The organism is Hydrogenophaga intermedia (genome assembly GCF_000723405.1).
GTDB classification, from domain to species: domain Bacteria; phylum Pseudomonadota; class Gammaproteobacteria; order Burkholderiales; family Burkholderiaceae_C; genus Hydrogenophaga; species Hydrogenophaga intermedia.
Window position 1 is genome coordinate 107184 of the sequence record NZ_CCAE010000003.1, and the last position, 110563, is coordinate 217746.

At 70.1% G+C, this 110563-nt stretch carries 110 protein-coding genes (2 of these 110 only partly in view); 55 read left to right on the forward strand and 55 right to left on the reverse strand.

The window, feature by feature from the left end:
- From BN948_RS03420 to BN948_RS03450, 7 genes are all read left to right on the forward strand, one after another.
- Positions 1 to 641: the 3' portion of a MarR family winged helix-turn-helix transcriptional regulator gene (locus tag BN948_RS03420; protein ID WP_009516792.1), read on the forward strand. Its footprint begins 217 nt before the window's first position; only the last 641 of its 858 coding nucleotides appear in the window; its start codon lies off the left edge, out of view; the stop codon is at positions 639 to 641.
- Positions 642 to 773: 132 nt separating this feature from the next.
- Positions 774 to 1979, forward strand: coding sequence for an ABC transporter substrate-binding protein (locus BN948_RS03425; protein ID WP_009516793.1), 1206 nt, complete (start codon positions 774 to 776; stop codon positions 1977 to 1979).
- On the forward strand, positions 1979 to 2800 hold the full coding sequence (locus BN948_RS03430) for an ABC transporter ATP-binding protein (RefSeq protein WP_009516794.1): 822 nt from the start codon (positions 1979 to 1981) through the stop codon (positions 2798 to 2800). The genes BN948_RS03425 and BN948_RS03430 overlap by 1 nt, the downstream gene beginning before the upstream one ends.
- Positions 2797 to 3516 carry an ABC transporter ATP-binding protein gene (locus BN948_RS03435; RefSeq protein WP_009516795.1) on the forward strand — a complete coding sequence of 240 codons (720 nt, stop codon included), beginning with the start codon at positions 2797 to 2799 and terminating at the stop codon, positions 3514 to 3516. The genes BN948_RS03430 and BN948_RS03435 overlap by 4 nt, the downstream gene beginning before the upstream one ends.
- Before the next feature lie 11 nt (positions 3517 to 3527).
- On the forward strand, positions 3528 to 4400 hold the full coding sequence (locus BN948_RS03440; protein ID WP_009516796.1) for a branched-chain amino acid ABC transporter permease: 873 nt from the start codon (positions 3528 to 3530) through the stop codon (positions 4398 to 4400).
- Positions 4393 to 5451 (forward strand): branched-chain amino acid ABC transporter permease, encoded by a 1059-nt coding sequence (locus BN948_RS03445; protein ID WP_138820002.1) that lies wholly within the window; start codon positions 4393 to 4395, stop codon positions 5449 to 5451. Before BN948_RS03440 ends, BN948_RS03445 begins: the two co-directional genes overlap by 8 nt.
- Before the next feature lie 31 nt (positions 5452 to 5482).
- Positions 5483 to 6316: an SDR family NAD(P)-dependent oxidoreductase gene (locus BN948_RS03450; RefSeq protein WP_009516800.1), complete on the forward strand. Its 834-nt coding sequence runs from the start codon at positions 5483 to 5485 to the stop codon at positions 6314 to 6316.
- A 32-nt stretch (positions 6317 to 6348) separates the two neighbouring features.
- Here BN948_RS03450 and BN948_RS03455 read toward each other — a convergent pair whose 3' ends face one another.
- Entirely contained in the window at positions 6349 to 7341 is a 993-nt protein-coding gene (locus BN948_RS03455) for a LysR family transcriptional regulator (protein ID WP_009516801.1), read from the reverse strand.
- Positions 7342 to 7467: 126 nt separating this feature from the next.
- On the opposite strand from BN948_RS03455, the gene BN948_RS03460 reads away from it, so the two are divergent.
- From BN948_RS03460 to BN948_RS03470, 3 genes are read left to right on the forward strand one after another with little or no spacing between them, the layout of a single operon-like run.
- Positions 7468 to 8445, forward strand: a complete 978-nt coding sequence (locus BN948_RS03460) for a tripartite tricarboxylate transporter substrate-binding protein (protein ID WP_009516802.1) — start codon at positions 7468 to 7470, stop codon at positions 8443 to 8445.
- 3 nt (positions 8446 to 8448) lie between these two features.
- Positions 8449 to 9006, forward strand: coding sequence for a 4-hydroxylaminobenzoate lyase (locus tag BN948_RS03465; protein WP_009516803.1), 558 nt, complete (start codon positions 8449 to 8451; stop codon positions 9004 to 9006).
- Positions 9003 to 9692, forward strand: a complete 690-nt coding sequence (locus tag BN948_RS03470; protein WP_009516804.1) for a nitroreductase — start codon at positions 9003 to 9005, stop codon at positions 9690 to 9692. The genes BN948_RS03465 and BN948_RS03470 overlap by 4 nt, the downstream gene beginning before the upstream one ends.
- 71 nt (positions 9693 to 9763) lie before the next feature.
- Here the strand turns inward: BN948_RS03470 and BN948_RS03475 are convergent, their stop codons facing one another.
- From BN948_RS03475 to BN948_RS03490, 4 genes are all read right to left on the reverse strand, one after another.
- Positions 9764 to 11167, reverse strand: coding sequence for an efflux transporter outer membrane subunit (locus BN948_RS03475; RefSeq protein WP_009517349.1), 1404 nt, complete (start codon positions 11165 to 11167; stop codon positions 9764 to 9766).
- 11 nt (positions 11168 to 11178) lie between these two features.
- Positions 11179 to 14403 carry an efflux RND transporter permease subunit gene (locus BN948_RS03480; RefSeq protein WP_009517348.1) on the reverse strand — a complete coding sequence of 1075 codons (3225 nt, stop codon included), beginning with the start codon at positions 14401 to 14403 and terminating at the stop codon, positions 11179 to 11181.
- A gap of 29 nt (positions 14404 to 14432) precedes the next feature.
- Positions 14433 to 15665: an efflux RND transporter periplasmic adaptor subunit gene (locus BN948_RS03485; RefSeq protein WP_009517347.1), complete on the reverse strand. Its 1233-nt coding sequence runs from the start codon at positions 15663 to 15665 to the stop codon at positions 14433 to 14435.
- A 93-nt stretch (positions 15666 to 15758) separates the two neighbouring features.
- Positions 15759 to 16583, reverse strand: a complete 825-nt coding sequence (locus BN948_RS03490; RefSeq protein WP_009517346.1) for an alpha/beta hydrolase — start codon at positions 16581 to 16583, stop codon at positions 15759 to 15761.
- 122 nt (positions 16584 to 16705) lie between these two features.
- Between BN948_RS03490 and BN948_RS03495 the strand changes: the two genes are divergently transcribed.
- On the forward strand, positions 16706 to 17617 hold the full coding sequence (locus tag BN948_RS03495; RefSeq protein ID WP_009517344.1) for a LysR family transcriptional regulator: 912 nt from the start codon (positions 16706 to 16708) through the stop codon (positions 17615 to 17617).
- Positions 17618 to 18124: 507 nt separating this feature from the next.
- On the opposite strand, the gene BN948_RS03500 is transcribed toward BN948_RS03495, so the two are convergent.
- The 11 genes from BN948_RS03500 to BN948_RS03550 all read right to left on the reverse strand — a co-directional run bounded on the left by BN948_RS03500 (position 18125) and on the right by BN948_RS03550 (position 28979).
- Entirely contained in the window at positions 18125 to 19003 is an 879-nt protein-coding gene (locus tag BN948_RS03500) for a sugar phosphate isomerase/epimerase family protein (RefSeq protein ID WP_009517343.1), read from the reverse strand.
- A complete protein-coding gene (locus BN948_RS03505; protein ID WP_009517342.1) occupies positions 19003 to 20187 on the reverse strand; it encodes a dihydrodipicolinate synthase family protein in 1185 nt (394 codons plus the stop codon). Before BN948_RS03505 ends, BN948_RS03500 begins: the two co-directional genes overlap by 1 nt.
- 1 nt (position 20188) lies before the next feature.
- Positions 20189 to 21364 carry a Gfo/Idh/MocA family protein gene (locus BN948_RS03510; protein ID WP_009517341.1) on the reverse strand — a complete coding sequence of 392 codons (1176 nt, stop codon included), beginning with the start codon at positions 21362 to 21364 and terminating at the stop codon, positions 20189 to 20191.
- A gap of 42 nt (positions 21365 to 21406) precedes the next feature.
- A complete protein-coding gene (locus BN948_RS03515; protein WP_009517340.1) occupies positions 21407 to 22378 on the reverse strand; it encodes a tripartite tricarboxylate transporter substrate binding protein in 972 nt (323 codons plus the stop codon).
- Between the two features lie 154 nt (positions 22379 to 22532).
- Positions 22533 to 23888, reverse strand: a complete 1356-nt coding sequence (locus tag BN948_RS03520) for an enolase C-terminal domain-like protein (protein WP_009517339.1) — start codon at positions 23886 to 23888, stop codon at positions 22533 to 22535.
- Positions 23885 to 24715 carry a sugar phosphate isomerase/epimerase family protein gene (locus tag BN948_RS03525; RefSeq protein ID WP_009517338.1) on the reverse strand — a complete coding sequence of 277 codons (831 nt, stop codon included), beginning with the start codon at positions 24713 to 24715 and terminating at the stop codon, positions 23885 to 23887. Before BN948_RS03525 ends, BN948_RS03520 begins: the two co-directional genes overlap by 4 nt.
- Positions 24712 to 26211 carry a tripartite tricarboxylate transporter permease gene (locus BN948_RS03530; RefSeq protein ID WP_009517337.1) on the reverse strand — a complete coding sequence of 500 codons (1500 nt, stop codon included), beginning with the start codon at positions 26209 to 26211 and terminating at the stop codon, positions 24712 to 24714. The genes BN948_RS03525 and BN948_RS03530 overlap by 4 nt, the downstream gene beginning before the upstream one ends.
- A gap of 12 nt (positions 26212 to 26223) precedes the next feature.
- Positions 26224 to 26718: a tripartite tricarboxylate transporter TctB family protein gene (locus BN948_RS03535; protein ID WP_009517336.1), complete on the reverse strand. Its 495-nt coding sequence runs from the start codon at positions 26716 to 26718 to the stop codon at positions 26224 to 26226.
- A gap of 18 nt (positions 26719 to 26736) precedes the next feature.
- Positions 26737 to 27744 (reverse strand): Bug family tripartite tricarboxylate transporter substrate binding protein, encoded by a 1008-nt coding sequence (locus BN948_RS03540; protein WP_009517335.1) that lies wholly within the window; start codon positions 27742 to 27744, stop codon positions 26737 to 26739.
- 80 nt (positions 27745 to 27824) lie between these two features.
- The gene (locus tag BN948_RS03545) at positions 27825 to 28475 is read right to left on the reverse strand and encodes a TetR/AcrR family transcriptional regulator (protein ID WP_035620430.1); all 651 of its coding nucleotides are present in this window, start codon (positions 28473 to 28475) and stop codon (positions 27825 to 27827) included.
- 108 nt (positions 28476 to 28583) lie between these two features.
- The gene (locus BN948_RS03550; protein ID WP_009517333.1) at positions 28584 to 28979 is read right to left on the reverse strand and encodes a DUF4148 domain-containing protein; all 396 of its coding nucleotides are present in this window, start codon (positions 28977 to 28979) and stop codon (positions 28584 to 28586) included.
- Between the two features lie 220 nt (positions 28980 to 29199).
- Between BN948_RS03550 and BN948_RS03555 the strand changes: the two genes are divergently transcribed.
- Positions 29200 to 31947 carry a cation-translocating P-type ATPase gene (locus BN948_RS03555; RefSeq protein WP_009517332.1) on the forward strand — a complete coding sequence of 916 codons (2748 nt, stop codon included), beginning with the start codon at positions 29200 to 29202 and terminating at the stop codon, positions 31945 to 31947.
- Between the two features lie 12 nt (positions 31948 to 31959).
- On the opposite strand, the gene BN948_RS03560 is transcribed toward BN948_RS03555, so the two are convergent.
- From BN948_RS03560 to BN948_RS03580, 5 genes are all read right to left on the reverse strand, one after another.
- On the reverse strand, positions 31960 to 32463 hold the full coding sequence (locus tag BN948_RS03560) for a flavodoxin family protein (RefSeq protein ID WP_009517331.1): 504 nt from the start codon (positions 32461 to 32463) through the stop codon (positions 31960 to 31962).
- Between the two features lie 4 nt (positions 32464 to 32467).
- Positions 32468 to 33259: a cyclic nucleotide-binding domain-containing protein gene (locus BN948_RS03565; RefSeq protein WP_009517330.1), complete on the reverse strand. Its 792-nt coding sequence runs from the start codon at positions 33257 to 33259 to the stop codon at positions 32468 to 32470.
- A gap of 133 nt (positions 33260 to 33392) precedes the next feature.
- Positions 33393 to 34451, reverse strand: coding sequence for a hypothetical protein (locus tag BN948_RS26915; protein ID WP_009517328.1), 1059 nt, complete (start codon positions 34449 to 34451; stop codon positions 33393 to 33395).
- 45 nt (positions 34452 to 34496) lie between these two features.
- Entirely contained in the window at positions 34497 to 37181 is a 2685-nt protein-coding gene (locus tag BN948_RS03575) for a bifunctional acetate--CoA ligase family protein/GNAT family N-acetyltransferase (RefSeq protein ID WP_009517327.1), read from the reverse strand.
- Between the two features lie 9 nt (positions 37182 to 37190).
- Positions 37191 to 38954 carry a PHA/PHB synthase family protein gene (locus BN948_RS03580; protein ID WP_009517326.1) on the reverse strand — a complete coding sequence of 588 codons (1764 nt, stop codon included), beginning with the start codon at positions 38952 to 38954 and terminating at the stop codon, positions 37191 to 37193.
- 133 nt (positions 38955 to 39087) lie between these two features.
- On the opposite strand from BN948_RS03580, the gene BN948_RS03585 reads away from it, so the two are divergent.
- From BN948_RS03585 to BN948_RS03620, 9 genes are all read left to right on the forward strand, one after another.
- Positions 39088 to 40077, forward strand: coding sequence for a zinc-dependent alcohol dehydrogenase family protein (locus BN948_RS03585; protein WP_009517325.1), 990 nt, complete (start codon positions 39088 to 39090; stop codon positions 40075 to 40077).
- A 105-nt stretch (positions 40078 to 40182) separates the two neighbouring features.
- On the forward strand, positions 40183 to 40614 hold the full coding sequence (locus BN948_RS03590; protein WP_009517324.1) for an Hsp20/alpha crystallin family protein: 432 nt from the start codon (positions 40183 to 40185) through the stop codon (positions 40612 to 40614).
- A complete protein-coding gene (locus BN948_RS03595; RefSeq protein ID WP_009517323.1) occupies positions 40611 to 42095 on the forward strand; it encodes a bifunctional aminoglycoside phosphotransferase/ATP-binding protein in 1485 nt (494 codons plus the stop codon). The genes BN948_RS03590 and BN948_RS03595 overlap by 4 nt, the downstream gene beginning before the upstream one ends.
- A gap of 119 nt (positions 42096 to 42214) precedes the next feature.
- Positions 42215 to 43225 carry a thiamine pyrophosphate-dependent dehydrogenase E1 component subunit alpha gene (locus BN948_RS03600; protein WP_009517322.1) on the forward strand — a complete coding sequence of 337 codons (1011 nt, stop codon included), beginning with the start codon at positions 42215 to 42217 and terminating at the stop codon, positions 43223 to 43225.
- Between the two features lie 23 nt (positions 43226 to 43248).
- A complete protein-coding gene (locus BN948_RS03605; RefSeq protein ID WP_009517321.1) occupies positions 43249 to 44307 on the forward strand; it encodes an alpha-ketoacid dehydrogenase subunit beta in 1059 nt (352 codons plus the stop codon).
- Positions 44304 to 44576: a lipoyl domain-containing protein gene (locus BN948_RS03610; RefSeq protein ID WP_009517320.1), complete on the forward strand. Its 273-nt coding sequence runs from the start codon at positions 44304 to 44306 to the stop codon at positions 44574 to 44576. Before BN948_RS03605 ends, BN948_RS03610 begins: the two co-directional genes overlap by 4 nt.
- Before the next feature lie 3 nt (positions 44577 to 44579).
- A complete protein-coding gene (locus tag BN948_RS25465) occupies positions 44580 to 45275 on the forward strand; it encodes a lipoate--protein ligase family protein (RefSeq protein ID WP_009517319.1) in 696 nt (231 codons plus the stop codon).
- Entirely contained in the window at positions 45272 to 45421 is a 150-nt protein-coding gene (locus BN948_RS27140; RefSeq protein WP_009517318.1) for a BON domain-containing protein, read from the forward strand. Before BN948_RS25465 ends, BN948_RS27140 begins: the two co-directional genes overlap by 4 nt.
- A gap of 16 nt (positions 45422 to 45437) precedes the next feature.
- Complete coding sequence (locus BN948_RS03620) at positions 45438 to 45908, forward strand: phasin family protein (protein ID WP_009517317.1); 471 nt, start codon at positions 45438 to 45440, stop codon at positions 45906 to 45908.
- Between the two features lie 12 nt (positions 45909 to 45920).
- Here BN948_RS03620 and BN948_RS03625 read toward each other — a convergent pair whose 3' ends face one another.
- The 4 genes from BN948_RS03625 to BN948_RS03640 form a co-directional block, all read right to left on the reverse strand.
- Positions 45921 to 46388: a helix-turn-helix domain-containing protein gene (locus BN948_RS03625; RefSeq protein WP_009517316.1), complete on the reverse strand. Its 468-nt coding sequence runs from the start codon at positions 46386 to 46388 to the stop codon at positions 45921 to 45923.
- Positions 46389 to 46510: 122 nt separating this feature from the next.
- Positions 46511 to 47362, reverse strand: a complete 852-nt coding sequence (locus BN948_RS03630; RefSeq protein ID WP_009517315.1) for an HpcH/HpaI aldolase/citrate lyase family protein — start codon at positions 47360 to 47362, stop codon at positions 46511 to 46513.
- A complete protein-coding gene (locus BN948_RS03635; RefSeq protein ID WP_009517314.1) occupies positions 47359 to 48594 on the reverse strand; it encodes a CaiB/BaiF CoA transferase family protein in 1236 nt (411 codons plus the stop codon). Before BN948_RS03635 ends, BN948_RS03630 begins: the two co-directional genes overlap by 4 nt.
- Positions 48587 to 49966 (reverse strand): amidase, encoded by a 1380-nt coding sequence (locus BN948_RS03640; protein ID WP_009517313.1) that lies wholly within the window; start codon positions 49964 to 49966, stop codon positions 48587 to 48589. Before BN948_RS03640 ends, BN948_RS03635 begins: the two co-directional genes overlap by 8 nt.
- A 152-nt stretch (positions 49967 to 50118) precedes the next feature.
- On the opposite strand from BN948_RS03640, the gene BN948_RS03645 reads away from it, so the two are divergent.
- From BN948_RS03645 to BN948_RS03685, 9 genes are read left to right on the forward strand one after another with little or no spacing between them, the layout of a single operon-like run.
- A complete protein-coding gene (locus tag BN948_RS03645) occupies positions 50119 to 50943 on the forward strand; it encodes an IclR family transcriptional regulator (protein ID WP_009517312.1) in 825 nt (274 codons plus the stop codon).
- Positions 50940 to 51632, forward strand: a complete 693-nt coding sequence (locus tag BN948_RS03650; protein WP_009517311.1) for an HpcH/HpaI aldolase family protein — start codon at positions 50940 to 50942, stop codon at positions 51630 to 51632. The genes BN948_RS03645 and BN948_RS03650 overlap by 4 nt, the downstream gene beginning before the upstream one ends.
- A 28-nt stretch (positions 51633 to 51660) precedes the next feature.
- Entirely contained in the window at positions 51661 to 52497 is an 837-nt protein-coding gene (locus BN948_RS03655) for a class II aldolase/adducin family protein (protein ID WP_009517310.1), read from the forward strand.
- Positions 52498 to 52550: 53 nt separating this feature from the next.
- On the forward strand, positions 52551 to 53630 hold the full coding sequence (gene dctP, locus BN948_RS03660; RefSeq protein WP_009517309.1) for a TRAP transporter substrate-binding protein DctP: 1080 nt from the start codon (positions 52551 to 52553) through the stop codon (positions 53628 to 53630).
- Positions 53631 to 53687: 57 nt separating this feature from the next.
- Positions 53688 to 54230: a TRAP transporter small permease subunit gene (locus BN948_RS03665; RefSeq protein WP_009517308.1), complete on the forward strand. Its 543-nt coding sequence runs from the start codon at positions 53688 to 53690 to the stop codon at positions 54228 to 54230.
- Positions 54227 to 55519, forward strand: a complete 1293-nt coding sequence (locus BN948_RS03670; RefSeq protein ID WP_009517307.1) for a TRAP transporter large permease — start codon at positions 54227 to 54229, stop codon at positions 55517 to 55519. The genes BN948_RS03665 and BN948_RS03670 overlap by 4 nt, the downstream gene beginning before the upstream one ends.
- Positions 55519 to 56919, forward strand: coding sequence for an amidase (locus BN948_RS03675; RefSeq protein ID WP_009517306.1), 1401 nt, complete (start codon positions 55519 to 55521; stop codon positions 56917 to 56919). The genes BN948_RS03670 and BN948_RS03675 overlap by 1 nt, the downstream gene beginning before the upstream one ends.
- A 10-nt stretch (positions 56920 to 56929) precedes the next feature.
- A complete protein-coding gene (locus BN948_RS03680; RefSeq protein WP_009517305.1) occupies positions 56930 to 58687 on the forward strand; it encodes a thiamine pyrophosphate-binding protein in 1758 nt (585 codons plus the stop codon).
- On the forward strand, positions 58680 to 59603 hold the full coding sequence (locus BN948_RS03685; protein ID WP_236953904.1) for an NAD(P)-dependent oxidoreductase: 924 nt from the start codon (positions 58680 to 58682) through the stop codon (positions 59601 to 59603). The genes BN948_RS03680 and BN948_RS03685 overlap by 8 nt, the downstream gene beginning before the upstream one ends.
- Positions 59604 to 59666: 63 nt before the next feature.
- Here the strand turns inward: BN948_RS03685 and BN948_RS03690 are convergent, their stop codons facing one another.
- Positions 59667 to 59978, reverse strand: a complete 312-nt coding sequence (locus tag BN948_RS03690) for a DUF4148 domain-containing protein (RefSeq protein WP_009517303.1) — start codon at positions 59976 to 59978, stop codon at positions 59667 to 59669.
- A gap of 167 nt (positions 59979 to 60145) precedes the next feature.
- Between BN948_RS03690 and BN948_RS03695 the strand changes: the two genes are divergently transcribed.
- Positions 60146 to 60334 carry a hypothetical protein gene (locus BN948_RS03695; protein ID WP_035620440.1) on the forward strand — a complete coding sequence of 63 codons (189 nt, stop codon included), beginning with the start codon at positions 60146 to 60148 and terminating at the stop codon, positions 60332 to 60334.
- A 3-nt stretch (positions 60335 to 60337) separates the two neighbouring features.
- Positions 60338 to 61063 (forward strand): B3/B4 domain-containing protein, encoded by a 726-nt coding sequence (locus BN948_RS03700; protein WP_009517301.1) that lies wholly within the window; start codon positions 60338 to 60340, stop codon positions 61061 to 61063.
- 17 nt (positions 61064 to 61080) lie between these two features.
- Here the strand turns inward: BN948_RS03700 and BN948_RS03705 are convergent, their stop codons facing one another.
- From BN948_RS03705 to BN948_RS03730, 6 genes are all read right to left on the reverse strand, one after another.
- The gene (locus BN948_RS03705) at positions 61081 to 61776 is read right to left on the reverse strand and encodes an ArsR/SmtB family transcription factor (protein WP_009517300.1); all 696 of its coding nucleotides are present in this window, start codon (positions 61774 to 61776) and stop codon (positions 61081 to 61083) included.
- 10 nt (positions 61777 to 61786) lie between these two features.
- Positions 61787 to 62125, reverse strand: coding sequence for an NIPSNAP family protein (locus BN948_RS03710; RefSeq protein ID WP_009517299.1), 339 nt, complete (start codon positions 62123 to 62125; stop codon positions 61787 to 61789).
- A gap of 77 nt (positions 62126 to 62202) precedes the next feature.
- Positions 62203 to 62949, reverse strand: a complete 747-nt coding sequence (locus BN948_RS03715) for an ABC transporter permease (protein WP_009517298.1) — start codon at positions 62947 to 62949, stop codon at positions 62203 to 62205.
- On the reverse strand, positions 62946 to 63731 hold the full coding sequence (locus BN948_RS03720) for an ABC transporter permease (protein ID WP_009517297.1): 786 nt from the start codon (positions 63729 to 63731) through the stop codon (positions 62946 to 62948). Before BN948_RS03720 ends, BN948_RS03715 begins: the two co-directional genes overlap by 4 nt.
- Positions 63724 to 64530, reverse strand: a complete 807-nt coding sequence (locus BN948_RS03725) for an ABC transporter ATP-binding protein (protein ID WP_009517296.1) — start codon at positions 64528 to 64530, stop codon at positions 63724 to 63726. Before BN948_RS03725 ends, BN948_RS03720 begins: the two co-directional genes overlap by 8 nt.
- The gene (locus tag BN948_RS03730) at positions 64527 to 65474 is read right to left on the reverse strand and encodes an ABC transporter substrate-binding protein (protein WP_009517295.1); all 948 of its coding nucleotides are present in this window, start codon (positions 65472 to 65474) and stop codon (positions 64527 to 64529) included. Before BN948_RS03730 ends, BN948_RS03725 begins: the two co-directional genes overlap by 4 nt.
- Before the next feature lie 226 nt (positions 65475 to 65700).
- Here BN948_RS03730 and BN948_RS03735 point away from each other — a divergent pair, with 226 nt between their 5' ends.
- Positions 65701 to 66150, forward strand: coding sequence for an SRPBCC family protein (locus BN948_RS03735; protein ID WP_009517294.1), 450 nt, complete (start codon positions 65701 to 65703; stop codon positions 66148 to 66150).
- Between the two features lie 21 nt (positions 66151 to 66171).
- Here BN948_RS03735 and BN948_RS03740 read toward each other — a convergent pair whose 3' ends face one another.
- The gene (locus BN948_RS03740) at positions 66172 to 66933 is read right to left on the reverse strand and encodes an SDR family NAD(P)-dependent oxidoreductase (RefSeq protein WP_009517293.1); all 762 of its coding nucleotides are present in this window, start codon (positions 66931 to 66933) and stop codon (positions 66172 to 66174) included.
- Positions 66934 to 67050: 117 nt separating this feature from the next.
- On the opposite strand from BN948_RS03740, the gene BN948_RS03745 reads away from it, so the two are divergent.
- The gene (locus tag BN948_RS03745; protein WP_009517292.1) at positions 67051 to 67971 is read left to right on the forward strand and encodes a LysR family transcriptional regulator; all 921 of its coding nucleotides are present in this window, start codon (positions 67051 to 67053) and stop codon (positions 67969 to 67971) included.
- Positions 67972 to 67982: 11 nt separating this feature from the next.
- Here BN948_RS03745 and BN948_RS03750 read toward each other — a convergent pair whose 3' ends face one another.
- The 3 genes from BN948_RS03750 to BN948_RS03760 form a co-directional block, all read right to left on the reverse strand.
- Complete coding sequence (locus BN948_RS03750) at positions 67983 to 68882, reverse strand: NAD(P)/FAD-dependent oxidoreductase (protein ID WP_009517291.1); 900 nt, start codon at positions 68880 to 68882, stop codon at positions 67983 to 67985.
- Complete coding sequence (locus BN948_RS03755; RefSeq protein WP_009517290.1) at positions 68872 to 69324, reverse strand: Rrf2 family transcriptional regulator; 453 nt, start codon at positions 69322 to 69324, stop codon at positions 68872 to 68874. The genes BN948_RS03750 and BN948_RS03755 overlap by 11 nt, the downstream gene beginning before the upstream one ends.
- 128 nt (positions 69325 to 69452) lie before the next feature.
- Positions 69453 to 70127 carry a GntR family transcriptional regulator gene (locus BN948_RS03760; RefSeq protein WP_009517289.1) on the reverse strand — a complete coding sequence of 225 codons (675 nt, stop codon included), beginning with the start codon at positions 70125 to 70127 and terminating at the stop codon, positions 69453 to 69455.
- Positions 70128 to 70233: 106 nt separating this feature from the next.
- On the opposite strand from BN948_RS03760, the gene BN948_RS03765 reads away from it, so the two are divergent.
- The 5 genes from BN948_RS03765 to BN948_RS03785 are packed head-to-tail and all read left to right on the forward strand — an operon-like array spanning position 70234 to position 75334.
- Positions 70234 to 71154 carry a fumarylacetoacetate hydrolase family protein gene (locus BN948_RS03765; RefSeq protein WP_009517288.1) on the forward strand — a complete coding sequence of 307 codons (921 nt, stop codon included), beginning with the start codon at positions 70234 to 70236 and terminating at the stop codon, positions 71152 to 71154.
- Complete coding sequence (locus BN948_RS03770; protein WP_009517287.1) at positions 71151 to 72170, forward strand: TRAP transporter substrate-binding protein; 1020 nt, start codon at positions 71151 to 71153, stop codon at positions 72168 to 72170. Before BN948_RS03765 ends, BN948_RS03770 begins: the two co-directional genes overlap by 4 nt.
- Positions 72167 to 73555, forward strand: a complete 1389-nt coding sequence (locus tag BN948_RS03775; protein ID WP_009517286.1) for an FAD-binding oxidoreductase — start codon at positions 72167 to 72169, stop codon at positions 73553 to 73555. The genes BN948_RS03770 and BN948_RS03775 overlap by 4 nt, the downstream gene beginning before the upstream one ends.
- A gap of 10 nt (positions 73556 to 73565) precedes the next feature.
- On the forward strand, positions 73566 to 74060 hold the full coding sequence (locus BN948_RS03780; protein WP_009517285.1) for a TRAP transporter small permease: 495 nt from the start codon (positions 73566 to 73568) through the stop codon (positions 74058 to 74060).
- Positions 74054 to 75334 (forward strand): TRAP transporter large permease subunit, encoded by a 1281-nt coding sequence (locus tag BN948_RS03785; protein ID WP_009517284.1) that lies wholly within the window; start codon positions 74054 to 74056, stop codon positions 75332 to 75334. Before BN948_RS03780 ends, BN948_RS03785 begins: the two co-directional genes overlap by 7 nt.
- 27 nt (positions 75335 to 75361) lie before the next feature.
- On the opposite strand, the gene BN948_RS25470 is transcribed toward BN948_RS03785, so the two are convergent.
- Positions 75362 to 75997, reverse strand: a complete 636-nt coding sequence (locus BN948_RS25470; RefSeq protein WP_009517283.1) for a MarR family transcriptional regulator — start codon at positions 75995 to 75997, stop codon at positions 75362 to 75364.
- Positions 75998 to 76128: 131 nt separating this feature from the next.
- On the opposite strand from BN948_RS25470, the gene BN948_RS03795 reads away from it, so the two are divergent.
- The 7 genes from BN948_RS03795 to BN948_RS03825 are packed head-to-tail and all read left to right on the forward strand — an operon-like array spanning position 76129 to position 82934.
- Positions 76129 to 77361 (forward strand): Rieske 2Fe-2S domain-containing protein, encoded by a 1233-nt coding sequence (locus tag BN948_RS03795; RefSeq protein WP_009517282.1) that lies wholly within the window; start codon positions 76129 to 76131, stop codon positions 77359 to 77361.
- Between the two features lie 46 nt (positions 77362 to 77407).
- Positions 77408 to 78583, forward strand: coding sequence for an ABC transporter substrate-binding protein (locus BN948_RS03800; RefSeq protein ID WP_009517281.1), 1176 nt, complete (start codon positions 77408 to 77410; stop codon positions 78581 to 78583).
- A gap of 22 nt (positions 78584 to 78605) precedes the next feature.
- Positions 78606 to 79475, forward strand: coding sequence for a branched-chain amino acid ABC transporter permease (locus tag BN948_RS03805; RefSeq protein WP_009517280.1), 870 nt, complete (start codon positions 78606 to 78608; stop codon positions 79473 to 79475).
- Entirely contained in the window at positions 79472 to 80497 is a 1026-nt protein-coding gene (locus BN948_RS03810; RefSeq protein WP_035620445.1) for a branched-chain amino acid ABC transporter permease, read from the forward strand. The genes BN948_RS03805 and BN948_RS03810 overlap by 4 nt, the downstream gene beginning before the upstream one ends.
- Positions 80484 to 81275, forward strand: a complete 792-nt coding sequence (locus BN948_RS03815; protein ID WP_009517278.1) for an ABC transporter ATP-binding protein — start codon at positions 80484 to 80486, stop codon at positions 81273 to 81275. Before BN948_RS03810 ends, BN948_RS03815 begins: the two co-directional genes overlap by 14 nt.
- Positions 81259 to 81978: an ABC transporter ATP-binding protein gene (locus BN948_RS03820; protein ID WP_009517277.1), complete on the forward strand. Its 720-nt coding sequence runs from the start codon at positions 81259 to 81261 to the stop codon at positions 81976 to 81978. Before BN948_RS03815 ends, BN948_RS03820 begins: the two co-directional genes overlap by 17 nt.
- A 14-nt stretch (positions 81979 to 81992) precedes the next feature.
- Positions 81993 to 82934, forward strand: a complete 942-nt coding sequence (locus BN948_RS03825) for a PDR/VanB family oxidoreductase (RefSeq protein WP_009517276.1) — start codon at positions 81993 to 81995, stop codon at positions 82932 to 82934.
- Here BN948_RS03825 and BN948_RS03830 read toward each other — a convergent pair.
- Positions 82931 to 83881 (reverse strand): LytTR family DNA-binding domain-containing protein, encoded by a 951-nt coding sequence (locus BN948_RS03830; RefSeq protein WP_009517275.1) that lies wholly within the window; start codon positions 83879 to 83881, stop codon positions 82931 to 82933. The genes BN948_RS03825 and BN948_RS03830 overlap by 4 nt on opposite strands.
- 105 nt (positions 83882 to 83986) lie before the next feature.
- On the opposite strand from BN948_RS03830, the gene BN948_RS03835 reads away from it, so the two are divergent.
- Positions 83987 to 85147 (forward strand): acyltransferase family protein, encoded by a 1161-nt coding sequence (locus tag BN948_RS03835; protein ID WP_009517274.1) that lies wholly within the window; start codon positions 83987 to 83989, stop codon positions 85145 to 85147.
- Here the strand turns inward: BN948_RS03835 and BN948_RS03840 are convergent.
- Genes BN948_RS03840 through BN948_RS03870 form a run of 7 tightly spaced genes read right to left on the reverse strand, consistent with a single transcriptional unit; the run spans position 85106 to position 91117 of the window.
- Entirely contained in the window at positions 85106 to 86011 is a 906-nt protein-coding gene (locus tag BN948_RS03840; RefSeq protein WP_009517273.1) for a sugar phosphate isomerase/epimerase family protein, read from the reverse strand. The genes BN948_RS03835 and BN948_RS03840 overlap by 42 nt on opposite strands.
- Positions 86012 to 86015: 4 nt before the next feature.
- Positions 86016 to 86942: a VOC family protein gene (locus BN948_RS03845; RefSeq protein ID WP_009517272.1), complete on the reverse strand. Its 927-nt coding sequence runs from the start codon at positions 86940 to 86942 to the stop codon at positions 86016 to 86018.
- A complete protein-coding gene (locus tag BN948_RS03850) occupies positions 86939 to 87814 on the reverse strand; it encodes a shikimate dehydrogenase family protein (protein WP_009517271.1) in 876 nt (291 codons plus the stop codon). Before BN948_RS03850 ends, BN948_RS03845 begins: the two co-directional genes overlap by 4 nt.
- 19 nt (positions 87815 to 87833) lie before the next feature.
- A complete protein-coding gene (locus BN948_RS03855) occupies positions 87834 to 89135 on the reverse strand; it encodes a TRAP transporter large permease (protein WP_035620451.1) in 1302 nt (433 codons plus the stop codon).
- Between the two features lie 12 nt (positions 89136 to 89147).
- The gene (locus BN948_RS03860) at positions 89148 to 89633 is read right to left on the reverse strand and encodes a TRAP transporter small permease (protein ID WP_009517269.1); all 486 of its coding nucleotides are present in this window, start codon (positions 89631 to 89633) and stop codon (positions 89148 to 89150) included.
- Complete coding sequence (gene dctP, locus BN948_RS03865) at positions 89633 to 90622, reverse strand: TRAP transporter substrate-binding protein DctP (protein ID WP_009517268.1); 990 nt, start codon at positions 90620 to 90622, stop codon at positions 89633 to 89635. Before dctP (BN948_RS03865) ends, BN948_RS03860 begins: the two co-directional genes overlap by 1 nt.
- A 42-nt stretch (positions 90623 to 90664) precedes the next feature.
- On the reverse strand, positions 90665 to 91117 hold the full coding sequence (locus BN948_RS03870) for a type II 3-dehydroquinate dehydratase (protein WP_009517267.1): 453 nt from the start codon (positions 91115 to 91117) through the stop codon (positions 90665 to 90667).
- 135 nt (positions 91118 to 91252) lie between these two features.
- Here BN948_RS03870 and BN948_RS03875 point away from each other — a divergent pair, with 135 nt between their 5' ends.
- Together BN948_RS03875 and BN948_RS03880 are read left to right on the forward strand one after the other, a co-directional pair.
- Positions 91253 to 92047, forward strand: coding sequence for an IclR family transcriptional regulator (locus BN948_RS03875; RefSeq protein ID WP_009517266.1), 795 nt, complete (start codon positions 91253 to 91255; stop codon positions 92045 to 92047).
- Between the two features lie 73 nt (positions 92048 to 92120).
- A complete protein-coding gene (locus BN948_RS03880; RefSeq protein WP_009517265.1) occupies positions 92121 to 92840 on the forward strand; it encodes an MgtC/SapB family protein in 720 nt (239 codons plus the stop codon).
- Positions 92841 to 92846: 6 nt separating this feature from the next.
- On the opposite strand, the gene BN948_RS03885 is transcribed toward BN948_RS03880, so the two are convergent.
- The gene (locus BN948_RS03885) at positions 92847 to 93269 is read right to left on the reverse strand and encodes a VOC family protein (protein ID WP_009517264.1); all 423 of its coding nucleotides are present in this window, start codon (positions 93267 to 93269) and stop codon (positions 92847 to 92849) included.
- 108 nt (positions 93270 to 93377) lie between these two features.
- Here BN948_RS03885 and BN948_RS03890 point away from each other — a divergent pair, with 108 nt between their 5' ends.
- Positions 93378 to 93968 (forward strand): TetR/AcrR family transcriptional regulator, encoded by a 591-nt coding sequence (locus tag BN948_RS03890; protein ID WP_009517262.1) that lies wholly within the window; start codon positions 93378 to 93380, stop codon positions 93966 to 93968.
- Positions 93969 to 93974: 6 nt separating this feature from the next.
- Here BN948_RS03890 and BN948_RS03895 read toward each other — a convergent pair whose 3' ends face one another.
- Positions 93975 to 94991 carry a zinc-binding alcohol dehydrogenase family protein gene (locus tag BN948_RS03895; RefSeq protein ID WP_009517261.1) on the reverse strand — a complete coding sequence of 339 codons (1017 nt, stop codon included), beginning with the start codon at positions 94989 to 94991 and terminating at the stop codon, positions 93975 to 93977.
- 94 nt (positions 94992 to 95085) lie between these two features.
- Here BN948_RS03895 and BN948_RS03900 point away from each other — a divergent pair, with 94 nt between their 5' ends.
- From BN948_RS03900 to BN948_RS03915, 4 genes are all read left to right on the forward strand, one after another.
- The gene (locus BN948_RS03900) at positions 95086 to 95982 is read left to right on the forward strand and encodes a LysR family transcriptional regulator (protein WP_009517259.1); all 897 of its coding nucleotides are present in this window, start codon (positions 95086 to 95088) and stop codon (positions 95980 to 95982) included.
- Between the two features lie 113 nt (positions 95983 to 96095).
- Positions 96096 to 96719, forward strand: a complete 624-nt coding sequence (locus BN948_RS03905; RefSeq protein WP_009517258.1) for a TetR/AcrR family transcriptional regulator — start codon at positions 96096 to 96098, stop codon at positions 96717 to 96719.
- Positions 96716 to 97069 (forward strand): DUF1428 domain-containing protein, encoded by a 354-nt coding sequence (locus BN948_RS03910; RefSeq protein WP_009517257.1) that lies wholly within the window; start codon positions 96716 to 96718, stop codon positions 97067 to 97069. Before BN948_RS03905 ends, BN948_RS03910 begins: the two co-directional genes overlap by 4 nt.
- The gene (locus BN948_RS03915) at positions 97062 to 98597 is read left to right on the forward strand and encodes an MFS transporter (protein ID WP_009517256.1); all 1536 of its coding nucleotides are present in this window, start codon (positions 97062 to 97064) and stop codon (positions 98595 to 98597) included. Before BN948_RS03910 ends, BN948_RS03915 begins: the two co-directional genes overlap by 8 nt.
- 32 nt (positions 98598 to 98629) lie before the next feature.
- On the opposite strand, the gene BN948_RS03920 is transcribed toward BN948_RS03915, so the two are convergent.
- From BN948_RS03920 to metE, 7 genes are all read right to left on the reverse strand, one after another.
- Complete coding sequence (locus BN948_RS03920) at positions 98630 to 99844, reverse strand: glycosyltransferase (protein ID WP_009517255.1); 1215 nt, start codon at positions 99842 to 99844, stop codon at positions 98630 to 98632.
- Entirely contained in the window at positions 99841 to 100485 is a 645-nt protein-coding gene (locus tag BN948_RS03925) for a TetR/AcrR family transcriptional regulator (protein WP_009517254.1), read from the reverse strand. Before BN948_RS03925 ends, BN948_RS03920 begins: the two co-directional genes overlap by 4 nt.
- Before the next feature lie 55 nt (positions 100486 to 100540).
- Positions 100541 to 103672, reverse strand: coding sequence for an error-prone DNA polymerase (locus BN948_RS03930; protein ID WP_009517253.1), 3132 nt, complete (start codon positions 103670 to 103672; stop codon positions 100541 to 100543).
- On the reverse strand, positions 103669 to 105018 hold the full coding sequence (locus BN948_RS03935) for a Y-family DNA polymerase (RefSeq protein WP_009517252.1): 1350 nt from the start codon (positions 105016 to 105018) through the stop codon (positions 103669 to 103671). The genes BN948_RS03930 and BN948_RS03935 overlap by 4 nt, the downstream gene beginning before the upstream one ends.
- Positions 104960 to 105745, reverse strand: coding sequence for a translesion DNA synthesis-associated protein ImuA (gene imuA, locus BN948_RS03940; RefSeq protein ID WP_009517251.1), 786 nt, complete (start codon positions 105743 to 105745; stop codon positions 104960 to 104962). Before imuA ends, BN948_RS03935 begins: the two co-directional genes overlap by 59 nt.
- A 103-nt stretch (positions 105746 to 105848) precedes the next feature.
- Positions 105849 to 106289 (reverse strand): YciI family protein, encoded by a 441-nt coding sequence (locus BN948_RS03945; protein ID WP_009517250.1) that lies wholly within the window; start codon positions 106287 to 106289, stop codon positions 105849 to 105851.
- Positions 106290 to 106421: 132 nt separating this feature from the next.
- Positions 106422 to 108716 carry a 5-methyltetrahydropteroyltriglutamate--homocysteine S-methyltransferase gene (gene metE / locus BN948_RS03950; RefSeq protein ID WP_009517249.1) on the reverse strand — a complete coding sequence of 765 codons (2295 nt, stop codon included), beginning with the start codon at positions 108714 to 108716 and terminating at the stop codon, positions 106422 to 106424.
- A gap of 110 nt (positions 108717 to 108826) precedes the next feature.
- Here metE and BN948_RS03955 point away from each other — a divergent pair, with 110 nt between their 5' ends.
- Positions 108827 to 109750 carry a LysR family transcriptional regulator gene (locus BN948_RS03955; RefSeq protein WP_009517248.1) on the forward strand — a complete coding sequence of 308 codons (924 nt, stop codon included), beginning with the start codon at positions 108827 to 108829 and terminating at the stop codon, positions 109748 to 109750.
- Here the strand turns inward: BN948_RS03955 and BN948_RS03960 are convergent.
- Positions 109747 to 110563, reverse strand: partial view of a TonB-dependent receptor family protein gene (locus tag BN948_RS03960; RefSeq protein ID WP_035620456.1) — the 3' end only. Its footprint extends 1247 nt past the window's final position; the window shows 817 of its 2064 coding nt (coding positions 1248-2064); its start codon lies off the right edge, out of view — the gene reads right to left on this strand; it ends in the stop codon at positions 109747 to 109749. The genes BN948_RS03955 and BN948_RS03960 overlap by 4 nt on opposite strands.

Consider the following 110563-nt stretch of genomic DNA (forward strand, 5'->3'; position numbering starts at 1 on the left):
GCGACGAGGACGCCGCCGGCGGGCTCTCCTTCGTCGAGGCGCTGGAGGCTCTGGTGGCCTGGGCCTCGGACGGGGCACCGACCAACGGAACCCCCGCCGCCCCCGCGCCCCGCGAGGGCCGCCGCCAGGCCGAGCGCGCCGCCAAACAACTGCAACCCACGCGGCTGGACACCATCTCCCGCGCCTGGGCGCAGGAACGGCCAGACGTCGACTTCTGGCTGGCCGGCTTCTTCCTGCGCCTCGAGTACGCCCACTACCTGCACGACCGGCGCGTGCAGGAGGTGGCCAAGCAGGCCGGCGCCAACGTGGGCGACCTGCACGTGCTGCTGGCCCTGCGCCGCAACGGCCCCGGCGTGGCCATGCGGCCCACCGACCTGTACCGCGAGCTGCTGGTCACCTCCGGTGCCATCACCAAGCGGCTGGACAACCTGCGGGCACAGAACTTGATTGAGCGCGTGGCAGACGCCGGGGACCGGCGCTCCGAACTGGTGCGCCTCACCGCCAGCGGCCAGGCCGTGGCCGACGCCGCCATGACCCGCATCACCGAGTCGCTCAAGCGCATCGTGGCCGCCAGCGGCCTCGGCCGCGAGGAGCTCATCCAGCTCGACGAGGGCTTTCGTCGCCTGATCGCCGCGATGTGACGGGTGGGGGTTTCACTGTGTTGACATTTATCTCACCAAGAAGATAATGAACGCACAGTGAAGTGTTGGGCGAGAGGCGAGCTCGCCGCACGGACTGGTGCCTCTCTACCCAACCCACCCAACGGAACGACGATGAACGACCCCCACGCCTCCCTCTCGCGTCGCCGCCTGCTGCAAGCCTCGCTCGCCCTGCCGGCGCTGAGCACGGGACTCGCCCTGGCGCAGACCGGTGCCGCCCCGCGCGGCGTCATCAAGCTCGGGCAGACCATGCCCTACAGCGGCCCGGCCTCGGCGCTCAGCGCCATCGGCAAGGTGCAGACGCGCTACTTCAAGATGGTCAACGAGGCCGGCGGCATCAACGGCCGCAGCGTGGAGTTGATCTCGCTCGACGATGGCTACAACCCCGCCAAGGCCATGGAGCAGACGCGCAGCCTGGTGGAGCGCGAAGGCGTGGTGGCGATGTTCGCCAGCATGGGCACGGCGCAGAACGCGGCGGTGCAGCGTTACCTCAACACGCGCAAGGTGCCGCAGCTCTTCGTCTATGCCGGCAGCGACCGTTTCGCCGACCCGAAGTACTACCCCTGGACCTTGCCCGGCCTGCCCACCTTCTCCACCGAGGCCGCCGCGTACGCCGACCACGTGCACCGCGCGAAGCCTGGCGCCAAGGTGGCCGTGCTCTACCAGAACGACGACTTCGGCAAGGAGTACCTCAACGCCTTCCGCGAGCGGCTCAAGGAGATCGGCAGCCAGGCCGAGGTGGTGGCCGCCGCGGGCTACGAGGTCACGGCGCCCACCATCGACTCGCAGATCATCACGCTCGCCGGCACCAACGCCGACGTCTTCCTCAACATCACCACCCCCAAGTTCACCATCCAGGCCATCCGCAAGGTCAGCGACCTGCCGTGGAAGCCCATGCACATCATCCCCATCACCAGCAACTTCGTGGCCACCGTGCTGCGCGTGGCGGGGCTGGACAAGAGCACGGGCCTGATCAGCTCCACACCCAGCAAGTCGGCGGGCGACCCCGAGTGGGCCAAGGACGACGGCTACCTGGGCTGGGTGAGCTTCATGAAGAAGCACTACCCCGAGGGCGACCTCACCGAGCAGCTCAACCTCGTCGGCTACAGCATGGGTCACCTCATGACCGAGGTGCTCAAGCGCTGCGGTGACGAGATCACCCCGCAGCGCATCCTGAAGGAGGCCACCACCATCAAGGGCCTGGCGCTGCCGGCCCTGATCCCGGGCATCACCGTGAACACCTCGCCCGACGACTACCGCGTCGTGCGCCAGTTCCGCCTGCAGCGCTTCGACGGCACCCGCTGGGTTCCGCTGGCGTGATGGGCGCAGTGCTGGACACGGGCGCGGCGGTCACGGACGCCGCGCCCCGCGCGAGCGAGCCGCTGCTGCGCGTCGAGGGATTGGGCATCCGCTTCGGCGGCGTGTGCGCGCTGCAGGACGTGTCCTTCAGCGTCATGCCGGGCATGGTCTGCGGGATCATCGGCCCCAACGGTGCGGGCAAGACCACGCTGTTCAATTGCCTCAGCCGCATCAACGACCTGCACGAGGGCCGCATCCACTTCAACGGGCGCGACCTGCGCGGCATCGGCGCGCACCAGGTGGCTGCGCTCGGCATCGCGCGCACCTTCCAGAACGTCGCGCTGTTCGATCGCCAGAGCGTGCGCAAGAACGTGGAGACGGGCTGCTACCTCGGCTTCGGCGGGCGGCATTTCGCCTCGTTGTTCATGACCCGCCAGGGTCGCCGCGACCGCGCCGAGATCGACACGCGCGTGGACGAGCTGCTTGAGTTCGCGCGCCTGCGCGACGTGGCCCACGTGCTCGTGGCCGACCTGCCCTTCGGCGTGCGCAAGCGCGTGGAGCTGGCGCGTGCGCTGGCCATGCGGCCACGCCTGCTGCTGCTGGACGAGCCGGCCGCCGGCCTCAACCACGAAGAGATGGAGGAACTGCTGGGCTGGATCCGGCAGATCCGCGACCGCATGGGCGTGGCCGTGCTGCTGATCGAACACCACATGAGCCTGGTGATGCGCGTGTGCGACCAGGTGGTCGTGCTCGAATTCGGTCGCGACATCGCCAGCGGCACGCCGCAGGAAGTGGCCGCGAACCCGGAAGTCATCCGCGCCTACCTGGGAGGCGACGAATGAGCGATGCCCTGCTGAAAGTGCGCCAGCTCGGCGCCGCCTACCGCTCCACTGCCGTGCTCGGCGGCGTGGACATCGACGTGCGCCGCGGTGGCATCACCGCGCTGCTGGGCGCCAACGGCGCCGGCAAGACCACGCTGCTGCGCTCCATCAGCAACGTGCTGGTCAAGACGAGCGGCAGCATCGAGCTCGACGGCAAGCCCATCCGTGGCCTGGCCACCGACACCATCGCCGCCATGGGCGTGGGCCACGTGCCCGACGGGCGCGGCACCTTCACCCAGCTCACGGTGGAGGAGAACCTGCTCGTCGGCGCGATCACGCGGCGTGGCAAGGCCGACGTGCGCGCCGACATCGAGGCCATGTACGCGCTGTTCCCCAAGCTGGCCGAGTACCGCGCCAAGCCCGCGGGCCTGCTCAGTGGCGGCGAACAGCAGATGGTGGCCATTGCGCGTGCGCTGATGCTCAAGCCCCGGCTGCTGATGCTCGACGAACCCTCGTTCGGCCTGGCGCCCAAGATCGTGCGCCAGATCTTCGAGGTGCTCTCGCGCATCAACCGCGAACAGGGCCTGAGCATCCTGCTCGTCGAGCAGAACGCGCACCTCGCGCTCGAACTCGCGCAGGACGCTTACGTGCTGGAGATGGGCCGCATCACCCTGAACGGCAGCAGCGCATCGCTCAAGGCCGACGAGCGCGTTCGCGCCGCCTACCTGGGCATCTGAGGACAACGGACATGATGGAATTCGCACAACAGGTGGCGGCCGGCTTCGTCAACGGCTGCATTTACGCCATGCTGGCTCTGTCGCTGGTGATGATCTACCGCGCCACGCACCACGTGAACTTCGCGCAGGGCGAGATGGCGATGTTCTCCACCTTCATCGCCTGGGCGCTGGTGGAGGCGGGCGCGCCCTACTGGGCGGCCGCGGCCGGCGCCATCGCCTTCGGCTTCGCCATGGGCGCGGTGGTGGAACGCGTGGCCCTGCGCCCGCTGCACGACTCGCCCGCGCTCGCGGTGGTCACCGTGTTCGTGGCGCTCATGATCATCGTGCAGAGCGCGGCCGGTCTCATCTTCGGCCACGAGACCTACAGCCTGGACAGCCCCTTCGCCAGTTGGGGCGGGGTGGGACAGGGCCTGCTGTCGGGCCACGCGCTGGGCACCGTGCTGGTGACCGTGCTGGTGCTCGCGGCCATGAGCGCCTTCTTCCGCTACACGAAGCTGGGCCTGTCCATGCGCGCCGCGGCCATCAACCCGGTGTCCAGCGCGCTCTCGGGCATCAACGTGAGCCGCGTGCTCATGATCGGCTGGGGCGTGGCCGGCGCCATCGGCGCGGTGGCCGGCCTGCTGGCCGCGCCCGTGGTCTTCCTCAGCCCGCACATGATGAGCGGCATCATGATCTACGGCTTCGCCGCCGCCGTGCTCGGCGGCGTGGACAGCCCGCCCGGCGCCATCCTCGGCGGCCTCATCCTGGGCATTGGCGAAAACCTGCTGGGTGCCTACGTCACCGGCAACGAACTCAAGCTCACCATCGCGCTGGTGGTGATGTTCGCCATCCTCGTCGTGCGCCCGCGCGGCCTGCTGGGCGGAAAGGCGATCCAACGTGTCTGAACTTTCCTCCCGCCGCGGCTCGCGCATGACCGCCCTTGTCGACCGCGTCCCCGGCCGCGGCACCACCGTCGCCCTCGCCGCCATTGGCCTGGCCCTGCTGCTGGTGTTCCTGGTGCACGGCTACTGGGCCTTCAAGCTCGCCACCGTGGTCATCCTCGCGCTGGCGGTGCGTGGCCTGCAACTGCTCATCGGCTCCAGCGGCCAGATCTCGCTCGGGCACGGCGCCTTCTTCGGCCTGGGCGCCTACGCTTCGGGCGTGTTCATGTCGCAGGCCTGGCTCACGCCCTACCTCTCGGTGCCGGTGGCGGCGTTGGTGTGCGGCGTGCTGGGCTTTCTGTTCGGCCTGCCCGCCGTGCGCCTGGCCGGGCCCTACCTGGCGCTGGCCACCTTCGCGCTCTCGCTGGCCTTTCCGCAGTTGCTCAAGCACCCGCTGTTCGAGGACTGGACGGGGGGCGTCAGCGGCCTCAGCCTGGACCCGGTGACCGTGCCCTTCGGCATCACCTGGCTGCACGACGACCAGTGGGCGCTGCTGATGACGATCGTGTGGGCCGCCATTGTCTACACCGCGCTGCACCGCCTGGTCTGCGGCCCCACCGGCCTGGCCTGGATCTCGCTGCGCGACCACCCCACGGCCGCCACCGCCGTGGGTGTGGACGTGCGGCGCTGGAAAGCCATCGCCTTCGGCGTGAGTGCGGCCACCGTGGGCGCGGCCGGCGCGCTCAACACGGTGCTCACCGGTTTCGTCTCGCCCGACAGCTTCACCGTCTTCCTCTCGCTCAGCCTGCTGGTGGGCGTGGCCATCTCCGGGCCCACGTCCATCCTGGGCACGGGCGTCGCGGCGGTGTTCCTCTCCTTCGCGCCCGACGTGATGGAGAAGGTCTCGCGCGAACTCACCGGCGTGCTCTACGGCGCGGTGATGCTGGCCATCGTGTTCGTGGTGCCGGCGCTCAACCAGTGGCGTCGCCGCTCGGCCTTGAAGCGCCGCGCGGACACCGCCGCGCCTGCGCCCGTGCCCGTCCCGGTCGCGGCCACGCCCGAGCAGGCCCGGTAAGCCTTTCCCTCCAACAGCAACAACGATTCACATGCAATCTCTCGAAGGAAAAGTGGCCGTCGTCACCGGCGCCACGCGCGGCGTCGGCAAGGGCGTGGCGCTTGCGCTGGGCGAAGCCGGCGCGCTGGTCTACGTCACCGGCCGCACGCTCGATCGCGGCGGCTCGCAGTGGCCCGGCTCGCTCGCGGAAACCGTGGACGAGATCGCGCAGCGCGGCGGCAAGGCCATCCCCATCGTCTGCGACCACGCCGACGACCAGAGCGTGAAGGACGTGTTCGCCCGCGTCGCGCGCGAGCAGGACGGCCGGCTCGACGTGCTGGTCAACAACGTCTTCGCCGCGCCGTCGAAGATGCCCGTCAACGTGCCGTTCTGGGAACTGCCCGACGACCTCTGGGAAACCCTGCTGCGCGTGGGCCTGCGCTCACACTACATCGCCAGCCGCTGCGCCGCGCCGCTCATGGTGGCGCGCCGCTCGGGCCTGATCGTCAACACGTCCTCGGGTGGCGCGGTGCGCTACACCTTCAACGTGCCCTTCGGCGTGCAGAAGGCCGGCGTGGACAAGATGGCCAGGGACATGGCGCACGACCTGCGCCCCTTTGGCGTGGCGGCGGTGGTGATCTGGCCCGGCTTCATCAAGAGCGAAAAGTTCCTGGCCCAGCCCGACCGCATGCCCCCCGCGCTGGCCCAGCGCATCATGGAACACGGCGAGTCGCCCGAGTTCGCAGGCCGCGCGGTGGCCGCGCTCGCGGGCGACGCGGACATCATGAGCAAGTCGGGCCAGTTGCTGCTGGTGGCCGAACTCGCGCGCGAGTTCGGCTTCACCGACGTGGACGGCCGACTGCCGCAGGCGCCTTCGCGCACCTGACACGCATCGGAGGCGCGCCGGGCCGCAGGCCCTCAGGCCTTGGCGGTGCGCCGCTCGCCGAGCGCGCCCGCCACCTCGGCCACCGTGTCGCGCAGCCAGATGTGCCCGGCGTCGTGGTCGTGCCGGCTGTGCCAGACGGCGCGCGTGGTGGCCTGGCTGGCCGGGTAGGGCGGCTGGCGCATCACCAGGCCGGTGTCGCCGCGCGTGAGCGCCCGCGCCAGCGAGGCCGGCACGATGGACAGCATGTCGCTGTCGCGCAGCAGCGCCGGGATGGCGAGTGAATGCGGCACGGTCACGCGCACGCGGGGCTGCACACCCTGCGCGTCCAGCGCCTCGCGCAGCGCGCCGCGGTCGAACATCTCCGACTGGCGCGCCAGCCCGCGCTCCAGGATGAAGCCGTCCACCGCGCCTTCCTCCTGCCCGCCCACCGAGATGGTGACCAGCGGGTGGTGTGCGAAGGCCGTCAGCGTCAGCCGGCCGCGCGCCGCCGGGTGGTCCTTGCGCATCAGGATCGCCTCGCCCTGCGACAGCAGCGTGCGCGCGCTCATGCGCGGTGGTACCTGCGAGAAGATGCCGATCGCCAGGTCGATGCGGCCGAGGTCGATCTGCTCGGCCAGGTCCAGCCGCGTGGACGGGCGGATCACGAGATCGACACCGGGTGCGGTTCGCTGCAACTTGCGCGCCAGCGGGGCCACCAGCACGGCGGTGACGTGGTCGTTGGCGGCGATGACGAACTGGCGTTGCGAGCCGCGCGCCGAGAACGGCGCCACGTCCAGCGTGGCCTCGATGCGCCGCAGCGCGTCGCGCAGCGCGGGCGCCATGCGCAGCGCACCACCGGTGGGCACCATGCCGCGCCCCGTGCGAACGAAGAGCTCATCGCCCACCACTTCGCGCAGCCGCGACAGTGCGTGGCTGACGGCCGACTGGCTCAGGTGCAGGCGCCGCCCGGCCAGCACCAGGTTGCGCTCCTCGAAGACCGCGTCGAAGACCTTCAGCAGATTGAGGTCCACCTTGCCGATGCTCATGCGTGCCCGCTCCGATATGAATGTCGTGCAACGAACCATTGCGCAGACAGCAGTTCCCTGCAATCCGCAATCGTCGCAGCATTCGGGTCAACGGACATCGGTTGCCGTTGAAAGCAGAGGATCCGCATGAACACACTCTCCCGTCGCGCCTTCGCGCAGTTGCTCGCGGCCCTGCCGGCCGCGGGTGCGTCCTGGCCTTTGCTGGCCAACACCCCCGGCAAGCTGTTGGTGGGCTACCCCGCCGGCGGCACGCTGGACACCACCGCGCGCCACCTCGCCGACGCCTGGCGTCGCGAAGGCCGCACCTTCATCGTGGACAACCGCGCCGGCGCGGCCGGGCGCATCGCCAATAGCCAGCTCAAGCGCGAAGCGGCTGACGGCAACACGCTCCTGTGCACGCACACCTCGGCGCTCACCATCTACCCGCACGTCTACACCAAGCTCCAGTACGACGCCGAGGCCGACTTCGTACCCGTGTCCTCGGTGGTCACGGCGGGCTGCGCCTTCGCGGTCAGCGGCAACGTGCCCGCCAGCGTGAAGACCCTGCCCGACTACGTGGCCTGGGTGCGCCAGACGCCCAACGCGGCCCTCTACGCCTCACCCGCCACGGGCTCGGTGGCGCACTTCCTGGGCTACCAGCTCTCCGAGGCCGGTGGCCTGAAGCTGGAGCACATCGCCTACCGCGGCTCCGCCCCCGCCATGCAGGACCTGCTGGGCGGGCAGATCCCCGCTTACTTCGGTTTCGTCGCCGACTTCCTGCCCTACCTTCAGCAGGGCAAGGTGCGCATCCTGGGCGTCACGAGCGAGCAGCGCTCGCGCTTCCTGCCGAACGTGCCGACCTTCGGTGAACAGGGCTTCGGCCAGATCCGTGGCGCGGAAACCTACGGCGTCTTCGCGCCGCCCGGCACGCCGGCCGACACGGTCAACGCCCTGCACGCCGCCATCGACAAGGCCAGCCGCGACGCCGCGCTGCGCGCCGGCTACGAGAAGGTCGGCCTGGAGGTGCGCACGCGCACGCCCAAAGAGTTCGCGGCCATGATTCGCCAGGAACGCGAGACCTGGGCGCCAGTGGTGCGGGCCTCGGGTTTCCGCATGGAGGAGTGAACGATGCAACCGGACACCGACATCCGCGAACGCGATGAACTCATCGCGTGCTGCCTGCCCTTCCTGGCCGAGGTGAAGGACATGACGGCCGGCACCGAGGTCGAGCGCTGGCTCAATGAACAGCGCGGCCCGGGCAGCGCGCTCTACGACACGCTCGCAAAACTGATCAAGCGGGGCGTGGAGGACGGCTGGGCCGCCAACGTCGAGATCGACGGGCCCATCTACCGCCGCAGCCGCCTGCTCGAACCCTCGGCACGCACGCACCACTTCAGCATCACCGCCGTGTACATGGACAGCCGGGGCAACACGCAAGGCAACCCCGAGGGCAGCTACCGCGGGCAATACCACGCGCACCCCTATGGCGAATTCAACATGGTGATCCCCGTGACGCCGGGCGCCGCGCTGGCGGGTCCCAACGGCTGGTGCGAAGCGGGCTGGACCGCGCCGCCGCCCGGCAGCCACCACTACCCCGAGGCCAAGGGCGGCGCGGTGATCGCGCTGTTCTTCCTGCCGGCCGGACGCATCGCGTACCACCCGGCGCCGGGCGAGGACGCGCCATGACACCGTCAGTGGCCGAATCCGCAGCATGCCTCGACGGCCTGCTGCGCTCGCGCTGCTCGGTGCGCGCGTTCCGCGACGAAGCCGTGCCACGCGAGACGGTACTGGAGATCCTGCGCGTGGCCGGCCGTGCACCCAGCAACTCCAACACCCAGCCCTGGCGGGTCCACGCGCTCGCGGGCGAAGCGATCCGCGAGCTGGAGGCCGCGATCACTGCTGTCTTCGACAGCGGCCAACTGCCGCCGCCGCACCACTTTCCTGCGCCCTTGCCGGACGAATACGGCGCGCGCCAGGCCGACTTCGCCGCGCGCTACTACCAGGCCCTGGGCATCGACCGCACCGACGCCGCCGCTCGCACCCGCCAGACGCGGCGCAACTTCGGCTTCTTCGGTGCGCCGGTGGGCCTCATCTTCAGCATCGACGCCTGCCTGAAGCCGCACAGCTGGCTGGACCTGGGCCTGTACCTGCAGAGCGTGATGCTGGCCGCGCGCTCGCGCGGGCTCGACACCTGCCCGCAGGTGAGCTTCGCGCCGTACCACGCGGTGATCGCGCCGGTGCTGGGACTGCCCGAGGGGCAGGTGACGGTGTGCGGCATGTCGCTGGGCTACCGCGATGAGCGGGCGCCGGTGAACGGGCTCCAGATGCCCAGGCGGGACGTGAGCGAGTTCGTGCGGACGATGGGGTTTTGAGGAGAGCCTCATTGGGCGGCGGACATGGCCCCATATTGGTGGGGCCATGTCCGCCGCCCGCGGCCTGATCGTCAAGCGTCAGCCCATCCCCCACCCAACGCCCGGATCAGCCGCACCGTCGCCTGCTGCTGCGCCGCCTCCACCCGCTGCGCCTGCCGGCGGTTGAGCAGTTCGTTTCGACGCGCGTCCAGCAGTTCGAGCTGGCTCACCAGCCCGTTGCGGTAGCGCGTTTCCGAGATGGCGCTGGCGCGTTGCGCGGCACTCACCGCGCGGCCTTGCGCCAGCGATTGCTCGTGCAGCAGGCGCAGGGAAGACAACTGGTCCTCCACCTCGCGCAGGGCGTTGAGCACCTGGCCGCGGTACTGGGCCGCCACCGCGTCGAACTCGGCTTGCGCGTTCTGCACACCGGCCTCGCGCCGGCCGCCGTCGAACAGCGGGAGCGAAAGCAGCGCGCCCACGCCCCAGGAGCGCGCGGACCACTGGAACAGATCACCCAACTCCGGCGAGGCAAAGCCCGCCGCGCCGGTGAGCGACACGCGCGGGAACCAGGCCGCCTGGGCCACGCCCACGCGCGCCTGCGCGGCCAGCAGCGAGGCCTGCGCCGCGGCAACGTCGGGCCGGCGCGCGAGCACGGTGGCCGGCACGCCGGGCGGGATCACCGGCAGCGCGCGCGCCGTGGCGGTGGGGGCCAGCGCGAAGCCCGAGGCGGGCTCGCCCAGCAACACGGCTAGCGCGTGTTCCAGCTCGGCGCGTGTGCGCTCCAGCGCGATGACCTCGGCCTCGGTCGCGGCCTGCTCGGTCTGGATGCGGATGACGTCCAGCTCGGCCACGTCACCGGCCTCGAAGCGGCGCTGCGTCAGGCGCAGGGTGTCGGTGTAGGCGGTGGCGGTGTCCTGCATCAGGGCGCGCTCGGTGTCGGTGGCGCGCAGGGCCAGGTAGGTCTGCGCCACCTCGGCCTGCACCAGCAGGCGCGTGCTTTGCAGCAGGGCCTCGCGCGATTGCGCGTCCAGTGAAGCGGCGTCCTGCGCGCGCGAGAGGCGGCCGAACAGGTCCACTTCGTATGAGAGGTTCAGGCCGGCCTGCAGCAGCGTGGCCGGCGTCGAACCATTCGCGGTGTTGGCGCCCGCGCCACGGTCCGCCGAGGCGCCCGCGCCGATCTGCGGCGCGCGGTCGGCCTGCGCGCCTCGCAACAGCGCGCGCGCCTGCGCCAGCCGTGCGGCGGCCTGCTGGATGTCGGTGTTGCCGGCGCCCGCGCGCTCGATCAGTTCATCGAGCACGGGGTCGTTGAAGGCTTTCCACCAGGTGCCGCGGCTGCGTGCCTCGGCGGGTTGGGCGATGGTCCAGCGCTCGTTCTGGCGCAGTTCCTTGAACTGCGGCGGTGTGTCCACGGCCTTGGGCAGGGTCGGCAGCGCGGTGGCGCAGCCGGCCAGCACCAGCGCGGCGGCCAGCGGCAGGAGGCGGTTGAATGCTTTCATGGTCGGTTCCTTCAATGCGTCAGCGGGGCCGCGGGCAGGGGGCGCACGTCGGCGCCGCCGCTGGCAAAGCCCTCGAAGTGGGGCGTCTCGCCGTGTTGGCGCAGGGGGCGGTTGCCCGTCAGTTGGCGCAGCAGCACGTAGAACACCGGCGTGAGGAAGAGGCCGAAGGCGGTGACGCCGATCATTCCGGCGAACACGGCCACGCCCATGGCCGAGCGCATCTCGGCGCCCGCGCCGGTGGCCAGCACCAGGGGCAGTACACCCATCACGAAGGCCAGCGAGGTCATGAGGATGGGGCGCAGGCGCAGGCGGCTGGCTTCGATGGCGGCCTGGATCGGCGTGCGGCCGGCGAACTCCAGCTCGCGCGCGAACTCCACGATCAGGATCGCGTTCTTCGCCGACAGCCCCACCAGCACGATCAGCCCGATCTGCGTGAACACGTTGTTGTCGCCGCCGTCGAGCCACACCCCCGTCATGGCCGCGAGCAGGCCCATGGGCACGATGAGGATGATGGACAGCGGCAGCGTCAGGCTCTCGTACTGCGCGGCCAGCACCAGGAACACCAGCAGGATGGCCAGCGGGAACACCCACAGCGCCGAGTTGCCGGCCAGGATCTCCTGGTAGGTGAGCTCGGTCCACTCGTAGCCGATGCCCGAGGGCAGCGTTTCGGCGGCGATGCGCTCGATGGCGGCCTGGGCCTGGCCCGAGGAGAAGCCGGGCGCGGGCCCGCCGTTGATGTCGGCCGAGAGGTAGCCGTTGTAGCGCATGGCGCGCTCGGGGCCGAAGGTGGAATCGACCTTCATCAGCGCCGACAGCGGGATCATCTCGCCACTGGTGGAGCGCACCTTGAGCAGGCCGATGTCCTCGGCGCGGGCGCGGTAGGGCGCGTCGGCCTGGGCGCGCACGCTGTAGGTGCGGCCGAACTGGTTGAAGTCGTTGACGTACAGGCTGCCGAGGTAGATCTGCATGGTGTCGAAGATCTCCGTCACGGGCACGCCGAGCTGGCGCGCCTTGGTGCGGTCGATGTCGGCGTAGAGCTGCGGCACGTTGACCTGCCAGCTCGTGAACATGCCGGCCAGCTCGGGCGTCTGGTAGGCCTTGGCCATGAAGGCCTTCACCGCCGCGTCCATGGCTTCGTAGCCGAGGGATGCCTTGTCTTCCAGCTGCAGCTTGAAGCCGCCCGTGGTGCCCAGGCCGGCCACCGGCGGGGGCGGGAACATCACCACGAAGGCGTCCTGGATCTCGCCATAGGCCTGGTTCAACTGGCCCGCCACGGCGGCGCCGCTCTGGTCGGCGTTCTTGCGCTCGGCGAAGGGCTTGAGCGTGGCGAACACGATGCCGGCGTTGGAGCTGTTGGTGAAGCCGTTGATGGACAGGCCAGGGAAGGCGATGGCGTCCTCCACGTTCGGGTTCTGCTTGGTGATCTCGCCCATGCGCTGGATCACCTCGTCGGTGCGGTCCAGCGTGGCGCCGTCGGGCAACTGCGCGAAGCCGATGAGGTACTGCTTGTCCTGCGCGGGCACGAAGCCGCTGGGCACGGCCTTGAACAGGCCGACGGTGAGCGCCGCGAGCGCGAGGTACATCGCCATCATCAGCGCCTTGCGGCCGACGACGCGTCGCACGCCGCCGCTGTAGGACTCCGCGCCCCGGTGGAACACGCGATTGAAGGCGCGGAAGAAGCCGCCGAACACGCGGTCCATGCCGCGCGTGAGCGCGTCCTTCGGCTCGTGGTGGCCCTTGAGCAGCAGCGCCGCGAGCGCGGGCGACAGCGTCAGCGAGTTGATCGCCGAGATCACCGTGCTGATGGCGATGGTGACCGCGAACTGCTTGTAGAACTGGCCCGTGAGGCCGCTGATGAAGGCCAGAGGCACGAACACAGCCACCAGCACCAGGGCGATGGCGATGATGGGGCCCGAGACCTCGCGCATGGCGCGGTAGGTGGCTTCGCGCGGGCTCAGCCCGGCCTCGATGTTGCGCTCCACGTTTTCCACCACCACGATGGCGTCGTCCACCACGATGCCGATGGCCAGCACGAGGCCGAACAGCGACAGCGCGTTGATGGAGAAGCCCAGCAGGTGCAGCACCGCGAAAGTACCCACCACCGACACCGGCACGGCCAGCAGCGGGATGATGGACGCGCGCCAGGTCTGCAGGAACAGGATCACCACCAGCACCACGAGCGCGATGGCTTCGAGCAGGGTGGTGATCACCGAGTCGATGGAGGCGCGCACGAACTGCGTGGGGTCGTAGGCGATGCGGAACTCCACGCCCTCGGGCATGTGCTGCTGCAGCTCGGCCATGGTGGCGCGCACCTGGGCCGAGATCTCCAGCGCGTTGGAGCCCGGGGCCTGGAACACGCCCATGCCCACGGCGGGCTGGTTGTTCAGCAGGGAGCGCAGCGAGTAGTCGGCCGCGCCCATCTCCAGGCGTGCCACGTCGCGCAGGCGCGTCACCGCGCCGTCGGTGCCGCTCTTGATGATGATGTCGCCGAACTCCTCCTCGGTCTGCAGGCGGCCCTGCGCGTTGACGGAGAGTTGCAGGTCCACGCCGGGCAGGCCGGGCGAGGCGCCCACCACACCGGCGGCGGCCTGCACGTTCTGGCCTCGGATGGCGGCCACCACGTCACCGGCCGAGAGGCCGCGCTGCGCGACCTTCTGCGGGTCCAGCCACACGCGCATGGCGTAGTCGCCGCCGCCGAAGATCTGCACCTGGCCCACGCCTTCGATGCGCGCGAGCCGGTCCTTCACGTTCAGCACCGCGTAGTTGCGCAGGTAGTTGATGTCGTAGCGGTCGTTGGGCGAGACCAGGTGCACGACCATGGTGATGTCGGGCGAGCTCTTGACGGTGGTCACGCCCAGGCGGCGCACCTCCTCGGGCAGGCGCGGCTCGGCCTGCGAGACGCGGTTCTGCACCAGCTGCTGGGCCTTGTCCGGGTCGGTGCCCAGCGCGAAGGTCACGGTCAGCGTCATCACGCCGTCGGTGGTGGCCTGGCTGCCCATGTAGAGCATGCCTTCCACGCCGTTGATGGATTCTTCCAGCGGCGTGGCCACGGTTTCGGCGATGACCTTGGGGTTGGCGCCCGGGTACTGGGCGCGCACCACCACGGAGGGCGGCACCACCTCGGGGTACTCGGAGATGGGCAGGCCGCGCAGCGCGACCAGGCCGGCGATCAGGATCAGCAGCGAGAGCACGCCCGCGAAGATCGGCCGGTCGATGAAGAATTTGGAGAGGTTCATGTTGTTCTCTTCACTCGGTGCGCCCGGGCTCAGGACTTGGCCGCGGCCAGTTTCTGAGTGGCATCGGCGCGCGCGTTCATCGGCACGGGCTGCGGCTGCACCACGGCACCGGGGCGCACGCGTTGCAGGCCGTTGACGACGATGCGCTCGCCGGGTTTGAGGCCTTCGGTGACGCTGCGCAGGCCATCGACCGGCGCACCCAGCTTCACCTCGCGGTACTCGGCCTTGTTGTCTTCGCCCACCACCATCACGAACTTCTTGTCCTGGTCGGTGCCGATGGCGCGTTCGCTCACCAGCAACTGCCGGTCGCTGCGCGGTTGCGCCATGCGGATGCGCGCGAACTGGCCGGGCATCAGCGCGCCGTCCTGGTTGTCGAAGACGGCGCGCACGCGCACCGTGCCGCTGCGCGGATCGACCTGGTTGTCGATGAGCTGGAGGCGACCGGTGAAGGGCGTATCGTCGCTGCCGGCCGTGCCCATCTGCACGGCGATGCGCTCGATGGCGGCGCGCGCGCTGGCGCCGCCCTGGTTGAGCCCTTGCAGCGCACGCGCCACGGTCTGCTCGTCGGCGTCGAAGCTCGCATAGATGGGGTTCACCGACACCAGTGTGGTGAGCACCGGCGCGCCGGGACCGGCCGCGACCAAGTTGCCCACCGTCACGTCCACCTTGCCGATGCGCCCGGCCACCGGTGCGCGCACCTGGGTGTAGCCCAGGCTCAGGCGCGCGGTCTGCACTTGCGCCTGCGCGGCCAGCAGGTTGGCCTCGGCCTCGCGCAGCGCGTTCTGGCGGTCGTCGAGTTCGCGCTGGGCGATGGCCTTGTCTTCCCAGAGGCGCTGCGAGCGCGCGAATTCGCCCTTGGCGTGGCTCAGGCGGGCCTGCGCGGCGCTGGCCTGCGCCTCGGCGCGCGCCACCTCGGCGGCGTAGGGGGCGGGGTCGATGGTGACGAGCAGGTCGCCCTTCTTCACCAGTGCGCCTTCGCGGAAATGCGTGGCCAGCACGGCACCGGCCACGCGCGAGCGGATGTCCACGCGCTCCACCGCCTCCAGGCGGCCAGAGAACTCGTCCCAGGTGGTCGCGTCGCTTTCGGCGACGGTGGCGACCGACACGGGCATGGGCGGCGGCGCCGCATCGGCGGGTGCGCTGGCCTGCGCGGTCATCGCCTGCTGGGCGATCACGAACACGGCAGCCGAGATGGCGGCCAGGACGGCGGTGGGCAGGAGGATGCGGCCGAGGGCGGAAGGCTTGGCGGACGGGCGGAACATGGTGAGGTCCTTTTTGAGGGCGAACGGGGCCGCCCCCGGCGGATGGCCGGGGTTGGCGTTTCTGGGAAAGGGGAAAGCGGAGCGGGTCGTCCGTCAGGACGGCGGCGGCATCGCGGCCTGGAAGAAGGCGCGCAGGTGCTCCCGCGCCTCGTTGGCGCAGGGGCATTCGCCAACCAGCGGCTCGGCCAGCGAGTCGGGCCAGCCGGTGCCCTCGCCGAGCACGCGCGACACCACCGCAATGCCGGCACCGCGCAGGCGCTCGGCGTAGGCCAGGGCCTCGTCGCGCATGGGGTCGTCGGCACCGGTGAGCACCAGTGCGGGCGGCAGGCCCGCCAGGCGCTGCGCCAGGCCGGGCACGGCGTAGGGGTGTTCGGCGTCCATGGGGCCGCGCAGGTACTGCTTCCAGCCCTCGGCCCATTTGCATTCCACGCAATCGCCCAGGGTCTGGCGCAGCGAAGCGGTGGCGTTGCACGGGTCCAGCATGGGCGCGACAAGGATCTGCCCGGCCAGCGGCGGGTGCGCGCGGTCGCGCACCATCAGCGCCATGGCGGCGGCGAGGTTGCCGCCGGCTTCTTCACCGGCGACGAACAGCGGGGCGTCCTTGCCGGCCAGTTTCGAGCGCTGCTTGTACAGCCACTCCAGCGCGGCGTAGCCGGCCTCCAGGGCTTCGGGGAAACGGTGCTCCGGCGCCAGGGGGTAGGCCAGCGAAGCCACCACCGCGCCCGAGCCGGCCAGCAGCTCAGCCAGGCAGGCGCCGCTGTCCAGGTCGCCCGAGACGAAGGCGCCGCCGTGAAAGTGCAGCACCAGCGGCAGCGCACCGCCGCGCGGCTTGCGGCCCAGCACGCGCAGCGTGAGCGCAGCCTGGCCCGGCACCGACAGCGTCTGCACCGGCAGGGGGGAGGTGGCAGTTGAATCCATGTCGGCGACTATAGGCACATCGATCGTGCGGAAAAAGCGGTTTGCACACACCGCTCTGTTTCCGGCGCGTGAACAATCGCGCCGCAACAATCGCTGCACATCACAAGACAGGAGTTGAGGGAATGGACCAGTTGCAATCGATACGCGTGTTCGCGCGCGTGGTGGAGGCCGGCACCTTCACCAAGGCGGCGGAATCGCTGGACCTGCCCAAGGGCACGGTGACCAAGCTGGTGCAGCACCTGGAGTCGCGCCTGAAGGTCAAGCTGCTCAACCGCACCACGCGGCGCGTGACAGTGACGCCCGATGGCGCCGCCTACTACGAGCGCACCGCGCGCCTGCTCAACGACCTCGACGACGTCGAGGCCAGCATGACCAACGCGCAGGCCAAGCCCAGCGGGCGGCTGCGGGTGGACGTGGGCACCTCGGTGGCGCAGTACATCATCATTCCCGCGCTGGCGGACTTCTACCGCCGCTACCCCGACATCCAGCTCGACCTGGGCGTGACCGACCGCCCGGTGGACCTGATCACCGACAACGTGGACTGCGTGATCCGCGGCGGCGAGCTGCAGGAGCAGTCGCTGGTGGCGCGGCGCATCGCCAACCTGCCGCTGGTGACGGTGGCCTCACCGGCCTACCTGAAGGCGCACGGCACGCCCACGCACCCCGAGCAACTGGAGACCGATCACACGATGATCAATTACTTCTCCACGCGCACGGGGCGCATGTACCCGAACGAATTCCACAAGGACGGGCAGAAGCTGGAGATCTCGGGGCGCTACAAGCTCTCGGTGAACGAGAGCAACGCCATGACGGCCGCTCTGTTGGCCGGCCTGGGCGTGGCGCAGACGGGCAGCTTCGTGGCCATGCCGCTGATCGAGCGCGGCGAGCTGGTGCGGGTGCTGGAGGAATGGGCCTGCGAGACCATCCCGGTGTACGTGGTGTACCCGCCCAACCGGCACCTCAGCGCCAAGGTGCGGGCCTTCGTGGAGTGGGCGGCGGAGCTGTTTGCGAAGCAGCCGCACATGGGAAGGTGAGGGGGGTGGCGCTTCGTTTCGCGCCTCTGCTTCGCGAGGGCCGCTGGTGTGTGTGCCCGTTCTCCGGCCCACGCTCGCGCAGAGGCGCCCGAGCGCTTGGACAGGGTTGGCGTCACCGCCGTGGTTGGCGCGCCCCCTCTGTGGCAAGCGCGAATGGGGCCTGCGCCCGGGCACCCACACCATCGGCCCCAGTAGCGCACTGGCCAGCCAAAGAAGACCGGACTTCCCTGGCTCGGCGATTAAATGGAATCTGACCCCAATTAAGAAGGGGGCCCGCATTTCTGGTGGGGCGCTCGGGTGTCACTCTCGACGGATGGTGGGGTTCGCGGGCGCAGGCCCCATTCGCGCTTGCCACAGAGGGGGCGTGCCAACAGCGGTGTTGACGCAGGCCCGGTGGAGCGCACGGGAACATCTGCGCGAGCGTGGGCCGGAGAACGCGGACCACGCCAGCCGTCAGCGCGAGGACATCGCGCGAAAGTCAGCGCGAGGACGTGGAACGCACGAACCTCACACCACGCCGCGGTGCCTCTCGATGCAGGTCTTCAGCACCTCGTCGTGCTCCTTTTTCCACCAGTTGCCGGTGGAGAAGATCTCCACCTCGCTGAAGCCTGCGAAGCCCTGCGCCTCCACCCAGCCGCGGATGCGCGGGATGTCGATCACGCCGTCGCCCATCATGCCGCGGTCGTTGAGCAGGTCGGTGGTGGGCGTGAGCCAGTCGCACACGTGAAAGGCCAGCAGGCGCTCGCGGCCGGCGCGTTCGATCTGCGCCTGTAGCTTCGGGTCCCACCACACGTGGTACACGTCCACCGCCACGCCCAAGGCACCGCTCTTCGACGGGTCCAGCGCGTCGCACACGTCCAGCGCCTGTTCCATGGTGTTGATGCAGGCGCGGTCGGCCGCGTACATGGGGTGCAGGGGTTCGATGGCGAGCGGCATGCCGCTCTTCTTCGCGTAGTCCAGCAATTCGGCGATGCCCTCGCTCACCTGTTGTCGCGAGCGCGCGATGTCCTTGTGCGCCGCCTGGCCGGCCAGCGCGCCGGGCAGCGCGCCCACCACCAGCACCAGGCAGGGCGCGCCCAGTTCGCAGGCCTCGTCCACGGCGCGGCGGTTGTCGTCGCGCGCGGCGGCCAGGCCGGAGGCGTCCACGGCCGGGAACATACCGCCCCGGCAATAGCCCGAGAGCTTCAGGCCCAGGGCCTTCACCTGCGCGGAGATGGTCTTCAAGCCCGCGGCGGCCACCTGGTCGCGCCAGGGCGAGATGGCCTGGATGCCGTGGCGCGCCACGGCGTCCAGGATCTGAGGCAGCGGCAGGTCCTGGCCGCGGCTCTTGCGCACCGTGGCGGTGTTGATGGACAGCCAGCGGTGGTCTTGCGAGAAGTCGCGCATCACTCGACTCCGTGCAGGGCCAGCAGGGTCTTCATGCGGCGCACCGCCAGTTCGGGCTGCTCCAGCAGGTTGGCCGCGTCGGCCAGGCGGAACAGCTCGGCCAGGTGCGGCAGCGAGCGCGTGCTCTGCTGGCCACCCACCATGGTGAAGTGCTTTTGGTGGCCGTTGAGCCAGGCCATGAAGACCACCCCTGTTTTGTAGAAGCGCGTGGGCGCCGCGAAGATGTGGCGCGACAGCGGCACCGTGGGGCCGAGGATGTCGTGGAACCTCGTGGTGTTGCCTTGCGCGAGTTCGCCGAGCGCGGCGGCGGCGGCGGGCGCGATGGCGTCGAAGATGCCGAGCAGCGCATCGCTTTTGCCATGCGTGGGCTCGCTGCCGACGCCATCGCCCGCGATGAGTTCGGCGTAGTTGAAGTCGTCGCCGGTGTACATGCGGACACCCGCCGGCAGGCGCCGGCGCATGGCGATCTCCTTGTCCTTGTCGAGCAGGGAGATCTTGATGCCGTCCACCTTGTTCGCGTGCGCGGCGATGATGCCGAGCGCCGTGTCCATCGCCGCGTCCAGGTCCTTCGTGCCCCAGTAACCGGCGAGCGCGGGGTCGAACATGTCGCCGAGCCAGTGCAGCACCACGGGCTGCTTCGCCTGGCTCAGCACGCGGTCGTAGACGCGCTCGTAGTCGGCCGGCCCCTTGGCAACGCGCGCCAGCGCGCGGCTGGCCATCACGATGAGCTTGCCGCCGAGCTTTTCGATCGCGGCCATCTGCTCTTCGTAGCCGGCGATGACCTCGTCGACCGTCTTCACGTTCTCCAGCACCAGGTGGTCGGTGCCGCAGCCGCTGGCCACGAGTGCGCCAGGCACGTCCCTCGCCGCATCGAGCGAGCGGCGGATGAGTTCCAGCGAGGTGGGCCAGTCCAGGCCCATGCCGCGCTGCGCGGTGTCCATGGCCTCGGCCACGCCCAGGCCCAGCGACCACAGCCGCTGGCGGTAGGCGATGGTGGTGTCCCAGTCGATGGCGCATTGCAGCCAGGGGTCGATGGCCGCGAGCGGGTCGGCCACCACGTGGGCGGCCGAGTAGGCGATGCGGTTGAACTGGACGCCGGGCGCGGGCTTCACCGGCGCGCTGCCACGCAGGGTGTAGGCCGCGAGCGCGCCCGAGGCGGTGGGCAATTGCAGAGAGAGCGCCATGTCAGACTTTCAGCGGGGGCACGTCGACCCAGCGGCGTTCTTTCCAGCTCTCCAGTGCAGCCTCGACGAGTTGCACACCCTTGGCGCCTTCGGGCAGGGTCCACTGGTAGGGCGCGTCTTCCACCACGTGGCGGATGAAGTGCTCCCACTGGATCTTGAAGCCGTTGTCGTACACCTGCGTGTCCGGCACGTCCTGCCACTGTTCGCTGAAGTTCATGGTGTTCTTCACGTCCGGGTTCCACACCGGGCGCGGCGTGTTCACGCGGCTCTGCGCCTTGCAGCCGGTCAGCGTAGCCACGGCCGAGCCGTGCGTGCCGTCGACGTGGAAGGTCACCAGGTCGTCGCGGTTCACGCGCGTGGCCCAGCTCATGTTGAGTTGGGCGATGACGGGTTCGCCGTTGTGGCCGGTGAGCTCGGCCGTGGCGTAGGCCGCGTCGTCGGCGGTGCACTCGTAGGGCTGGCCGGCCTCGTCCCAGCGCTTGGGGATGTGCGTGGTGCCGATGCAGGTGAGCGCCTTCACCTCGCCGAACAGGTTGTCCAGCACGTAGCGCCAGTGGCACATCATGTCCAGGATCATCCCGCCGCCGTCTTCCTTGCGGTAGTTCCAGCTTGGGCGCTGAATGGGCTGCAGGTCGCCTTCGAACACCCAGTAGCCGAACTCCAGGCGCACGCTGAGCATGCGGCCGAAGAAGCCGGCGCGGCGCAGCATGTCGAGCTTGCGCAGGCCGGGCAGGAAGAGCTTGTCCTGCACGGCGCCGTGCTTGAGGCCCTGCTTGAGCGTGGCCTCCTGCGCCAGGCGCGCGATCTCCACCGCCTCGTTCAGGTTGGTGGCGATGGGCTTCTCGCAGTACACGTGCTTGCCCGCGCGGATGGCCTTGGCCAGCAGGGTGGGGCGCATCTGCGTGGTGCCGGCATCGAAGAACACCGTGTCGGCCGGGTTGGCCAGCGCGGCGTCGAGGTCGGTGCCCCAGCGCGAGATGCCGTGGGCCTTGGCCAGGGCCTCGATCTTCTCGGCGTTGCGGCCGATGAGGATGGGGTCGGGCATGACGCGGTCGCCGTTGGAGAGGGCCACGCCACCTTGCGCGCGGATGGCGCAGATGGAGCGGATGAGGTGCTGGTTCATGCCCATGCGCCCGGTCACGCCGTGCATGATGAGGCCGAGTGTCTTGACTGCCATGTGAGCGTCCTTGTGCTGTCGTGTCGTGCGAAAGAAGTGGGGTCAGTTCGTGGCCAGCAGGCCGGCGGCCTTCACCACGGCGGCGTTGCTCTTGATCTCGTCCTGGATGTAGGCGTCGAAGGCCTCGGGCTTGAGCGTCCAGGCGTCGGCGCCGAGCTTGAGGAAGCGCTCCTTCACCTCGGGCGTGGCCAGGGCCTTCACCACCTCGTCGTGCAGGCGGTTGACGATCTCGCGCGGCGTCTTGGCCGGCGCCATCATCCCGATCCAGAAGTTGAATTCGGAGCCGGGCACGCCGGCCTCGGCGGTGGTGGGCACGTCGGGCAGGGCGCTGGCGCGGCGCGGCGAACCCACGGCCAGGGCGAGCAACTGGCCGTCCTTGATCTGGCCGATGACGGGCGCGATGGGCGAGAAGTAATAGTCCACGCGGCCCGCGAGCACCTCGGTCACCGCATCCGCCGAGCCCTTGAAGGGGATGTTCACCGCGTCGATCTGCGCGGCCAGCTTGAACTTCTCGGCGTTGAGGTGGGTGGCGCTGCCCTGGCCGGCCGAGGCGAAGTTCATCTTGCCGGGGTTGGCCTTGGCGTGCGCCACGAGCTGCGGCAGGGTCTTGAGGTTCTTGCTCGGCGCGATCACCAGCACGTTGGGCGTGGAGGAGATCGGCGTGATGCCGGCGAAGTCGCGCGCGGTGTCGAAGGGCAGCTTCGCGAAGGTGGACGGGCTGACCGTGTGCGAGGACGAGTGAATCATGATGGTGTAGCCATCGGGCGCGGCCGAGGCCACCGCCGCCTGGCCGATGGTGCCGCTGGCGCCGCCCCGGTTGTCCACGATCACCGGCTGGCCCAGGCTCTGGCTCATCTTGTCGGTGATGGCGCGGGCGATGATGTCCGTGGTGCTGCCGGCACCGAAGGGCACGATCACGCGGATCGCCTTGTTCGGGTAGGCGCTTTGGGCGGCGGCGCTCAGGCTCAGCGCCAGGGTGGTCACGGCCAGGGCCGCGGCACGAATCAACTGCATGTCTTGTCTCCGGGTGGTGAGGGCTTTAATTCACTGTTCGGTGAATTGATGGGATTATGGGGTTCTGGAGATCGGCAATCAACAGGGGTGAATGTGCTGAATACTAGGGATTTCCCTAGGTTCTCAATGGCATCAATTAAACGAATGGTTAATTTCAAGCCATGACCTGCAGGCTTCGCCACTGCGGCATGGCCGCGCTGGCGAAGCCCGGCGTGTGCAGGGAGCGCAGGTCGAGCCGGCCGTCGCGCACGGCCAGGTGAGGGCGGCCGGCGGTGTTGTCGTAGAAGCCCGCGTGGGCTGTGGCGAAGGCCTGGGCCTCCTCGGCCGGCGCGCTGCCGAAGCCGTCGACGTAGTGGTGCCCGTTGCGTTCGATGTGGCGCACGCCCAGGCTGGCCGCCAGCAGCGTGTCCTGCTGCACCGCCAGGCCGGCCTGGCAGGTGAGGTCCTCGCCCGAGAGCAGCAGGCGCGGGTCCTGCGCGATGCGCCGCGCGTTGCGCAGCGATCGGTAGATGCCCTTGCAGGCCTTGCTGGAGATGCCGCGGTAGCCCAGCGCCAGGCCCTCGTCGAGCGCGCTGGCGTGGTCGTCGGACTCGTCCAGGATCACCGGCACCTCGATGCCCAGCGGCGCGATGGATTCGTTCAGCGCCACCGCGCGCGCCAGGGGCTGCTCCAGTAGCAGCGTGCGGTGCAGCAGGTCGGCCAGTTCGCGCTGGCCGCGCAGCGCGTGCCAGTAGGCGCCCAGGCTGGCGGCGTCGGCAAAGGTCTCGTTGCCGTCCAGCGTGACGCGGTGGTCGGGCGCGTGCGCGCGCAGCACGGCGGCGATGCGCGTGAGGCGATCCACGTCCGCGTCGAGGCGACCGCTGAGCTTGAGCTTGAAGTGGTGCAGGCCGTAGCGGCGGATGGCGGCCTCCAGCGTGGCCGGCAGGCCGTCGCCAGGGTCGGTGCCGGGGTCGTCCTCGTTCAGGCGGTCGGCCAGGCCCACGGTGTGGCGCAGCACCACCTGGTCGGGACGCGAGAGGGTAAGGCCCGCGCTCCAGGGATCGCCCAGCACACCGGCGCGCAGGCCGTCCACCCAGCCCAGGCCCGCCGCGCGCAGGGCCGCGTCGGCCACGGCCTTGTCCAGCAGCGCCGCGCCGAACTGCGCGGCCAGGCGCGGCAGCCCGCGCGACACCGACACCACGATGGCCGCTTCGCCGCCCGACTGCGCGTGCGCGAAGGGCGTGAGCGCATCGCGCCCGGCCAGCAAGGCCTCGCGCGCGTTGCGCAGCGACTCGCGCAACTGCTCGAAGTTCTGCTCGTGCGTGAGGGCGGGGGACTTGTCGAACCACTTGGGCACCATCAGCTCGGCGCCGGCGCCTTCCACGCGGCGGCCCTCGGCCTCGGCGTGCACGCGCACGAAGGCCTGCGGGCACTGCGTGACCGTGGCCGCGCCGAAGCGAAAGGGCAGGCGCAGCGTGACGTGGCGCTCGTACAGCTCGATTTCGTGCAGGCGCAGGTTCAGACCACTCATGTCAAGGATTTCCAGAGGTCATGCACATGCCTCGCGCTGGCCTCGGCGCAGGCCGGGCCGTCTGGCACGTAGTCGAAGGGTTCCACGGCCACCCAGCCGGCGTAGGCCGTGTCTTTCAGCACCTGCAGCACGGGGCGTTGGTCGGTGTCGCCTTGGCCGGGGCCGCGGCGGTTGCGGTCGTTCAGTTGCAGGTGCGCGATGTGGCCGCTGGCCAGGTAGCGGCGCAGCACCTCGTGCACGGGCTCGGTTTCGTTGTGCGAGGCGGCGCTCACGTCGAGCATGGTGCGCAGCGCGGGCGAGCCGATGCGGTCCACCAGCGCGGCGGCCTCGGCCACGGTGTTGATCACCGGTGTCTCGAAGCGGCCCAGGGGCTCGACGCAGTAGACGACACCGGCGCTGGCCGCGTGCGGCGCGAGCGTGGCCATGGCGTCCTCGAAGCGCGCGAGCGCGTCGGCCAGGCTCTGACCGGGGCCAGGGGAGCGCTGGTGCGGCGAACCGTGCACCAGCACGCGCGCGCCGCAGGCGGCGGCGATGTCGATGAGGTGGCGCAGCAGGTCCAGCGTGCGCTGGCGAAGTGAAGCGTCATCGCTCACCAGCGACAGGCCCTCGGGTTTCACCAGCAGCCAGTGCAGGCTGCTGACGGACAGGCCGTGCGCATGCGCCGTGTGGCGCCACTGGCGCGCGTCGGCGGTGCTCAGCGTGGTGGGGTCCTCGGCCAGCGTGAAGGGCGCGATCTCCAGCGCCCGGTAGCCCCAACGGGCCGCGGCCTCGCACTGCGCCGCCAGCGGCAGCGGGCGCAGCACCTCGTTGCACAGCGAGAGCTTCATGCGGCTGCGCGCTGTGGGCGTGGTCGCCGGTACAACGCCCACACCCGCCAGGCGATGGTGGCGAAGATCAGTGCCGCCACGGCGCCCGCGATGGGCCGCGTGAAGAAGGGCGTGAGGTCGCCGTCGGAGAGGATCAGCGCGCGCCGCAGGTTCTTCTCCAGCAGGTCGCCCAGCACGATACCCAGCACCAGTGGCGCCATCGGGTAGCCGTAGTGCCGCAGCGCGAAGCCGATCAGGCCGAAGGCCAGCATCACGTAGACGTCGAACAGCCGGCCCGCGATGGCGAAGCTGCCCACCGAGCAAAGCACGAAGATGATGGGCACGATCAGGTGCTGCGGCACGCGCAGCACCTGCACCAGCGCCTTGGTGAGCACGAGGCCGTAGATGAGGATGCCGACGGTGGCGAACAGCATCATGGCCACCACGTCGTACACGAAGGAGGGGTTCTCCACCATGATCAACGGGCCCGGCTTGACGCCGTGGATGATCATGGCGGCCATCAGCACGGCGGCCGGCGCCGAGCCCGGAATGGCCAGCGTGAGCACCGGGATCATGGCGCCCGGCACGCAGGCGTTGTCGCCGGTCTCGGCGGCCATCAGGCCTTCCACCGAGCCCTTGCCGAACTTCTCCTTTTCCTTGCTCGCGCGCTTGGCGGCGGCATAGGACGACCAGGCCGCCACGTCTTCACCCACGCCGGGCACCACGCCCACGCCGGTGCCGATGAGCCCCGAGCGCAGGATGGTGCGCCAGTACTGGAACACGTCGCGCAGCTTGGGGATGACGGTGTCGAAGGCGCTGATCTTCACCGGCGCCTGGCGCGCGCGCATGTTGGTGAGCAGCTCGGCGAAGCCGAAGGCGCCCACCAGCGCGGGCACCAACTGGATGCCACCCGCGAGATCGCGCACGCCAAAGGCAAAGCGCTCGTAGCCGTACTGCGGCTCCTGCCCGATGGTGGCCACGAACAGGCCCGCGATGCCGGCGATCCAGCCCTTGAGCGGGTCGTCGCCGGTGAGCGTGCCGGCGATGATCACGCCGAACAGCGCGAGCCAGAAGAACTCGTAGGCGCCGAACTTCAGCGCCAGCCCGCCCAGCACCGGCGTGAGCGTGGCCAGGAAGAACATGCCGATCAGCGTGCCCATCACCGAGCCCGTGGTGGCGATGCCCATGGCGCGGCCAGCCATGCCTTGGCGCGCAAGCTGGTAGCCGTCCAGGCAGGACGCGGCCGACGCTGGCGTGCCCGGAATGTTGAGCAGGATGGCCGAGCGCGAACCGCCGTAGATGGAACCCACATAGGTGCAGATCAGGATCAGCAGCGCCTGCGAGGGCGGCAGCTTGAGCGTGAGCGTGGTCACCAACGCCAGCGACATGGTGGCGGTGAGCCCCGGCAGCGCGCCCATCACCACGCCCACTAGCGAAGCGAGCAGCGCCAGGCCGATGGTGGCGGGCGCGGCGAAATTCGCGATGGAGTGGCCGAAGAGGATCAGTCCGTCGAACATGCGGTGGGGATCTCAGGGAAGCCGGACGAGGAAGATGTACTGGAACACCCAGGTGACCACGGCGGAGGTGATCACGCCAGCCAGCAGCGCCACCACCAGGCGCCGCGTGCGGGCTTGTTCAGGCGGCGCGTACAGCGCGACGAAGGCCGCGACGAACAGCGCCGTGGCCAGCCAGAACGGCAGCCGGCCGATCAACACCGCCGCGTAGAGGAGCGTGAGCGCCAGCGTGGTGGAGATGCGGCCATTGAGCAGGGGCGCCGTGGCGCCGTCGGCCGCGGCGGTTTCATGCCGCCGCCGCGCCCAGCCGCGCATCATCAGCACCAGGCCCAGCAGCACCAGCGTGCCGCCCAGCAGGGCCGGCACGAAGCCGGGCATGGCGTAGAGCTGCGCGCCCATGGACTCGAAGCGCTCCATGCGCCACGAGCCGATCAGGATCAGCAGGCCAAAGCCCACCCAAGCCGCGCCGCCCCGCAGATCGGAGCGGGCGGTGGTTCCACCCTCGGTCATGTTGTGGCCCGTGAGCGATCAGGGCTTCGGAATGCCCACGGTGTCGGGCGACACCTTGGCCTTGCCGGCGGCCTGCTGTGTCCAGGCGTAGGACTGCACGGCGGGGAACACGGCCTTCTGCGCCTCCTCACCCGCCATCGGCGCGAACATGGCGCCGCGCGACTGCGCGTACTTCTTCAGCGCCTCGTTCTTCACCATCTCGGTCGCCCAGATGCGGTTGAGCGTCTGCGCCACCTCGGGCGGCGCGGCCTTGGGCACGAAGACGCCGAAGTAGTTGATCGGGTCCTTGAAGCCCGGAATGAACTGCGACAGCGGCGGGATGGTGCCGTAGCCCTCGATCTCGATCGACTTGTCGCCCACCACCGCCAGCGGGCGGATCTTCTTGGCGCGGATCATGTCGGTCTGCTCGGCCGCGAGCTGTGTGGTCACCTGCGTCTCGCCCGAGGCGGCAGCCACGGCGGCGGGCGCGCCACCGTCGTAGGTGACGTGCTTGTAGGTGACGCCGGCCGCGCGTGACAGGGCCTCGATCGCCGAGTGGCCGCTGGAGTTCACGCCGGCCGTGGCCACCGAGACCGAGCCCGGGTTGGCCTTCATGGCCTTGAGCAGGTCGTCCATGGTCTTGTACGGCGTGTCGGCGTTGACGCCGACCACCGCGATGTGCGCCACGTTCAGGTAGAGGTTCCAGTCGCTGATGGACGTGTCCAGCATGCCCAGCACCTTGTAGGTGCCCAGGTCCTTGGCGCCGCCGGCCGTCCAGGTGTAGCCGTCGGCCGGCGCGGCCAGGGCGTTCTTGGTGCCCACCGAGCCCGAGGCGCCGGGTTGGTTGAGGATGACGATTTTCTGGCCCAGGTGCTTCTCCAGCTCGGCCGCGGTCACGCGCGTGACCTGGTCGGTGGAGCCGCCGGGCGCCCAGGGCACGATCAGCGTGATCGGGCGGTCGGGCTTCCACTGGGCGAAGGCGCCGCCAGCGGCGGCAGCGAGCAGGGAGGCGATGAGCAAGTGGCGCAGCGGCCGGGTGGTGGTCATGCGAGGTCTCCTGGGCGGTTTAATTAACTGAACAGTTAATGCTAGAAACCGCTCCCCCCGCCGTCAAGGCGCCCGCCGCCTCAGCTTCTCAGGACATACCCTAGGATCACGTCGCACATGTGGGAGAGGCGTTCGTTGAGCGCCTTGGGGGCCATCAGGTCGCGTCCGAAGATGGCCGACAGCGTGTGGTTGTTCGACAGGTAGAAGTAGGACAGGCCGGCGATGGAGACGTAGAGCTGCACCGGGTCGACACCGCCGCGGAAGCTGCCGTCGGCCTGGCCGCGCTCGATGATGTCCTGCAGCATGTGCACCAGCGGCGAGTTCAATTCCCGTGCGCGATCGGACTGCGCCAGGTGCCGCGCCTTGTGCAGGTTGGCGCTGTTGAGCAGGGTGAGGAACTCGGGGTGATCGAGGTAGTACTGCCAGGTGAACTCCACCAGGCGGCGCAGCGCCACCTCGGGCTTGAGGTGCACCAGGTTGAGCTTGTCTTCCTCTTCGCGGATGTGGTGGTAGGTCTGCTCCAGCACGGCCTGGAACAGCCTTTCCTTGTCCTCGAAGTAGTAATAGATCAGGCGCTTGTTGAGCCCCGCGCGCTCGGCGATGCGGTCCATGCGGGCGCCGCCCAGCCCATGCTCGGAGAACTCGTCGCGCGCGGCGATCAGGATGGTGGCCTGCGAGCGATCGGCGTCGCGCAGACGCTCTTCAGGGACCGGTGGGGTGGACTTGCTCACGCGCTGTAATTCTCTAACGAGTTAATAAAGGCAGTATCGCCGAACATGGGCACGGAGCGTAAAAGAAAACGGCCCCGAAGGGCCGTCTGTCGTGGGGCGGGTGATCGCTCAGTTGGCGGTCACGGCGCTGCCGGATTGCACCAGTTTCTCGCCACCGGCGGCGCGCAGGCCGGCGGTGCGGATCTGCTCGATCTGGGCGGGCGTGGCCACCGGCAGGATCTCGCCGCGGGCGATCAGGCCCAGGCGCTGGGCTTCGGCGGCTTCGGCGCGCACTTGCGCACGGCTCAGGCCGCTGACGGCCACTTGCTCTTGCACCGGCACGATTTCGCCGCGGGCGACCAGACCGGCCTGGTTGGCTTGCACGGCCTGGGCTTGCACTTCGGCGCGGCTCAGGGTCGACTGGAAGTTGAAGACTTCATTGCCTTCGATGGGGCCTTCGGCGAAGGCGGCACCGGCGCCAAGGGCGAGGGCGATGGACAGGGCGAGGTTTTGAGCGGTTTTCATGGTAATTCCTTGAAGATGACGGGTCGTTGATGGGGTTTGTCTGTCAATGCCGTTTTCTGTTTGGCATGGGGTGTACTTTAGGGTTTTCCCTGATCGAGAGAAACAGCGCCGTGGACAACAGACTGTTTCGGAATCTGCAACGGTGCCCGCGCCACGTGGCATTTGCACCGGTTTGACGGTCGTCAATCGCGCCCCGCCCCCTCATGCCTAGAGTGCGCCGATGAACCCCATCACCGCCGCGCCCGACTGGCACACGCTGAGCGCCGCCGAGGCCTTGGCGCGCCTCGACGTGGACCCGGCCGCCGGCCTGACGGCGGCGCAGTGCCGGGAGCGCTTCGCGCGCCACGGTCCCAATGCCCTGCCATCGGCGCCGCCGACGCCGCTCTGGCGCGCCTTCGCGCACCAGTTCGCCAGCCCGCTGGTCGCCATCCTGTTCGTGGCGGCGGCGCTCAGCGCGGCGCTGGGACACGCCGGTGACGCGCTGGTGATCCTGGGCGTGGTGGTCGCCAACGCGCTCATCGGCTGGCTGCAGGAAGGGCGCGCCGAGCGCTCCATGGCGGCGCTGCAGCGCCTGTCGCTGTTGCAGGCAAGGGTGCGGCGGGGCGGCGTGGAGCAGACGCTGCCGGCGGCCGAACTGCTGCCGGGTGACCTGCTGCTGCTGTCGGCAGGCGACGCGGTGGGGGCGGACGCGCGCCTGGTCGAGCAGACGCGCCTGCAGGCGGCCGAGGCCGCGCTCACCGGCGAGTCGGTGCCTACGGGCAAGGCCCTGGCACCGTTGCCAGCGGCCACTGGCCTGGGTGAGCGGCGCAACATGGTGTTCGCGGGCACGCACATCACCGACGGGCGCGCCTTGGCCGTGGTGGTCGCGACGGGCGTGCACACCGAGGTCGGCCGCATCGCGCGCCTCACGGCCGACGCGGCGGAGCCGGCCACGCCCCTGCAGCAGCGGGTGCAAGGCTTCGGCCGTGCCTTGGTGATGGCGGCTTTCGTCCTGTTCGCTCTGGTGCTGCTGCTGGGTCTGTGGCGCGATCTGCCACTGGGCGAGGTGCTCACGGTGGCCATCGGGCAGATGGTGTCCACGGTGCCGGAGGGCCTGCCCGTGGCCATGACCATCGCGCTCGCGGTGGGCATGCAGCGCATGGCGCGCCAGGGCGTGATCATCCGCCGCCTGAGCGCGGTGGAGACGCTGGGCTCGACAACGGTGATCTGCAGCGACAAGACGGGCACGCTCACGCTCAACCAGATGACGGTGACGCGGCTGTGGTTGCCGGGCGGCGCGGGCGCGGCCGCACAGGTCGTCGAGGTCTCGGGCAGTGGCCATGCAACGGCAGGCGAGTTGAGCGAGGGCGGGCGCCCGCTGGCTGCGCCGGGCCCCGCCCTGATGGCGCTGCTGCGCGCGGCGGTCTTGTGCAACGACGCGCGGCTGGCACCGCCGGGCGAAGGCGCAGGCGCCGGTGTCGACGCCGAAGGTGGCTGGCGCGTCATCGGCGACCCGACGGAGGGGGCGTTGCTGGTGCTCGCGTGCAAGGCCGGTGTGGACGTGAATGCCTGGCGCGCGTCATGGCCGCGCGAGGCCGAACTGCCCTTCGATGCGGATGCGCGGCTCATGGCCACGCGACACCGCGGCCCCGACGGCCGCCAGCGTGTGCTGATCAAGGGCGCTCCCGAGGCCGTGCTGCGCCTGTGCGGCGGCGAGCCAGCGGCCTTGCGGCAGGCCGCGCGCGCCGAAGCGGAGGCGCTGTCCGCGCAGGCCCTGCGCGTCTTGGCCTTCGCCGAAGTGACTGCAGCGTCGCGCACCGATGGCACGTACGACGAACCGGCCGGGGCGTTGGCGCTCGACCCCGCCGATGGCTTTGACGCGCTCGCGGGCCACGCGCGCCTGTTGGGCCTGGCGGGCCAGACCGATCCGCCGCGCGACGGCGCGCGCGAGGCGGTGGAGGCCTGCCGCGCGGCGGGCATCCGTCCACTCATGCTGACCGGCGACCATCGCCTCACCGGCCTGGCGGTGGCGCGCCGACTGGGCATGGCGCGCGAGGGCGATCGCGCCGTCGATGGCGACGAGCTCGAACGCATGGGCGAAACGGAGTTGCGCGATGCCTTGCCGGGCATCGCCGTGTTCGCGCGCGTGCAGCCGGCGCAGAAACTGCGCATCGTCGAGGCCCTGCAGGCGAATGGCGAGGTGGTGGCCATGACCGGCGATGGCGTGAACGACGCCCCGGCGCTGGCGCGCGCCGACATCGGCGTGGCCATGGGCCGCAGCGGCACCGAAGTGGCCAAGAGCGCGGCGCGCATCGTCATCACCGACGACAACTTCGCCACCATCGTTCGCGCGGTGGAACAAGGCCGCGTGGTCTACGCCAACCTGAAGAAGCTCATCCTCTACCTGTTCGCGACCGCGGTGGACGAGATCGCCATCCTCGTACTCGCCCTGTTGGCGGGCTACCCGCTGCCGCTGCTGGCCGTGCAGATCCTGTGGATCAACATCGTGACCGAGGGCACGCTCACGGTGAACCTGGTGATGGAGCCGGCCGATGGCGATGAGATGCGTCGCCGGCCGGTGCCACGCGATGAGCCGCTGCTGGACAAGGCGCTGTTGCGCCGCGTGGTGCTCATGGCCGGCACATCCGCCGCCGTGGGTTTTGGCTGGTTTGCTTGGCGGTTGGGCACCGGCATCGACCTGGCCACGGTGCGCACCGAGACCTTCACGCTGGTGGCCATGTGCCAGTGGTTCAACGCGCTGAACTGCCAGTCGGCCACGCGCAGCTCATTGGGCCCGGCGCTGTGGCGCAACCCCTGGCTGTTCAGCGGCCTGTTGCTGTCGGTGCTGCTGCAACTGGCGGTGCTGTACCTGCCACCGCTGGCCGCTCTGCTGCACACGGAGCCGCTGCCGGTGTCCGTCCTGCTGCAACTGCTGGCGCTGGCCAGCGCGGTGCTGTGGGTGGAAGAGCTGCGCAAGGCGATGCGCTAGCCGGTGCACCCGTCACACCATCGCGGCTTTCGGGCGCGTGTTCGCGTGGCCGGGCTGAAGCTGTTCGCCGAACTCGATCAAGCGCGTGGTGCCGCTGCCGGTTTCCACCTCGCGCGCCGTCAGGGCCAGGGTCGCGATCGGCGTTTTTCCGGTGAGCTGCCGCACCTCGGCAAAGGCGTTGGACGCACCGGCCGAACCCATGGTCACCACCACCGCCACGCGGCGCAGGCGATGCTCGTGCAGGAAACTGCGCATGGGCCCGGCGAGCCGGTACATCCAGATCGGTGCCACCAGCACCACGGTGCGGAACTCCTCGGGCACCGGGCCCGAATAGCGGATGCGCGGACGCCGCTCCAGCAGCGAATCGAGCACGCAGCGCCAAGTGCCTCGCGCACCGGCGCGAGGGTGCCGGTCCTCGATGGTGCCCAGCGGCCAGCCGTGTTGCGAGGCGAGCAGTTGCGCCGCGCGGCGCGACACGCCGCTGTACGAGTAGCTGATGACGAGTATGCGGTCCATGGTCTCAGGCGGGTGTTTCGTAGCTCGCGCGCAGGCCATCCGCATCGACGATCTCGATCTGCCGGCGGTGCACCGTCACAAAGCCCTGCCGCGCCAGCGAAGACAGGCAGCGGCTCACCGTCTCCAGCGTCGCGCCCAGGTAGCTGCCGATTTCCTCGCGCGTCATGCGCAACTGGAACTCGCGCGCGGAGTAGCCACGCTCGCTCAGGCGCTGCGACAGGTTGAGCAGGAAGGTGCCCACGCGCTCCTCGGAGCGCGTGTTGGCGATCAGCGCGGCCATGCGCCGTTCGCGCACCAACTCCATGCTCAGCGCCTGGGTGAGGCGGTGCAGCACGAAGCGGCTCTCGCCCGCGGCCTCGCTGACGTCGGCCAGCGGCAGCACGCAGACCTCGGCGTCTTCGATGGCACGCACCGTGCAGGGCTGCGCGCCGTCGGCCAGGCCCTCGAAGCCGAACAGTTCACCCGGCAGATGAAAGGACATCACCTGCTCGCGTCCATCGCGCAAGCCCGTCACCGACTTGAAGCTGCCGAAGCGCACCGCGTAGAGGTACTCGCTGCGATCGCCCTGGCGGAACACGGCCTGGCCCTTGCGCACCCGCCGCCGCGCGATGTGCGTGCGCTGCAGGGGAGGCGGTGCCCCGGGTTCGCCCCAGGAGGGCAGGCAGAAGCCGCGCATGATGCAGGTACCGCAAGCGTCGTTCGCGATGGTGTCGCCATCGGTGGCCGGGGCGTGCACATTGGCAGGCGCCACCGGATCGCTGCAGTGGATCGTTCGGGACGTGACAGGCCATTCCATGGGGAACTCCAGGGGCTTGCGCCGCAGGCGGGGTACGCCGGTCAACCCACCATAGGCCTGTCCGCGCCGCCTGGCACTGACACAGATCAAGGTCCGTCGGGTGGCCCCGACCAGCGGGAACCCCGCGCGGTCCCTAGTCGGGCGGCGTGGGCGCGCCCTGGGCCGGGTGCCGCCGGCCCAAGGGTGTGCGCGCCGCGCGCAGGTGGCGCGCCGCCAGGGCCAGGTACTGTCGTGTGCGGCAGCGCCAGCGCGGATCGCCCTGGTGGCGCGCTTCGCCCAGGTGCGCGATGGCATGGCTGGCGCGTTCGCACGCCCGCAATGCCCGATAGAAGTGCGACAGCTCGCGCGGCGGTGCCTGGCCGCTGGCCTCGGCGTAGTGGCGCAGCAGCGCTTCGCTCAGCGCCGGCGCACCGGCATGCTCGATTTCCAGCGCCAGGAAGCCCACGTCGTCGGCGCCGTCCTGCTGCCGCAAGTCCCGGGAAATCGCCAGCGCGTCGATGATGGCCAGTGGCTCGCCCAGCCACACATGTTCAGGTCGCAAGTCGCCATGGGCCTCGATCACGCAGCCGGCCAGGGCGCGCGCGTCGATCAGTGGGGCGTGGGACGCCAGCCATGCACGCAGCGCGGCCATCAGCACGTCAACGCCCCGCGGCGGCAGCCCGCATTCGGGGCGCCGCAGCACCGCCTCGCAGTCGCTCACGCGCTGCCACAGGTGCAGGCGATAGCCGGCGGGGTCCAGGCGCAGGCAGGGCTGCCAGCGATGAAACCCGGCCAGTTGCCAGGCGATGCGACGCATGTCCGCCTCGTCGGCTTCACCGCGCAGCAGGCGCTGGTTCAGCATGGGCCCCGACTTCAGGCACCGCATGGCCAACAACCACTCCACCGGCCGGCCCGGGCCGTCCACGCGCAGCCGTCCATCCGTGTCCGCGGCCAGGGGCACCACGTCCAGGTAGACCTTGGGCGCCAGCCGCCGGTTCAGGCGCAGCGCCTCGCGGCAGTGGAGGCGCCGGCGTTCCAGCGTGGACAAGTCCTGCAGGCCCGATGGCAGCGGCTTCTTCATCTTGTAGGCGCGCTCCCCCGCGAGGAAGACCCACGAGAAAGGCGTTTCGATGGGCTGGACGGCCGAGACCGGCAGGGGGTGGTTCGCCGGATCGCACAGCGCCGCTACCTTGTCCTGCAATGTGTATCTCATGGGCGGCACTATCCGCCCCCCCAGGCGCGGCGTGCTTGATGGGGGTCAAGTATGTGGGCGCGCGCTGTCGATCGACCGACCCAGCGCCATTCGCAGCTCGAGCGTGCCATCGGCGCCGCCGCGCATGCCGATGCCGGTCGCACGGGCGAGGTTCACCATGCCGTGGTTGACCTCCAGGCACCAGCCCACCAGTTCGCGCGTGCCGCGCGCGCGCAGGTGCTCGATCAATTGGTCCAGCAAGGCGCGGCCCAGGCCGCGGCCTTGCCAGGGCTGCGCCACCTGCACCGCGAACTCGGCGGTGTCGTTGTCGGGGTCGCAGACCGCGCGCGCCTCGCCGCACAGCGTGTCTCCGGCCAGCGCGATGAAGGCCATTTCTCGCTCGTAGTCGATCTGGCAGTAGCGCGCCAGTTCGCTGGGCGGCACCTCGCGGCGCGTGAAGAAAAAGCGCAGGCGCAGGTCTTCAGGCGAGCAGGCTTCGTAGAAGCGCGACAGGCGCTCGCCGTCGTCGGGGCGGATGGGACGCAGACGCAGCGTTGCACCGTCGATGGACAGGGTGCGCTCCAGGCCCGAGGGGTAGGGACGCAGCGCCAGGTGCGAGCCTTCGCGGGTGGGCGCGGCCGGGCGCACGCGCACGCGCGCGTCCAGCGCGATCGCGCCCTCGGCGTCGACCAGCAGCGGGTTGATGTCGAGCTCGGCCACGGGGGCGAGGTCGCTGGCCAGTTGGCTCAGGCGCAGCAGCACGTCGACGATGGCGTCCAGCTTCGCCGGCGGGCGCGAGCGGTAGCCGCGCAGCAGGGCCGCCACGCCCGTGCGCGCGATCAGATCGCGCGCCAGCACGGTGTTCAGCGGCGGCAGCGCGATGGCGCGGTCGGCGCGCACCTCCACCGCCGTGCCGCCTTCGCCGAACAGCAGCACCGGGCCGAACACGGGGTCGCTGGCGATGCCGACGATGGTCTCGAAGGCCTGGGGCCGATGCACCATGGCCTGCACGGTGAAGCCGGCCAGACGCGCATCCGGCCGGGCGTGCGTCACGCGTTCGTTCATGGCATGCGCCGCTTCGCGCAGTTGCGCGGCGTTCCTCAGGTCGAGCGCCACGCCGCCCACGTCGGACTTGTGGAGCACCTGGGGCGAGACGATCTTCAGCGCCACCGGGTAGCCGATGCGCTCGGCCGCCGCCAGCGCGGCGTCCAGGTCCGCCACGCGCTCGGTGACCACGCAGGGGATGCCATAGGCGCCCAGCAGGTGTTTGGCGTCGAGTTCGTCGAGCCACTCGCCGCCGCGCGCGAGCGCCGCGTCGACCAGCGCACGCGCGCCTTCGCGGTCCGGGTACTGCAGTTCGGCCCGGGACTGCGGCAGTTGCATCAGTGCCGCTTGTGCTGCGTGGTAGTCGCGCAGTTGCAGCCAGGCCGCCGTGGCCTGCTCGGGCGTGGCGTAGCAGGCGATGCCCTGCTCGTCGTACAGCGCGCGCGCGGCGGCGACGCGCTGGCCGCCCAGCCAACAGGTCAGTACCGGCGTGCCGGCCTCGCGCAGCAGTGGCAGGCAGGCCTGGGCGATGCCGGTCGCCGGGGCGATGGCGGTGGGCGCGTGCATGAACAGCAGGCCGTCGACCTCCGGTGCGCCGAGCAGCACGCGCAGGGCGTCCATGTAGCGTTGGGGTGGGGCGTCGCCAATGATGTCCACCGGGTTGCCGCGCGACCAGTTGGCCGGCAGGCAGGCGTCGAGTCGGGCAAGCGTGGCATCGCTCAGCGTGGCCAGTTCACCGCCGCCCAGCGTGTCGGCCGCCAGCACGCCCGCGCCGCCGCCGTTGGTGAGGACCGCCAGGCGCGGACCGCGCCAGTGGTGCACGCGCGCCAGGGTCTGCGCGGCGTCGAACAGGCTCTCCAACGTGTCCACGCGCAGCATGCCCGCGCGGCGCACGGCGGCGTCGAACACCGGGTCGGAGCCGGCCAGCGCGCCGGTGTGCGAGGCCGCGGCGCGCGCGCCGTCGGGCCGCCGGCCCGCCTTCACCAGCACCACGGGCTTGTTGCGCGCCGCCGCGCGCGCGGCCGACATGAACTTGCGCGCGTGTTTCACCGACTCGATGTAGAGCAGGATCGCGCGCGTGTGCGGGTCGCTGCCCAGGTAGTCGAGCAGGTCGCCGAAGTCCACGTCGGCGCTGTCGCCCAGCGAGACGAAGTGCGAGAAACCGATGCCGCGCGCGTTGGCCCAGTCCAGCATGGCGGTGGCCAGCGCGCCCGATTGCGTGACGAAAGCCAGCTCCCCCGGCAGTGCCTGGCCCGGCGCGAAACTGGCGTTGAGTCCGTGGCCGGGCACCAGGGCACCGATGCAGTTGGGCCCGAGGATGCGCAGCAGGTGAGGGCGCGCCGCGTCGAGCATCGCCTGTTCCAGGCTGCGCCCGTCGGCGGTGCGGCCCTCGCGCAGCCCGGCGCTGAGCACGATGGCCGCGCGCGTGCCGCGGCGGCCGAGCTGGTCCACCAGGGCGGGCACGCTGTCCGCCGGCGTGCAGATCACCGCGAGATCGGGCGCCTGCGGCAAGGCCTCCACGCTGGTGAACACGGGCGCTCCGTCGAGGTCGAAGGGGGTACGGTTCACGGCCCACATCGGCCCTTGCAAGCCCGCCTCGCGCAGGTTGCGCCACACCAGCGCGCCGACACCATCGGGGCGATGCGAAACGCCGATCACGGCCACGTGGCGGGGATTAAAGAGGCGGTCGAGGTGGCGAACACTCATCGGGAACCCTCATCCTGTGTTGGCGTTGAAAACGTAGGTGCCGGGCGCGGGCACGGGCCGGCCCCGCAGGCGCAAGCCCTTGACGGGCCGCGCCTTCACCTGGCGCGAGGAGTGCGCCGCGAGCCAACGGAACCAATGGGGCCACCACGAGCCGGCCTGCGGCCTGGCCTGGGCGAACCACGCCTGCGGGTTCGCGGGCGCTTCGCGCGGCGCCCATTCGCCCACGCGGTAGGCGGCCTGCTGGCTCGCCAGCGGGCCATCGGGCGGGCTCACGATGCCCACGTTGTGGCCGCCCGAACACAGCACGAAGCTGGCGGGCGCGCGCGCCAGGCGCAGCAGCTTGTACACCGAGGTCCAGGGGGAGACATGGTCCCGCTCGGTGGCCAGCACATAGAGCGGCACACGGATCTCGTCCAGGTTCACCGGCTCGCCATCCACGCGGTAGCGCCCCTCGGCCAGGTCGTTGTGCAGGTAGAGCCGGCGAAGGTACTCGCTGTGCATGCGCGCGGGCAGGCGCGTGGCGTCGGCGTTCCAGGCCCGCAGCGGCGTCACCGGCGTGCGCGCGCCCATCAGGTACTCGTGCACCAGCTTGGACCACACCAGGTCCTTGGAGTTGATGAGCTGGAAGGCACCGGCCATGCGCTGGCCGTCGAGGTAGCCGCGCTCGGCCATCAGGTCTTCCAGAAAGGCGATCTGGCTTTCGTCGATGAACAGGCCCAGTTCGCCGGGTTCCTGGAAATCCACCTGCGCGGCGAGAAGCGAGACGCTGCGCAGGCCCTTGTCGCCGCGCGCGCCGAGCAAGGCCGCCGCCATCGCCAGCAGCGTGCCGCCCAGGCAGTAGCCCATGGCATGGATGTCCGCGCCGGCGCAGCGTTCGCGCACCGCCGACAAGGCGTCCAGCACCCCCAGGCGCAGGTAATCGTCCATGCCGAGGCCGGCGTCCGCGCTGTCGGGGTTGCGCCAGGACACCATGAACACGGTGTGGCCCTGCGCCACCAGTTGGCGCACCAGGGAGTCCTCGGGCGTGAGATCGAGGATGTAGTACTTCATGATCCAGGACGGCACCACCAGCACCGGCTCGCGCCCCACCGTGGGCGTGGCGGGGTCGTACTGGATGAGTTCGATCAGGTGGTTGCGCATCACCACCTGGCCCGGCGTGAGCGCGACCGCCTGGCCGGGCAGGAAGGCCTGCAGCCCGCGCGCCTGGTCGCCCGCTGCCACCGCCATGGCGTCGCGCGCCCAGTTCACCGCCCCGCGCGCGAGGTTGGCGCCGCCGGTGCGCAAGGTTTCGTGCAGCACCTGAGGGTTGAGCAGCGGTGAGTTCGAGGGCGACAGCATGTCCAGCCACTGGCGTGCCACGAAGGCGGTCACCTCCTCATGGTGGCGAGAGACGCCGCGCACGCCGTGCGTGGCCTCTTCCCACCACTGTTGCTGCAACAGGAAGGCCTGGGCGAGGGCGTGGTACGGCCAGTGCCGCCACTCGGGGCGGCTGAAGCGTTTGTCTTGCGGGGCCGGCGACACGCAATCCTCGCAAGGGCCCTGTGCCATGCGGGCCAGGTGGAGCAGCCAGGCTTGCGTCTTGTGCAGCGCGCTGGCCATCAGTTGCGCCTGGCGCGTAGGCGAGGCCGCCAGGTGCAGCCACCAGTCGGTTTGTGCCTGCGCCAAGGCGGCTGGCGACACGCCGTTGGCCAGGCGGGCGATCCACAGCTTGAGCGGCAGGTCCATGGGCTCGGGCCCGTGCGATGCGCGCGGCGTGTCGTCGGTGTTTCCCATGCTCCCATGATCGGTCGCGCGGCGCGCGCGCGCTTGCGCTACGTCAAGGGCCCCGCGAATCGCGCTTGCGGTGCGCTGACCCCCCGCTAGCATGGGTGTTCGACCCGGAGGTCAATCCTTGACTGCTCCTTCCATGATGGCGATGGCCATCGATGTGGGCGCCCGCCGCCTGGTGCCCGTGCAGCGGCCACGCCCTGTTCCGGGACCGCGCGACCTGCTCCTGCGCGTGCGCGCCTGCGGCGTGTGCCGCACCGACCTGCACATCCTCGACGGCGAACTGCCGCGACGTGATCCGCCCGCCATACCCGGACACGAGGTGGTGGGCGAAGTGGTGGCCTTGGGCGAGGGTGCCCGCCGGTTTTCGCCCGGGCAGCGCGTGGGCGTCGGCTGGCTGGGCCGCAGCTGCGGCGTCTGCCCCTATTGCGCCATGGCGCGTGAGAACCTGTGTGACGCACCGCTGTTCACCGGCTACGACCGTGACGGCGGCTACGCCGGGTATTGCGTGGCCGACGAGCGCTTCTGTTTTGCTCTGCCCGAGGCAGTGGACGATGTGCACGCCGCACCGCTGCTGTGTGCCGGGCTGATCGGCTTTCGCACCTGGCGGCTGGCCGGGGGGCGGCGGCCGAAGCGGCTGGGCATCTGGGGCTTTGGCGCCGCCGCTCACATCGTGTGCCAGATCGCCGTGGCGCACGGGCAGGAGGTTCATGCGTTCACCCGGCCGGGTGATGCGGCGGCGCAGGCCCTGGCTCGCCGCCTCGGTGCGCGCTTTGCCGGCGCCAGCAACGAAGCGCCCCAGGGCGAGCTGGACGCCTCCCTGATCTTCGCGCCCGATGGCGCCCTGGTGCCGGCCGCGCTGGCCGCCGCGCGCAAAGGGGGCGTGGTGGTGTGCGGCGGCATTCACATGAGCACCATCCCGGCGTTCGACTACCGGCTGCTGTGGGGCGAACGCGAGTTGCGCTCGGTGGCCAATCTCACGCGCGACGACGGCGAGGCCTTCTTCGGGCTGCTGCGCGAGGTGCCCGTGCGCACCCACGTGCGGGCCTTTGCGCTGGCCGATGCGCAGTCGGCCGTGCAGGCGTTGCGCGATGGGGCGCTGGAGGGCGCGGCCGTGTTGGTGCCCTGAGAGGGCACGACTTGCGCCACATCAAGTTCGATCCGCAGGCAGCGCCCTACAGTGAAAAAGCGCCTTGTGTGCGCAACCGATCAACTTGCCGATGAGGACACCACCATGAGCAACCTGCGACTGCTGGACCCGATGTTCAGCGATTCTTTCGACAACGCCATGCGCCGCTTCTTCGCACCGATGGCCTTCGACGTGGAGCCCGCGCCACTGCTCAAGATGCGCGTGGACGTGACGGAGAACGACAAGGCCTATGAGGTGAAGGCCGACATTCCCGGTGTCAAGAAGGACGACATCAATGTGCGCATCGACGGCAACGTCGTGCAGATCGACGCCGAGGCGCACGGCGAAAAGGATACGAAGGGCAACGGCGACAAGGTGCTGCGCAGCGAGCGCTACCAGGGCAGCATCTCGCGCACCTTCAGCCTGGCCAGTGATATCGACGAGGGCAAGGTGGCCGCGCACTACGCCGATGGCGTGCTGTCGCTGACTTTGCCCAAGAAGACCGCCACCAGCGCGCGCAAGATCGCGATCCAGTGAGCGACGCGGAGGCAGACGCGCTCGCGCAGGCCACGTGCCTGGTGCAGGCCTTGGCCGCACGGCTGGGCGCGTCGCTGATCGAAACCCACATCTCCTGGGTGCTGCTCGTTGGTGACCGCGCCTACAAGCTGAAGAAGCCGGTCCGCCTGCCCTTTGTCGACTACTCGACGCTGCAGGCGCGCCGCCACTGTTGCGAGGAGGAGCTGCGGCTCAACCGCCGGCTCGCGCCCTCGCTTTACCTTGATGTGGTGGCCATCACGGGCAGCGCGGACGCACCCGCGATCGGCGGCGCTGGACCCGCCATCGAATGGGCCGTGCGCATGCGCCGCTTCCCCGAGGGCGCGCTGTTCAGCGAGCGCCTGCGTGACCGGCGCCTGTGCGAGTCCGAGGTGGACGCCTGCGCGGCCCTGCTGGCGGGCTTTCACCGGGAGGCGCCCGTGGCGCGCGCGGACAGCGGCTTCGCCGGTGCGACGCAGCGCGCCGCGCGCGCTGCCGCCGCGCTGGCTGGTGCCTCGGCGGCGGCGTCGACCGACGAGGTGGCCTTGCTGGCGCGCTGGCTGCGCGCGCAAGCACAGCGGCTGGCGCCTCACTGGGCCGAGCGACTGCGCGGCGGCCACGTGCGCGAGTGCCACGGTGACCTGCACCTGTCCAACCTCATCGTGGTCGATGGCGACGTCAGCGCCTTCGACGGCATCGAGTTCGACCCGGCACTGCGCTGGATCGACGTCATCGACGACATCGCCTTTCCCGTGATGGACCTGCGCGCGCGCGGCCGCGGCGACCTGGCGTTTCGCCTGCTCAACGCCTGGCTGGACGCCACCGGCGAGCACAGCGGCCTGCCGGGTCTGCGGCACGCCCTGGTGTACCGCGCGCTGGTGCGGGCCCAGGTCGAGTGCCTGCGGGGCCGCGAAGCCTCGGCGCGCCGGTACGTCGAGGCCGCCCTGCGCTGGGTGCGCCATGGGCCGCCGTGGCTGGCCTTCATGCATGGACTGCCGGGTTCGGGCAAGAGCTTCGTGTCGCAGGCCATGCTGCAGACGCAGGGCACCATCCGCCTGCGCTCCGACGTGGAGCGCAAGCGCCTGTTCGGCCTGCCCGCCACGGCCGATTCGCGCGCCAGCGGACAGGACATCTACGGCGAAGAGGCCACGAAGCGCACATACGACCGCCTGTTCTCGCTCGCGCGCACGGCTCTCGACGCAGGTTGGCCTGTCGTCCTCGACGCGGCCTTCTTGCGTCGCCACGAACGCGAGGCCGCGGTGGCGCTGGCGCGCCAGGCGCGCGTGCCCTGGCGCATCGTGCACTGCGAGGCCACAGACGAAGTGCTGCGCACGCGCCTGCGGCAGCGGCGCGGCGACGCCTCCGAGGCCGACGAAGGCACCCTGGCACTGCTGCAGGGCGTGCAGGAGCCGCTGAGCGAGGACGAGTGGTTGCGGACCGAGCTGGCGCCGGCCACCCCGGGGGCCCTCGCCAACACCCCTTGAGGCTGGTTCGCCCGGCAGATCGGGGCGCGGTCTGGCGGCGACCTTCTTGCGCCACGTCAACTTCCCATTCGTCGCCAGGCCTAGATTGCTCACACCCAATCAACGAGCCGGAGACCACCGTGACGAAACCGCCCCCCGACAAGCTGCTCTGGATGTACGAGACCATGCTCGTCATCCGACGCTACGAAGAAACCCTGGCCCAGGTGTACCTGGAAGGCAAGCTGCCGCCGCACATCCAGCAGGGACTGGCGTTCGACATCGCTTCGGGCCCGGTGCCCGGCGAGATGCACCTGGCCGCCGGGCAGGAGCCCGTGGCCGTGGGCGTGTGCGCGCACCTGAGCGACGCCGACACCGTGGTGGGCACGCACCGTCCACACCACTTCGCCATCGCCAAGGGCGTGCCGCTGGACCGCATGACGGCCGAGATCTTCGGCAAGGTCACGGGGCTGGGGCGCGGCAAGGGTGGGCACATGCACCTGTTCGATCCCGCGCACCGCTTCAGTTGCAGCGGCATCGTGGGCGCCAGCCTGCCGCCGGCCTGCGGCGCGGCGCTGGCGGCCAGGCTCACGGGCAGCCAGGCCATTGCCGTGGCCTTCTTCGGCGAAGGGGCGGCCAACCAAGGCACGTTCCATGAGTCGCTCAACCTGGCGGGGCTGTGGCACCTGCCGGTGGTCTTCGTCTGCGAGGACAACCGCTGGGCCATCTCGGTGGCCAAGGACAAGGCCACCGCCATTGCCTCGAACGCCGAGCGCGCAAAGGGCTATGGCATCGCGGGCATCGCGGTGGATCACAACGACCCGATCGCCGTGTACGAGGCCGCGGATCAGGCCGTGCAACGCGCGCGCGGCGGCGGCGGCGCCACGCTCATCGAGGTGAAGACCGACCGCTACTTCGGCCATTTCCAGGGCGATGCCGAGGTCTACCGGCCCAAGGCCGAGGTGAGCGAGTTGCGCCAGCACGATCCCATTCCCGCGCTCGCGGCGTCGCTGCACCGGCGCAAGCTGATGGACGACGCGCTCGAACACAGCATTCGTCAGCGCGCCGAGGCGCGCGTGGCGGCAGCCTTCGAATTCGCCCGAGGCAGCCTGTATCCGGCCGCCTCGGAAGCCACGAACCACGTTTTCGCCTGAGTGGCGAGAAAAGGAAGCCCACCATGAGTACCCCTGCGAGCGTTTCCGCCAGCGCCCCGCGCACCCTCACCATGGCCCAGGCCATCGCCGAAGCGATCGGGCAGGAGATGGAACGCGACCCGCGTGTCTTCGCGATGGGCGAGGACATCGGCCGCTACGGCGGCATCTTCAGCGCCACCGGCGGCCTGCTGGAGCGCTTCGGTCCCGAGCGCATTCGCGACACGCCCATCTCGGAAAGCGCCTTCATCGGCGCGGCCACGGGCGCGGCCGCCGAAGGGCTGCGTCCCATTGCCGAGCTGATGTTCGTGGACTTCTTCGGCGTCTGCATGGACCAGATCTACAACCACCTGGCGAAGAACCATTACATGTCGGGCGGGCAGGTGAAGCTGCCGGTGGTCCTGATGACGGCCATCGGCGGTGGCTACGGCGACGCGGCCCAGCACTCGCAGTGCCTGTACTCGACCTTCGCACACATGCCGGGTCTCAAGGTGGTGGTGCCGTCCAATGCCTACGACGCGAAGGGGCTGATGATCCAGGCGATCCGCGATGACAACCCGGTCATGTACTTCTTCCACAAGGGCATCATGGGTCTTCCGTGGATGCAGTACCACGAGGGCGCCAGCACAGCGGTACCCCAGGAGGCCTACACCGTGCCTTTCGGTCAGGCGGCCGTGGTGCGGGAGGGTCGGCACGTGAGCATCGTGACGCTGAGTCAGATGGTGCACAAGGCCATGCTGGCCGCGCGCACGCTGCACACGCAAGGCATCGAGGCCGAGGTCATCGACCTGCGCACCCTGGTGCCGATGGACACTCAGACCGTGCTGCGTTCGGTCGGCAAGACCGGGCGGCTGCTGATCGTGGACGAGGACTACGTGAGCTTCGGCCTGTCGGGCGAGATCGCCGCCGTGGTGGCGGAACACATGGACGAGATCGCGCTGGCCGCACCGATCCGCCGACTGGGCGTGCCGAATGTGCCCATCCCCTACAGCCGTCCGCTGGAGCAGGCCGTGATTCCCTCGGTGGCGCGCATCGTCGAGGCCTGCTGCGAGCTGGTCGATTCGAAGCTCAAGGCGGCGGCATGACCGTGAACACCAACAGCGGCATGGCCGAGCTGGGCCTGCCGCCGGAGGTTTGGACCGGCGTGGACGACGAGGTGCAGGCCCTGCTGGACCGTTGGCTGGTGGCGCCTGGCGACGCGGTGGCGGTGGGCCAGGTGGTGGCGCGCGCCGTGCTCGTCAAGAGTTCGCTGGACATCGTGGCGCCCGTGGCCGGCGTGTTGGAGCGCGTGCTCGTGCCGGCGGGCGCGAGCTTCGCGCGCGGGCAGGCGGTGGGCCAGATCGCGCGAGGATGAACCATGCACCTGCCGATGGCTCTGGCGGCCGTGTCCTCTCACGCGGGGCTCTCGCTGGGGCGTTCGCAGCGTGGCGACTCGGCCGGGGTTCCCTGGCCCTGCCGCCTGCGCTCGAGCGGCGGCGGCGCGGTGTTGCTGGGGCCCTGGCTGTTGCGCGCCGTGCTGGTGCTGCCGGCCTCGCACCCGCGCCTGCGTCAGGGCCCGTCGGCCGCGGCCCTGTGGTTCGGCGCGCTGCACCGCGACTGGTTGCGCAGCCATGGCATCGACGCGCACTGTCACGAGGGGCCGCTGTCCTCGCACTGGGCCTGCTTCGCGGGGCGCGCGCCCGGCGAGGTGCTGGTGGACGGGCGCAAGCTCACGGGCGTCTCGCAGACCTGGCGCCGCGACCGCGTGCAGTTGTGGTCGGGTACCTTGTTGAGCCCGGTGCCCTGGTCGATGCTGTGCCGCGAGTTGAACCGGCGCATCGAGCACGCGCAGGTGCTGGCCGAGAGCACCACCACGGTGCAATGCTGCCTGGGCTACGCGCCCGACGCGGCACGCTGGGCGGTTGAGCTGTCCACCCATCTGCGCGCGGGCGCTGCGGAGGACGCAACTTGCGCCGCATCAAAGCCGGGGCCGCGCGCACGGCCCAGACTGGGGACTCCCGTCGAGGCCAATGCGGCCGACGGCCCCATTCGCCAAGAGGAGTGCTTTCCATGAAGACCGACGAGCAATTGAAGAAGGACGTGGCGGCGGAACTCGCCTGGGATCCCGCCATCAACACCACCCACATCGGCGTGGCCGGCGTGCGCGGCGTGACGAATGTGCGATCGCAACGCCCCGTCTCGCCGCCTGATCACCATTGAACATCAGGAGAAGGCCATGGCCACCAAACGCAATTCCAGTTCCCCCGCCGCTGCTGCTGTGACGCCCGAAGCCGCCTGGAGCGCAGCCAGTGAGTTGCCGCGACAGCAACTGACGCTGGCCGCCGAAAGCGCCTGCGCGGTGTTTCGCGGTTTCGAGGCGATGCGAAAGATCCAGGAGAAGGCGGCGCATCAGGCGCTGCAGCACTATTCGCGAGCGGCCGAGAAGCTGAAGGAAACCAGCGAGCCGGCCCAGGTGATGCAGGTTCAGGCCGACCTGCTGCGCTTCGACCTCGAAGGCGCCACGCAGTACTGGCAGCAACTCGGCGCCGCGGCCGTCGACATGCAACGCGAATTGATGGAATGCTGCACGCACATGGTCCACCCGGGCGCGTTGCAGCGCGTGGCCTCCGCGGGCGACAGCTTTCCGGCGATGGCGAGCGCGTTCAGCCCCTTCTTCCCGTTCAACGCGCGGGCCGAGGCGAGCTGAAGCGGGCGCGGTTCAGTCGGTCGCGCCGCCGGCCCCCCGGGCCAGCTGCTGCAGCACCTCGCGCTTGCCCGTGGTGCGCAGGCCGAGGATGGCCGGCAGGAAGCGCGCGCGCGGCGTGACCTGGCCGGTCTCCCACTTCCACACCGACAGCGTCGAGGTGCCGAGGTAGGCCGCCATGTCTTTCTGCGTGAGGCCCAGGCGTTCGCGCTGGGCCTTGAAGCGTTCGGCACTGAACACCGCGCGCCGGCCGCGCTTCGGGGACTCGGCCGGCGCGTCGGGCGCGACCGTGTGCAGGGCCTTGTCGGCGCGGCGGCTGGTCTGGCGCAGGGCCACCTGCAGCTCGCGCACCTGGCGCTTGAGCGCGGCGATCTCGGTGCGGTAGCTGGCCGAGGCCTTGCGCAAGGCGCCCAACTCGTCCTTCAACTCCTTGCGCGCCACGCGCGCAATTTCCTTCTTCAATGAGGAAGCAAATGTGGTCATCGTCCCATCCGACGGCAATGGTGCCGCGGACAGGATAGCGCAGGCGCCTGATGTGACCGGATGTGACCGCGCGGTCAGGCCTTCACGACCTCATGGCGGTGCAGCGGTGGCCGCGAAGCGCGTCAATCTCCGCGCCCCGCCCTGGCCATCAGGGCGCGCGCCCGGTCGACGATGGGCTTGTCCAGCATGCGGCCCTGGTGCTGCACCGCGCCGCGGCCTTCGGCGAGGGCGCGCTCGAAGGTGGCGACGATGGCCGCCGCGTCGCTGAGCTCCTGATCGCTGGCGCCGAAGGCTTCGTTGAACACCGGTACCTGCGTGGGGTGGATGGCCAGCGCGCCGGTGAAGCCCGCGTGCCGCGCGGCGCGTGCCATGCGGCCCAGCAGGGCCAGGTCACCGAATTCGGCCAGACTGCCCACCACGCCCCAGGCCGCGCGGCCGTGGGCGCGAGCGGCCAGGGCCACGGCGTGCGCGGCGTAGTGCATCGATTCCATGGTGGGCACCACGCCGAGAGCGTTGGCGTAGTCCTCGCTGCCGAACACCACGCCGATGGTCTCGTCGCTGCAGGCGCAGAGCGCCTCGGCGCGCAGCACGGCCGGCGGGGTCTCCAGCAGCAGCACCAGGCCCGTGCCGGCCTGGCGGGTGCGCTCGGCCACGGCACGCACCTGGGCCGGGTCTTCGGCCTTGGGCAGGAAGACACCGGCCAAGGGCGTGGCCAGCGCAGCGGCCAGGTCCTCGTCGAGCAGGGCCGGGTCGTTGTTGACGCGCACGAACACGGGCATGCCGTGCGCGGCGATGCGCCGCACCACCTCGGGCAGCGCGCGGCGCGCATCCGCCTTGGCGTCGGGCGCGATGGCGTCTTCCAGGTCCACGATGACCGCGTCGGCACCGCGCTCGTGTGCCTTGTCGACGAAACGTTCCGACAACGCGGGCACGAAGAGCTGCGAGCGCAGCGCGTGGGCTTGTTCGAGGTTCATGAGGCAATGACTTTCTTCGCGATGAGTTCCTGGATGGCCGCCTCGCTCACGCCAGCGCCGCGCAGCACCTCCAGCGTGTGCTCGCCCAGCCGTGGCGCGGGCCGCGCCAGCCCACCGGGCGTGCGCGACAGGCGGGGAACAACCGCGTGCATGGGCAGCGAGCCGGTGTCGGCGTCCGGCGCGCGAACCACGATGCCGCGCGCCACCACGTGCGGATCGGTCACGATCTGGCCGATGTCATAGACCGGCCCCACGGTGACCTCGCGCTCGCGGAAGAAGGCGAGGTTCTCCTCCAGCGTGCGCGCGCCGATGAATTCGCCGACGACGGCGTCCAGCGCGTCCACGTGGGCCAATCGGTCGGCGTTGGTGCGAAAGCGCGGGTCGTCGATGAGTTCGGGGCGGCCGATGGCGCGCAGCAGGCGCTCCGTCATGCCCTGCGTGGACGCCGACAGCGCGACCCAGCCGTCGCCCCGGGTGCGGTAGATGTTGCGCGGCGCGGTGATGGAGGTGCGGTTGCCGGTGCGCGCGGGCAGCTTGCCGCTGACGTGGTGGGCCGCCGCGTCGGGGCCCATGATGGAGAGCAGCGGTTCGAGCAGCGAGAGGTCGATGACCTGGCCCGCGCCGCCATGGGTTTCCACCTCGCGAACGGCGGCGGCCACGGCGAAAGCGCCGTACAGGCCGGCCACCATGTCGGCCAGGGCCATGTTGGGCAGCATGGGCGGCGCCTCGGGCGCGCCGTTCTTGGCCGCGAAGCCCGACATCGCCTCCACCAGGCTGCCGAAGCCGGGCTGCTGGTGGTAGGGCCCGGTCTGGCCCCAGCCGGTCAGGCGCACGATGACCAGTTTCGGGTTGAGCGCCAGCAGCGCGTCGGGGCTGAAGCCCATCTTCTCCAGCGTGCCCGGGCGAAAGCTTTCGATCAGCACCTGGGCGCCGGCGATCAGCGCGCGCAGCGCCTCGCGCCCGGCCTCGCTGTGCAGGTCGATGGCCAGGCTCTTCTTGTTGCGCGCGTAGACCTTCCACCAGACCTCCACGCCCTCAGGGTGGTTCGGCCCGCGCTCGCGCCACTGGCGCAGGGTGTCGCCGCCGTCGGGGTCTTCCACCTTGATGACCTCGGCGCCGAAGTCGGCGAGTTGCAGCGACAGCATGTTGCCCGCGACCAGGCGCGAGAGATCGAGCGCGCGCAGGCCGCGCAGCGGGCCGCTGTGGTGGGGGTCGAAGCTGACGTCAAGCATGCAGGACGGGCGCGGCGCGCAAGTGGTGGTCGGTGAGGGTCTGGTACGCATGCCCCAGGCGGAGCACGGTGGGCTCGTTGTACCAGCCGGCCGCCAGTTCCAGCGACAGGGGCAGGCCGTCACCGCTGAAGCCGCAGGGCACGGCCAGGCTGGGGATGCCCGCGATGGGCCAGGCGCAACTGAAGCGCGGGATGCGCCGGATCGCCTGCGCGAAGTCCAGGCCCTGCGCGGCGGGCGCTGTGGCCGGCGTGGTGGGCGAGAGGATGGCATCCACGCGCTGGAACACGCCGCGCAGGCGGTGGCGCCAGCGCTCCATCCAGCGCATGGCCGCCGCGTACTGCTCACCGCTCACGTTCTCGCCCAGGCGCATGCGCATGAGCACGTCGGCGCCATAGTCGGCCTCACGCTGGGCGATGCGGTCGCGGTGCAGGCGCATGGCGTCGGCGGGGATCATGGTGAAGGTGAGCATCTGCTGCGCGTTTTCCACGTCGCCCAGGTCGATGTCGACCAGCTCCACGCCGAGCGAGCGGAACACGTCGAGCGCGCGCTCCATGGCGGCGGCGATGTCGGGGTCCAGGTCCTCGTAGAACCAGCGGCGCTGAATGCCCAGGCGCAGGCCGCGCACCGGCTCGTTGAGCTGGGCGAGGAAGTTCGGCACCGGCACCTCGGCCGACATCGGGTCGTTCGGGTCGTGGCCCGCGATGGCGGCGAACACGCGCGCCACGTCGCTCACACGGCGCGCCAGCGGGCCCAGGGTGTCAAAGGGCGGGCTCACGGGCAGCGAGCCGCTGGTGGAGATGCGCCCGACCGTGGGCCGCAGGCCGGCCACGCCGTTGAAGGAGGCGGGCAGGCGGATCGAGCCGGCCGTGTCGCTGCCGATGGAGGCCACGCACATGCCGGCCGCCACCGAGGCGCCCGAGCCGCCGCTGGAGCCGCCCGCGATGTGACCCGTGTTCCAGGGGTTGCGCACGGGGCCGAAGTGCTGGCTCTGGCTGGTGGGGCCGAACACCCACTCGTGCAGGTTGGCCTTGCCCACGATCACCGCGCCATTGCGCACCAGGCGGTCGACCACGAAGGCGTTCGTGCGCGCCACGTTGTCTTTCAGGATGACCGAGGCCGCCGTGGTGGGCACGCCGGCCACGTCGACGTTGTCCTTCACGCTGACGGTCATGCCGTGCAGCAGGCCGCGCCATTCACCGGCGGCGGCCGCGCGGTCCAGCGCCTCGGCCGTGCGCAGGGCCGGCTCGGCGGTGGTGCAGATCATGGCGTTGATCGAGGGGTTCAGCCGCTCGATGCGGTCCAGCGCGCGGCGCGTTTCCTGCAAGGCGCTGCCCAGGCTGGACGGGAAGGGGGGGCTCACGGCATCGGACACGGACGCTCCTCTCAGCGGTGGGTGGAATCAGGGAATGCTTGGCACTCTATCTCATTTAATGGTGATGACATACCGTTAAATGGTATGTATAGTCCGGTGCACAAATTCACATAAACTTTCGTTTCATTTAATGAGACGAAAGGACGACCCCGATGAGCACCCTCACCGAATCCGACTCCGACACCGCCGGCACCCAGGCCTCGCTCACGCAGAGCCTGGACCGGGCCATCGGCCTGTTGGAAGAGGTCGTGAACCACGCGGCGCGCGGCGCGTCGCTGGGGGCCTTGGCCGAACACGCCCAACTCTCCAAGCCCACGGCGCACCGCCTGCTCAACGGGCTGCGCAAGCTGGGTCTGGTGGACTACGAGGAGAAGTCGCGCCTGTTCTTCCCCGGCCTCAAGCTCTACCGCATGGGCCTGGCCTCGGCGGTGCGGTTCGACCTGGTGCAACTGGCCCAGCCGTCCATGGCGCTGCTGGCCGAGGAAACCGGGGACACGGTCTACCTCTCGCTGCGGGCGGGCGACAGCGCGCTGTGCGTGGCGCGCCAGATCGGCTCCTTCCCGATCCGCACGCTCACGCTGGAGGTGGGCGACTACCGCCCGCTGGGCCTGGGCGCCGGCAGCCTGGCGCTGCTGTCCGCGCTGCCAGACGCCGAGGTGGAGCAGGTGATCGCGCGCAACCGCGACAAGCTCGCGCCGCACGCCAACTTCGACCCGGCCAACCTGCGCGCCATGGTGCGCCAGACGCGCGAGCAGGGCCACTCGCTCAACGACGGCAAGATGCTGCCGGAGATGGTGGCGCTGGGCGTCATCGTGCACGACGCGGCCGGCCGCCCGGCGGCCGCCCTGTCCATTGCCACCATCAGCAGCCGCATGGCGCCCGAGCGGCGCGCTTCCATCGTGGCGCTGCTCATGCGCGAGGCGCGCGCACTGGAACAGGCGCTGGGCATGGCTCCCGCCACGCAGGTGCGCACATGAAGGCGGCGCAGCGGTTCAAGCAGGCCCTGCGCGAGGACCGGCCCGTGGCCGTGATCAACGCCGACTACGCCAACGCCGGCCTGGTGGAGTTCCTGGCGCGCCCCGAGCTGGGCGTGGACGCGGTGATGCTCGACGCCGAACAGGGCAGCCCCGACTTCGAGCGCATCGAGGACATGGCGCGCGCCGCGCGCCTGAGCGGCCTGTGCGTGCTGGTGCGCCTGTTCTCGCCCGAGCCCTGGGTCATCGAGCGCATGCTGCTGCGCGGCATCGACGGCGTGATCGTGCCGCGCTTGGACACCGCCGCGCAGGCGCGCGCCGCGCTGGACGTGCTGCGCTACTGCCACCCGCACGACGCCGACGACAAGGTCTTCGTGGTGCAGATCGAGAGCGCCGCCGCGCACGCCAACCTCGACGACTTCCTCGCCGTCGACGGCATCGACGCCCACTTCATCGGCCCTGTGGACCTGTCGCGCAGCATGGGCCACCGTGGCGACTACGCCGTGCCGCCCGTGCAGGCGGCGGTGGACGACATCCTGCAACGCACCCGCGCGGGTGGCCGCGCCGTCGGGACCATGGTCAAGCCTGGCGACGCCGGGCAATGGGTGGCGCGCGGCGCGCGCTTCCTCTATTTCCACGTCAACGACTGGCTGCGCATCGGCGCCCGGTCGTTCCCGATCGCGCGCGGCTGAGGCCGCCGCCCAACACAAGGCCCCCTTGATGGACATGACTCCCCCGCCCGCCAGCCAGAAGGCATCCGAAAAAGCCTCCGTTTACCAGCCATCGCAGCAGGGCCTGTACTTTCCGAAGCCACCGGTCTTCCAGAGCGTCGAGGAGGAGCGGCTGCACCGCAAGCAGCGTCTGGCCGCCGTGTGCCGCGTGTTCGCGCGCTACCGCTACGAATACGGCTTTGCCGGCCACGTGACGGTGCGCGACCCCGAATTCCCCGACCGTTTCTGGACCAACCCCTTCGCCATGGACTTCGGTCGCGTGCGCGTGTCCGACCTGCTGCTGGTCGACCACGCGGGCACCGTGCTCGAAGGCAACTGGGCCGTCAACCAGGCCGGCTTCGTGCTGCACTCGGCCATCCACCAGCACCACCCGCACGTGCTGGCCTCGTGCCACATGCACACGGCCAACGGCATGGCCTGGGCTGCGCTGGGCCGTCCGCTGGACCCGATCACGCAGACAGCCGCCGGCTTCTACAACGACCACGCGGTCATCACCGAACAGGCCGGCGCCGTGGTGGTGGACCGCGAAGCGGGCCAGGCCGTGGCCGCCGCCTTCGGCGACAACAAGGCCGTCATCCACCAGAACCACGGCCTGTTCACCGTGGGCCGCGAGAGCGTGGACGAGGCCGCCTGGTGGTTCATCGCGCTGGAGCGCGCCTGCGAAATCCAGCTCAAGGCCGAGGCCACCGGCCACCCGCTCAAGCTCATCAGCCCCGAAGCCGCCGCGCACTCCGCGAAGCACCTGGCCACGCCGATGGCGGCCTGGCTGCATTTCCAGCCGATCTACGACGCCGTGGCCCGCACCGAGCCCGACCTCTTCGACTGAGCCCCCGTTTTTTCCCCGCCCCTCCCGCAACCCTGACCTGGAAGAAGACCTGCATGAACACCTTCGGACGTTTCTTCAAGGGCGCGCTGATCGCCGCCTGCGCCCTCACCGCCCTCGGCGCTTCCGCGCAGCAAGCGCGCAAGCTCACCTACGCCACGTTCTACGGCTCCAGCGAGTTCTACGAAATGTCGGCGAAGTACTTCATGGACGAGGTCACCAAGCGCACGCAGGGCAAGGTCACGTTCCAGCCCTACTACGGTGGCACCCTGCTCAAGACGGCCGAGATGAGCACCGGCCTGGCCAAGGGCGCGGCCGACATCGGCGCCGCCGTGCCCGCCGCCTTCAACCCGCGCGAGTTCCCGCTCACCGGCGTGGTCATGCCCTTCATCTCGGAAAACCCGATCGCGGTGACCTACGCCTTCAAGGAGCTGATGGACACCACGCCCGAGCTGCAGCAGGAATACCAGCGCAACAACCAGAAGCTGCTGTGGGCCCTGGCCTCGGGTGAGAACTCGCTGTGGACCAACAAGCCCATCCGCACCGCGGCCGACCTCAAGGGCTCGCGCATCCGCGCCATCATCGGCGTGGCCGACGGCATCAAGGCCCTGGGTGGCACGCCCATCAGCATCCCCTGGGTGGAAGCGCTCGAACTCGTGCAGCGCGGTGGCGCCGAGGGCGTGAGCGGCACGCCCTTCAACCAGGCCGTCATCACCAAGGTCTACGACATGGCGCCCTACGCGTCCAACGCCGGCCGCATGGGCGTGTACACGCCGGTCACCTGGTCCATCAACCTGGACACCTGGAAGTCGCTCGACCCCGCCACGCAGAAGGTGATGGAAGAGGTGGCGGCCGAGGTGCCGGGCAAGTACTTCGCGGCCTATGAAGGCGAGATGAACAAGGCCGTGGAACAGGCGCGCGCCGCCACCAAGATGACCTACGTGCCGCTGGACGAGGCCGAGGTCAAGCGCTGGCAGGACGTGGCGCGCCCCGAGGTGCAGAAGAAGTGGGCCGACATGGCGCGCCCGCGCTACAAGAACCCGCAGGAACTGGTCGACAAGTTCACCGCGCTGACCCGCAAGTACGAAGCGAAGCACCCCTACGTGACGGGCTTCGACCGCCTGAGCAAGAAGTAAGTCCCCTTCCTTCATGACCCCCGCGTCCCCGTGGCGCGGGCGTTGGGAGTCCCACCCGTGTTTTCCACCCTTTCAGGCGCAATACGCCGCCTCAGCCTGGCCCTGGGCGCGATTGCCGGCGCGGGCACGGCGCTGCTGATGCTCACCGTGGTGCCCGACCTGTTCTCGCGCAGCTTCCTGGGCGAGGCGGTCTACGGCATGGCCGAGACCGGCATCTTCCTGCTGGTGCTCATCGTCTTCCTCGCCCTCGGTTCGGCGCAGGTGCGCAAGGAGCACTTCCACGTCGGCGTGCTCGACACCATGATCAGCCGCGACGCCGGGCGCTGGATCTGGGTGCTTCGGCACGCGCTCTCGACCCTGGTTTGCGGCGTGTTCACCTGGTACGCCGCACGGGGCGCGATCGACTCGACGCGCATGCTCGAGCAGTCCTACGCGGTGATCGAGTACCCGATCTGGCCCGCCAAGATCGTGGTCGCCGTGGGCCTGCTGTTGCTGACCGTGCAGTTCCTCATGGACATGGTCGACGCCCTGACCACCCCGCAGTACCGACCCGACGGCGGCCACGAAGGCACGCCCGAACACGCAGGCGAACCGCTATGACCCCCTTGGAAATCGGCTACCTGATGGTGGCGGGCGTGATCCTTCTGCTGGCCCTGGGCCTGCCCGTGGCCCTGAGCCTGTTGGCCGTGGGCGCCTCGGGCCTGTTCGCCATCCGGGGCGTGCGTGGCACGGAGTTCCTGCTGGAGAGCCTGCCCTACAGCAGCGTCGCCAACCTGGCGCTCATCGTCATCCCTCTGTTCATCCTGATGGGGCACTTCGCGTTCTCCGCCGGGCTGTCGGACAAGGCGTACAAGGCCGCCAAGGCCTGGGTGGGGCATCTCACCGGTGGTCTGCCGATCGCCACGGTGTTCGCCTGCGCGGGCTTCGCCACGGTCAGCGGATCGAGCGTGGCCACGGCGGCAACCATTTCCAAAGTGACGGTGCCCGAGATGCTGCGCGCCGGCTACAACCAGCGCCTCGCCGCCGGCCCGGTGGCCATCGCCGGCGCGCTGGGCATCCTCATCCCGCCCAGCGGCATCCTGGTCATCTACTCCATCGCCACCAACGTGCCGGTGAGCGACCTGTTCATCGGCGCGCTGATCCCGGGCGTGCTTACCGCCATCGTCTACGCCTTCGGCATCTGGTTCATGGTGCGGCGCGACCCCGAACTGGTGAAGCGCACGCGCATCCCGAAGGCCAGCTGGGGCGAGCGCGTGAGCGCCACGGCGGCGGCCTGGGAGGTGGTGGTGCTGTTCCTGGTGGTGATCGGCTGCATCTACACCGGCGTGGCCACGGCCACCGAGGCAGCGGGCATCGGCGCCGCGCTCGCTTTGGTGTTCGCGCTGTTTCGCAAGGGGCAGAAGGGCTCCATCTGGAAGGGCCTGGTGGAAACCGGCTCCAGCACCGCGTCCATCTTCCTGTTGATGATCGCCTCGGCCGTGTTCAGCGTGGCCCTGGGCACCACGCAACTGCCCACGATGCTGGCCGAAGCGGTGACGGGCCTGAACCTGTCGCCGGCCGTGCTGCTGTTGCTGCTGATCATTCCCTACCTGATCCTGGGCTGCCTGATCGACGGCATCTCGATGATCTTCATCACCATGCCGGTGGTGTTCCCCATCATCGAAGCGGCCGGCATCCACCCGGTGCTGTTCGGCATCTTCGTGACCAAGCTCGTGGAGATCGGTGCGGTCACGCCGCCGGTGGGCATCAACGTGTTCGTGGTGCAGGGCTCGGTGCCGGGCCTGAAGCTGGGCGAGATCTTCCGCGGCGTGATCCCCTTCATCCTCATGGAGCTGGGACTCATCGGCCTGATGATCGCCTTCCCGCAGATCGTGACGGGGGTGCTGTGATGAGCGATCCGCTGCGCCTGGGCGTGAGCGAACTGCGCCAGGCCTACCGGCGCCGCGCGCTCTCGCCGGTGGAGGTCACGCGCGCCTATCTCGACCGCATCGCCGCGCGCAACGATCACCTGCACGCCTACATCGAGGTCTACGCCGAGAGCGCGCTTGCTCAGGCCAGGGCCAGCGAGCAACGCCTGGCCAGCGGCTTGCCCGCGGGTCTGCTCGAAGGCGTGCCGCTGGCCCTCAAGGACCTGCTGCACATCGAAGGCCGGCGCACCACCGCCGGCTCCACCGTGTTCGCCGGGCGCGAGCCGAGCCCGCTCACCTCCACCGTGGCGGCGCGTCTCATGGGTGCGGGCGCAGTGGTGCTGGGCAAGGCCAATCTGGTCGAGTTCGCCTATGGCGGCTGGGGCACCAACCAGGGCATGCGCTCGCCGGTGAATCCCTGGGACGGTGCGGTCGAGCGCTGCGTGGGCGGCTCCAGCAGCGGCTCTGGCGTGGCCGTGTCGGCGGGCCTGGCGGCCGGCGCCATCGGCACCGACACCGGTGGCTCGGTGCGCATCCCCTCGGCGTTCTGCGGCCTCACGGGCCTGAAGACCACGCAGGGCCGCGTGAGCAATTTCGGTGTCGATCTGGTGAGCCACACGCTGGACACCGTCGGCCCCATGGCCTGGACGGCCGAGGACGCGGCCCTGCTGCTGCAGGCCATGCACGGCCCCGATCCGCACGACCCCGCCACGCTCGCGCAGCCGCCCGAGGATTTCCTGTCGGCCCTGCACAAGGGCATCGCGGGCCTGCGCATCAGCGTCGCGCCGGCCAGCATCTTGGGCGCGGTCGAGCCCGCCATCGCGCAGGCGGTGGACGAGGCCGTGCGCGTGCTGCTCTCGCTGGGTTGCCTGCGCCGCGACGAAGCGTTCGCGAGCATCGACTTTGTCGCCGACCAGGCCGAGACCGGCGTCATCATTTCCAGCGAGGCGTACGCCGAGCACGGCCACCTGCTCGAAGGCTCGCCGCCGCGGGGCGACGCCGCCGCGCGCGCCCGCCTGCTGAGTGGCGCGACCATCCCCGCGCCGCGCTACGCCGCCGCGCTGCGCGAACGGCAACGCCGCATCCGCGACTTCGCGCGCGTGTTCGAACACACCGACCTGCTGGTGCTGCCCACGCTGCCCGTCACCGCGCGGCCGCTGGCCACGATCGACGAGAGCGACCTGGCGCCCAGCCGCCTCACGCGCTTCGTCGGCTACCACGGCCTCGCCGCCATCGCGCTGCCCTGCGGCCTCTCGCCCGAGGGCCTGCCGCTGTCGCTGCAGCTCGTGGCGCCGGCCTTCCACGAGGCGCGCCTGCTGCGCGCCGGCGTGGCCTTCCAGTCCGCCACGGCCTTCCACCGTGCGCGCCCGTCCTCCTTCTGAGCCCTTCTCCATGTCCACGAACCCCACCGCCGCTGTTCCAGCCGCCACCCTCACGATGTCCGGCGGCGCCGCCATCGCCCGCATGATCCGCGCCTTCGGCGGCGGCCCCATGTTCGGCATGGGCGGCTTCCAGGTGCTGCCGCTCTACGAAGCCGCGCGCGAACTCGGCCTGCCGCACCACCTCATCCACGACGAGCGCAACGCCGTCTTCGTGGCCGACGCCTACGCCAAGGTCAGCGGCCGCGTGGGCCTGGCCGACGCCACCGTGGGCCCGGGCGCCACCAACATGCTCACCGCGCTGGCCGAGGCGCTCAACGCGGGCACGCCCATGGTCTGCGTGATCGGTGACACCCACCGCGACCACTCCTGGAAGAACATGACGCAGGAGAGCCGCCAGGTGGACGCGCTGCGACCCATGTGCAAGGAGCTCATTCGCATCGAGTCGATCAAGCGCGTGCCCGAACTGATGCGCCGCGCCTTCGCCGTGGCCACCACCGGCCGCCCCGGCCCCGTGGTGGTGGACGTGCCCGAGGACCTGATGCACGACACCGCCGAGTTCAGCGAGAGCGACTTCGTGGTGAACCCGGCCTACGAGGCCGCCCCCGCGCTGCGTTCACGCCCCGACGGCGAGTCGATCGCGCGCGCCGCCGATCTGCTCGCGAACGCGAAGCAGCCCATCGTGCTGGCCGGCGGCGGCGTGCACCTCTCGGGCGCCGCGCAGGTGCTCACCGACTTCGCGCGCGCCACCAACATCCCGGTGGCGCACACGCTCACCGGCAAGGGCGCCATTCCCTGCGTCGACCCGCTGAGCGCCGGCCTGTTCGGGCGCTACGACCGCATCGCCAACGGCCTCATCGAGCAGAGCGACGTGGTGCTGGTGGTGGGCTGCAAGCTCGGCGAGATCGCGACCAAGCGCTACACCGTGCCCGCGCCGGGCAAGACCGTCATTCACCTGGACATCGTGGCCGAGGAGTTCGGCCGCACCCTGCAGCCCGAGGTGATGTTGTGGGGCGACGTGAAGCTGGGCCTGCAGGACCTGTTGGCCGCGCTGGGCCCGCGCGCCGCCGCGTTGAAGGCGCGCCTGCAGCCGCTGGCCGACAGCGTGCCCGCGCGCATGGCCAAGTGGCGCGAAGAGGTATCGGGTCGCCTCTATTCCGAAGAGAAGCCGATTTCCGTCGCGCGCCTCATCACCGAGATCAACAAGGTTCTGCCCGAGGACGGCATCCTGGTGGCCGACGGCGGCTTCGCGGCGCACTGGGCCGGCCTGCTGTTCGACACCAAGCGCGCGGGCCGCGGCTTCGTGCCCGACCGCGGTTTCGCCTCCATCGGCTACGGCTTGCCCGGCGCCATCGGCGCGGCGCTGGCCGCCCCGGGCCGCCCGGTGTTCAGCCTCACGGGCGACAGTGGCTTCTGCATGGTGCTGGGCGACCTGGAAACCGCCGCGCGCCTGAAGCTGGACTTCACTGTCATCGTGGTCAACAACGCCGCATCGGGCTACGTGAAGGCCCTGCAGCACCTGGTGTACGGCGCCGGCAAGCACATCAGCGCCGACCTCAACGAGGTGAACTTCGCCAAGGTCGCGCAGGCCTTCAACTGCACGGGCATCCGCGTGGAAGAACCGGGCGAGCTCGAAGGCGCGCTGCGCCAGGCCATGGCAACCAAAGGCCCGGTGGTGATCGACGTGATCGTGACGCGCGACCCGGCGAAGATGCTGCCCGGCGTGGACAGCCGCGCGGCGGTCATCAAGAAGGGGGATCGCATTGCCTGAGGCACGCCCCTCGACCGTGGCGCCCGCCGGCGGCGAGCGCCGCCGCGTCGGCGTCATCGGCCTGGGCATCATGGGCGGCGCCATGGCGGCGCGTCTGCTGGAAGCCGGCCACGCGGTGAGTGGCTTCGACATCGACGCCGCCGCGCTCGAGCGCTTCAGCGAACGCGGCGGCACGGCCTGCGATTCGCCGGCCCACGCCGCGCAGGGCGCCGAGGTGCTGCTGCTCATGGTGCACGACGAGAAGCAGGTGGAGCGCGTGCTCGACGGGCCCACCGGCGCTCTCGAGCGCCTGAGCTCGGGCAGCGTGGTCTGGCTGGGCAGCACGGTGCCGCCGGCCAGCGCCCGCGCCTGGGCCGAGCGACTGGCCGAACGCGGCATCGCGCTCATCGATGGCCCGGTGAGCGGCGGCGCCACGGGCGCGGAGGAGGGTGAACTCGTGGCCATCTGCGGGGCCGGCGACGAGGCCCTGGCGCGCGCCGGTTTCGCGCTGCGCGCCTGCACCCGCCACGTCTACCACGTCGGCCCGCCCGGGGCGGGTGCGACCGTGAAGATGATCAACCAGTTGCTGGTGGCGGCGCACTCGGCGCTCACCGCCGAGGCCATGGCGCTGGCGCGGCGTGCGGGTGTGGAGCCGCTGCAGCTCGTCGAGGTGGTGTCGAACAGCGCGGGCCAGTCGCGCATCTTCGACAAGCGCGCCCCGCGCATCGCGGTGGGGGATCACGCGGTCCACGTCAGCATCGACACGCTCCGCAAGGACCTGCGCATCGCCCTCGAAACAGCCGGCCAGCTCGGGGTGGATCCGGTGATCGCACGCAGCGTGCTCAGCGTGCTGGATGGCGCCGCCCAGGCCGGCCGCGGCGCCCTCAGCGACACCACACTGATCGACAGCTACCTGGGGCCCCGCACGCCGGGTTGACTCCCCAAAAACGAAAACGGCCCCGAAGGGCCGTCGTCGTCAAGCGCGTGATACGCGCTGTGTTTACGCACCGGTGCTCACCGACACGATTTCGCCGCGGGCGATCAGGCCAGCCTGGTTGGCTTGCACGGCTTCGGCGCGAACTTGAGCGCGGCTCAGGCCACTGTTGGCGACCTTGTCTTCCACCGGCAGGACTTCACCACGGGCGATCAGGCCTGCCTGGTTGGCTTGCACGGCGTCGGCTTGCACTTCGGCGCGGCTCAGGGTCGATTGGAAATTGAAGACTTCATTGCCTTCGATGGGGCCTTCAGCGAAGGCGGCGCCGGCGCCGAGGGCGAGGGTCAGGGAGAGGGCGATGCTTTTGGCGGATTTCATGACAGTTCCTTAAAGATAACGGGTAGTTAACGGGGTTTTGCTTTTCATGCCGCTTTGTGTTCGGCATGGGATGAACTGTAAAGATTGCGGACCAAGGAATAAACAGCCGCTGTGGCAATGGAAAGTTGCCGATCTGGAAACAATGCGGCTCCGCTAAGCTCCCCCGCATGCGCCGCGATCCCGATGCCCTGTTCAAGACCGTGCTGCAGGTGATCGCCATCCTGGGCCTCATGGGGCTGATGGCCATGGTCTTCCACAAGGCCTTCGCCGACGTCTCCGTGCTGTGGCAACAGCATTCGGGCACGGCCTTCTGGGCCGAACTGGCCCGCTACCTGTTCAAGAACCTCGCCGGCTGAACGATGAGCACCACCACCCTGAGCTACCGCCTCTCGACCGACGTCCTGGACGCCCACCCCGGCTACTGCCGTGGCGTGGTGGTGGTGCAGGGCGCCGACAACCACCGCGACGCGCCGGCGCTGGCCGCCCTGCTGCGTGAGGCGGAGGCGCAGTTGCGCGAGGCCGTGCGCGGCAACGTGGCCGAGCACGCGCGCATCGCCGCCTGGCGTGAGGCCTACCGCCGCTTCGGCGCCAAGCCGTCCGAGCACCGCGCGTCCATCGAGGCCATGGCGCGGCGCGTGCTCAAGCCCGACGCGCTGCCCTCGATCAACCCGCTGGTGGACATCGGCAACATCGTGTCGCTGCGGCACCTGCTGCCGGCCGGCGTGCACCCGCTGGGCGCGGGCGAGCACGCGCTGGCGCTGCGCCGCGCGCAGGCCGGCGACGGTTTTGCGCCACCCGATGGCGGGCCAGTGGAAACCCCGTCCGAGGGCGAGATCGTCTTCGCCGACGGCGCGCGCGTGCTTACGCGCCGCTGGACCTGGCGCCAGGCCGCGAGCACGCAGACCCTGCCCGAGACCGGGCGGGTGTTCTTCAACATCGACGGCCTGCCGCCCACGCCGCGCGACGACGTGCTGGCCGCCATGGACGCGGTGCAGGCGCTGGTGCGCGAGCACACGGGCGGCGAAGTCGTGGCCGCGCAACTGCTGTCGGCCGCGCAGCCGGCGATGGAGCTGCGCTTCGGCTGAGCCGGCGAGGAGGCCACTCAGCCCGGCGCCATCTCCCGCAGCCGTGGCATCAACTGCGCCTGCCCCCGTGGCGTGAGCGCCAGCGCGCGGCCCTCGCCGCGGCGCAGCCAATCCCGTTCGATGAAGTGCCCCAACACCTGCTCGGCCAGTTCACCGGCCAGGTGGTCCATGCCCTCGGACCAGTCGTGGCAGGCGTAGGCGTAGCGGCGGCGCCGGTTCGACGGCGCGGGCACCGTGAAATCGAGGGCGCGCAAGGCGTCGTGCCCGGCGGACGTGAGCGCCAGGCCCTCGGGCACGGCGTCGAAGGCGCCCTGGCGCACCAGGCCCGAGAACAGCGCCACGCCCAGCTCGCCCGCCAGGTGCCGGTAGCAGCAGCGCGCGAACTTCAGCCGCGCGCGCGCCGGGTGCCGCCAGGCGGGGCTGGTGGCTTCGCGCTCCGACACCGTGGCCAGCGATTCGAGCAAGCGCGCCACCGATTCGTCGGCCAGCGCGTAGTAGCGGTGCCGCCCGCGCGGCTCCACGCGGATGAGGCGGCCGTCGAGCAGCTTGCCCAGGTGCCCGCTCGCGGTGGCCGCGGACACATCGGCCACGGCGGCCAGGTCGGAGGCGCTGGCCTTGCGCCCGCCCAGCAGGTGCAGCAGCATGCGCGAGCGCGACGGGTCGGCCAGCAGGCTGGCCACGGCGGCGACGGTGGGTTCGAACGGGGCGTGCATGGTCAGGCCATCATGGCACCGCGCGCCGCTCCCGCGCGAAGGTGCCGGGCACGCTGGCGAGCCAGGTGCGCTCCTCGCGCAGGATGAAGCGCTGCGTGCGCGCCCGCTCGAAGTTGGCGCGCCCGGCCTCGTCGGCGCGCAGGCGGGCGCGGTAGCGCTCGTACGCGGCGAGGTCGTCGAAGCCGATCAGGCCCCAGGCGATGTCGTTGGTGCCTTCGCTCGGCACGAAGTAGCCGATGAGGTGGCCGCCACAGCGCGGAATGATCTCGCCCCAGTGCGCCGCGTATTCGGCGAAGGCGGGGATCTGGAAGGGGTCGAGCTGGTAGCGGATGAAGCAGACGGTGTTCACGGGGTTCTCCTGCGGGTGGGACAGGGACCACTGTGGCGCCGATCGGGCGGTCAATGCTTCGGTGTGCGCCGAAACGTTCAGTGCCGCTGTCCGCGCAGCAGCCAGCGCCCGGCCATCACCAGCAGCCCGTGGCCCGCGAGCCCGATCAGGCTCAGCAGCACCAGGCAGGCGAAGAGGTCGCTCGCGCGGTAGGCGCGCGAGGCGACCAGGATGGCCAGGCCCAGGCCGTCCTGCGAGGCCAGCATCTCGCCCAGGGTGCTCACGATGAGCGCCACGGTGAGCGACAGCCGCAGGCCGGCCAGGATGTCCGGCACCGCGTTCGGCAGGCCCATCTTCCACAGGAAGGCCGCGCGCGAGAGGCGCAGGCAGCGCGCCACGTCGATGAGGCGCGGCTCGACGGAAGTGATGCCGTGCACCGTGGCCAGCAGCGTGGGCCAGAGTGCGCCGAAGGCGACGACCGACAGCACCATGGCCGGCGACAGGCCATAGAGGGCAATGGCCAGCGGCATGACGGCCGACGCCGGCAGCGGGCGCAGGAACTCCAGCGTGGGTTGCACCCAGGGGCGCAGCGTGGCCGAGCTGGCGATGGCGGCGCCGAGCGCGATGCCCGCCACGGCGGCCAGCAGCCAGCCCTGCAGCATGCGCCCGAGGGTGGCCAGGCTGGCCTGCAGCAGGTCGCCGCGCAGGCCCTCGGCCAGGCTGGCCGCGGTGGCCTGCGGCGTGGGCAGAAACGCCGGGCTGAACCAGCCCGTGAGGCTGGCGGCCCACCACAGCGCGATCAGCGCGGCCAGCAGGGCCAGGGAGGCCGGCCAGGCGCTCTTCACGCGGCGACTCCCATGCGCCGGTCGAGCGCGCGCTGCAGGCGCAGCATGGTGGCGTTGAGCAACACGCCGATCACGCCGATCCAGGCCAGCCAGCCGATCATCATGGCCGGCGCCAGGCTTTGCTGGGCCAGCAGCATGGCGTAGCCCATGCCGTGGGGGTTGCCGGCGAGTTCCACCGTCACGGCGATCACCAGCGCGAAGCCCATGCCCAGGCGCAGGGCCGTGAACACGCGCGGCACGATCGCGGGCAGCACGATCTTGCGGATGCGCTGCGCCGTGGACAGCCCCAGCAGCCGGCCGAGTTCGAGCAGTTGGGGGTCCACCCGCCGCACGGCGGCCTGGATCAGCAGCAACTGGGGCCAGAAGGTGCCGAAGGCCACCAGGCTGGTTTCCAGGCCGGTGCCGAAGCCGAACAGCAGCATGGCCAGCGGCAGCAGCGCCACGGAGGGCAACGGGCGCAGCAACTCGATGCCGAGGAACGTGGCGCGCGAGGCGCGCGGCGACAGGCCCAGGGCCATGCCGGCCAGCGTGCCCAGCCCCGCGCCGAGCAGCAGGCCCAGCGCGGCCGCGCCCAGGGTGAAGCCGGTGGCGGGCCAAAGCGAGCCGTCCAGGGCCGCCTGCACCAGCGCGCGCAGCGCCGCGCTGGGTGGCGCCAGCACCTCGCTGCCCAGCGCCTGCGCGCGCCGGGCAGCGGCTTCGAACAGGCCCAGCAGCAGCAGGGGAAAGGCGGTGGCGCGCAGCACGCGCCACGGCCACCCGTGGGAACCACGCGCTTCAGGCATGGCCCCGCTCGATGTGGTCGAACAGCTCGCGGCGCAGCCGCAGGAAGGTCGGGTCCTCGCGCGTGGCCAGTTGGTGGCGCGGCCGGTCGATGGACACCTCGATCGCGTGCGCCAGGCTGGGCCGGTCCGGCCCGGGGTGGGTCCGCATCGCGATCACCCGGTCGCCGAGGTAGATCGCTTCCTCCAGGTCGTGCGTGACGAACAGGACGGTGAGGCCGTGCTCGCGCGCCAGGCGGGCCAGCTCGTCCTGCAGCCCTTGCCGCGTGATCGCGTCCAGGGCACCGAAGGGCTCGTCCAGCAGCATGAGCGTGGGCCGCTGCGCCAGGCAGCGCGCGATCTGCGCGCGCTGCTGCATGCCGCCCGACAACTGCGACGGGAAGTGCTGGCCATGCGCCTGCAGGCCCACCTTGCGCAGCGCATCGGCGATGCGGCCGGGCCACTCGCCACGCGGTGTGCCGGCGGCCTCCAGCGCCAGGGCCACGTTGCCGTCGACCGTGCGCCACGGCAGCAACGCGCGCCCGTAGTCCTGGAACACCATGGCCATCTCGCGCGAGGGTTCGACGACCAGGCGGCCATTGCGGCGCACCTCGCCTTCGGCGGGGCGCAACAGCCCGGCGGCCGCGCGCAGCAGCGTGGTCTTGCCGCAGCCGCTGGGGCCGACGATGCAGACGAACTCGCCGCGCGCGACGTCCAGGCGGTCGAGCGAAACGACGTCCTTGCTGCCCAGGCGGACCACCACGCGGTCGAAGCGCAGGTAGGGTTCGGTCGGCGGCCCCGCGACGGGGTCGTGGGAGCTCACTTGGCGATGAGGCGATCGATGTCGGGCGCTGTCTTCAGCATCTTCTGCTCCTGCATCATGTCGACCCAGTAGGCCAGTTGCTCCCTGTCGATGCTCGCGCTGGGCCGCACGATCGGCATCCTGGCCAGCACCTCGGGGGGGATCTTGAGGAACTGTCCCATCGCGGCACGGACCCGGGCGTCGTGTTGCGGTTGCCGCGCGAAGTGGGCGCCTTCGTGCACCGCCTCGCGAAAGGCACGCATGGCCTCGGGGTTCTGTTGCACCCATTGGCGGTGCGCGGCGTGCAGCACCGTGGGCCGGTTGTCGGGCATGAAGGTCAGGTAGTAAGACGCGACATAGCCGACGTTGTGGTCGATGATGCGGCCAATCACGGGCTCGCCCGTCAGCACGGCGTCGATGGAGCCTCCGCGCAGCAGATCGGCGTGCAGCGGAAAGGCCGCCTCGACGAACTGGACCCGCCGGTGGTCCACACCGTGTTGCGTGAGCCAGGCCCGGAACGTGATGTGCAGGAAGGCGTCCAGTCCGGGCACGCCGATCTTCTTGCCCACACAGTCCGCCGCGTTGTGGATGCCCGAGCCCGCGCGGGCGACCAGTCCCGCGTGGGTGATCTCCTTGGCGGTCACGGCGCCACCCGAGACCACCACCAGGTCCAGGCCGCCGTTCACGGCCTGCAGGAAGACCGAGGCGGTGGGCCCGCCGATGTGCAGCGAACCCGATTGCAGCGCGGCCGGAATCGTGGGGTTCAGGGGAATCAACCGCAGCTCGACCTCGAGCTTGCGCCGGCGGAAGAAGCCCTCGCTGGCGGCGACGAAGACCGAGGCGAAGTCGGTGACGCCGGTGTAGCCGAAGACGATGGGGGCGGCCGAGAGGGCGGCGTGTGGCAGGCCCAGGCTGGCCACCGTGGCGCCGACGCCATGAAGCAACGTGCGTCGTGAAAGAGACATGGTCGATGGCTCCTGTGGGGTCCGACAACCGTGGCGAAGGCCATGGCGTGGTTCGGAGGATGCGCGGGAATGCGTGGCATTCTGATCCCTTTTTGCCCGACGAGCGGTTGTCGATTTCCCGTTCCATGGGCCGTCGAGTCAATAGCCGGGCGATCAAGTCCTGCACCTGCACCGGAGCCCGGTGTGATCTCAAGAAATCATCACGTCTTCACAAAAGGAGCCCCCCATGCCCACCGGAACCGTTCGCCTTCACCGTGTCCTCAAGGCCCCGCCGCAGCGCGTCTTCCGCGCCTTCACCGAACCGGCCGCCATGTGCCGCTGGCTGCCGCCCTACGGCTTCACGGCCGAGGTGCAGCAGATGGAGGCGCGCCTGGGTGGCAAGCACCGCATGTCCTTCACCAACTTCGGCACCGGCCAGTCGCATGGCTTCGGCGGCGAGTACCTGGAGTTCGTGCCCGGTGAACGCCTGCGCTACACCGACACCTTCGACGACCCGAACCTGCCGGGGGTCATCAACGTGACGGTGACGTTCAAGGCCGTGTCCTGCGGCACCGAACTCAACGTGGTGCAGGAAGGCATTCCCGAGGCGATTCCCACCGAGATGTGCTACCTGGGCTGGCAGGAATCGCTGGAACAGCTCGCCAAGCTGGTGGAGCCCGACATCCCCAGCGAGTGAGGCCCATGCGCGGGCGGTGGTTCACAGGAACATGCCGCCCGACACCTCGATGCGCTGCGCGTTGATCCAGCGGTTCTGCGGCAGCAGCAGCGTGGCGATCGCGTCGCCGATGTCGTCCGGCTGGCCCACGCGGCCCAGTGCGGTCTGCGCGGCGATGAAGTCGTTCACGGCCTTGTTGTCGCGCACCGTGCCACCGCCGAAGTCCGTCTCGATCGCGCCTGGCGCGACCACGTTCACCGCAATGCCGCGCGGTCCCAGTTCCTTGGCCAGGTAGCGCGTCAGCACCTCGATGCCGCCCTTCATGGCCGCGTAGGCGGCGTAACCCGGCAGCGCGAAACGCGCCAGCCCGGTGGAGATGTTCACGATGCGCCCGCCGTCGGCGATCAGGGGCAGCAGCGCCTGCGTGAGGAAGAACGTGCCCTTGAGGTGGATGTTCATCAGCTCGTCGAACTGCGCCTCGGTGGTGTCGGCGAAGGACGCGTTGACGCCGATGCCGGCGTTGTTCACGAGGTAGTCGATCTGTTCGCGCTGCCACATGGCACGCAGTTGTTGTCGCACGGCCTGCGCGAACGCTGGGAAGCTTCGGCTGTCACCCACGTCCAATGGCAGCGCCACGGCGCGCGCGCCCAGGCGTTCGATTTCCGCCACCACGGCCTGCGCCTCGTCGGCGCGGCTGCGGTAAGTGAGGATCACGTTGACGCCACGCGCGGCGAGCTTGAGTGCGGTGTTGCGGCCAAGGCCGCGGCTGGCGCCCGTGACCAGGGCAATGGGGTTCGTGTTCATGCAGGGTTCCTGAGCAGTAGTGGATCGGTGAAGGCAGTCTATTGATCGACAATCAATGGATAAATCACCAGAATCCAGTCAATCTGTTCGCCAATTTCGAACAACGGAGCCCTGCCCATGAACACCCTGGACGCCATGAAAGTCTTCGCCCGCGTGGCCGAACTGGGCAGCTTCACCCAGGCAGCCAACAGCCTGGGCCTGCCCAAGGCCAGCGTGTCGGGCGCCGTGCAGCAACTGGAGGCCATGGTGGGCACGCGGCTGCTGCAACGCACCACCCGGCGCGTGAGCGTCACGCAGGACGGCCAGGTCTTCCACGAGCGCTGCCGCGACCTGCTCGACGACGTGGAGGACCTGCGCACGCTGTTCCAGCCCGAAGGCGCCGTGCTCAAGGGCCGCCTGCGCGTGGACATGCCGATCGGCGTGGCCCGCCAGACGGTGCTGCCGCGCCTGCCCGACTTCCTGGCCGCCCACCCGCAGCTCGAACTGGAGCTGAGCAGCACCGACCGCCGCGTGGACCTGGTGCGCGAGGGCTTCGACTGCGTGCTGCGCATCGGGCCGCTGGGTGATTCCAGTCTGGTGGCGCGCCCCCTCGGCGGTTGCGAACTCGTGAACGTGGCCAGCAAGGCCTACGTGCGCGCCCACGGCAAGCCCACGCGGCTGGAACAGCTCAAGGCGCACCGGCTGGTGCACTACGTCGGCACGCTGGGGGCGCGCTCGGCGGGCTTCGAATACCTCGACGAATCCGGCCACACGCACTTCCTGCCCATGGCCGGCGCGCTCACGGTGGACAACTCCGAGGCCTACATGGGCGCCTGCCTCGCGGGCCTGGGCATCGTGCAGGTGCCGCGCTGGGGCGTGGCCGATCGCCTGCGCGCGGGCGAACTCGTGGAATTGCTGCCACGCCACAAGGCCGCGCCCATGCCGGTGAACCTGCTCTATGCGCACCGGCGCCACCTGCCGCGGCGCGCGCAGGTGTTCATGCAGTGGCTGGGCGATGTCGTGCAGCCGATGACGGTGCCGCTGGCGCGCGGGCGCTGAGGGTCTGCCCGTCAGGCTTCAGGGAACAACAGCGAGCGGTGCGTGGCCGCGCCCGCCATGGCGCCATCACCCACGGCCAGCGCCACGTTGCCGGCCGCGCGCGCCAGGTCGCCGCAGGCGAACACGCCGGGCACGCTGGTGGCCTTCATCGCGTCGGTGCGCACGAACTCGCCCATGGGGCTTTGCTCCATGGCGCAGCCCAGTTGCGCAGCGATCGGCGTGGCCGGGCGCGTCCAGCTCATGGTGAACAGGCCGTCCATGGACAGGCGGCGGCCGTCGTCCAGCTCCACCGTGGCGTGTTCCACCAGGCGGCGCACGGGCGTGCGCTCGATGGCCACGCCGCGTGCGGCCAGTTCGCGCAGTTGCTGCTCGCCGGGCTCGAATGCCTCATCCAGGAACAGCGTTACCTGGCCCCAGTCGGGCAGCATCAGCGCGTGGTGCATGGCCAGTTCGCTGCGCGCGAGCACGCCGATGCGGCCCTGCTGCAGCTCGTAGCCGTGGCAATAGGGGCAGTGGAAGACGGCGCGGCCCCAGCGCTCGGCCAGGCCTTCGATGGGCGGCAGTTGGTCTTCCACGCCGGTGGCCAGCACCAGGCGCGCGGCGCGCAGCGTGTGGCCGTCGCCGGTGCGCAGATCGAAGCCCTGGCCGGTGCGCGTGGCGCTGGCCACGCTGGCGTCGACCCAGCGCACCGTGGGGTAGGCGCGCAATTGCGCCTGCGCCTCGGCGGCGATGTCCTGCGGCGGGCGGCCATCCTGACCCAGGAAGCCGTGCGACGACGCGGCGAAGCGGTTGCGGCGCTGGCCGGCGTCGATGACCAGCAGGCGGCGGCGCGCGCGCGCCAGTTGCAGGCCGGCGGACACACCGGCGTAGCTGCCGCCCACGATGGCGGCGTCGAAGGGTTCAGTGTTCATGGAAGTGCTCCCGGTGGGGGTGGGCGCGAAAGCGCCGGTCGAAGTCGGCCGACAGGTCGGCCAGGGTGATGGCCGCCAGGCGCTGGTCGATCAGCGCGCGCGCGGCGGCGAGGGTGTCGTCCAGCGCGGCGTTCACCGCCTGCTCCACCAGGCAGGCCGGGTGCTCGCTGCGGTGGCCCATGGCGAACACCGTGGGCGCGCCCACGGCCTCGTACACATCGCGCAGCGTGACGCGGCGCAGGTCGACGGCGATGGCCCAGCCACCGCCGTGGCCCTTGCCGGCCACCACGAAGCCCGCGTCGCGCAGGCCCGCGAGCGTCTTGCGCACCACCACGGGGTTGGTGCCGAGCATGCGCGCGAGCTCGTCGGAGGTCATGGGACGCCCGCTGTGCGCCATGTGCAGCAGCACGTGCAGGACGGAGGAGAGCTTGCTGTCTTTCATGTAACTTTGAATAGTACATAAAAGGCCGAAGGACGGCGAAGCGAGGGGGCAAGCCCCTGGCGCGCGTCAGGGAAAGGCCGCCGCTACCGCAGCTACTGCAGCTACTGCAGCTACTGCAGCTACTGCAGCTACTGCAGCCGGGGCGAGCGCAGGATGATGTCGACCGTGGCGAAGAAGTGCTCGCGCACCGCGCGCACGGCTTCGTCGGCGTCGCGCCGCAGCACGGCGTCCATCAGGCGGCGGTGTTCGCCCCTCACGTCGCGGTGGTGGTCGGTGTCCAGGGGCACCGACATCAGGCGGTAGCGCTCGCTCTGCGCGTAGAGCGTCTCGCGCATGCGCAGCAGCCAGGGGCTCTGGCAGGCGTCCACCAGCGCGATGTGGAACTCGGCGTGCGCCTGGTTCCAGGCGCTCGAGCGGCGCGCCTCCTGGTCGCTGGCCTGCTCCTGCAGGCGCTCCATGCGGTGCGCGGCGGCCACGATGCGGCTTTCCCATTCCACGTCGCCCTGGGCGATGGCCTTGCGCAGGCACAGCCCCTCGATCTCCACGCGCGTGTGGGTGAGGTCCAGCAACTCGTCGCGGCTGACGGGCGTGACGTGGTAGCCCCGGTGCGCCTCGGCCACCACCAGCCCCTCGGCGCCCAGGCGCGAGAGCGCCTCGCGGATGGCGCCCAGGCTGACCTCGAAGCGCTGCTCCAGCGCCTTGATGTTGAGCTTCTCGCCCGGCAGCAGCACGCCCTGCAGGATCTCCGTGCGGATCCGTTGGCAGACGGTGTCGGCCTGGGTGAGCTTGGGCGGCGTGTTCATGGTCCGGGCAGTGTATCGGGGAATGTACCTAGATACAAATAATATATTTATCGTTTTAAGATAGATCAATCCGGCGCCGGGCCGGGCACCCATGACAGGAGCGAGGATGAGGCTGGTTCGATACCAACAAGGCGCGCAACACGGCTGGGCTGTGCAGCGGCCCGACACGGGGCAGTGGCACGGCATGCTCAAGGGCGGGCCCGTCTGGCCGGGCGAGGTGGACGCGCTGATCGCGGCCGGGCGCGCGGCGCTGAACGCCGCCGCCGCGGTGATGGCGCGCCAGGCGCCGGTGGACCTGGGCCGCGTGGCGTTGCTGCCGCCGCTGGCGCGGCCGCCCAAGATCCTGTGCGTGGGCCTGAACTACCGCGACCACACCAGCGAAAGCGGCTTCGAGCAGCCCGCCTATCCCACGCTGTTCTCGCGCTTCACCACCAGCCTCATCGGCCACGGCGCGCCGATCCGTTACCCCGAGCTGTCGGACACGCTCGACTACGAAGGCGAACTGGTGGCCGTGATCGGCACCGGCGGCAGTCGCATCCGCCGCGAGGACGCGCTCTCGCACGTGTTGGGCTATTCGGTCTTCAACGACGTCAGCGTGCGCGAGTACCAGTTCAAGACGCCCCAGTGGACCATGGGCAAGAACTTCGACGGCACGGGTCCCTTCGGCCCCTGGCTGGTCACCGACGACGAGCTGCCGCCCGGCGCGGCGGGCCTGGCCATCGAGACGCGCCTGAACGGGCGGGTGGTGCAGTCGGCGAATACGCGCGACATGGTGTTCGACGTGGCGCAGCTCATCGAGACCATCAGTGCGGCCGTCACGCTCGAAGCGGGTGACCTGATCGTGGCCGGCACGCCCGCGGGCATCGGCCACGCGCGCGATCCGCGCCTGTACATGAAACCCGGCGACGTCTGCGAGGTGGAGATCGAGGGCATCGGGCTGCTGAGCAACCCGGTCCGTCGCCTCCCCGCGCCAGACGAGCAGGGCCGTTCGCTGCCCCAACCGACCGAAGAGGAGACCACCCGATGAAACGCCACCACTTCCTGGCCGCTGTCGCGGCCGCCGTGCTCGCCACCTTGTCCGGCCCCACGCTGGCGCAGGACTTCAAGGCCCGCCAGGCCCGCTTCGGCCACGGCATGGCCGACTCGCACCCGGCCGGCCAGGCGGCCAAGGCCTTCGCCGCCGACATGGACAAGGCCTCCGGCGGCAAGATGAAGATCGCCGTCATCGCCAACCAGGCCCTGGGCCCCGACCCGCAGATGCTGCAGGCGCTGCAGGGCGGTGTGCAGGAGTTCTACACCGGCAGCGCGCTGGCCCTGCTGGGCCAGGTCAAGGAGATCGGCTTCCAGGACGTGCCCTTCCTCTTCAACAGCGAGGCCGAGGCGCACGCCGTGTTCGACGGTGCCGTGGGCGATCAACTCAACCGCAAGCTCGACGCGGTCGGCATCAAGGTGCTGGGCTGGTGGGAGAACGGCTTTCGCCACATCACCAATTCGCGCCGCCCGGTGAACACGCTGGCCGACCTCAAGGGCATCAAGCTGCGCACGCAGCCCAATCCGCTCACGCTGGACGCCTTCAAGGCCATTGGCGCCAACGCGGCGCCACTGCCCTGGTCCGAGCTGTTCGTGGCCCTGGAGACCAAGGCCTTCGATGGCCAGGAGAACCCGGTGGTGCTGATGTACACGCAGCGCTTCTACGAGGTGCAGAAGTACATGACGCTCAGCGGGCACGTGTACTCGCCGCTGATCTTCGCGGTGTCGAAGAAGTTCTGGGACGGCCTGAGTCCCGACGAGCAGCGCGCCATGAGCGAGGCCGCGCGCAAGGCCACCCAGTTGCAGCGCAAGACCAATGCGGCCGAGGCGGCCAGTGCCTTGCAGGGCATGAAGGACAAGGGCGTTCAGGTGACGCAATTGCCGCCCGAGGACCTGAAGAAGATCCGCGAACTGGTCGCACCCGCCATCGCGCCGCACCTCGAGAAGATCGGCCCGGAGTTCATGAACCTGGTGCACGCCGAAATCGGCAAGGTCCGCACCGCCGCCAAGTGAACCCGCCGCTGTCACCCACTTTCCTGGACCGCCTGCGCGAGCTGCTGGGCGATCGCCTGAGCACCAGCGAGGCGGTCTGCCTGCAGCATGGGCGCGACGAGTCCATCTTCGAGGCCATGCCGCCGCAGGCGGTGGCCTGGCCCACCAGCACCGAGGAGGTGGTGGCGTTGGTGAAGCTGTGCCGCGAACACGGCGTGCCCATCACGCCCTACGGCGCGGGCTCCTCGCTGGAGGGGCACACGCTCGCGGTGCGCGGCGGCCTCACGCTCAACCTGCAGCGCATGGAGCGCATCCTTGCCCTCAACCCCGAGGACCTCACCGCCACGCTGCAGCCCGGTGTCACGCGCAAGGCGCTCAACGCCGCACTGCGCGACCAGGGGCTGTTCTTCCCCATCGACCCCGGCGCCGACGCCACCATCGGCGGCATGTGCGCCACGCGCGCCAGCGGCACCAACGCCGTGCGCTACGGCACCATGCGCGAGAACGTGGTGAACCTGCGCGTGGTCACGCCCGACGGCGAGGTGGTGGACACCGCGCGGCGCGCGCGCAAGTCGGCCGCGGGCTACGACCTCACGCGCCTGTTCGTGGGCTCCGAGGGCACGCTGGGCGTGATCGTGGAGGCCACCGTGCGCCTGCACCCGCTGCCCGAGCACGTGATGGCGGCCGTCTGCGCCTTCCCCGAGGTGCACGGCGCCATCGACACCGTGGTGCAGGTGATCCAGATGGGCGTGCCCGTGGCGCGCTGCGAGTTCGTCGACGCGGTGGCGATCCGCGCCATCAACGCCTTCAGCCAGCTCGCGCTGCCGGAATCGCCGCACCTGTTCTTCGAGTTCCATGGCAGCCAGGCCGGCGTGAAGGAGCAGGTGGAGGTGGTCGAGGCCATCGTCGCCGACCACGGCGGCCAGGACTTTCAATGGGCCGCCACGCCCGAGGCGCGCAGCCGCCTGTGGGAGGCGCGGCACAACGTGTACTTCGCGGCGCTGCAACTGCGCCCGGGCTGCCGCTCCATCGTCACCGACGCCTGCGTGCCCATCTCGCGCCTGGCCGACTGCCTGGTGCAGACCGCCGATGACCTGCGCGAATCCGGTCTCATCGCGCCCATGGTGGGCCACGTGGGCGACGGCAACTTCCACGTGCAGATGCTGGTGGACGACGCGGCCCCGCACGAGCTGCGCGCCGCCGAGGCGCTCAACGAACGCCTGGTGCGCCGCGCCCTGTCCATGGACGGCACCTGCACCGGCGAGCACGGCATCGGCCTGCACAAGCAGGGCTTCCTGGTAGAAGAGGTCGGCGCCGCCGGGGTCGACCTGATGCGGCGCATCAAGCACGCACTCGATCCCGCCGGCCTGATGAACCCGGGCAAGGTGTTCGCGCCACATGCCTGATCATCGCCCCATGGTCCGTTTCGCCCGTCTCTACTTCCGCACGCTCGAAGCCGTCATGGTGCTGTGCCTGGCCGCCATGTGCGTCATGGTGTTCGGCAACGTGGTCCTGCGCCACCTGTTCGACTCGGGCATCAACACTTCCGAGGAGCTCTCGCGCTTCGCCTTCATCTGGCTCACGTTCCTGGGGGCCGTGGTGGTGGCGCGCGAGGGTGGCCACCTGGGCGTGGACATGGTCGTCGAGGCACTGCCCCGCCGGGCGAAGCGCGCTTCGCTCATCGTCAGCCGCCTGCTCACCAGCGCGTGCTGCGCCGTCTTCCTGTGGGGCCTGGGCCTGCAGCACGGCATCAACGTCGCCAACTCCGCGCTCATCACCGGCGTCTCCATGGCCGTGGTGTATTCGGCGGCCTACCTGTGCGCGGCCTCGCTGGCCGTGATGGCGCTGGTGGAGGCCTGGTGGCTCTGGCGCCGCGCCGACGCGGCCGACAGCGGGGCCCTGCCATGGTGATCCTCATCTTCATCGTGGTGCTGCTGGGCACCATGGCCATCGGCATGCCCGTGGCCATGGCGCTGATGGCCACCAGCCTGGCGATGATGGCCTGGATGGGCATCTTCGACGCGCAGATCCTCGCGCAGAACATGCTCTCGGGCGCGGACAGCTTCCCGCTCATGGCCATTCCCTTCTTCGTACTGGCCGGTGAGCTGATGAACGCGGGCGGCATGTCGCGGCGCATCGTGGACATCGCGGGCGCCTGGTTCGGTCACTTCAAGGGTGGCCTGGGCTTCGTCGCCATCTTCGCGTGCGTGCTCATGGCCTCGCTCTCGGGTTCGGCCATCGCCGACAGCGCGGCCGTGGCGGCGCTGCTGATCCCCATGATGCGCAAGGCCGGCTACGACATTCCCCGCTCCAGCGGCCTCATCGCCGCCGGCGGCATCATCGCGCCCGTCATTCCGCCCTCCATCGGCTTCGTCATGCTGGGCGTGGTGGGCAACATCTCCATCACGCAGCTCTTCCTCGCGGGCATCGTGCCCGGGCTGTTGATGGCGGCGGCGCTGGTGCTGACCTGGACCTGGCAGGCGCGGCGCGGGGACATGCCGCGCGAGCCGCGCAAGACCTTGCGCGAGCGCCTGTCCATCACCGTGGCCGGCGTGTGGGCGCTGATGCTGCCGGTGGTCATCGTGGGCGGCTTGCGCGCCGGCCTGTTCACGCCCACCGAAGCGGCGGTGGTGGCGGTGTTCTACGCCCTGTTCGTGGGCCTGCTGGTGTACCGCGACCTGCGCGTGTCGCAGCTGTACGGCCTGCTGCTGTCGGCCGGCAAGACTTCGGCCGTGGTGATGTTCCTGGTGGCAGCGGCGCAGGTCTCGGCCTGGCTGATCGCCGCAGCCAACATTCCCACGGTGGTGGCCGAGGTGCTGCAGCCGCTGGCTGCCTCGCCCACGCTGCTGATGTTCGCCATCGTGCTGCTGCTCATCGTGGTCGGCACCGCGCTCGACTTCGCGCCCACCATCCTCATCCTGGCGCCGGTGTTGCTGCCGGTGGTGCGCATGGCCGGCATCGACCCGGTGTACTTCGGCGTGCTGTTCATCATGACCAACGCCATCGGCCTGATCACGCCCCCGGTGGGCACCGTGCTCAACGTGGTGTGCGGCGTGGCGAAGGAGCGGCTGGGGCCGGTCATCCGTGGCTCGGTGCCGTACCTGCTGGCGCAGGTGGCGGTGCTGGTGCTGCTGGTGCTGTTTCCGGCGCTGGTGATGGCGCCGCTGGGCTGGCTCAGGGGTTGAGCCAGGACGCGCGGTGGCGCCGACGCGTCACCCGCGCGGCTCGATGCAGGCCTCGAACAGGCGCAGCGCGGCCTCCAGCGCGTCGTGGCCCCCAGCCACCTGGGCGAACGGCGCCAGGCGCTCGTTGAACTCGGCCTGCATGCGCGCCATCACCGTGTCCACGATCTTCTTGCCGCGCGGCGTAAGCCGTACCAGGTAGCCGCGCCGGTCGCGCGGGTCGGGCAGGCGCTCGGCCAGGTCCTGCTTGGCGAGCTGGTCGATGCGGTAGGTGGCCGTGCCCGAGGTCACGCTGTGCATCTTGAGGATGTCGGTCGGCCGCATGGCGTAGGGCTCGCCCAGGCGGCGCAGGGCCATCAGGAGCAGGAAGTCGGTGTGCTTGACGCCCTCGGCCTCGCTGTGCGCCATCGTGAGTTCGTCCAGCAGCATGCCGATGCGCCGGATGCGGATGCCCATGAGCACGCCCTCTGATCCTTCTTCGCCCAGTTCGCGCCGCCACTGGTGCACCAGCACGTCGGCGTTGCCCCACACCGTGTTCAGGTCCGGCGCTTGCGGGGGCGAGGGCAGGGCCGCCGCGTACTGCTCCACCAGCGCCTGGGCGGGGGCGTCGGCGCGCGCGCGAACGCTCTTGCTGCGGGTCCTGGTCTTGGGCGGGTTCTTGCTCATCGTCGTTGGGTGGCTTGCATGTCTTCAAGCTCGAGTATCGGGGTTTTCACTTATCTTGAATTTCAAGATACTTAATATTATTCCTATCCATACGACGACCCCTCCCACCGACACGCACAGGAACGAGCCCCATGAACAAGACCATTCCCATCGCCGACGCCGCCCAGCACGCGGGCAGCGCCTACCACCACACGCCCGGCCACCCCGACCCGCAGCTCAGCGCCGTGGCCAAGGGCACGCCCACCGGCGAGTACCTGCGCCGCTATTGGCACCCCGTGGCCCTGTCGGCCGACGTGACCGACCGCCCGCAGATGGTGCGCATCCTGGGCGAGGACCTCGTGCTGTTCCGCGACAAGGCGGGCCGAGCCGGCCTGCTGTACCCGCGCTGCATGCACCGCGGCACCTCGCTGTACTACGGCCACGTGGAAGAAGCGGGCATCCGCTGCTGCTACCACGGCTGGTTGTTCGCGGTGGACGGCACCTGCCTGAACCAGCCCTGCGAGCCCGAGGGCGGCCTGCGCCGCGAGGCCGCGCGCCAGCCCTGGTACCCGGTGGAAGAGCGCTACGGCCTGGTGTTCGCCTACATGGGCCCGCCCGAGAAAAAGCCCGTGCTGCCGCGCTACGACATCCTCGAAGACCTGGAGGAGGGCGAGTTCATCGAGGTGCAGGGCGGCGGCTTCGCCGGCTACGCCGACCACGTGGAGGACCCGAACGTGCCCTACCACTGGCTGCAGAACTGGGAAAACATCATGGACCCGTACCACGTGTACATCCTGCATTCCACCTTCAGCGGCATCCAGTTCGCCGAAAACTTCAAGATCCTGCCGCGCGTGGACTTCGAGGCCGTGGACGGTGGCGTGATCTACCACGCCTGGCGCGACCTCGACGACGGCAGGAAGCTCGAGCGCATCAACTCCGCGCTGTTCCCCAACATCTCGGCCATCCCCATGATCGACCTCTCGCCTGGCCAGGGCCGCTGGATCGGCTGGCACGTGGCGGTGGACGACCAGCATTTCCGCGGCTTCTTTGCGGCGCGCACGAAAACGCCCGGCAACTTCGCGCCGTTCAAGATGCACAACGGCAAGTCCTGGATGGAGCTCAGCGAGCAGGAGAAGCAGGACTTCCCCGGCGACTTCGAGGCCCAGTACGGCCAGGGGCGCGTCACGCTGCATGGCGAGGAACACCTGGCCACCAGCGACCGCGGCATCGCGCTGCTGCGCCGCCAGATGAAGCAGCAGATCGCCATCGTTCAACAGGGGGGAGATCCCGCGGGCGTGCACTTCAACGAGGCCGACGCCCTGGTCCGCATCCGCTCGGGCAACTTCTATTCGACCTCGGACACGACCGAAACCGCCACGGCCTGATCGGCACTGACCGGCCGTTCCCACCCCACGACAAGGAGACATCCCCATGAAACGCCTCATCCTCGCGGGCGTGCTCGCGCTCGCCTGCGGCGCGTCCGCGCTGGCCCAGACCGTCAAGGTCGGCATCATCGCGCCGCTGTCCGGCCCGTTCTCGTCCAACGGCAAGATGTGGGAGGCCACCGTCAAGGCCTACCAGAAGATCCACGGCACCCAGGCCGGCGGCGCCACCGTCGAGGTGGTGTGGAAGGACCTCGCGGACATCAACCCCGCCCAGGCCCGCGCGCTCGCGCAGGAACTGATCGTGAAGGACAAGGTGCAGTACCTTGGCGGCCTGTACTTCACGCCCGACGCGCTCGCCGTCGGCGCCATCGCGCAGGAGGCCAAGGTCCCCACGGTGATCTTCAACGCGGCCACCTCGTCCATCCTGGACAAATCCGACCACCTGCTGCGCACCTCGTACACGCTGCCGCAGGTCTCGGTGCCGGCGGCGCGCTACGCGCTGGAGCAGAAGCTGCGCACGGTGGTCACGCTGGTGAGCGACTACGGGCCCGGGCTGGACTCGGAGAACGCCTTCGTGAAGACCTTCACCGCCGGTGGTGGTCAGGTGCTGGAGCAGATCCGCGCACCGCTCAAGACCTCCGACTTCGGCCCCTTCATGCAGAAGATCAAGTCGCTCAAGCCCGACGCGGTGTTCGTCTTCGGCCCCGGTGGCCCGCCCACCTACGCCATCATCAAGGCCTATTCGGAAGCCGGGCTCAAGCAGGCGGGGGTGCGCTTCATCGGCACCGGCGAAACCAGTGAGCTCGACCTGCCCGCCATCGGCGACGCCGCGTTGGGCCTGGAGACGGCGCTGCACTACTCGCCAGCGCACGAATCGGCCATGAACCAGACTTTTCTGAAGACCTCGGCCGAGCTTTCGCCGCAGGTGGTGCTCAACGCCGCATCGGTGGGCGCCTACGACGGCATGGCGGTCATCTATCGCATGGTCGAGGCCACGAAAGGCCAGCGCGACCCTGCCAAGGCGCTCGCAGCCGCCAAGGGCTGGCAGTGGGAGAGCCCGCGCGGCCCGTTGAAGATCGACGCGCAGTCGCGCGAGCTGGTGCAGAACGTCTACGTGCGCGTGGTCGACAAGGACGCCTCGGGCCGCCTGCGCAACCGCGAGATCAAGACCTACGAGATGCAGCCCGACCACGGCCGCTCGACCGCGCTGCAGGCGAAGTGAGCGCGCGAGCACGGAGACCCTGATGTCCCTCGAACTCGCCGGGAGCATCCTGATCGACGGGGTGGCCTACGCCATGGTCCTGTTCATGATCACCATCGGCCTGTCGATGACCATGGGCCTGATGCGCGTGGTCAACCTCGCGCACGGCGCCTTCGCCATGGCCGGCGGCTTCCTGGCCGCCGCGCTGCCCGGCGCGCTGGGCCTGCCGGTGTGGCTGGGCATGGCACTGGCCATCGTCCTGGTGGCGCTGGCGGCCCTTCCCATCGAGCGCTGGCTGCTGCGCCGCTTCTATCGCCGCAGCGAGCTGGACCAGATGCTGGTGACCATCGGCATCATGTTCATCTGCATGGCGCTGGCCAACATCGTGTTCGGCTCATCCATCAAAAGCGTCGCGCTGCCCGAAGCCCTGCAAGGCTCCGTCGACATCGGCTACCGGCTGGTGCAGAAGCATCGCCTGTTCGTGGTGTTGCTGGGCGTTGCCGTGCTGGTGCTGCTGTGGTTCGCGGTGGAGCGCTCGGACTTCGGCATCCGCGTGCGCGCGGCGGTGGACAACGCGCCCACCGCGCAGGCCGTGGGCATCGACACCGCGCGCCTGTACGCCATCGCCTTCGCGGCCGGCGCGGCGCTGGCCGCGCTGGGCGGCATCGTCGGCGCGGAGCTGCTGCCCATGGAGGCCTCGTACGCGGGCAAGTACCTCGTCACCTTCCTGGCCGTGGTGGCCGTGGGCGGGCAGGGCACGCTGGCGGGTTCCTTCGTCGCGGCGCTGCTGCTGGGCGGCGTGGAGACCACCATGAAGTACCTGGTGCCGCAGCTCTCGTCCGTGGCCTTCTTCCTCACCATGTTCCTCGTGCTCCTGCTGCGACCGCAGGGCCTGTTCGGACGCCGCGCATGAACACACTCGCTTCTTCCCTGGCGCCTGATGCACCCGCCGCGCCCGCCGCGCGCCGCTGGCGCGTGCCGCTGCTGCCCGAGGCCTTCATCGGCCTCATCGGCCTGTGCGCCTACTGGCTCTTCACCGACGACGTGGGCCTGCTCACCAACATGGTGATCATGTCGATGCTCGCGCTCTCGCTCAACCTGGTGCTCGGCCAGGCCGGCATCGCTTCCATGGGGCAGGCCGCGCTGTATGGCGCGGGCGCCTACGCGGCGGGCCTGGTTGCGCTGCACGCCTCGCCGTCGCCGCTGCTGGGTCTGGGCAGCGGCGTGCTGGCCGGTGCGCTGGTGGCCGGGCTCAGCGGCGCGGTGCTGCTGCGCGCGCACGGGCTCACGCTGGTGATGCTCACCATCGCCACCGCGCAACTGCTGCTCGAACTCGTCAACTGGCGGCGCGACCTCACCGGTGGCGACGACGGCCTCTCCGGCTTCTCCATCGACCCCTTGTTCGGCGTGTTCGAGTTCGACTTCATGGGCCACACCGGCTTCTTCTACGCGCTGGCGGCGCTGCTGCTGGTGCACGCGGCGCTGCGCGCCCTGGTGGACTCGCCCTTCGGCCTGACCACTCGCGCCGTGCGCCTGGACGCCGGCCGGGTCGAGTCGCTGGGCGGGCGCGTGTACGCGCAGCGGCTCACGGTGTACGTGGTGGGTGGCGCGGTGGCCGGCGCGGCGGGCGCGCTCTCGGCCCAGACCACCAAGGTCGCCAGCCTGAGCACGCTGGACTTCCACCTCTCGGCGGCCGTGCTGATCATGGTGGTGCTGGGTGGCACGCGCCGCCTGACCGGGGCCTTGCTGGGCACGGTGGCCTACATGCTGATCCACCACATCGCCTCGGGTCTGAACCCGCACCACTGGCTGCTGGTCATCGGCGTGGTGCTGGTGGCCGTGATGCTGGTGCTGCCGGGCGGCCTGCTCGACGCCTGGGACCGGCTGGGGGCGCTGGCGCGCCGCGACAAGGAGGCCCGCCATGGCGAGCATTGAGTCGACCAATGGGTCGACGCCCCATCGGCTGGAGGCCACGGGCCTGTGCAAGGCCTTCGGTGGCCTGCAGGTCACGCGCGACGTGTCGCTCGCGCTGCCGGCGGGCGCGCGCACCGCGCTCATCGGCCCCAACGGCGCGGGCAAGACCACGCTGGTGAACCTGCTCGGTGGCGTGCTGCGCGCATCGGCCGGCAACGTGCGCCTGGACGGCGAGGACGTGAGCGAGTGGAACCCCGCGCAGCGGGCGCGCTCGGGCATCGTGCGCACTTTCCAGATCAACCGCGTGTTCAAGGAACTCAGCGTGCACGACAACGTGCGCTGCGCGGTGCTGCACCGCCATGGCCTGGCGCGGCGCGTGTGGCTGTCGCGCAGTCAGCGTGCGCAGGTGGACGCCGAGGTCGACGAGGCCCTGGGCAGCCTGCGCATCCAGGGCCAGGCGCGGCGCATCACCGGGCAGATGGCCCTGGGCGAGCAGCGCCTGGTGGAGATCGCGCTGGCCCTGGCCATGAAGCCCCGCGTGCTGCTGCTCGACGAGCCCGCCGCCGGCGTGCCCGAGAGCGAGAGCGGGCGCATCCTGGAAGCGGTGGAACGCCTGCCGGGCGACCTGGCCGTGCTGCTGATCGAGCACGACATGGACCTGGTGTTCCGCTTCGCGCGCGACATCGTGGTGATGGTGCAGGGCGCCGTGTTCGCGCGCGGCACGCCGGCCGAGATCGCGGCCAACGAGGCCGTGCGCGAGATCTACTTTGGAAGGAGCGGCCATGCAGGCGGCCACTGAACTGCGCTTCGATCAGGTGAGCGCGGGCTACGCCGGCGCGCGCGTGCTGCACGGGGTCGACTTCACCCTGCGCCAGGGGCGCAAGCTGGGCCTCATCGGCCGCAACGGCGCGGGCAAGACCACCACCCTGGCCAGCGCCGTGGGCCACGCGCAACTGCAGGGCGGGCGTGTGCTGATGGACGGGCAGGACGTGGGCGCCTGGCCCACCCACGCGCGTGCCCGCGCCGGTCTGGGCTACGTGCCGCAGGGGCGCGAGATCTTCCCCTCGCTCAGCGTGGAGGAGAACCTCATCGCCGCCCTGCAAGGCCGCCCGCGCGGCCCGGCGCTGGACCGCGTCTATGGCCTGTTCCCGCGCCTGCGCGAACGCCGCCGCAACGGCGGCACGCAGCTGTCAGGCGGCGAGCAGCAGATGCTGTCGGTGGCGCGCGCGCTCATGGCCGGGCCGAGCCTGCTGCTGCTCGACGAGCCGCTGGAGGGCCTGGCGCCCAAGGTGCGCGACGAGCTGATGGACGCCATCTCGGCCCTGGTGACGAGCACCGGTGTGGGCTGCCTGCTGGTGGAGCAGCACGTGGACGTGGTGCTGGACTTTGCCGACGAGGTGATCGTGCTGGAGCGCGGCGTGCCGGTGTTCCACGGGCCGGTCGAGGACCTGCGCCGCGACGGCGCCATCCTGGACCGTGCGATCGGGCTGGAGAAAGTGTGAGCGCTGCAGCGACCATGGCCCCCGTGTCCCTTCGCATCCACGCCATTGCCTACGGCGCCGACGACGTGCTGCTGTTCGACCTGCGCGCGCCCGCGCGCGGCGGGCTGGCGCCGTTCGACGCCGGCGCCCACATCGACCTGCGCCTGCCGCGCGGCATCACCCGCAGCTACTCGCTGCTCAACGACCCGGCCGAGCGCCACCGCTACGTGATCGGCGTCAAGCGCGAGCCCGAGAGCCGCGGAGGCTCGGCCTGGCTGCACGGCGACGCGCGCGTCGGTGCGCTCATCGAGGTGGACGGCCCGAGCAACCACTTCGCGCTCGACGAATCGGCCCCGCACGTGGTGTTCATCGCGGGCGGCATCGGCATCACGCCGCTGTGGAGCATGGTGCAGCGCCTGGAACACCTGGGCACGCCCTGGACCCTGCACTACCGCGCGCGCAGCCGCCGCGGCGCGGCGCTGGTGGACGAGCTGGCCGGCCATGGTGATCGCGTGCACCTGAGCTTCGGCGACGAGGGCGCGCCATCCCTGGACCTCGCGGCCATCGTGGCAGCGGCGCCCGAGGGCGCGCACTTCTACTGCTGCGGGCCGGTGCCCATGCTGGAAGCCTTCGAAGCCGCCTGCGCCGGCCTGGACCCGGCGCGCGTGCACCTGGAGTATTTCGCGGCCAAGGAAGCGCCCGCCACCGAGGGCGGCTTCGTCGTGCACCTGGCGCGCAGCGGGCGCACCATTCCCATCGCGGCCGGTTGCACCATCCTCGACGCCCTGCAGGCCAGCGGCGTGGCCGTGCCCTCGTCGTGCCAGCAGGGCGTGTGCGGCATCTGCGAAACGGCCGTGCTGGCCGGTGTGCCGGACCACCGCGACCTCGTGCTCTCGGAACAGGAGCGCGCGGCGGGCCGCACGATGATGATCTGCTGCTCGGGCGCGACGTCGGCCGAGCTGACGCTGGACCTTTAGGCGATCGAGGTGGCGGAGGCGGATGAACCCGTGATCGCCGCCTCCAGCGCCGCGCGGTGCCGCCGGCTGCAGGGCACCGTACCGCCGCCGCGCAGCAGCAGGCGCGCGTCGCCGCTGTCCAGCGGCTCGATCTCGGCGATGCGCTCGAGGTTGACCAGGTAGCTGCGGTGCACCTGCACGAAGCGCGCCGGGTCCAACTGGCGCGCGAACTCGGCCAGGGTGGAGCGCAGCAGGTAGTCGTGCCCGTTCACGCGCAGGCCCACGTAGTTGGCCTGGGCCTGCACCCAGTCGATGTCGTTGGCGGCGATGAGGAATTCCTTGCGCAGCTGGCGCACCAGGAAACGCTCGGGGCGGGGCGGTGGCGGCGGCTCGGCTGGCGCGGACACCGGTACCACGTCGGCGGGCACCGGCGTGGCGGCCGTCAGGGGCGGCTCGGGCGCGTCCAGCACCCGCGCCTCGCCCTGCAGGCGCAGCAGCAGCAGGCGGTACACGGTGAGCGCGCCCACGATGGCCGCGTAGGCGCGCACGTCCTTCAAATATTCGTAGCCCCATTCCGACCACCAGGGCCCGAAGCCGTAGGCCTGCCCCGCCGCCGCGTGCAGCGCGTGGCGCAGCGCCACCATGCCCGCCACGTGCGCCAGGCTGAACAGCACGCTGCCCAGCAGGTGCCAGGGCAGGTGGCGGGCCAGCGTGTCCCAGTGCAGCGGGAAGCGCCGGTTCCACCAGGCGATGCCGGGGATCAGCGCCAGCAGCATGGCGTGGCTGGTGCCTTCCCACACCGCCGCCTCCCACCAGCCCCAGGGCAGGCCGGCCTCGCGCATGTCGGCGCGCGCCACGGCCGTGTTCAACAGCGCGTGCACGCCGATGACCAGGACCCAGAACACCACCTCCGCGGTTCGGTGCCAGCGCGGGTGCTGGCGGAGCCAGGCGATGGGGTTCGTGGGCATGGCCGCGAGTCTAGGGCCGTCCCGGCGGGCCACGTTTCGTCCCAAAGGGCCAACGGCCCGTCCCACGGCGCGCCGTGGCCGGCCCCACCGCCCCAAGATGGCCCCATGCAACGCCGACACGACATCGACACCCTGCGCTTCCTGGCCTTCGGGCTGGTGATGGTCTACCACCTGGGCATGGCCTACGTGGCCGACTGGCCCTGGCACCTGAAGAGCGCGCACACCGCCGAGTGGCTGCAGTGGCCCATGCGCGCGCTCAACCTCTGGCGGCTGGACCTGGTGTTCCTGGTCTCGGGCCTGGCGCTGGGCTTGCTGATGCGCCGCGAGGCGCCGGCCCGGGCGCTGTGGCGACAGCGCAGCGCGCGGCTGCTGCTGCCGCTGGCGTTCGGCATGGCGGTGGTGGTGCCTTACCAGGCCTACGCGCAGGCGCTGGCCGGCGGCTTCATCGGGCCGGGCTTCGGCGCCTTCCTGTGGCGCTACGCGCAGGGCGGGCCCTGGCCGGCGGGTGCTTTCGATGGCTGGCAGTTCGGCATCACCTGGAACCACCTGTGGTTCCTGCCCTACCTGTGGGCCTACACCTCGGTGCTGCTGCTGGCGCGGCGTGTGCTGGCGCCGCTGGCTCCGCGCTTCCAGGCGCTGCGCGGCGCGGGGCTCATGCTGCTGCCCCTGGTGCCGCTGATGCTGTGGTCGCTGCTGCTGCGCCGCCATTTCCCGCCCACGCACGACCTGATCAACGACTGGTGGATGCACGCCGTGTACTTCACCGTCTTCCTCTACGGCTGGTGGATCGGCACCGACGCCGCGCTGTGGCGCGAGCTCACGCGCCTGCGCTGGTGGGCGCTGGGCGGGGCGGTGTTCGCCTTCGGCGCGCACCTGGGCGTTCGCCTGGGGCTGACGACGCCCTGGCCCTGGGTGCGGCTGGCGGCCGACGCCGTGTCCTGGTGGGCCATCGTGGCCGCGCTGGGTTTCGCGCACCGCCACCTGAACCGCCCCTGGCCCTGGCTGGGCTGGGCGCGCGAGTCGGTCTACCCCTGGTACGTGCTGCACCAGACGCTGATCATCGTGGCGCTGGCGTGGCTGATGCCGTTGGGCCTGGGGCCGGTGGCCGAGCCGCTGCTGGTGCTCGCGCTCACGGTGCTGGGCTGCTGGTCGATCAACGACGGGCTGATCCGCCGCGTGGGCTGGTTGCGGGCGTGTTTCGGGCTCGCGCCTGCGCGCACGTTCTCAGCGCCCCTGCAGGCGCAGCTGCCCCGGCAGGGGCAGTGAGCGCCGCAGCACGTCCTCGGCCAGCCAGAGTGCGCTGCGGCGCGCACGCTCGGCCACCATGGGCAGGGGCATCTGCTGGTAGTCGTCGTTGAAGACCTCGAAGCTGTAGTCGCCGGCATAGCCCATGCGGTCGAGCGTCTGCACCATCTCGATGAGCTGGGGCGTGTGAACGCCTTCGCCGGGGAAGACGCGCCAGGTGCGCGCGGTGGCCATGCGTTCCTCGAAGGTGCGGGTCTCCTGCCACAGGAAGTCGGAGAGCTGCACCAGGAAGACCTTGTCGGGCTCGATGTCGGCCAGCGCGTCCAGCGGCGTCTTCGCGGCGAGGATGTGGAAGCTGTCCAGGCACACGCCCAGGTTGGGGCAGTCGGCGCGACTCACCACGTCCCAGGCGGTGGTGTATTCGTTGATGGTGCGGCCCCAGGACAGGCCCTCGTAGGCGATGCGGATGCCCAGCGGCAGTGCCAGCATCGCGAGCTTGCGCAGGTCGCGCGCGAGGTGATCGGGGTCTTGCGAGGCGTGGGCCGAGGTGGACGAGCAGGCCAGCAGCACCGGGCTGTCCAGCGCGGCGCACATCTGTAGCATGGTCTTGGCGATGTCCAGCTTGTAGTCGTGCAGGTGGCCCGAGAGGCCCTCGAAGTCGCGCAGCACCTGAAAGCCGGTGACGCGCAGGCCGCTGGCCTTCACCTCGGCCACGGCGGCCTGCCAGCCCTGCGGGTGACCCACCAGGTCGTTGGCCTTGAGCATCACCTGGCCGAAGCCGGCTTCGCGCATGGCGCGCAGCTTGGCGTCCAGCGGGCCGGCCAGGGTAATCGTGTCCATGCCGACGTCGCGCATGGCTTCCCGGGCGCTTCGGGGATCGGTCATGGCGTCAGCTCCGTGCTTGCGCCGCCAGCGGGTCCTGCACCAGCTCGAACACCACGCCGCCGAGGTAGGCCTTGGTGATGGCGCCACGCCGTTCGGCGTGCACGGCTTCCGATTCGACGAACTCCACGCCGCGTTCGCGCAGCGCGCGAACGGCGGTCAGCACATCGCTCACGCCGATGCCGATGCGCTGCCAGGCCTCGCGCTCGTCCAGCGCGTCCACCGGTGGCTCCACCAGTTGCAGCAGGAAGCCGCTGTCGGGCCGCCGCCCCGGCACGCGCAGCAGGTGGCCCGAGGGCATGATGCCGAAGCGTTCTTCGTCGGGGATGGGTGTGGCGCCGAGCAGGGTGTCGTAGAAGGCGGTCCAGTCCTGGCTGCGCCCCAGGCCGATGTATTGCACGAGGCCGAACAGGCGCAGGTCGAACAGCGCGGGCGGGCGCGGGTCCACCCCGGGAATGGGGACGAAGTCCACGTCGTATATCGAGAAGTCGCGGTAGCGGTCGATCAGGTAGAGGCGGCTGCCGCCCACGCCGTGGATGGCGGGAATGTTGAGCTCCATGGCCTCGGGGTGCGTGGGCACCTCCCAGCCGCCGCGCGAGAGCACGTACTCGCGCGCGGCGCGGGCGTCGCGCACGCGCAGGCCCACTGCGCCGATCGTGGGCCGCGCATCGCCGTGCGCGGCACCGAGCGCGTCGATGGGGTGCGCGTTGACGACGATGTTCAGCGCGCCCTGGCGGTACAGCAGCACCTCGCGGGAGCGGTGCCGCGCCACGGGGCGAAAGCCCATCATCTCCAGCACCTGACCCAGGGCCTGTGGCTGCAGCGTGGCGTACTCGACGAACTCGACGCCGTCGAGGCCCAGCGGGTTGTGTTCGTCGCTGGTGGACGCCTGCAGCGGCTCGCGCGCGGCCGCGTCGCTCATGGATGGGTTCATGGCTTCGCCTCCTGTGGCGACGGCGGCGTGCCGTCGAGTTGAGCGAGTTCGCGCAGCCGCTCGGGCGTGGCCACCGGCAGGCCGAAGAACTCGAGGTACGCGGGAATCTGCTCGAACAGCATGTCGGTGCCCACCTGCACGCGACAGCCGCGCGCCTGCGCGGCCGACAGGAACGCGGTGAAACGCTCGCGCATCACCACCTCGCCCACGAAGGTGCGCGCGTCGAGTCGGTCGACGTCCAGCGGCAGTGGGTCGCCGGGTTCCATGCCCAGCGGCGTGGCGTTGACCACGAGGTCGAAGCCCGCCGGGTCGCGTTCGCCGGTGCTGATCTGCAGCCGGGGATAGACCGCGCGCAGGCGAGCGCTCAGGGCTTCGCTCGCCGCACCATTCGTGTCGAACAGCGCCAGATGCGCCACGCCCGCCGCCGCCAGCGAGGCGGCGATGGCCGAGCCCACGCCGCCGCTGCCCACCACGAGGGTGCTGGCCCCCTTCAGCACCAGGCCCTTGCGTTGCACGCCGCGCACGAAGCCCTCACCGTCGAACATGTCGCCGATCAGGCGGCCGTTGGGCGCGCGCTTGACCGCGTTGCAGGCGCCGGCCACCTGCGCGGTGCGCGAGACCTCGTCGAGCAGCGCCACCACGCCCACCTTGTGCGGCATGGTGATGAGCGCACCCAGCACATTGGGTGCGGCCATCAGCGGCGGCAGCAGCGCCTCGAGCGCGCCGGCGGGGCAGTCGAGTGGCACCACCACCGCGTTCGTGCCGCTGGCCGCGAACCAGGGGTTGTAGATCAGCGGCGCCTTGAAACTGTGCGTGGGGTGGCCCAGGTGGACGATCACCCGGGTGTGGCCGTCGATGCGGGGCGTGTTCATGTCGCGGCGCCCCGGTGCATCAGCCCGTGTAGCCCGCCAGACGCGGCAGGAACAGCACGAAGTCGGGCCAGAAGGTGGTGATGGCCAGCGCGATCATCATCACACCCAGGAAGGGCAGGGTGGCGCGCACCAGTGCCCCCAGGGAGACGTTGGCGATCTTGGTCATCATGAACAGCAGCAGGCCATAGGGCGGCGTGACCAGGCCGATCATGATGTTGAGCACCGCCACCACGCCGAAGTGCACCGGGTCCACGCCCAGGGCCACGGCGGTGGGCAGCAACACGGGCAGGATCACCAGGATGATGGTCGAGCCCTCGAGGAACGCGCCCAGCACCAGCAGGAGCAGGTTGGCCAGCAACAGGAAGGTGAAGGGCGAGAGCTCGAGCCCGCGCATCATCGTGCTCAGCGAGGCCGGGATGTTCTCAGACGTGATGACGAAGTTGAACACCGTGGCGCCGGCGATCAGGATGCCGATGGACACACTGGTGCGCGCGCTCTGTTGCAGCGACTGGTAGACGTCGCGCAGGCCGAGGCTGCGGTAGTAGAAGGCGGCGATCACCAGCGCATAGGCGGCGGCCACGCCGGCCGCCTCGGTGGGTGTGGTGATGCCGCTGTAGAGGCAGCCCAGCAGCAGCACCGGCATCATCAGCGCGGGCAAGGCCTCGCGCGTGATGCGCGGCAGCTCGCGCAGGGGCACCGGGTCTTCCACCGGGAAGCGGTGCCGCTTGGCCAGGTAGTGGATGAGGGCCATCTGCACCGCGCCCAGCAGCAGGCCGGGCAACACACCGGCCAGGAACAGGTAGCCGATGGAGGTGCCCGACACCAGCGCGTACAACACCAGCGGAATCGACGGCGGCAGGATGGGCCCGATGACCGCCGACACGGCCGTGAGCGCGGCGGCGAAGGACGGCGGGTAGCGACCGTCGCGCGTCATCATGGCCTGCATGAGCTTGCCCGAGCCGGCCGCGTCGGCCAGGGCCGAGCCCGACATGCTGGCGAACACCACGCTCTGCAGCACATTGACTTGCGCCAGGCCACCGGGGAAGCGCCCCACCAGCGCGTTGCACCAGCGCAGCAGGCGGTCGAGCACGCTGCCCGAGCTCATGAAACTGGCGGCCAGGATGAACAGCGGAATGGCCAGCAGCAGGTAGCTGGAGTAGGTGCTGTTGAGCAACTGCTCGGCCGCGCTGCCCATGTCCATGCCCTTGAGCCACAGGTACAGGATGGACGCGCCGATCATGGCCTGGCCGATGGGCACGCCCAGCAGGCTCAGCAGCACGATGGCCGCCACGGCCAGCGAGAAAGGACTCGTCGGATTCAAGGCATGCCCATTTCAAAGAGAGCCGATGTGCGTGGACTCGGCGGCTTCACGCCCGCGCACCGCGTTCACGATCAGCCAGAGGTGGCGCACGATGACGGCGGCGGCGAACACGAGGTAGATCGAGTACAGCCAGTCGAAGCGGATCTTCAGGTACGAGCTGCTCTCCACTTTCATGAACGTGACGTAGTCCCAGGTGGCGGGCATGGCCAGCGCGAACAGCAGCACCACGGCGATGGAGCCGAGCGAGACCAGCACACGCCGCCTGCGCGGGCCGAACATGGCCAGCAGCAGATCGATGCGGATCTCCTCCTCGTCGCGCAGCACGAAGGCCGAGCCCCAGAGGATCAGCCAGAGCCAGGCGACGAGGGAGATCTCCGCCGTCCAGCCCACGGGCAGATCGAACAGGTAACGCAGCGCGATCTGCAGGATGAAGGCGAGGAAGATGACCGCGAGCAGGAACGCGGCCACCGCCTCGGCGGCGCGGGCGAGCAGGCGCATCACTTGACGGCAGCGATCTTGTCGATGATTCCGGGGGCCCAGGCCTTCGCTTCGTCCGATGCCAAGTAAATCTTCTGCGCGTGCTCGCGGAACGCATTGATGTTGGGCACGTACACGTCCAGGCCCTGGCGCTTGAAGCCCTCGGCCAGCTCGGCCTCGCGCTTGACGTGCTCGTTGGCGCTCCAGGTGATGGCCTTGTCCACAGCCGCCTGGAAGGCCTTCTGTTTGTCGGCCGACATGGCCTGCCACGCCTTGAGGTTCATGGTGAGCAGGTCGAAGGCCACCAAGTGCGAGGTCAGCACGACCTGACCCATCACCTCGTAGAACTTCATGTTCTGCACATTGGGCAGGGGGTTGTCCTGCCCGTCCACGGTGCCGGTCTGCAGACCGGTGTAGGTCTCGGCGTAGGCCAGTGGCGTGGGGTTGGCGCCCAGCGAGCGGCCCAGCAGTTGCCAGGCGTCGCCGGCGGGCATGCGCAGCTTCACGCCGGCCAGGTCGGCCGGCACGTTGACCTTCTTCTTGCCGCGCAGGCCCACGTGGCGCGTACCGAAGAAGGTGGGGCCCAGGATCTTCACCTTGAGCTGGTCCTCCACCTGCTTCTTCATCTGCGCGCCCAGGTCGCTGGCGAAGAAGGCGTTGAGGTGGTTGGCGTCGCGGAACAGGTAGGCCGAGGTGAGCACCGACCAGGCCGGCACTTGCTTGGAGATGTCCTGCGGCGCGATGTTGCCCATCTCCAGGTTGTCGCGCTGCAGGGCCACCAGCTCGGTGCCCTGGCGGAACAGGGTGGAGTTCAGGTGGGCTTCGATGGTGTGGTCGGGCGCGATGTCCGCGCTCAGGCGCTTGATCATCTCGGCGCGGATGTCGGTGTCCGAGAACACCGCGGCGAAGCGCAGCTTGGTCTGGGCGCGGGCGCGCCGGGGCAGCAGCGCCGCGGCCGCGAGGCCGGCACCGGCGCACAGGACGGAACGTCGATCGATGGCGGTGTTCATGGTGCTTGTCTCCTTGTGTTGGCTTGTGGTGAGGAAAACGGTTCAGGCGGTGGCTGCCTCGCGCAGCCGCTGCGCGATGGCGTGCAGCGCGAGCTCGTAGCCGATGGGGCCGAGCCCGCAGATCACGCCGGTGCTGGCCAGCGAGGTGAGCGAGTCCTTGTAGGGCGCCTCGCGGCGGTGGATGTTGGTGATGTGGACCTCGATCACCGGCAGGTCCAGCGTCTTCAGTGCATCGAGCAGCGGGATGGAGCGGAAGGACAGGCCGGCGGGGTTGACGATCACCGCCGCACCGGCCGCGCGCGCCTCCTGCACCCAGTCCACCAGCACGCCCTCGTGGTTGGACTGGCGGAACACGCAGTTCAGGCCGAGCTCACCGGCCAGTGCCAGGCAGCGTTCCTCTACCTGGGCCAGCGTGGTGTGGCCATACAGGTGTGGTTCGCGCACGCCCAGCAGGTTGAGGTTGGGACCGTTGAGGATGTGGACGATGGGTCGCATGATCGGGCGTGGGGGCTTGGCCTTTGAAGGGGCCTGGCCTACAGTGATTGACGGTGTGGCGGCGATTCTTGTGCTGCCACAGGAAACACTTTCCGCACTGGAAACCCTTTCCGTATCACAAAAAAGCACAGAGACATGAACCTCGCTTTGGACCGCGGCCTCTCGCTGCTCGAACACCTGGCCCGCCACCCTGACGGCCTGCCGCTGGCCTTGATGGCCGAGGAGCTGGACATCCCCCTGAGTGCCTGCCATCGCCTGCTCGGTGACCTGCAGCACCGCGGCTACGTGCGCCAGAAGCGCAAGCAGGGCGACTACCAGCTCACCACCAAGGTGGTCGCCATCGGCCTGGGCTACCTCAGTCATGGCGGCATCGTGGACATCGCCGGCCCGCTGTTGGAGCGGCTCGCGCAACAGTCGGGTGAGCTGGTGCGCCTGTCCCTGGTGGACGACGACCGCCTGACCTTCGTGGCCAAGGCGCAGGGCGCGCGCCAGCAGGGCGTGCGCTACGACCCCGACATGGGCGCGGACGTGTGGCTGTCGTGTTCGGCCTCGGGCCACGCCTGGCTGCACACGCTCAGCGACGAGCGCGCGCTGGAGATCGTCATGCGCCAGGGCTTCGGCACGCCCAAGGACTACGGCCCCAAGGCGCCGACCACGGTGAAGGCCTTGCTGGGCTTTCTGCATGCGGCGCGCGTGCGCGGCTACGCCATGATCGATGAGGTCTTCGCGCCCGGCATGAGCGCCATGGCTGCGCCGGTGCTGCGCCGCCACGAGGCCATCGGCGTCATCAGCATCGCCGGGCCGCGCGCGCGGCTGAGCGTGGCGCGCATGCAGGAACTCGCGCCCGCGCTGCTGGCCACGGCGGCCGAGCTGGGGCCCATCAGCAACGCCTCCAGCCTGTTCGGGCGGCCGCCTCTGGGCAAAGGGTGAGCCCACGGCGCTCAGGGATTTCACGCGGCGCGGGACCTCGGGCCGCAGGTAGCATGGGACAGGAGGAACCGTGATGGACCTGTTGGACATGCCCGATACCGAGACCCTCGCGCTCTACAAGGAGATCGCGCGGCACCTGTTGTTCGCCATGGTGGCCGGCGGCCTGATCGGCCTGGAGCGCAGCTACCACGGCCGGCCTGCCGGCTTTCGCACGCACACATTGGTGTGTCTCGCGTCCAGCCTGCTGATGCTGGTGACGCTGTACCAGGGCGTCTGGTTCGAGCAGGACAGCAAGGGCACCGTGACCATGGACCCCACGCGCATGGCCCAGGGCATCATGACCGGCATCGGTTTTCTCGGCGCGGGCGTGATCTTCAAGGAAGGCCTCACGGTGCGCGGCCTCACCACGGCGGCATCGATCTGGATCACGGCCTCCATCGGCGTGCTCATGGGTATCGGCTTCTACTTCCCAGCCATTCTGGCCACCGTGCTCACGCTGGTTTCGCTGGTGCTGCTGCACCGGGTGGAGCGTTTCGTGCCCACGCACACCTACGCGCAACTCAATGTGCGTTTCGACCGCCAGAAGACCATGCCCGAGGCCGATCTGCGCCAACTGCTCAAGGAGCATGGCTTCACCATCGCCAACCTGAGCTATCGGCTGGAAGAGGGCAACGCCTTCGAGTACCGCATGATGCTGCGCACCATGCGGCCGAAGAACCTGGCGGTGCTGGCGCGCTCGCTGGGTGCGCTCAAGGTGGTGGAGCAGTTCCGCCTCTCGCCCACCGGCGACTGAGCGCATTCAGACCATGTAGCGGTCCCAGTAGCCGGCCTGGGGCTCGATCTGCTCGACCACGTCCACCCACAGGCCCGAGGGGTCGCGGAAACCGAAGCGGCGCTGGCCGAAAGCCTCGTCGGTAAGCGGCAGGCCCACGCTGCCGCCGCGCGCCACGAAGTCCGCGTGCGCGGCCTTCGCATCGACCACCTGCAGTTCGAAGCACAGGCCCAGGCCGCTGAAGGTCTCGGGCCCGGGCGGGGCCGACGGGTGATCGGGCGACATGAAGGCCAGTGAGGCGCTGCCGTCTTCGCTGCACAGCCAGACGAACCAGCTGCTGGCGAAACCGCACGACCAGCCCAGGCGCTGCTCCCAGAAGGCCTGGCAGGCGCGAATGTCGGGCGTCACGACGATGGGGTAGTGGTCCTGGTAGCGGGGCTTGGTGTCCATGGGGGAAACTCCTTGGGTTTTGAATAAAACAGACAGTCGGTCTGTTTGTTCAATGTAAAATACCGACAGACTGTCTGTCAATGATGTTCCTGGTCAAGGAGAGCCTCCATGAAGAACGCCGAACGCGCCAGCGCCACCCGTGCGCGCCTGATCACCGTGGCGCGCCAGATGTTTGGCGCCCAGGGTTATGCCGGCACCGCCACCGAGGCCGTTCTGCAGGAGGCCGGCGTGGCGCGTGGGGCGCTGTATCACCACTTCGCCGACAAGGCCGCGCTGTTCGAGGCCGTGTGCCTGGCGGTGTGCGAGGACATCGTGCCGGCGGTGGACGAGGCCGCTGCCGCGCGGCGCGAGCCGCTGGACGCGCTGGTGCACGGCTCCATCCGCTGGATCGAGAAAACCTCGGAACCCGAGGCGCGGCGCATCCTCATGATCGACGCGCCCACGGTGCTGGGCTGGGCGCGTTGGCAGGCGCTGGACGACCGCCTGAGCCAGGCCTCGCTGGCGGCGGGCATGAAGGCCGCGATCGCGGCCGGGGCGCTGCGTTTCGACTGCCGCCTGGAGTTGGCGGTGGCGATGATGAATGGCGCGCTCAATGCGCTGGCGCTGCGCGTGAACGCGCCCGAGGCGCCGGTGCCACCGCGCGAGTGGCGGCGCGCGGTGCGCGCCCTGTGGGCCGCGCACGCGGTGCAGGCGGGCTGAGCCGCCTCAGAAGCCCTCGAGCACCACCTTGCCACGGGCCTTGCCCGATTCGATCAGCGCGTGCGCGCGCTTGAGGTTCTCGGCGTTGATGGCGCCGAAGCGCTCGGCCAGCGTGGTGCGGATCAGGCCTGCGTCCACCAGCGCGGCCACCTCATTGAGCAGGCGGTGCTGGCCAATCATGTCGGGCGTCTGGAACAGCGAGCGCGTGAACATCAGCTCCCAGTGGATGGAGACGGCCTTGCGCTTGAACAGCGTGGCGTCGAGCGAAGCCGGGTCATCGATGAGCCCGAACTTGCCCTGCGGCGCGATGGCCTCGGCGATTTGCGGCAGGTGCTGTTCGGTCTGCGTGAGGCTCACGATGAGGTCCACCGTGGGGTGGCCGATGCGCTTGAGTTCCTCGGTGATCGGCTTCGAGTGATCGATCACGTGGTGCGCGCCGAGCGAGCGCACCCACGCCTGCGTCTCGGGCCGCGAGGCGGTGCCGATCACGGTGAGGCTGGTCAGGCGGGTGGCGAGCTGCGTGAGGATGGAACCCACGCCACCCGAGGCGCCGATGATCAGCAGCGCCTGGTCCGTCGGGGCTTTGCCGGGCACCACGCCGAGGCGATCGAACAGCATTTCCCAGGCGGTGATGGCCGTGAGCGGCAGCGCGGCGGCCTCGGCGAAATCCAGCGAGGCCGGCATGTGGCCCACGATTCGCTCGTCCACCAGGTGGAGCTCGCTATTGGTGCCAGGCCGTGCGATGGAGCCGGCGTACCAGACACGGTCGCCGGGTTTGAATAGCGTGACCTCGGGGCCCACGGCCTTCACGACGCCGCTGGCGTCCCAACCCAGCACCTTCCATTCCTGGCCTGGTGCGGGCGCCGCGCTGCGGCGCACCTTGGTGTCCACGGGGTTGACCGACACGGCCTTCACTTCGACCAGCAGGTCGTGGCCGATGGCGATGGGGTCGGGCAGGGTGATGTCGACGAGGGCGTCAGGCGCGGTGATGGCCTGGGGCTGGCGGTAGGCGATGGCTTTCATGGAAGGGCTCCTGTAGGGATGACCGCACTGTGCCGTGCCGAGGCTTGCAAATGAAGCAGGTAAAAATGGGTTCTGTTTCAAGCAGGAATTGAAAATGGCCTCCCTCAACGAATTGCAATTCCTGGTGCGCGCGGGCCGTGCCGCCAGCCTGTCCGACGCGGCGCGCGCCATGGACATCTCGCCCGCCGCGGCCAGCGCCCTGGTGAAGCGGCTGGAGGCCGAACTGGGCCTGCGCCTGTTCGTGCGCTCGACGCGCAGCCTGCGGCCCACGGCCGAAGGCCAGGCCTTCCTGCAGCGTTGCGAGCAGGGCCTGGAGATCATCGAGAACGCGCGCGAAAGCCTGCTCGCGGGCCGCGACGTGATCCGCGGCACCCTGCAGCTTTCTCTGCCCTCCGACCTGGGCCGCAACGTGGTACTGAAGTGGCTGCACGAATTCGGTCGCCGTTACCCCGAGGTGCGGTTTCGCCTGCAGTTCTCCGATCGCCTGGCCGAGGTCTACCGCGAGCCGGTGGACATCGCGCTGCGCTATGGCGAGCCAGCTGACTCGGGGTTGATCGCCCTGCCCGTGGCGCCCGACAACCGGCGCGTGCTGTGCGCCTCGCCGGCCTATGTGAAGGCGCACGGTGCGCCCGCGCACCCGCGCGAGCTGGCGCAGCGCAACTGTCTGTGCTTCCAGTTGAGCGAGCGCACGCACGACCGCTGGCGCTTCTCGCGCAGCAAGGAATCGTTCGCGGTGGATGTGGCCGGTGGCGTGATGTGCGACGACGGCGATGCCGTGCGCCGGCTGGCGTTGGCGGGCGCGGGGATTGCCTATAAGTCGCGCCTGGACGTGGCCGAGGATCTGCGGCGCGGCGGCCTGGTGCCGCTGTGTGAAGCCTGGCGCGGCGAGAGCGCTCCGCTGTATCTGGCCTGCGCTGACCGCAGCCAATTGCGTCCCGTGGTGCGCCTGCTGCGCGAGTTCCTGGTCGAGCGCTTCGCGGCCCTGGCCTGAGCCGACGCGGCGACACCCGTCCGTTTGCCGATTGTCACCAACCTCCGCTTGACGAACATACCAACTGGTCGGTAATCTCCGATGCCTTGCCGAAATCGCCCCGGAGAACGTTCATGGACGCCCCCACCCTCAGCTCCCGCGACCGGCTGCTTCAGGCGGCCATGACGCTGGTGCGCACCAAGGGCTACACCGCCACCACGGTGGACGACCTCTGCGCCGCCACCGGCCTCACCAAGGGCGCGTTCTTCTATCACTTCAAGACCAAGGAAGACATCTTCGTCGCCGCCGCGCAGCGCTTCGGCGAAGACGCCGACGCGCTGTTTCGCCGCGCGGGGTACATGGACAAAGCCGATCCTCTGCAGCGCCTGCTGGGTTATGTCGATTTCCGTATCGAGCTGCTGCAGGGCGAGATCGCCGAGATCACTTGCGTGCTCGGCACGTTGGTGCAGGAGGTGCACATCACCCACCCCACCATCCGCGAGGTCTGCGACCGCCACATCACCGCCAACGCGGACCTGGTGACCGAGATGGTCGTGGCCGCCAAGCGCCAGCACGTGCCGCGCGCGCGCTGGAGCGCCGAGGCCCTGGGCCTGTACGTGCAGGCCGTCATTCAAGGCTCCCTGCTGCTGGTCAAGGCCCGGCAGTCGATCGAGCCCGCGGTGGAGTGCCTGCGCGTGCTGCGCCGCCACCTCGAACTGCAATTCCTTCCCACCCCCGTCAAGGAGACAGTGAAATGAGCTACGTCGATGGATTCATGGCCCCCGTGCCCGCCGCCAACCGCGATGAGTACCTGAAGCACTGCAAGGACGCCGCGGCCGTCTTCAAGGACTACGGCGCCACGCGCGTCGTCGAAACCTGGGCCGACGACGTGCCCGAGGGCAAGGTCACCTCCATGCCCATGGCGGTGAAGCTCGAAAAGGACGAGGTCGTCGTTTTCTCCTGGGTCGTCTGGCCGTCCAAGGCCGTGCGCGACGCCGGCTGGGAAAAGATCATGGCCGACCCCCGCATGCAACCGGACCGCGCCCCCATGCCGTTTGATGCCAAACGCATGATCTACGGCGGCTTCAATGTGATCCTCGATGTCTGAACACACCACTCCCGCGCCCGCCCGGGCCACCAGCCGCGACTGGCTGGGCCTGGCGGTGATCGCGCTGCCCTGCATGGTCTATGCGATGGACATGACCGTGCTCAACCTCGCGCTGCCCGTGCTCAGCGCCGAGCTGCGGCCCAGCGCCGCGCAACTGCTGTGGATGGTCGACATCTACAGCTTCCTGGTGGCGGGCTTTCTCATCACCATGGGCAATCTCGGCGACCGCATCGGCCGGCGCAAGCTGCTGCTGATCGGTGGTGCGGCCTTCGGCGGGGCCTCGCTCATCGCGGCCTTCTCCACCAGCGCCGAGATGCTGATCGCCATGCGCGCGCTGCTGGGCGTGGCCGGCGCCACGCTCGCGCCATCCACCATGTCCCTCATCCGCAACATGTTCCACGACGAGGAGCAGCGCCGCTTCGCCATCGGCGTGTGGATCGCGAGCTTTTCCATGGGCGCGGCCATCGGCCCGCTGGTGGGCGGTGCGTTGCTGCAGTGGTTCCACTGGGGTTCGGTGTTCCTGGTGGCGGTGCCGGTGATGGTGTTGCTGCTGGTGCTGGGCCCGCTCGTGCTGCCCGAGTTCAAGGACCCGGACGCGGGCCCGATCGATCTGGCGAGCGCGCTGCTGTCCTTGTGCGCGGTGCTCGCGGCGGTCTACGGCATCAAGACCATTGCCACCGACGGCTTCGTGCTCGCGGGCCTGCTGCCGCTGGTGGTGGGCGTGGCCCTGGGCTGGGCGTTCGTGCGCCGCCAGTCGCGCCTGGCGCACCCGCTGCTGGACATCGCGCTGTTTCGGCAGCCGCGCTTCGCGGCGGCGCTGGCGGCGTACGCGCTGGCCTGCCTGGCCATGTTCGGTGTGTACATCTTCATCACGCAGTACCTGCAGGTGGTGCGCTCGCTCGATCCGCTGAGCGCGGGCCTGGTGACGCTGCCCTGGGCGCTGGCCTTCGTGTTCGGCTCGCTGGGCGCGCCGCGCCTGGCGAGTTGGTTCGCGCCGGTGCGCATCCTCATCGGCGGCCAGGTGGCGGCGGTGATCGGCTTCCTGATGCTGCTGATGGTGGACACCGGCACGGGCCTGCCCTGGTTGGTGGCGGGTACGGTGGTGATGAGCCTGGGCATGGCGCCGGTGTTCACGCTGGGCAACGAGATCATCATCACCTCGGCCCCGCCCGAGCGCGCGGGCGCGGCCTCGGCACTGTCGGAGACGGCGTCCGAACTGAGTGGTGCCTTGGGCGTGGCCTTGCTGGGCAGCCTGGGCGTGGCCTGGTACCAGGCGCGCGTGGGCGCGGGCATGCCGGCGGCGCTGCCCGCGCCGGCCGCTGATGCGGCGCGTGACACGCTGGCGGGCGCGCTGCACGCGGCGGGTTCGCTGGGCGGCGCCGATGGCCCGCTGTTCGCCGCGCTGGCGCGCGGGGCGTTCGTCGAGTCGCTGCACCTGGTCACGCTGGCCGGCGCGGCGGTGATCGCGGCGGCCTGCCTGATGACGGCGCTGTTGCTGATGCGCCGGCCGGTGGCGACAGTGGCCTGAGGCACGGCACGGCACGGCACGGCGCGCCGCGCTCACCGTGCGCGCAGCAGGGTCTCGATCTCGCGCACCGCGCTGCCCAGGCCGTCTTCGGCGCGCAGGGCCGCGCCCAGATCGGCGGCCCGCGCCCGCATGCCGAGCGATTGCGCGTCGTCGAGCGCGCGGGCCAGCGCATCGGCCTGCAGTGCGTGGCCTTTGGGTGAGCGCGGTGCCACGCCCGCGCGGCGCAGGCGCTCGGCCCAGAAGAACTGGTCGCCCGCGAAGGGGAGCACCACCGAGGGCACGCCCGCGCGCGCGGCCGAGTGGCTCGTGCCGCTGCCGCCGTGGTGCACCACCGCGGCGGTGCGGGGGAACAGCCAGTCGTGAGGCGTGTCGCCGATCAGGTGGACGTTGGGCGGCAGCCCGTTCGTGTCGGTGCCGCTCCAGCCGGGGTAGAACAGCGCGCGGCGCGACCCGATGGCCGCGAGCAGCATGCGTAACAGGGCCTGCGGATCGAAGCCCGTCATGCTGCCGAAACCCAGGTAGACCGGCGCTTCGCCGGCGTCGAGGAAGGCCTTCAGGTCGGCCGGCGGTGTCCATTGCGTGGCCGGCCGCGTCCATTGCCCGCACAGGCGCGCGTTGGCGGGCCAGTCGGCGGGCGTGGGTAGCAGGTGCGGCGAGACGCCGTACAGCATCGGGTGCCCGCTCCAGCCCCGCCGCCGCGCGGGCATGCCGCCCACGCTTTCGCGCGCGGCGTTGGTGGCGCCGCGGAAGGCGCGCCACAGCACCGCGTTGACGAGGTGGTGGCTGGCGCGGTTGAGCCACCGCGGCACGCGCGGCGGCAGAAAGGGCGAAGGAAAGGCCGCCGTCGGCGTGATGGGGATCAGGCTCAGGCCCACGAGCGGCAGGCGCAGCCGCTCGGCCACCGACAGGCCCACGAAGGAGATGAGGCCCGAGACCAGCAGTGCGTCGCAGTCGCGCGCGGCGTCCAGGGTCTGGCGCATCCAGTCCGCCGTGTGGCGGTTGGCCAGGGCGGCCAGGGCGCGCGCGGTGGCGTTCAGGTCGGACTTGCCGGCCACCGCCGAGGCGATGCCGCCCCGGATGTCGCCGGCCAGCGCGTCGTGGGGCACGCCCAGGGCGCGGGCGCTGTCCAGCGTGCCGCCATCGGCCAGCAGGCGGACGTCGTGGTCCGCGTCCATGAGCGCGCGGCACAGCGTGGCGATGGGGCGCGTGTCGCCTTCGGTGCCGTAGGTGAGAGCGAGCAACTTCATCGCGCGGCCTTGCGGCGGGGCCAGTGGGGCGGCGTGGTGGCGGCACCGCGCACGAACAGGTCGAGCGCGACACCGAGTTCCTGGCGCAGGTCCAGCCCCGGCGTGTTCAGCCAGCGCAGCAGCGCACCCAGGCACAGGTGGTGGAAGAGCGCGGCCAGGTGGCCGGCGTCGATGTCTTCGCGCAGCACCCCGTCGGCCTGGCTCTGGCGGATCAGTTGGGCGTAGACGTCGACCACGTCGTTCGTGCCGTCGGTGCCCAGGTCGGGCGTGGGGGTGCGCACGTCGAGGAAGCGTTGCCGCAGGTAGGGCGGCAGGTAGACGCGGTGCGATTCGGCCCAGTGGGCCATGCTGTCAAGCAGGACACCGATGCCTTCGGGCATCCCTGTGCCCGAAGGCCAGGGGGCTGTCAGGCCGCCCAGGTCGTCGGCCAACTGGTGGTGGATGGCGCAGACCAGAACCGCGTCCTTGGTGGCGCAGTGGTTGTAGAGCGTGGCCTTGGCCACACCGGCGGCCTCGGCGATCTGCTCCATGGTCACGGCCTCATAGCCGTCGCGTTCGAACAGTTGCCAGGCCGTGGCCGCGATCAGGGCCAGGGTGCGCTGGCGCTTGCCACCGGGGCGCGGGGATGGGGTGGTGGTCATGAGATGAAAATTGGACGAAGTACAAAATCATACAACGTCCAGAAATTGATTGACCTCAGTGGAAATCCCGGCTCTCCGTCGCCAGCCGCCCCAGCAGCGGCGTCAGGTCCTCCAGCCGTCCGGCGATCAGGTTGCACAGCGGTCCTTCGCGCTGCCACACGCCGTGCACCGCCAGCAGCCGCGCGTGCAGCAGCGCGGCGCGCTGGCGTTCGCGCACGTGGCGCCAGACGATCACCTGCACCGTGCCGGTCTCGTCTTCCAGTGACACGAAGATGGTGCCGTTGGCCGTGCCCGGCTGCTGGCGCACGGTGACGATGCCGCAGGCGCGCGCGAAGCGCTTGTCGGGCAGGGTCTTGAGTTCCTCGGCCGTCATCAGGCGCCGCGCTTTCAACTGCGGCCGCAGCAGGGCCAGCGGGTGGCGGCGCAGCGTCAGGCGCGTGGCGGCGTAGTCCCAGACGATGGCTTCGCCCTCGGGCGCGGGCGGCAGTTCGATGGGCAATTCGTTCACCGGTGCGTGGCGCAGCAGCGCGGGCGGCGTGCGCAGGCCCGCCGCGTCCCACATCTGCTGGCGCCGGTGACCGGAGAGGCCGATCAGCGCGTCGGCCGCGGCCAGGGCCTGCAGTTCGCGCTGGTCCAGGCCCGCGCGCTGCGCGAGGTCTTCGGCGTCGCTGAAGGGTGCGTCGCGGCGCGCGACGGCGATGCGATCGGCCGCCTCGCGCGACAGACCGCTCACGCGGTTGAGGCCCAGGCGCACCACGGGTTCGTGCGGCGGGCCTTCCAGCGTGCAGTCCGGGTCGCTGTGGCACACGTCCACTGCGCGCACCACCACGCCGTGGCGCTGCGCGTCCTGCACCAGTTGGCTGGGCGTGTAGAAGCCCAGCGGCTGGCTGTTGAGCATGGCGGCCAGGAAGGCAGCCGGGTGGTGGCGCTTGATCCAGCAGGAGTCGTAGACCAGCAGCGCGAAGCTGGCGGCGTGGCTTTCGGGGAAGCCGTAGTCGGAGAAACCGTGGATCTGCTGGTAAATGCGTTCGGCGAATTCGGCCGAGTAGCCGTTGCCGGTCATGCCCTTGACGATCTTCTCGTGGTACTTGTGCAGGCCGCCCTTGCGCTTCCACGCGGCCATGGCCCGGCGCAGCTCGTCGGCCTCGCCGGCGGTGAAGCCGGCGGCGATCATGGCCAGTTGCATCACCTGTTCCTGGAACACGGGCACGCCCAGGGTGCGTTCGAGGGCAGGCTTGAGTTCGTCCTTCTCGTAGTGAACCGGCTCCTTGCCCTGCCGCCGGTTCAGGTAAGGGTGCACCATGCCGCCCTGGATGGGCCCGGGCCGCACGATCGCCACCTCGATCACCAGGTCGTAGAACACCCGGGGCCGCAGGCGCGGCAGCATGCTCTGCTGCGCGCGACTCTCGATCTGGAACACACCGACGGTGTCGGCCGCGCAGATCATGTCGTAGGTGGGGTCGTCGCCGTCGGGAATGTCCTGCAATTCAAAAGGCCGGCCCAGGCACTGGCCGATGAAGACCAGCGCCTTGCGCAGCGCGGTGAGCATGCCCAGGGCGAGCACGTCGACCTTGAGCAGGTTCAGGGCCTCGAGGTCGTCCTTGTCCCACTCGATCACGGTGCGGTCTTCCATGGCCGCGTTCTCCACTGGCACGATGCGCGTGAGCCGGTCCTGCGTGAGCACGAAGCCACCCACGTGCTGCGAGAGGTGGCGCGGGAACCCCGACAGCTCGCCGATGGCCTCGCCCGTGAGCACGCCGACGAGGTCGATGAGCTGGCGCACGGCCAGGTCGTCGGGTTGCAGGCCCACGGCCAGCAGACGCTCGGCCGAGGGCGTGCGGCCGTCGAACCACTGCTGTTCCTTGGCGAGGCGGTCGATCGCCCCGGCGTCGAAGCCGAGCGCCTTGCCGACGTCGCGGATGGCGCTGCGCCGGTGGTAGGTGATGACGGTGGCGGCCAGCGCGGCGCGCTCGCGGCCGTACTTGTTGTAGAGGTACTGGATCACCTCCTCGCGCCGCTCGTGCTCGAAGTCGATGTCGATGTCGGGTGGTTCGTTGCGCTCCTTGCTGAGGAAGCGCTCGAACAGCACGGTCTGGCGCGCGGGGTCCACCTCGGTCACGCCCAGGCAGTAGCAGACCGCCGAGTTGGCCGCGCTGCCGCGGCCCTGGCACAGGATCTTCTCGCCGCGCGCGAAGCGAACGATGTCAGCCACGGTGAGGAAGTAGTGCTCGTAGCGCAGCTCGGCGATGAGGGCGAGCTCGTGTTCGATCTGCGCGCGCACCTTGTCGGGCGTGCCGCCGGGCCAGCGCCGCGCCGCGCCCTGTTCGGTGAGCGCGCGCAGGTGCTGCGCGGGTGTGCGGCCTTCGGGCACCACCTCGGCCGGGTACTGGTAGCGCAGCTCATCGAGCGAGAAACCGCAGAGCCCGGCCACGCGCAGGGTTTCGGCGAGCAGATCGGCCGGGTAGGTGGTGGACAGGCGCAGGCGCGATCGCAGGTGGCGCTCGGCGTTGGGCTGCAACTGCCGGCCGCAGGCGGTGAGTGGTTGGCCCAGGCGCGTGGCGCTGAGCACGTCCTGCAGCGCCTGGCGCGAGCGAACGTGCATCAAGGCATCACCCGTGGCCACGAGCGGGATGGCGCTGAGCTCGCTCGTCTCGCGCAGACGAGCCAGCCAGGCCTCGTCGTCGAGCTGGCGAAGCAGCGTTACCGCGAACCAGCAGCGCCCGCTGAAGCCGGTGAGCAACCAGCGCGCGACATCGAGCAGACGCGGCAGGGGCGTGCCGCGATCGGGCGCGGCGAGCAGCAGGCAATCGCCCAGCGCGCCCGGTTCGATGTCGGCGAGGTGCAGGCGGTACTCGCCTTTCTTCGGGCTGGCGCGGCGCAGCCGCGTGATGAGTTCGCACAGGTTGCCGTAGCCCGCGCGGTTCTGCGCCAGCGCCACCAGCGTGAAGGGCGCGTCGTGCACGCGGAACTGCGCGCCGATGATCAGCGGCAGGCCTTGTGCCTTGGCCTCGACGTGCGCGCGCACCACGCCGGCCATGGAGCATTCGTCGGCAATGGCCAGCGCGGCGTAGCCCAGTTGCGCGGCGCGGCGCACCAACTCCTGCGGGTGGCTGGCGCCGCGCAGGAAGCTGAAGTTGCTGAGGCAGTGCAGCTCGGCGTAGGCGGGCAGGGCAGATGGCGTGTTCATGCGAAGACCCCATGCAGGTACCAGGCACCGTCTTCATCGGCCAGGCGCTCCTGGAACACCCACAGCACGCCGGCCTGCTCGTCGAGCGCGACGAAGTAGTCGCGTTGCGCGTGGCGGTGCTGCGCGCCGTCGGTTGCGCGGTCCCACCAGCCGCCTTCCACGCGGTGCGGCCCGGCGATCAGGAGCAACACGCTGCGGTACATGGGCCGATGCCCGCGCACCGGCAGTCGCAGCGGCTGGGGCAGCACCCAGCTCGGCTGTGGCGTGCGGTCGGGCAGGTGGTCGTGGGGGTGGGGCGCGGGCCGTGCGCGCGGCAGGGGCTCGCCCACGGGTTGCCAGCGCTGCATGTGTTCGAGCCGGTGGTCGTCCAATGGCACGGGCCGCAGCACGCGCGGTGCGCCCAGGCGCGCGGCGATGCGCTCCAGCGTCTCGTCCAGCGCGGTGTCGGCCGTGCCGTCGTCGGGCAGCAGCGAGGCGCTGGGTGGCGCCAGCGGCTGCGTGTCCAGGGCCTCCAGTTCCAGGTCGCCCACGGGCGCCAGCAGTTCGGTGCGCGCCAGGTGCTCGGCGAGCAGGCGCGCCAGGTGCTCGATGCGCCGTGTGGGCGTGCGCGTGCGCAGCACCAGTTCACCGCCTTCTCCGGCGGCGCGTGAACGCATCGCGTCGTGCGCCCAGCGCAGCGCGAAGGCCGTGACGCCCCGGTGCCGCGCGGCCAGCCAGCCGCACAGGCGCAGCAGCAGGCGGTGCGCGCCGTGCATGAGCGCGGGTGCGTCCTCCACGCGCGACATCAGCTCCAGCCGCGCGAGGAAGGTCTCGGGCGGCGCGAGCCAGCGCTGCGGTTCGGGGCGCTGGCCGTGGGCCTGGTCCAGCGCCTCCAGCAGTGCGGCGTCGAAGCGCCGGCCCAGGCCGCCACGCGGCAGGCGGCGCACGTCGCCCAGGGTGCGGCAGCCCAGGCGCGCCAGCGTGCCGCGGTGCGGCGCCACGGCGCCGAGCGTGTCCAGGGGCAGTCGGTCCAGGGCCGGGGAGAGCGGGGTCTCGGCGCCATCGACACCCGCGCGCGCAAAGGCCAGCGCGGCCAGGCCGGTGGGGGCCCAGCCGATGCGATGGATGCCGAACTCGGCCATCGCCGCCTCGCGCACGCGCTCGCGCAGCGCGGGGCGGCCACCGAACAGGCGCAGGCTGGCCTCCAGCTCCATCAGCACGGCGCCCTCGACGCTGGCCACCCGGGGCGTGAACTGCAGCGCCCAGGTGCCCAGCGCGGCCAACCGGGCGCCCATCGCGTCCGCCGCCTCAGGCGCGCTGGTGCTGTCGCCGTTCGCTTCGGGCAGGAGCAGTGCGGCCCACCACATCGGCGGCCTCCTCGGATTCAGGGACCCAGCGGCCCGGCGTGCGCATGCGCGGCGTGAGCACGGCGTCCAGCCCGCCCGGCACCGAAGGCAGGCGCAACTCGCCTTCGTGCGGCGGGCCCTTGCGCTTGAACACGCGAACGCGCAGGGCCCAGTCGGCGTCGTGCCGCACCAGCAGGCGCAGCGGCGCGGGCGAGGCCTGGCCTTGCGTGGCCTGCGGGCGAAACAGCAGCACCAGGCCATCGTTGCCCTGCGCGCTCACCTGCAGGCGGCGCAGGGCTTCGGGGTGGGCCTGCGGCAGCCAGGCCAGCAGCGCGCCGCAGGCGTTGGCGCGGATGAGCTGCTCGCTCGCCCACAGGCGCTCGGCCTCGCTGTCGGCCTGTACCCAGATCAGTTGGCGCGCCGGCAATCCCAGGCGCTGCAGACCGGGGCTGTGCGGTGTCCAGGGCGGGCCGACCAAGGCCAGGCAACGGCCGGCCAGTTGCGGCAGGCAGGGCGCCAGCAGGCGCCATTCGTGCGCGCCGGGCCGGGCCTGCAGCACCTCGGTGAGCGCGCGGCAGGGCCAGCCGCCGCCGGGCAGCTCGCGGTCCAGTGCAGCCCAACCTGAAGTGAGCACTCGCGAAATGGGTGCACCAAGCTCATGGCCGCGCCAGAGGGCGTCGGCCACGCGGCGCGGCCAGGGCGCCGCGGGCGGGGTGGGGGCCGAGGGCTCGGCCGAAGGGGAGGACATGGCATCGTGATACTGTATGCACGTACAGTATCACGACTCACGATTCCCTGACGGATGGCCGGGCGTGACGCCTGGTACATCCGCCGGGCGGCGGCAGCGGGCCTTAGCGCGCCGGCTGGCTCTGCTGCGCCGCCAGCTGCTCACGCAGTCGGTCTTCCATCTCGCGCAGCGCGGGCGTGAAGGCCTCGCCGAAGTCCTCGGCCTCGTAGATGCGGCGGATCTCGATCTCCGAGTCGCCGCGCATGGGGTTGGGGCAGCGCTTGGCCCAGTCGATGGCCTCTTGCAGCGAGGCGCATTGCCAGATCCAGAAGCCGGCGACCAGCTCCTTGGTCTCGGCGAAGGGGCCGTCGACCACGCGGCGGTTCTTGCCCGAGAAGTGCACGCGCGCGCCCTTGGAGCTGGGGTGCAGGCCCTCGCCCGAGACCATGACGCCAGCGTTCACGAGTTCTTCATTGAAGCGGCCCATCTCGGCGAATTCTTCCTCGGTGGGCATCACGCCCGCTTCGCTGTCGGCGGTGGCCTTGATCATCACGATGAAACGCATGGGGTTCTCCTGTGTGTTGATGGATACGTCGCAATAGCGGCATTGCATCCACACGACGGCCAGGATCCACCGGGATCGACAGGCTGGCCCTGAGCCCGCCCCGGGCGCCGACGAACGGCGTCCCTGCCCGCTTCAGGCCGCCTCGGCGCGCAGTGCCCTGGCCGCCGCCACCATGTGCGTCAGCGCGGGAATCACCTCGTGCCATTGGCGCGTTTTCAGGCCGCAGTCCGGGTTCACCCACAGGCGCTGCGCCGGGATGCGCTCGGCCGCCTTCTTCATCAGTTGTTCGATGTGTTCCTGCGTCGGGATGTTGGGCGAGTGGATGTCGTACACGCCCGGGCCGATCTCGTTCGGGTACTCGAAGTCCTCGAAGGCCTCGAGCAGCTCCATGTCCGAGCGCGAGGTCTCGATGGTGATCACGTCGGCGTCCATGCCGGCGATGGCCTCGATGATGTCGTTGAACTCCGAGTAGCACATGTGGGTGTGGATCTGGGTCTCGTCGCGCACGCCGTTGGCGGTGATGCGGAAGGACTCCACGGCCCAAGCCAGGTACTCCTGCCATTGCGCCTTGCGCAGTGGCAGGCCCTCGCGCAACGCGGCCTCGTCGATCTGGATCACGCGCACGCCGGCCTTCTCCAGATCCAGCACCTCGTCGCGCATGGCCAGTGCCAGTTGTTTGCACGAGACCGAGCGCGGCTGGTCGTCGCGCACGAAGGACCAGTTGAGGATGGTGACCGGGCCGGTGAGCATGCCCTTCATGGGCCGTTGCGTCAGCGACTGTGCGTAGGTGATCCACTCCACCGTCATCGCCTTCGGGCGGCTGATGTCGCCGAACAGGATGGGCGGCTTCACGCAGCGCGAACCATAGGACTGCACCCAGCCGAACTGGCTGAAGGCGTAGCCCTGGAGTTGCTCGCCGAAGTACTCGACCATGTCGTTGCGCTCGGCCTCGCCGTGCACCAGCACGTCCAGGCCCAGGGCCTCCTGCTCGCGCACGCTGCGTTGAATTTCGGCCTTCATCGCCGCTTGATACGCTGCGTCATCGAGCCGGCCGGCCTTGTGCTCGCTGCGCGCGTGGCGGATCTCGGCCGTCTGTGGGAAGGAGCCGATGGTGGTGGTGGGGTAGAGCGGCAGCTTGAGGAAGGCGGCCTGTTTGGGGGCGCGTTTCACGTAAGCGCTGTCGCGCTGGCCCAGGCGGGCACCGATCTTCGCGACCGCGGCCTGCACGGCGGGCTTGTGCACGCGCGGTGAGGCGCGGCGGGCGGCCAGCGCGGCGCGGTTGGCGTCCAGCGCGTCCCGCGCGGCGGCGCGGCCCTCGCGCAGCGCGGTGGCGAGCACGCGCAACTCGTCGAGCTTCTGCACCGCGAACGCGAGCCAGGACTGGAGTTCGGCGTCGAGCTTCTGCTCGCTGCGCAGGTCCACCGGCACGTGCAGCAGCGAGCACGAGGGCGCGATCCACAGCCGATCCCCCAGGCGCTCGGCGATGGGTTCCAGCCAGTTCAGGACCGCGTTGAGGTCGGTCTTCCAGATGTTGCGGCCGTCGATCACGCCCAGCGACAGCACCTTGTGCGCGGGCAGCAGGTTGAGCACGGGCAGCACGTCCTCGCGGCCGCGCACGGCGTCGATGTGCAGGCCGGCCACGGGCAGGTTGGCCGCGAGGTAGCCGTTCTCCAGCAGCGGGCCGAAGTAGGTGGCCAGCAGCAGCTTGACCTTGCTGGTCTTGAGCTGGTGGTAGGCGGTGTTGTACGCGTGGCGCCAGTGTTCGTCGAGCTCGGTGACCAGCAGCGGTTCGTCGATCTGCACCCACTCCACGCCTTGCGCGGCCAGGGTGTCCAGCAGTTGCGTGTAGACGGCCAGCAGCGCCGGCAGCAGCGTGAGCTTGTCGGTGCCGTCTTTGGACTTGCCGAGGGAGAGGTAGGTGACGGGGCCCACGATCACGGGCTTGGCTTTCACGCCTTGCGCGCGCGCTTCGGCCAGTTGGTCGAGCAGGCGGGAGGCGTCGAGCGTGAAGCTGGTGCCGGCGTCGAACTCGGGGACGATGTAGTGGTAATTGGTGTCGAACCACTTGGTCATCTCGCCGGCGGCCACGCCGCCGCAGCAGGCGGTGTGGTCGTCGGTGCTCTGCGCGCTTCGGCCGCGCGCCACGCGGAAGTAGTTGTCCAGTGCGTCGCCATGGAAGCCGCGCACGCGCGCCGGCAGGTTGCCTAGGGTGAAGCTCATGTCGAGCACCTGGTCGTAGAAGGAGAAGTCGCCCACGGGAACGAGGTCGAGGCCGGTCTGCTCGGCCCAGTGCTGCTGGCGCAGGTGCGCGCCTTCGGCCTGCAGTTGCTCGCGCGACGACTGGCCCTTCCAGTACGCCTCCTGGGCGAACTTCAATTCACGTTTCGCGCCGATGCGGGGGAAGCCGAGGTTGTGTGCGGTGACCATGAGCAATGCCTTGTGCGATGGGATGTCAAGGCCGGCATGGTGTCCGCTCGATCCATGAAAGTAAAATGGTCATTTATCAACAATCGATCGAAATTGTTCATGGATAGAAAATGCTCGAACGTTCGCACCTGACCATCATCCAGGCGGTGGAGCGCGAGGGCACGCTCACCGCCGCGGCGGATGTGTTGCACACCACCCAGTCCGCGCTGAGCCACACCATGCGCAAGCTGGAACAGCAGCTCGGCACGGACGTGTGGCACCGCGAGGGTCGCAGCCTGCGCCTGACGCAGGCGGGCCAGTACCTGCTGGCCGTGGCCACGCGTGTGCTGCCGCAGTTCACCCAGGCCGAGGAGCGCGTGCGCCAGTTCGCGCAGGGCGAGCGCGGCGCGCTGCGCATCGGCATGGAATGCCACCCGTGTTACCAGTGGCTGTTGAAGGTGGTGTCGCCCTATCTGGCGCGCTGGCCCGACGTGGACGTGGACGTGAAGCAGAAATTCCAGTTCGGCGGCATCGGCGCGCTGTTCGGCTACGAGATCGACCTGCTGGTGACACCCGACCCGCTGCACAAGCCCGGCCTGCACTACGAACCGGTGTTCGACTACGAGCAGGTGCTGGTGGTGGGCGCGAAGCACCCGCTGGCGCAGGCGGCCTACGTGAAGCCCGCGCAGCTCACGAACGAGGTGCTGATCACCTACCCCGTGGCCACCGACCGGCTCGACGTCTACACGCAGTTCCTGCAGCCGGCGGGCATCACGCCGCGCCAGCACAAGACCATCGAGACCACCGACATCATGTTGCAGATGGTGGCCAGCGGCCGCGGCGTGGCGGCGCTGCCGCGCTGGCTGGCCGAGGAGTACGCGGGCAAGATGAAGGTGGTGCCGGTGCGCCTGGGCAAGCAGGGCATCGCCAAGCAGATCCACCTCGGCGTGCGCGAGGCGGACCTGGAGATCGACTACCTCAAGGGCTTCATTGCGCTGGCGCGCGAGCCGGCGGCCGGCCCGCGGCCAAAGCCGGCGCGCGCGCCACGGCCCTAGAACTTCAGCCGTGCGCCCACGTAGAGCGAACGCGGTGCGCCCGGCGTGAGGATGGCGTCGTTCGCCCCCGCCCGGTCGCGCACGCTGAACATGGACACGTACTGCTTGTCGCCCAGGTTGCGCGCTTCGGCGAACACCTCCCAGTCCTTGGCGGTGAAGCCCGCGCGCAGGCCCCACAGGGTGTAGGAGTCGACCCGGTAGGTGTTGGCGAAGTCGGCCCAGCGGCTGCTCACCACATCCAGGGTGGGGCCGGCGAAGAAGCCGCTGGCGTGGCGATAGATCATTTCCGCTCGCAGCGCGAGCTTCGGTGCCGCCGGCAGCGTGTTGTTGCCGTAGAGCGGATCGTTGCGGAAGCGGAAGTGGTTGAGCGTGAGGTTGACCAGGGGTTCGAGTCGGTGCCGGCCGCTGTGGCCCATGGCGAAGCTGCCGCCCACCTGGGCTTCCACGCCGGCGTGCACCGTGTCGTCGGCGTTGATCGACAGGCTGGTGCCGGGCGCGGTGGGGTCGTCACGCGAGAGGATCTCATTGCGCAGCTTCGTGTAGTACACGGCCAGGTCCCAGTTCCAGCGGTTGCCGCCGCCCAGGGCCTTCTGGCCACGCGCACCCACCTCGAACACCGTGCCACTCATGGCGTCGAGCAGGGTGTTGGGCGGGCCACCGGGGGTTTCGTCTTCCAGCTCGTACAGAGTGGGCGCTTCATACACGCGGCTGATGTTGGCGAACAGCTGTGCGTCGGGCGTGAGCTGACGGATCAGGCCCACGCGCGGGTTGAGGCTGTCGTAGTCGCCCTCGAGGTTGGAGGTGGCGACCTCG

Coding starts and splice junctions, on each gene's coding strand:
- BN948_RS03755 (WP_009517290.1), bottom strand. CDS start 69,324: ATGAAAGACAGCAAGCTCTCCTCCGTCCTGCACGTGCTGCTGCACATG.
- BN948_RS03630 (WP_009517315.1), bottom strand. CDS start 47,362: ATGAACCTCGAACAAGCCCACGCGCTGCGCTCGCAGCTCTTCGTGCCC.
- BN948_RS03925 (WP_009517254.1), bottom strand. CDS start 100,485: ATGACCACCACCCCATCCCCGCGCCCCGGTGGCAAGCGCCAGCGCACC.
- BN948_RS03800 (WP_009517281.1), top strand. CDS start 77,408: ATGAAACGCCTCATCCTCGCGGGCGTGCTCGCGCTCGCCTGCGGCGCG.
- BN948_RS03520 (WP_009517339.1), bottom strand. CDS start 23,888: ATGAGTGGTCTGAACCTGCGCCTGCACGAAATCGAGCTGTACGAGCGC.
- BN948_RS03465 (WP_009516803.1), top strand. CDS start 8,449: ATGCAACCGGACACCGACATCCGCGAACGCGATGAACTCATCGCGTGC.
- BN948_RS03945 (WP_009517250.1), bottom strand. CDS start 106,289: ATGCGTTTCATCGTGATGATCAAGGCCACCGCCGACAGCGAAGCGGGC.
- BN948_RS25465 (WP_009517319.1), top strand. CDS start 44,580: ATGCACCTGCCGATGGCTCTGGCGGCCGTGTCCTCTCACGCGGGGCTC.
- BN948_RS03505 (WP_009517342.1), bottom strand. CDS start 20,187: ATGGCGCTCTCTCTGCAATTGCCCACCGCCTCGGGCGCGCTCGCGGCC.
- BN948_RS03830 (WP_009517275.1), bottom strand. CDS start 83,881: ATGCCCACGAACCCCATCGCCTGGCTCCGCCAGCACCCGCGCTGGCAC.
- BN948_RS03765 (WP_009517288.1), top strand. CDS start 70,234: ATGAGGCTGGTTCGATACCAACAAGGCGCGCAACACGGCTGGGCTGTG.
- BN948_RS03920 (WP_009517255.1), bottom strand. CDS start 99,844: ATGAAGTTGCTCGCTCTCACCTACGGCACCGAAGGCGACACGCGCCCC.
- BN948_RS03850 (WP_009517271.1), bottom strand. CDS start 87,814: ATGAACACGCCCCGCATCGACGGCCACACCCGGGTGATCGTCCACCTG.
- BN948_RS03470 (WP_009516804.1), top strand. CDS start 9,003: ATGACACCGTCAGTGGCCGAATCCGCAGCATGCCTCGACGGCCTGCTG.
- BN948_RS03820 (WP_009517277.1), top strand. CDS start 81,259: ATGCAGGCGGCCACTGAACTGCGCTTCGATCAGGTGAGCGCGGGCTAC.
- BN948_RS03495 (WP_009517344.1), top strand. CDS start 16,706: ATGGACCAGTTGCAATCGATACGCGTGTTCGCGCGCGTGGTGGAGGCC.
- BN948_RS03690 (WP_009517303.1), bottom strand. CDS start 59,978: ATGAAATCCGCCAAAAGCATCGCCCTCTCCCTGACCCTCGCCCTCGGC.
- BN948_RS03450 (WP_009516800.1), top strand. CDS start 5,483: ATGCAATCTCTCGAAGGAAAAGTGGCCGTCGTCACCGGCGCCACGCGC.
- BN948_RS03890 (WP_009517262.1), top strand. CDS start 93,378: ATGAAGAACGCCGAACGCGCCAGCGCCACCCGTGCGCGCCTGATCACC.
- BN948_RS25470 (WP_009517283.1), bottom strand. CDS start 75,997: ATGAGCAAGAACCCGCCCAAGACCAGGACCCGCAGCAAGAGCGTTCGC.
- BN948_RS03430 (WP_009516794.1), top strand. CDS start 1,979: ATGGGCGCAGTGCTGGACACGGGCGCGGCGGTCACGGACGCCGCGCCC.
- BN948_RS03475 (WP_009517349.1), bottom strand. CDS start 11,167: ATGAAAGCATTCAACCGCCTCCTGCCGCTGGCCGCCGCGCTGGTGCTG.
- BN948_RS03875 (WP_009517266.1), top strand. CDS start 91,253: ATGAACCTCGCTTTGGACCGCGGCCTCTCGCTGCTCGAACACCTGGCC.
- BN948_RS03580 (WP_009517326.1), bottom strand. CDS start 38,954: ATGGGAAACACCGACGACACGCCGCGCGCATCGCACGGGCCCGAGCCC.
- BN948_RS03825 (WP_009517276.1), top strand. CDS start 81,993: ATGGCCCCCGTGTCCCTTCGCATCCACGCCATTGCCTACGGCGCCGAC.
- BN948_RS03695 (WP_035620440.1), top strand. CDS start 60,146: ATGCGCCGCGATCCCGATGCCCTGTTCAAGACCGTGCTGCAGGTGATC.
- BN948_RS03720 (WP_009517297.1), bottom strand. CDS start 63,731: ATGCCTGAAGCGCGTGGTTCCCACGGGTGGCCGTGGCGCGTGCTGCGC.
- BN948_RS03740 (WP_009517293.1), bottom strand. CDS start 66,933: ATGAACACGAACCCCATTGCCCTGGTCACGGGCGCCAGCCGCGGCCTT.
- BN948_RS03670 (WP_009517307.1), top strand. CDS start 54,227: ATGACCCCCTTGGAAATCGGCTACCTGATGGTGGCGGGCGTGATCCTT.
- BN948_RS03780 (WP_009517285.1), top strand. CDS start 73,566: ATGGTCCGTTTCGCCCGTCTCTACTTCCGCACGCTCGAAGCCGTCATG.
- BN948_RS03490 (WP_009517346.1), bottom strand. CDS start 16,583: ATGGATTCAACTGCCACCTCCCCCCTGCCGGTGCAGACGCTGTCGGTG.
- BN948_RS03680 (WP_009517305.1), top strand. CDS start 56,930: ATGTCCACGAACCCCACCGCCGCTGTTCCAGCCGCCACCCTCACGATG.
- BN948_RS03770 (WP_009517287.1), top strand. CDS start 71,151: ATGAAACGCCACCACTTCCTGGCCGCTGTCGCGGCCGCCGTGCTCGCC.
- BN948_RS03535 (WP_009517336.1), bottom strand. CDS start 26,718: ATGACCGAGGGTGGAACCACCGCCCGCTCCGATCTGCGGGGCGGCGCG.
- BN948_RS03485 (WP_009517347.1), bottom strand. CDS start 15,665: ATGTTCCGCCCGTCCGCCAAGCCTTCCGCCCTCGGCCGCATCCTCCTG.
- BN948_RS03500 (WP_009517343.1), bottom strand. CDS start 19,003: ATGCGCGACTTCTCGCAAGACCACCGCTGGCTGTCCATCAACACCGCC.
- BN948_RS03870 (WP_009517267.1), bottom strand. CDS start 91,117: ATGCGACCCATCGTCCACATCCTCAACGGTCCCAACCTCAACCTGCTG.
- BN948_RS03760 (WP_009517289.1), bottom strand. CDS start 70,127: ATGAACACGCCGCCCAAGCTCACCCAGGCCGACACCGTCTGCCAACGG.
- BN948_RS03440 (WP_009516796.1), top strand. CDS start 3,528: ATGATGGAATTCGCACAACAGGTGGCGGCCGGCTTCGTCAACGGCTGC.
- BN948_RS03460 (WP_009516802.1), top strand. CDS start 7,468: ATGAACACACTCTCCCGTCGCGCCTTCGCGCAGTTGCTCGCGGCCCTG.
- BN948_RS03860 (WP_009517269.1), bottom strand. CDS start 89,633: ATGCGCCTGCTCGCCCGCGCCGCCGAGGCGGTGGCCGCGTTCCTGCTC.
- BN948_RS03540 (WP_009517335.1), bottom strand. CDS start 27,744: ATGACCACCACCCGGCCGCTGCGCCACTTGCTCATCGCCTCCCTGCTC.
- dctP (WP_009517309.1), top strand. CDS start 52,551: ATGAACACCTTCGGACGTTTCTTCAAGGGCGCGCTGATCGCCGCCTGC.
- metE (WP_009517249.1), bottom strand. CDS start 108,716: ATGGTCACCGCACACAACCTCGGCTTCCCCCGCATCGGCGCGAAACGT.
- BN948_RS03900 (WP_009517259.1), top strand. CDS start 95,086: ATGGCCTCCCTCAACGAATTGCAATTCCTGGTGCGCGCGGGCCGTGCC.
- BN948_RS03810 (WP_035620445.1), top strand. CDS start 79,472: ATGAACACACTCGCTTCTTCCCTGGCGCCTGATGCACCCGCCGCGCCC.
- BN948_RS03530 (WP_009517337.1), bottom strand. CDS start 26,211: ATGTTCGACGGACTGATCCTCTTCGGCCACTCCATCGCGAATTTCGCC.
- BN948_RS03815 (WP_009517278.1), top strand. CDS start 80,484: ATGGCGAGCATTGAGTCGACCAATGGGTCGACGCCCCATCGGCTGGAG.
- imuA (WP_009517251.1), bottom strand. CDS start 105,745: ATGTCCTCCCCTTCGGCCGAGCCCTCGGCCCCCACCCCGCCCGCGGCG.
- BN948_RS03560 (WP_009517331.1), bottom strand. CDS start 32,463: ATGGACCGCATACTCGTCATCAGCTACTCGTACAGCGGCGTGTCGCGC.
- BN948_RS03905 (WP_009517258.1), top strand. CDS start 96,096: ATGGACGCCCCCACCCTCAGCTCCCGCGACCGGCTGCTTCAGGCGGCC.
- BN948_RS03655 (WP_009517310.1), top strand. CDS start 51,661: ATGGACATGACTCCCCCGCCCGCCAGCCAGAAGGCATCCGAAAAAGCC.
- BN948_RS03935 (WP_009517252.1), bottom strand. CDS start 105,018: ATGTGGTGGGCCGCACTGCTCCTGCCCGAAGCGAACGGCGACAGCACC.
- BN948_RS03840 (WP_009517273.1), bottom strand. CDS start 86,011: ATGACCGATCCCCGAAGCGCCCGGGAAGCCATGCGCGACGTCGGCATG.
- BN948_RS03845 (WP_009517272.1), bottom strand. CDS start 86,942: ATGAACCCATCCATGAGCGACGCGGCCGCGCGCGAGCCGCTGCAGGCG.
- BN948_RS26915 (WP_009517328.1), bottom strand. CDS start 34,451: ATGAGATACACATTGCAGGACAAGGTAGCGGCGCTGTGCGATCCGGCG.
- BN948_RS03915 (WP_009517256.1), top strand. CDS start 97,062: ATGTCTGAACACACCACTCCCGCGCCCGCCCGGGCCACCAGCCGCGAC.
- BN948_RS03625 (WP_009517316.1), bottom strand. CDS start 46,388: ATGACCACATTTGCTTCCTCATTGAAGAAGGAAATTGCGCGCGTGGCG.
- BN948_RS03455 (WP_009516801.1), bottom strand. CDS start 7,341: ATGAGCATCGGCAAGGTGGACCTCAATCTGCTGAAGGTCTTCGACGCG.
- BN948_RS03930 (WP_009517253.1), bottom strand. CDS start 103,672: ATGAACACGCCATCTGCCCTGCCCGCCTACGCCGAGCTGCACTGCCTC.
- BN948_RS03645 (WP_009517312.1), top strand. CDS start 50,119: ATGAGCACCCTCACCGAATCCGACTCCGACACCGCCGGCACCCAGGCC.
- BN948_RS03565 (WP_009517330.1), bottom strand. CDS start 33,259: ATGGAATGGCCTGTCACGTCCCGAACGATCCACTGCAGCGATCCGGTG.
- BN948_RS03650 (WP_009517311.1), top strand. CDS start 50,940: ATGAAGGCGGCGCAGCGGTTCAAGCAGGCCCTGCGCGAGGACCGGCCC.
- BN948_RS27140 (WP_009517318.1), top strand. CDS start 45,272: ATGAAGACCGACGAGCAATTGAAGAAGGACGTGGCGGCGGAACTCGCC.
- BN948_RS03480 (WP_009517348.1), bottom strand. CDS start 14,403: ATGAACCTCTCCAAATTCTTCATCGACCGGCCGATCTTCGCGGGCGTG.
- BN948_RS03735 (WP_009517294.1), top strand. CDS start 65,701: ATGCCCACCGGAACCGTTCGCCTTCACCGTGTCCTCAAGGCCCCGCCG.
- BN948_RS03705 (WP_009517300.1), bottom strand. CDS start 61,776: ATGCACGCCCCGTTCGAACCCACCGTCGCCGCCGTGGCCAGCCTGCTG.
- BN948_RS03835 (WP_009517274.1), top strand. CDS start 83,987: ATGCAACGCCGACACGACATCGACACCCTGCGCTTCCTGGCCTTCGGG.
- BN948_RS03515 (WP_009517340.1), bottom strand. CDS start 22,378: ATGCAGTTGATTCGTGCCGCGGCCCTGGCCGTGACCACCCTGGCGCTG.
- dctP (WP_009517268.1), bottom strand. CDS start 90,622: ATGAACACCGCCATCGATCGACGTTCCGTCCTGTGCGCCGGTGCCGGC.
- BN948_RS03525 (WP_009517338.1), bottom strand. CDS start 24,715: ATGAAGCTCTCGCTGTGCAACGAGGTGCTGCGCCCGCTGCCGCTGGCG.
- BN948_RS03745 (WP_009517292.1), top strand. CDS start 67,051: ATGAACACCCTGGACGCCATGAAAGTCTTCGCCCGCGTGGCCGAACTG.
- BN948_RS03435 (WP_009516795.1), top strand. CDS start 2,797: ATGAGCGATGCCCTGCTGAAAGTGCGCCAGCTCGGCGCCGCCTACCGC.
- BN948_RS03550 (WP_009517333.1), bottom strand. CDS start 28,979: ATGAAAACCGCTCAAAACCTCGCCCTGTCCATCGCCCTCGCCCTTGGC.
- BN948_RS03510 (WP_009517341.1), bottom strand. CDS start 21,364: ATGGCAGTCAAGACACTCGGCCTCATCATGCACGGCGTGACCGGGCGC.
- BN948_RS03955 (WP_009517248.1), top strand. CDS start 108,827: ATGCTCGAACGTTCGCACCTGACCATCATCCAGGCGGTGGAGCGCGAG.
- BN948_RS03700 (WP_009517301.1), top strand. CDS start 60,338: ATGAGCACCACCACCCTGAGCTACCGCCTCTCGACCGACGTCCTGGAC.
- BN948_RS03895 (WP_009517261.1), bottom strand. CDS start 94,991: ATGAAAGCCATCGCCTACCGCCAGCCCCAGGCCATCACCGCGCCTGAC.
- BN948_RS03635 (WP_009517314.1), bottom strand. CDS start 48,594: ATGCTTGACGTCAGCTTCGACCCCCACCACAGCGGCCCGCTGCGCGGC.
- BN948_RS03805 (WP_009517280.1), top strand. CDS start 78,606: ATGTCCCTCGAACTCGCCGGGAGCATCCTGATCGACGGGGTGGCCTAC.
- BN948_RS03880 (WP_009517265.1), top strand. CDS start 92,121: ATGGACCTGTTGGACATGCCCGATACCGAGACCCTCGCGCTCTACAAG.
- BN948_RS03425 (WP_009516793.1), top strand. CDS start 774: ATGAACGACCCCCACGCCTCCCTCTCGCGTCGCCGCCTGCTGCAAGCC.
- BN948_RS03620 (WP_009517317.1), top strand. CDS start 45,438: ATGGCCACCAAACGCAATTCCAGTTCCCCCGCCGCTGCTGCTGTGACG.
- BN948_RS03605 (WP_009517321.1), top strand. CDS start 43,249: ATGAGTACCCCTGCGAGCGTTTCCGCCAGCGCCCCGCGCACCCTCACC.
- BN948_RS03575 (WP_009517327.1), bottom strand. CDS start 37,181: ATGAGTGTTCGCCACCTCGACCGCCTCTTTAATCCCCGCCACGTGGCC.
- BN948_RS03555 (WP_009517332.1), top strand. CDS start 29,200: ATGAACCCCATCACCGCCGCGCCCGACTGGCACACGCTGAGCGCCGCC.
- BN948_RS03585 (WP_009517325.1), top strand. CDS start 39,088: ATGATGGCGATGGCCATCGATGTGGGCGCCCGCCGCCTGGTGCCCGTG.
- BN948_RS03795 (WP_009517282.1), top strand. CDS start 76,129: ATGAACAAGACCATTCCCATCGCCGACGCCGCCCAGCACGCGGGCAGC.
- BN948_RS03610 (WP_009517320.1), top strand. CDS start 44,304: ATGACCGTGAACACCAACAGCGGCATGGCCGAGCTGGGCCTGCCGCCG.
- BN948_RS03885 (WP_009517264.1), bottom strand. CDS start 93,269: ATGGACACCAAGCCCCGCTACCAGGACCACTACCCCATCGTCGTGACG.
- BN948_RS03675 (WP_009517306.1), top strand. CDS start 55,519: ATGAGCGATCCGCTGCGCCTGGGCGTGAGCGAACTGCGCCAGGCCTAC.
- BN948_RS03590 (WP_009517324.1), top strand. CDS start 40,183: ATGAGCAACCTGCGACTGCTGGACCCGATGTTCAGCGATTCTTTCGAC.
- BN948_RS03785 (WP_009517284.1), top strand. CDS start 74,054: ATGGTGATCCTCATCTTCATCGTGGTGCTGCTGGGCACCATGGCCATC.
- BN948_RS03910 (WP_009517257.1), top strand. CDS start 96,716: ATGAGCTACGTCGATGGATTCATGGCCCCCGTGCCCGCCGCCAACCGC.
- BN948_RS03750 (WP_009517291.1), bottom strand. CDS start 68,882: ATGAACACTGAACCCTTCGACGCCGCCATCGTGGGCGGCAGCTACGCC.
- BN948_RS03730 (WP_009517295.1), bottom strand. CDS start 65,474: ATGTCTCTTTCACGACGCACGTTGCTTCATGGCGTCGGCGCCACGGTG.